The 113314-nt window shown below is 70.1% G+C and carries 103 protein-coding genes and 2 tRNA genes (2 of these 105 running past the window's edge); 60 read left to right on the top strand and 45 right to left on the bottom strand.

Annotation, left to right across the window (positions count from 1 at the left end):
- Positions 1-349 carry the end of a hypothetical protein gene (locus AB0O76_RS19145; RefSeq protein WP_365492235.1) on the top strand. 509 nt of this gene lie to the left of the window's left edge, so the window shows 349 of its 858 coding nt (coding positions 510-858); the start codon falls outside the window, past its left edge; it ends in the stop codon at positions 347-349.
- Between the two features lie 95 nt (positions 350-444).
- On the opposite strand, the gene AB0O76_RS19140 is transcribed toward AB0O76_RS19145, so the two are convergent.
- From AB0O76_RS19140 to AB0O76_RS19130, 3 genes are all read right to left on the bottom strand, one after another.
- Positions 445-654: a DUF397 domain-containing protein gene (locus AB0O76_RS19140; protein ID WP_365492232.1), complete on the bottom strand. Its 210-nt coding sequence runs from the start codon at positions 652-654 to the stop codon at positions 445-447.
- Positions 655-895: 241 nt separating this feature from the next.
- Complete coding sequence (locus AB0O76_RS19135; protein ID WP_266865492.1) at positions 896-1753, bottom strand: helix-turn-helix transcriptional regulator; 858 nt, start codon at positions 1751-1753, stop codon at positions 896-898.
- Between the two features lie 472 nt (positions 1754-2225).
- A complete protein-coding gene (locus AB0O76_RS19130) occupies positions 2226-2993 on the bottom strand; it encodes a GPP34 family phosphoprotein (protein ID WP_365492229.1) in 768 nt (255 codons plus the stop codon).
- A gap of 210 nt (positions 2994-3203) precedes the next feature.
- On the opposite strand from AB0O76_RS19130, the gene AB0O76_RS19125 reads away from it, so the two are divergent.
- Positions 3204-6386 (top strand): D-alanyl-D-alanine carboxypeptidase, encoded by a 3183-nt coding sequence (locus AB0O76_RS19125; RefSeq protein WP_365492226.1) that lies wholly within the window; start codon positions 3204-3206, stop codon positions 6384-6386.
- A gap of 428 nt (positions 6387-6814) precedes the next feature.
- Positions 6815-8677, top strand: a complete 1863-nt coding sequence (locus AB0O76_RS19120) for a glycosyltransferase family 87 protein (protein ID WP_365492223.1) — start codon at positions 6815-6817, stop codon at positions 8675-8677.
- On the opposite strand, the gene AB0O76_RS19115 is transcribed toward AB0O76_RS19120, so the two are convergent.
- The 4 genes from AB0O76_RS19115 to AB0O76_RS19100 form a co-directional block, all read right to left on the bottom strand.
- Positions 8674-8868, bottom strand: a complete 195-nt coding sequence (locus AB0O76_RS19115; RefSeq protein WP_365492220.1) for a hypothetical protein — start codon at positions 8866-8868, stop codon at positions 8674-8676. The two genes, AB0O76_RS19120 and AB0O76_RS19115, sit on opposite strands and share 4 nt — an antisense overlap.
- Positions 8869-8906: 38 nt before the next feature.
- Positions 8907-9086, bottom strand: a complete 180-nt coding sequence (locus AB0O76_RS19110; RefSeq protein WP_365492217.1) for a hypothetical protein — start codon at positions 9084-9086, stop codon at positions 8907-8909.
- 127 nt (positions 9087-9213) lie between these two features.
- The gene (locus tag AB0O76_RS19105) at positions 9214-10095 is read right to left on the bottom strand and encodes a MerR family transcriptional regulator (protein WP_365492214.1); all 882 of its coding nucleotides are present in this window, start codon (positions 10093-10095) and stop codon (positions 9214-9216) included.
- A 73-nt stretch (positions 10096-10168) separates the two neighbouring features.
- Complete coding sequence (locus AB0O76_RS19100; RefSeq protein ID WP_365492212.1) at positions 10169-10798, bottom strand: hypothetical protein; 630 nt, start codon at positions 10796-10798, stop codon at positions 10169-10171.
- 133 nt (positions 10799-10931) lie between these two features.
- On the opposite strand from AB0O76_RS19100, the gene AB0O76_RS19095 reads away from it, so the two are divergent.
- The 7 genes from AB0O76_RS19095 (at position 10932) to AB0O76_RS19065 (ending at position 19434) form a co-directional block, all read left to right on the top strand.
- On the top strand, positions 10932-12032 hold the full coding sequence (locus AB0O76_RS19095; protein WP_365492209.1) for a helix-turn-helix domain-containing protein: 1101 nt from the start codon (positions 10932-10934) through the stop codon (positions 12030-12032).
- 442 nt (positions 12033-12474) lie between these two features.
- Positions 12475-13197 carry a hypothetical protein gene (locus AB0O76_RS19090; protein WP_365492207.1) on the top strand — a complete coding sequence of 241 codons (723 nt, stop codon included), beginning with the start codon at positions 12475-12477 and terminating at the stop codon, positions 13195-13197.
- Between the two features lie 194 nt (positions 13198-13391).
- The gene (locus tag AB0O76_RS19085) at positions 13392-14117 is read left to right on the top strand and encodes an alpha/beta hydrolase (protein WP_365492204.1); all 726 of its coding nucleotides are present in this window, start codon (positions 13392-13394) and stop codon (positions 14115-14117) included.
- Between the two features lie 95 nt (positions 14118-14212).
- A complete protein-coding gene (locus AB0O76_RS19080; protein ID WP_365492201.1) occupies positions 14213-15424 on the top strand; it encodes a low temperature requirement protein A in 1212 nt (403 codons plus the stop codon).
- Between the two features lie 329 nt (positions 15425-15753).
- Complete coding sequence (locus tag AB0O76_RS19075) at positions 15754-17175, top strand: family 2B encapsulin nanocompartment shell protein (protein ID WP_365492198.1); 1422 nt, start codon at positions 15754-15756, stop codon at positions 17173-17175.
- Between the two features lie 316 nt (positions 17176-17491).
- Positions 17492-18547: a family 2 encapsulin nanocompartment cargo protein terpene cyclase gene (locus AB0O76_RS19070; protein ID WP_365492382.1), complete on the top strand. Its 1056-nt coding sequence runs from the start codon at positions 17492-17494 to the stop codon at positions 18545-18547.
- A 17-nt stretch (positions 18548-18564) separates the two neighbouring features.
- The gene (locus AB0O76_RS19065; protein WP_365492195.1) at positions 18565-19434 is read left to right on the top strand and encodes a geranyl diphosphate 2-C-methyltransferase; all 870 of its coding nucleotides are present in this window, start codon (positions 18565-18567) and stop codon (positions 19432-19434) included.
- A 499-nt stretch (positions 19435-19933) separates the two neighbouring features.
- On the opposite strand, the gene AB0O76_RS19060 is transcribed toward AB0O76_RS19065, so the two are convergent.
- The 7 genes from AB0O76_RS19060 to AB0O76_RS19030 form a co-directional block, all read right to left on the bottom strand.
- Positions 19934-20006 (bottom strand) — tRNA-Arg (locus tag AB0O76_RS19060).
- A gap of 119 nt (positions 20007-20125) precedes the next feature.
- On the bottom strand, positions 20126-20587 hold the full coding sequence (locus tag AB0O76_RS19055; protein WP_365492192.1) for a pyridoxamine 5'-phosphate oxidase family protein: 462 nt from the start codon (positions 20585-20587) through the stop codon (positions 20126-20128).
- 324 nt (positions 20588-20911) lie between these two features.
- Positions 20912-21325 (bottom strand): VOC family protein, encoded by a 414-nt coding sequence (locus AB0O76_RS19050; protein ID WP_365492189.1) that lies wholly within the window; start codon positions 21323-21325, stop codon positions 20912-20914.
- 96 nt (positions 21326-21421) lie between these two features.
- The gene (locus tag AB0O76_RS19045; RefSeq protein ID WP_365492186.1) at positions 21422-23341 is read right to left on the bottom strand and encodes a GAF domain-containing protein; all 1920 of its coding nucleotides are present in this window, start codon (positions 23339-23341) and stop codon (positions 21422-21424) included.
- Positions 23342-23375: 34 nt separating this feature from the next.
- Positions 23376-24779, bottom strand: a complete 1404-nt coding sequence (locus AB0O76_RS19040) for an MFS transporter (protein ID WP_365492183.1) — start codon at positions 24777-24779, stop codon at positions 23376-23378.
- A 56-nt stretch (positions 24780-24835) separates the two neighbouring features.
- The gene (locus tag AB0O76_RS19035; RefSeq protein ID WP_365492180.1) at positions 24836-25642 is read right to left on the bottom strand and encodes a 3-hydroxybutyrate dehydrogenase; all 807 of its coding nucleotides are present in this window, start codon (positions 25640-25642) and stop codon (positions 24836-24838) included.
- A 287-nt stretch (positions 25643-25929) separates the two neighbouring features.
- Positions 25930-26511 carry a hypothetical protein gene (locus tag AB0O76_RS19030; RefSeq protein ID WP_365492177.1) on the bottom strand — a complete coding sequence of 194 codons (582 nt, stop codon included), beginning with the start codon at positions 26509-26511 and terminating at the stop codon, positions 25930-25932.
- Between the two features lie 427 nt (positions 26512-26938).
- On the opposite strand from AB0O76_RS19030, the gene rho reads away from it, so the two are divergent.
- Positions 26939-28120: a transcription termination factor Rho gene (rho, locus tag AB0O76_RS19025; protein ID WP_365492174.1), complete on the top strand. Its 1182-nt coding sequence runs from the start codon at positions 26939-26941 to the stop codon at positions 28118-28120.
- 5 nt (positions 28121-28125) lie between these two features.
- Here the strand turns inward: rho and AB0O76_RS19020 are convergent, their stop codons facing one another.
- Positions 28126-29409 (bottom strand): M6 family metalloprotease domain-containing protein, encoded by a 1284-nt coding sequence (locus tag AB0O76_RS19020; protein WP_365492171.1) that lies wholly within the window; start codon positions 29407-29409, stop codon positions 28126-28128.
- Positions 29410-29772: 363 nt separating this feature from the next.
- Between AB0O76_RS19020 and AB0O76_RS19015 the strand changes: the two genes are divergently transcribed.
- Positions 29773-30432, top strand: a complete 660-nt coding sequence (locus AB0O76_RS19015; protein WP_365492168.1) for a TetR/AcrR family transcriptional regulator — start codon at positions 29773-29775, stop codon at positions 30430-30432.
- An 88-nt stretch (positions 30433-30520) separates the two neighbouring features.
- Positions 30521-32035, top strand: coding sequence for an MFS transporter (locus tag AB0O76_RS19010; protein ID WP_365492165.1), 1515 nt, complete (start codon positions 30521-30523; stop codon positions 32033-32035).
- Between the two features lie 25 nt (positions 32036-32060).
- Here the strand turns inward: AB0O76_RS19010 and AB0O76_RS19005 are convergent, their stop codons facing one another.
- The gene (locus tag AB0O76_RS19005; RefSeq protein WP_365492162.1) at positions 32061-32576 is read right to left on the bottom strand and encodes a MarR family transcriptional regulator; all 516 of its coding nucleotides are present in this window, start codon (positions 32574-32576) and stop codon (positions 32061-32063) included.
- 119 nt (positions 32577-32695) lie between these two features.
- Between AB0O76_RS19005 and AB0O76_RS19000 the strand changes: the two genes are divergently transcribed.
- Complete coding sequence (locus tag AB0O76_RS19000; RefSeq protein WP_365492160.1) at positions 32696-33484, top strand: class III extradiol ring-cleavage dioxygenase; 789 nt, start codon at positions 32696-32698, stop codon at positions 33482-33484.
- Positions 33485-33537: 53 nt separating this feature from the next.
- Here AB0O76_RS19000 and AB0O76_RS18995 read toward each other — a convergent pair whose 3' ends face one another.
- Both AB0O76_RS18995 and AB0O76_RS18990 read right to left on the bottom strand, forming a co-directional pair.
- The gene (locus AB0O76_RS18995; RefSeq protein WP_365492157.1) at positions 33538-34563 is read right to left on the bottom strand and encodes a questin oxidase family protein; all 1026 of its coding nucleotides are present in this window, start codon (positions 34561-34563) and stop codon (positions 33538-33540) included.
- Positions 34564-34611: 48 nt separating this feature from the next.
- Complete coding sequence (locus tag AB0O76_RS18990) at positions 34612-35157, bottom strand: N-acetyltransferase family protein (protein WP_365492154.1); 546 nt, start codon at positions 35155-35157, stop codon at positions 34612-34614.
- A 184-nt stretch (positions 35158-35341) separates the two neighbouring features.
- Here AB0O76_RS18990 and AB0O76_RS18985 point away from each other — a divergent pair, with 184 nt between their 5' ends.
- Positions 35342-36349 carry a sigma-70 family RNA polymerase sigma factor gene (locus AB0O76_RS18985; RefSeq protein WP_365492151.1) on the top strand — a complete coding sequence of 336 codons (1008 nt, stop codon included), beginning with the start codon at positions 35342-35344 and terminating at the stop codon, positions 36347-36349.
- 103 nt (positions 36350-36452) lie between these two features.
- On the opposite strand, the gene AB0O76_RS18980 is transcribed toward AB0O76_RS18985, so the two are convergent.
- Positions 36453-36740, bottom strand: a complete 288-nt coding sequence (locus AB0O76_RS18980) for an antibiotic biosynthesis monooxygenase (protein ID WP_365492148.1) — start codon at positions 36738-36740, stop codon at positions 36453-36455.
- A 98-nt stretch (positions 36741-36838) separates the two neighbouring features.
- Between AB0O76_RS18980 and AB0O76_RS18975 the strand changes: the two genes are divergently transcribed.
- Positions 36839-37411 carry a TetR/AcrR family transcriptional regulator gene (locus tag AB0O76_RS18975; RefSeq protein ID WP_365492145.1) on the top strand — a complete coding sequence of 191 codons (573 nt, stop codon included), beginning with the start codon at positions 36839-36841 and terminating at the stop codon, positions 37409-37411.
- Positions 37412-37418: 7 nt separating this feature from the next.
- Here the strand turns inward: AB0O76_RS18975 and AB0O76_RS18970 are convergent, their stop codons facing one another.
- Positions 37419-38465 carry a YafY family protein gene (locus tag AB0O76_RS18970; RefSeq protein ID WP_365492142.1) on the bottom strand — a complete coding sequence of 349 codons (1047 nt, stop codon included), beginning with the start codon at positions 38463-38465 and terminating at the stop codon, positions 37419-37421.
- Positions 38466-38506: 41 nt separating this feature from the next.
- Between AB0O76_RS18970 and AB0O76_RS18965 the strand changes: the two genes are divergently transcribed.
- The gene (locus AB0O76_RS18965) at positions 38507-40057 is read left to right on the top strand and encodes an MFS transporter (protein WP_365492139.1); all 1551 of its coding nucleotides are present in this window, start codon (positions 38507-38509) and stop codon (positions 40055-40057) included.
- A gap of 97 nt (positions 40058-40154) precedes the next feature.
- On the opposite strand, the gene AB0O76_RS18960 is transcribed toward AB0O76_RS18965, so the two are convergent.
- Positions 40155-40349: a hypothetical protein gene (locus tag AB0O76_RS18960; RefSeq protein WP_365492136.1), complete on the bottom strand. Its 195-nt coding sequence runs from the start codon at positions 40347-40349 to the stop codon at positions 40155-40157.
- A gap of 138 nt (positions 40350-40487) precedes the next feature.
- Here AB0O76_RS18960 and AB0O76_RS18955 point away from each other — a divergent pair, with 138 nt between their 5' ends.
- The 4 genes from AB0O76_RS18955 (at position 40488) to AB0O76_RS18940 (ending at position 44718) form a co-directional block, all read left to right on the top strand.
- Positions 40488-41249, top strand: coding sequence for a DeoR/GlpR family DNA-binding transcription regulator (locus AB0O76_RS18955; RefSeq protein WP_363270000.1), 762 nt, complete (start codon positions 40488-40490; stop codon positions 41247-41249).
- Between the two features lie 71 nt (positions 41250-41320).
- Complete coding sequence (gene pfkB / locus AB0O76_RS18950; RefSeq protein WP_365492379.1) at positions 41321-42268, top strand: 1-phosphofructokinase; 948 nt, start codon at positions 41321-41323, stop codon at positions 42266-42268.
- Between the two features lie 82 nt (positions 42269-42350).
- The gene (locus AB0O76_RS18945) at positions 42351-44357 is read left to right on the top strand and encodes a fructose-specific PTS transporter subunit EIIC (protein ID WP_365492133.1); all 2007 of its coding nucleotides are present in this window, start codon (positions 42351-42353) and stop codon (positions 44355-44357) included.
- A gap of 106 nt (positions 44358-44463) precedes the next feature.
- Positions 44464-44718 carry a hypothetical protein gene (locus AB0O76_RS18940; protein WP_365492130.1) on the top strand — a complete coding sequence of 85 codons (255 nt, stop codon included), beginning with the start codon at positions 44464-44466 and terminating at the stop codon, positions 44716-44718.
- A 12-nt stretch (positions 44719-44730) separates the two neighbouring features.
- Here AB0O76_RS18940 and AB0O76_RS18935 read toward each other — a convergent pair whose 3' ends face one another.
- The 4 genes from AB0O76_RS18935 to AB0O76_RS18920 form a co-directional block, all read right to left on the bottom strand.
- A complete protein-coding gene (locus AB0O76_RS18935) occupies positions 44731-45522 on the bottom strand; it encodes a DUF6227 family protein (RefSeq protein WP_365492128.1) in 792 nt (263 codons plus the stop codon).
- A 162-nt stretch (positions 45523-45684) separates the two neighbouring features.
- A complete protein-coding gene (locus AB0O76_RS18930; RefSeq protein WP_365492125.1) occupies positions 45685-46917 on the bottom strand; it encodes an Ig-like domain-containing protein in 1233 nt (410 codons plus the stop codon).
- 160 nt (positions 46918-47077) lie between these two features.
- Positions 47078-48139, bottom strand: coding sequence for a P1 family peptidase (locus tag AB0O76_RS18925; protein WP_365492122.1), 1062 nt, complete (start codon positions 48137-48139; stop codon positions 47078-47080).
- 46 nt (positions 48140-48185) lie between these two features.
- Positions 48186-49439 carry a low temperature requirement protein A gene (locus AB0O76_RS18920; protein ID WP_365492119.1) on the bottom strand — a complete coding sequence of 418 codons (1254 nt, stop codon included), beginning with the start codon at positions 49437-49439 and terminating at the stop codon, positions 48186-48188.
- A gap of 175 nt (positions 49440-49614) precedes the next feature.
- Here AB0O76_RS18920 and AB0O76_RS18915 point away from each other — a divergent pair, with 175 nt between their 5' ends.
- Both AB0O76_RS18915 and AB0O76_RS18910 read left to right on the top strand, forming a co-directional pair.
- On the top strand, positions 49615-49809 hold the full coding sequence (locus AB0O76_RS18915; RefSeq protein WP_365492116.1) for a hypothetical protein: 195 nt from the start codon (positions 49615-49617) through the stop codon (positions 49807-49809).
- Between the two features lie 58 nt (positions 49810-49867).
- The gene (locus tag AB0O76_RS18910; protein WP_365492113.1) at positions 49868-50095 is read left to right on the top strand and encodes a hypothetical protein; all 228 of its coding nucleotides are present in this window, start codon (positions 49868-49870) and stop codon (positions 50093-50095) included.
- Between the two features lie 7 nt (positions 50096-50102).
- Here AB0O76_RS18910 and mscL read toward each other — a convergent pair whose 3' ends face one another.
- From mscL to AB0O76_RS18880, 6 genes are all read right to left on the bottom strand, one after another.
- The gene (gene mscL, locus AB0O76_RS18905; protein WP_365492111.1) at positions 50103-50579 is read right to left on the bottom strand and encodes a large conductance mechanosensitive channel protein MscL; all 477 of its coding nucleotides are present in this window, start codon (positions 50577-50579) and stop codon (positions 50103-50105) included.
- 138 nt (positions 50580-50717) lie between these two features.
- Positions 50718-51290: a hypothetical protein gene (locus AB0O76_RS18900; protein WP_365492108.1), complete on the bottom strand. Its 573-nt coding sequence runs from the start codon at positions 51288-51290 to the stop codon at positions 50718-50720.
- Positions 51291-51427: 137 nt separating this feature from the next.
- Positions 51428-52279 carry an S-methyl-5'-thioadenosine phosphorylase gene (locus AB0O76_RS18895; protein ID WP_365492105.1) on the bottom strand — a complete coding sequence of 284 codons (852 nt, stop codon included), beginning with the start codon at positions 52277-52279 and terminating at the stop codon, positions 51428-51430.
- Positions 52280-52363: 84 nt separating this feature from the next.
- A complete protein-coding gene (locus tag AB0O76_RS18890; RefSeq protein ID WP_365492102.1) occupies positions 52364-52705 on the bottom strand; it encodes an FmdB family zinc ribbon protein in 342 nt (113 codons plus the stop codon).
- 67 nt (positions 52706-52772) lie between these two features.
- Positions 52773-54038: an MFS transporter gene (locus AB0O76_RS18885; RefSeq protein ID WP_365492099.1), complete on the bottom strand. Its 1266-nt coding sequence runs from the start codon at positions 54036-54038 to the stop codon at positions 52773-52775.
- Positions 54039-54308: 270 nt separating this feature from the next.
- The gene (locus tag AB0O76_RS18880) at positions 54309-55829 is read right to left on the bottom strand and encodes a potassium/proton antiporter (RefSeq protein WP_365492376.1); all 1521 of its coding nucleotides are present in this window, start codon (positions 55827-55829) and stop codon (positions 54309-54311) included.
- Between the two features lie 213 nt (positions 55830-56042).
- On the opposite strand from AB0O76_RS18880, the gene AB0O76_RS18875 reads away from it, so the two are divergent.
- The gene (locus AB0O76_RS18875) at positions 56043-58796 is read left to right on the top strand and encodes a penicillin acylase family protein (protein ID WP_365492096.1); all 2754 of its coding nucleotides are present in this window, start codon (positions 56043-56045) and stop codon (positions 58794-58796) included.
- A gap of 94 nt (positions 58797-58890) precedes the next feature.
- On the opposite strand, the gene AB0O76_RS18870 is transcribed toward AB0O76_RS18875, so the two are convergent.
- Entirely contained in the window at positions 58891-59502 is a 612-nt protein-coding gene (locus AB0O76_RS18870) for a 5-formyltetrahydrofolate cyclo-ligase (RefSeq protein ID WP_365492093.1), read from the bottom strand.
- A 94-nt stretch (positions 59503-59596) separates the two neighbouring features.
- On the opposite strand from AB0O76_RS18870, the gene galU reads away from it, so the two are divergent.
- The 7 genes from galU to AB0O76_RS18835 all read left to right on the top strand — a co-directional run bounded on the left by galU (position 59597) and on the right by AB0O76_RS18835 (position 65079).
- Complete coding sequence (gene galU / locus AB0O76_RS18865; RefSeq protein WP_361814470.1) at positions 59597-60502, top strand: UTP--glucose-1-phosphate uridylyltransferase GalU; 906 nt, start codon at positions 59597-59599, stop codon at positions 60500-60502.
- A 4-nt stretch (positions 60503-60506) separates the two neighbouring features.
- On the top strand, positions 60507-61838 hold the full coding sequence (glp, locus tag AB0O76_RS18860; RefSeq protein WP_365492089.1) for a gephyrin-like molybdotransferase Glp: 1332 nt from the start codon (positions 60507-60509) through the stop codon (positions 61836-61838).
- An 85-nt stretch (positions 61839-61923) separates the two neighbouring features.
- Positions 61924-62424: a cyclic pyranopterin monophosphate synthase MoaC gene (moaC, locus tag AB0O76_RS18855; protein WP_365492086.1), complete on the top strand. Its 501-nt coding sequence runs from the start codon at positions 61924-61926 to the stop codon at positions 62422-62424.
- Entirely contained in the window at positions 62421-62921 is a 501-nt protein-coding gene (locus AB0O76_RS18850) for a MogA/MoaB family molybdenum cofactor biosynthesis protein (RefSeq protein ID WP_365492084.1), read from the top strand. Before moaC ends, AB0O76_RS18850 begins: the two co-directional genes overlap by 4 nt.
- Positions 62918-63541, top strand: a complete 624-nt coding sequence (locus AB0O76_RS18845; protein WP_365492373.1) for a GNAT family protein — start codon at positions 62918-62920, stop codon at positions 63539-63541. The genes AB0O76_RS18850 and AB0O76_RS18845 overlap by 4 nt, the downstream gene beginning before the upstream one ends.
- A 197-nt stretch (positions 63542-63738) precedes the next feature.
- Complete coding sequence (gene glpR, locus AB0O76_RS18840) at positions 63739-64938, top strand: gephyrin-like molybdotransferase receptor GlpR (RefSeq protein ID WP_365492081.1); 1200 nt, start codon at positions 63739-63741, stop codon at positions 64936-64938.
- Between the two features lie 67 nt (positions 64939-65005).
- Positions 65006-65079 (top strand) — tRNA-Ala (locus AB0O76_RS18835).
- Positions 65080-65175: 96 nt separating this feature from the next.
- Here AB0O76_RS18835 and AB0O76_RS18830 read toward each other — a convergent pair.
- The gene (locus AB0O76_RS18830) at positions 65176-65688 is read right to left on the bottom strand and encodes a GNAT family N-acetyltransferase (protein ID WP_365492078.1); all 513 of its coding nucleotides are present in this window, start codon (positions 65686-65688) and stop codon (positions 65176-65178) included.
- A gap of 66 nt (positions 65689-65754) precedes the next feature.
- On the opposite strand from AB0O76_RS18830, the gene AB0O76_RS18825 reads away from it, so the two are divergent.
- Together AB0O76_RS18825 and AB0O76_RS18820 are read left to right on the top strand one after the other, a co-directional pair.
- A complete protein-coding gene (locus tag AB0O76_RS18825; protein ID WP_365492075.1) occupies positions 65755-66567 on the top strand; it encodes an exodeoxyribonuclease III in 813 nt (270 codons plus the stop codon).
- A gap of 75 nt (positions 66568-66642) precedes the next feature.
- A complete protein-coding gene (locus AB0O76_RS18820; RefSeq protein WP_365492072.1) occupies positions 66643-67677 on the top strand; it encodes a DUF6528 family protein in 1035 nt (344 codons plus the stop codon).
- A gap of 33 nt (positions 67678-67710) precedes the next feature.
- On the opposite strand, the gene AB0O76_RS18815 is transcribed toward AB0O76_RS18820, so the two are convergent.
- Complete coding sequence (locus AB0O76_RS18815; RefSeq protein ID WP_365492370.1) at positions 67711-68349, bottom strand: MerR family transcriptional regulator; 639 nt, start codon at positions 68347-68349, stop codon at positions 67711-67713.
- A 175-nt stretch (positions 68350-68524) separates the two neighbouring features.
- Here AB0O76_RS18815 and AB0O76_RS18810 point away from each other — a divergent pair, with 175 nt between their 5' ends.
- From AB0O76_RS18810 to AB0O76_RS18800, 3 genes are read left to right on the top strand one after another with little or no spacing between them, the layout of a single operon-like run.
- Positions 68525-70153, top strand: a complete 1629-nt coding sequence (locus AB0O76_RS18810; RefSeq protein ID WP_365492069.1) for an NAD(P)/FAD-dependent oxidoreductase — start codon at positions 68525-68527, stop codon at positions 70151-70153.
- Positions 70150-71124 (top strand): alpha/beta hydrolase, encoded by a 975-nt coding sequence (locus AB0O76_RS18805; protein ID WP_365492066.1) that lies wholly within the window; start codon positions 70150-70152, stop codon positions 71122-71124. Before AB0O76_RS18810 ends, AB0O76_RS18805 begins: the two co-directional genes overlap by 4 nt.
- On the top strand, positions 71121-71996 hold the full coding sequence (locus AB0O76_RS18800; protein ID WP_365492063.1) for an SDR family oxidoreductase: 876 nt from the start codon (positions 71121-71123) through the stop codon (positions 71994-71996). The genes AB0O76_RS18805 and AB0O76_RS18800 overlap by 4 nt, the downstream gene beginning before the upstream one ends.
- 291 nt (positions 71997-72287) lie before the next feature.
- On the opposite strand, the gene AB0O76_RS18795 is transcribed toward AB0O76_RS18800, so the two are convergent.
- Together AB0O76_RS18795 and AB0O76_RS18790 are read right to left on the bottom strand one after the other, a co-directional pair.
- Entirely contained in the window at positions 72288-72491 is a 204-nt protein-coding gene (locus AB0O76_RS18795; RefSeq protein WP_365492060.1) for a hypothetical protein, read from the bottom strand.
- A 113-nt stretch (positions 72492-72604) separates the two neighbouring features.
- The gene (locus AB0O76_RS18790) at positions 72605-75922 is read right to left on the bottom strand and encodes a S41 family peptidase (protein ID WP_365492057.1); all 3318 of its coding nucleotides are present in this window, start codon (positions 75920-75922) and stop codon (positions 72605-72607) included.
- Between the two features lie 192 nt (positions 75923-76114).
- Between AB0O76_RS18790 and AB0O76_RS18785 the strand changes: the two genes are divergently transcribed.
- Together AB0O76_RS18785 and AB0O76_RS18780 are read left to right on the top strand one after the other, a co-directional pair.
- Positions 76115-76705 (top strand): TetR/AcrR family transcriptional regulator, encoded by a 591-nt coding sequence (locus tag AB0O76_RS18785; RefSeq protein ID WP_365492054.1) that lies wholly within the window; start codon positions 76115-76117, stop codon positions 76703-76705.
- 102 nt (positions 76706-76807) lie between these two features.
- Positions 76808-79030 (top strand): MMPL family transporter, encoded by a 2223-nt coding sequence (locus AB0O76_RS18780; RefSeq protein ID WP_365492051.1) that lies wholly within the window; start codon positions 76808-76810, stop codon positions 79028-79030.
- Positions 79031-79050: 20 nt separating this feature from the next.
- Here the strand turns inward: AB0O76_RS18780 and AB0O76_RS18775 are convergent, their stop codons facing one another.
- Entirely contained in the window at positions 79051-79392 is a 342-nt protein-coding gene (locus AB0O76_RS18775; RefSeq protein WP_365492048.1) for an SsgA family sporulation/cell division regulator, read from the bottom strand.
- A 206-nt stretch (positions 79393-79598) separates the two neighbouring features.
- On the opposite strand from AB0O76_RS18775, the gene AB0O76_RS18770 reads away from it, so the two are divergent.
- The 6 genes from AB0O76_RS18770 (at position 79599) to AB0O76_RS18745 (ending at position 84510) form a co-directional block, all read left to right on the top strand.
- Positions 79599-80693, top strand: coding sequence for an energy-coupling factor ABC transporter permease (locus AB0O76_RS18770; protein ID WP_365492045.1), 1095 nt, complete (start codon positions 79599-79601; stop codon positions 80691-80693).
- A 1-nt stretch (position 80694) separates the two neighbouring features.
- The gene (cbiQ, locus tag AB0O76_RS18765) at positions 80695-81456 is read left to right on the top strand and encodes a cobalt ECF transporter T component CbiQ (RefSeq protein ID WP_365492042.1); all 762 of its coding nucleotides are present in this window, start codon (positions 80695-80697) and stop codon (positions 81454-81456) included.
- Positions 81444-82238 (top strand): ABC transporter ATP-binding protein, encoded by a 795-nt coding sequence (locus AB0O76_RS18760; RefSeq protein ID WP_365492040.1) that lies wholly within the window; start codon positions 81444-81446, stop codon positions 82236-82238. Before cbiQ ends, AB0O76_RS18760 begins: the two co-directional genes overlap by 13 nt.
- A complete protein-coding gene (locus AB0O76_RS18755) occupies positions 82235-82696 on the top strand; it encodes a MarR family transcriptional regulator (protein ID WP_365492037.1) in 462 nt (153 codons plus the stop codon). The genes AB0O76_RS18760 and AB0O76_RS18755 overlap by 4 nt, the downstream gene beginning before the upstream one ends.
- A gap of 132 nt (positions 82697-82828) precedes the next feature.
- Positions 82829-83275: an organic hydroperoxide resistance protein gene (locus tag AB0O76_RS18750; protein ID WP_365492034.1), complete on the top strand. Its 447-nt coding sequence runs from the start codon at positions 82829-82831 to the stop codon at positions 83273-83275.
- A 38-nt stretch (positions 83276-83313) separates the two neighbouring features.
- Positions 83314-84510 (top strand): serine hydrolase domain-containing protein, encoded by a 1197-nt coding sequence (locus AB0O76_RS18745; protein ID WP_365492031.1) that lies wholly within the window; start codon positions 83314-83316, stop codon positions 84508-84510.
- A gap of 133 nt (positions 84511-84643) precedes the next feature.
- On the opposite strand, the gene AB0O76_RS18740 is transcribed toward AB0O76_RS18745, so the two are convergent.
- The 5 genes from AB0O76_RS18740 to AB0O76_RS18720 form a co-directional block, all read right to left on the bottom strand.
- Entirely contained in the window at positions 84644-85495 is an 852-nt protein-coding gene (locus tag AB0O76_RS18740) for a DMT family transporter (RefSeq protein ID WP_365492028.1), read from the bottom strand.
- Positions 85492-85989 (bottom strand): YbaK/EbsC family protein, encoded by a 498-nt coding sequence (locus AB0O76_RS18735; RefSeq protein ID WP_360770401.1) that lies wholly within the window; start codon positions 85987-85989, stop codon positions 85492-85494. Before AB0O76_RS18735 ends, AB0O76_RS18740 begins: the two co-directional genes overlap by 4 nt.
- A gap of 89 nt (positions 85990-86078) precedes the next feature.
- Positions 86079-87821, bottom strand: a complete 1743-nt coding sequence (locus AB0O76_RS18730; protein ID WP_365492024.1) for a penicillin-binding transpeptidase domain-containing protein — start codon at positions 87819-87821, stop codon at positions 86079-86081.
- Between the two features lie 91 nt (positions 87822-87912).
- Complete coding sequence (locus tag AB0O76_RS18725; RefSeq protein WP_365492021.1) at positions 87913-89544, bottom strand: penicillin-binding transpeptidase domain-containing protein; 1632 nt, start codon at positions 89542-89544, stop codon at positions 87913-87915.
- Positions 89545-89697: 153 nt separating this feature from the next.
- On the bottom strand, positions 89698-91452 hold the full coding sequence (locus AB0O76_RS18720; protein ID WP_365492018.1) for a phospholipid carrier-dependent glycosyltransferase: 1755 nt from the start codon (positions 91450-91452) through the stop codon (positions 89698-89700).
- Between the two features lie 72 nt (positions 91453-91524).
- Between AB0O76_RS18720 and rsmI the strand changes: the two genes are divergently transcribed.
- The 12 genes from rsmI (at position 91525) to AB0O76_RS18660 (ending at position 106665) form a co-directional block, all read left to right on the top strand.
- Positions 91525-92436 (top strand): 16S rRNA (cytidine(1402)-2'-O)-methyltransferase, encoded by a 912-nt coding sequence (gene rsmI / locus AB0O76_RS18715; RefSeq protein ID WP_365492015.1) that lies wholly within the window; start codon positions 91525-91527, stop codon positions 92434-92436.
- 194 nt (positions 92437-92630) lie between these two features.
- Positions 92631-93065, top strand: coding sequence for a hypothetical protein (locus tag AB0O76_RS18710; RefSeq protein ID WP_365492012.1), 435 nt, complete (start codon positions 92631-92633; stop codon positions 93063-93065).
- Positions 93066-93106: 41 nt separating this feature from the next.
- The gene (locus AB0O76_RS18705) at positions 93107-93991 is read left to right on the top strand and encodes a TatD family hydrolase (protein WP_365492010.1); all 885 of its coding nucleotides are present in this window, start codon (positions 93107-93109) and stop codon (positions 93989-93991) included.
- Positions 93992-94126: 135 nt separating this feature from the next.
- The gene (locus tag AB0O76_RS18700; RefSeq protein WP_365492007.1) at positions 94127-95410 is read left to right on the top strand and encodes a ubiquitin-like domain-containing protein; all 1284 of its coding nucleotides are present in this window, start codon (positions 94127-94129) and stop codon (positions 95408-95410) included.
- 89 nt (positions 95411-95499) lie between these two features.
- Positions 95500-96384, top strand: a complete 885-nt coding sequence (rsmA, locus tag AB0O76_RS18695) for a 16S rRNA (adenine(1518)-N(6)/adenine(1519)-N(6))-dimethyltransferase RsmA (protein ID WP_365492004.1) — start codon at positions 95500-95502, stop codon at positions 96382-96384.
- Positions 96381-97268, top strand: a complete 888-nt coding sequence (locus tag AB0O76_RS18690; protein WP_365492001.1) for a 4-(cytidine 5'-diphospho)-2-C-methyl-D-erythritol kinase — start codon at positions 96381-96383, stop codon at positions 97266-97268. The genes rsmA and AB0O76_RS18690 overlap by 4 nt, the downstream gene beginning before the upstream one ends.
- A 197-nt stretch (positions 97269-97465) precedes the next feature.
- Positions 97466-98794 (top strand): acyltransferase, encoded by a 1329-nt coding sequence (locus tag AB0O76_RS18685; RefSeq protein ID WP_365491998.1) that lies wholly within the window; start codon positions 97466-97468, stop codon positions 98792-98794.
- 174 nt (positions 98795-98968) lie between these two features.
- On the top strand, positions 98969-99907 hold the full coding sequence (locus AB0O76_RS18680) for a DUF4328 domain-containing protein (RefSeq protein ID WP_365491995.1): 939 nt from the start codon (positions 98969-98971) through the stop codon (positions 99905-99907).
- A 54-nt stretch (positions 99908-99961) separates the two neighbouring features.
- Positions 99962-101788, top strand: coding sequence for an ABC-F family ATP-binding cassette domain-containing protein (locus AB0O76_RS18675; protein WP_365491992.1), 1827 nt, complete (start codon positions 99962-99964; stop codon positions 101786-101788).
- A gap of 146 nt (positions 101789-101934) precedes the next feature.
- Positions 101935-103746 carry a PQQ-binding-like beta-propeller repeat protein gene (locus tag AB0O76_RS18670; RefSeq protein ID WP_365491989.1) on the top strand — a complete coding sequence of 604 codons (1812 nt, stop codon included), beginning with the start codon at positions 101935-101937 and terminating at the stop codon, positions 103744-103746.
- A gap of 73 nt (positions 103747-103819) precedes the next feature.
- The gene (locus tag AB0O76_RS18665) at positions 103820-105670 is read left to right on the top strand and encodes a PQQ-binding-like beta-propeller repeat protein (protein ID WP_365491986.1); all 1851 of its coding nucleotides are present in this window, start codon (positions 103820-103822) and stop codon (positions 105668-105670) included.
- Between the two features lie 266 nt (positions 105671-105936).
- Positions 105937-106665: a LuxR C-terminal-related transcriptional regulator gene (locus AB0O76_RS18660; RefSeq protein ID WP_365491983.1), complete on the top strand. Its 729-nt coding sequence runs from the start codon at positions 105937-105939 to the stop codon at positions 106663-106665.
- Between the two features lie 22 nt (positions 106666-106687).
- Here AB0O76_RS18660 and AB0O76_RS18655 read toward each other — a convergent pair whose 3' ends face one another.
- Together AB0O76_RS18655 and AB0O76_RS18650 are read right to left on the bottom strand one after the other, a co-directional pair.
- Entirely contained in the window at positions 106688-106969 is a 282-nt protein-coding gene (locus AB0O76_RS18655; protein WP_365491981.1) for a hypothetical protein, read from the bottom strand.
- Positions 106970-106993: 24 nt separating this feature from the next.
- Positions 106994-108676 carry a sodium:solute symporter family protein gene (locus AB0O76_RS18650; protein ID WP_365491978.1) on the bottom strand — a complete coding sequence of 561 codons (1683 nt, stop codon included), beginning with the start codon at positions 108674-108676 and terminating at the stop codon, positions 106994-106996.
- Between the two features lie 228 nt (positions 108677-108904).
- Between AB0O76_RS18650 and galT the strand changes: the two genes are divergently transcribed.
- Genes galT through galK form a run of 3 tightly spaced genes read left to right on the top strand, consistent with a single transcriptional unit; the run spans position 108905 to position 112103 of the window.
- The gene (gene galT, locus AB0O76_RS18645; RefSeq protein ID WP_365491975.1) at positions 108905-109966 is read left to right on the top strand and encodes a galactose-1-phosphate uridylyltransferase; all 1062 of its coding nucleotides are present in this window, start codon (positions 108905-108907) and stop codon (positions 109964-109966) included.
- Entirely contained in the window at positions 109963-110916 is a 954-nt protein-coding gene (gene galE / locus AB0O76_RS18640) for a UDP-glucose 4-epimerase GalE (protein ID WP_365491972.1), read from the top strand. Before galT ends, galE begins: the two co-directional genes overlap by 4 nt.
- A gap of 20 nt (positions 110917-110936) precedes the next feature.
- Entirely contained in the window at positions 110937-112103 is a 1167-nt protein-coding gene (gene galK, locus AB0O76_RS18635; RefSeq protein ID WP_365491969.1) for a galactokinase, read from the top strand.
- Between the two features lie 12 nt (positions 112104-112115).
- On the opposite strand, the gene AB0O76_RS18630 is transcribed toward galK, so the two are convergent.
- On the bottom strand, positions 112116-112571 hold the full coding sequence (locus AB0O76_RS18630) for a GNAT family N-acetyltransferase (protein ID WP_365492367.1): 456 nt from the start codon (positions 112569-112571) through the stop codon (positions 112116-112118).
- Positions 112572-112835: 264 nt separating this feature from the next.
- Here AB0O76_RS18630 and AB0O76_RS18625 point away from each other — a divergent pair, with 264 nt between their 5' ends.
- Positions 112836-113314: the 5' portion of a response regulator transcription factor gene (locus AB0O76_RS18625; RefSeq protein WP_365491966.1), read on the top strand. The gene runs 298 nt beyond the window's last position; only the first 479 of its 777 coding nucleotides appear in the window; it begins with the start codon at positions 112836-112838; its stop codon lies beyond the right edge, outside the window.

The raw sequence follows: 113314 nt of genomic DNA, 5'->3' as shown, positions 1-113314 counted from the left end.
CGAAGTCATCGACGCCGAATCGGGGGAGCAGCGAGCGGAGTTGCTGGAGTGGCTGCGGGCCAAGCAGTTGCCGCGCGCGCTCTCCGGGTCTCCTGCCGCGATGGTGACGATCTTCCGGCCGACTCCGCTGCCGGGGGACCGGATGACGTACGTGAAGCAGGTCGAGGGCGTCGACACACGGCTGACCCTGCTCTGGTTCCTGCAGGCCGATCCGCGGGAGTGCTGGCAGGAGCACTTCGCGGGGCGCGCGGACGCGGTGGCAGAATCGGGCCTCGGGCGGGTGGAACTGGTGGCGCCGTTCATTCCCACGGTGCCGGGAACGGACAAGTATGTGGATGAGCTGCGTTAGCGGAAAGAAGCCGAGCCCCCTCGGCCGGGACGGCGGGCCAGTCGAGAGGGCTCAATCGGTGGTGCGTATGTGGTTGTTGATCTCGATGGCGCGTATTAGCTGAAGGGAGACGCCTCGCGGCTCACCTCGGAGACGAACGCGCTCCACGATTCGGTGGGGAAGGCGAGGACGGGGCCCTCGGTGACCTTCGAATCCCGGACCGAAATCGCCGTGGAAAGAGGCGATTTGACCTCCACGCATGCGCCGTTTCCCGTGGAATACGAGGACTTGACCCACGTATTCGTAGCGCCCTGTTGAATTGCCATGGTTACTCCGGTTCGCCCAGTTGTTGAGTTGCGGTCACCGCTGTGAGCGGTTGTGCCAGCAGTTGCTGCTTGTTGGCGTGAATGACGCTACTCGCCAACATCGGTGCGTGAAGGGACCGTTCACTCAACCGGATGGCATATTCCAGTGGGGTCTTCCGCCCCGATGCGGGAAAGGTGTACCGTGCGGCGCCTTCCCCGCGAGGGGCGATCAGATGGCCGATCAGATGGCTCAGATGGCCGATCAGCGCGCGTACTCCTTCGCGATGTCCGCGATGAGTTGGCGTGAATGATCCACATTCAGGGCCTGTGCCCGCAGATGCTCGTACATGACGCTGTACTGCTGGACGTCGTTGGCCTTCTCCAGATAGAGATCGCTCGTGACGCCTTCGATGTAGACGACGCTGGAGTCCGCCGCGTCCGGGAACTCGAGAATCGCGTACTGACCGTTGAGACCGGGGTGCGCGCCCATGTCGAAGGGGATCACCTGGACGGTCACGTGCGGCAGTTGTGACTGCTCCACGAGATGCTCCAGCTGGTCGCGCATCAGATGCTTGGAGCCGACGACGCGGCGCAGCGCGGACTCGTCGAGGACGGTCCACAAGCGCAAAGGATTCTCCGGCGCGGAGATACGTTCCTGGCGGCGGACGCGGACCTGGACGCGCTTCTCGATGTCCGTCGGCGTGGTCTCCGGCAGCGCGCCGGTGATCAGCGCCTCGGCGTACGCGCGGGTCTGCAGCAGTCCGGGGACGACCTGGGGATCGTAGACGCGCAACGAGGCCGCGTCCGTCTCAAGGCCGATGTAGACGCTGTACGGGATGTCGCCGAAGGAGTGCCACCAGCCCTGCTGGCGGGAGTCCTTGGCCATTTGCATGAGCGAGTCGACGATGCGGTGGTCCTCGACCTCGTACACACCGCACAGATCGCGTACGTCGCGCTGACTGATGGAGCGGCGGCCGTTCTCGAGGCGGCTGATCTTCGACTGCGAGACCAGCAGGCGCTCGGCGACCTCCTCTGCCGTCATGCCCTTGAGCTCGCGGAGCCGGCGAAGCTCCTGGCCCAACCGGCGTCGCCTGACGGTGGGATTGACATTGGACGCCACGGACGTGCACCTCCGACTACAACATGCCTCTACTTTGCGTATCTGCTGTTGAGCAGAGTGCCACCAACGCGCCGCGCACCGCTGGGAAACAGCCGATGTGCGGACGGGTGCGGGCCCTGATGTGAGCCCTGTTGTGAGGACTGATGTGAGGGGTGCGGCCCGAACTGCTCGGCGCCTGGTGTTCCTGGTGCTGATGTGCGGCCGCACGGGGCGGTGGAACCGGTGTCGTCGTCCGGACGGTCCGGTTCCGGTGCCCCGCGCGGCCCAGCGGCTCCCGAACCGGGTCTGGGGGACTGCGGTGCGGCGTGGCTGTTGCGGTGCTGGGTCGTGCTTGAGCGGTGCGCTTTCTTGATGCGGAGCGGTAGTGCTGGTTCGTTCCTGCTGGACTGCTGGACTGCTGGACTGCTGGACTGCTGGACTGCTCGCCTGCTCGCCTGCTGGACTGCTCGGCCGGGATCGCGCCCGGCCGGGCTCAGTGGGCCACGGCGCGTGCCATGGATCCACGGCGTGGCTGCATCGGGACCACGCCCGGTTCCGGAGCGGTCCTGGCCGTCTGTCGGCCACCGCCCGGCCCGCCGCCCGGTCCCGCTGGGGCCGGACTACGGCGCGGCTGAGCGGCCACACCGTTCTGGACGTCCATCACGGCGTGCGCCACGAGGCCGCCCATGGGGTCGTGCCTGATCAGATCCCGGAGCCTGGAGCGCGATGAACGCCCCTCGTTCCCGGGATACAGGTGCTTGCCGAGTCCGACCGCATGGGCCAGCGCGGCGAGCGCCGCGGTCCGCGGGTCCGGCGGTACGCCGGTGCGGATCGCGCTGTCCAGCCGGGCCCTGATGTCCCGGCTGATCGCCGTGTCCGTCGCTTGGTAGCGAGTCGTCGGCAGTACTCCGCACATCTGGCCCGATACGGCATGCACCATGCCGCACCGCTCCAGGTGCGCGAGGTAGATCTGGCGCAGCCCCAGTCGGGGCCCGCCAATCCAATGGACCGCCCGAACCGGGCTGCCGCGCCTGCGCAGCAGTTCCAGTGCGGAGTCCAGAGTCGGATCTCCGGTCGGCCGTGGCATCACCACGGCGATACGATCCCCGTCTGGGGCTATCCGTCCGGCCAGCGCCAGCTCCACTAGCTGTGCTCCGGCCAGACCGAGGTCGAGCGACTGCGGCTGCGCTGTGGTACCCGTGGCCGGGTCCAAAGCGAGCAGCAGAAGCTCCTCCGGAATTGTTCTGCGGCTCCTGCCCATCCATGCCTCCCCGCGTGGATGAATGACAGGGTGACCCCTCTCACATTGGTCTGTCGAGAGTGCGTGACCGGTAAGTACGGGAACCAGTAGGTATGTCGTTCTCGTCTACCACGGGGGTTAAGCCCTCACACAGGACACTGGTACATGGTTCGGACAGTGGGTCCGGCCGGTTTTGGCGCAACGGCAACGCATCAGCATCACGCATAAGGCATGGCGTACGAGGAGGCATCGGTGGCGGGCGAGACCCCCGACAGGTCGCAGCAGCGGAAGTCGTCTGGCAAGTCGTCGGGGAACCCGACCGCTGAACCGACCCCGGCCTCCGGCGCGGACCCGCGCCTGGCGGTGGCCCGCGAGGTCCCGCAGGCGCGGGAGGAGGACTCGGCGACGGCGATCTTCTCCACGAAGGCGGTGACGGAGGCAGCAGCAGCGTCTGCTGGGCCCGCCGGGCCCACACAGGCTTCCGGCTCCCCGGAGTCCCCGGAGCCTTCGGAGTCCTCTGCGGCCTCGGAGCCCTCGGAGGCTTCCGGTGGCGAGGCGAACGGTGACGCGCGGCTGCGGGCCGCGGTCGCCGCGTGGGTCGCGGGCGGCGAGGGCGCTGCCGGGGAGGGTGCTCCCGCTGTGGGTGGGGCTGCTGCCGAGGGCGATGCTGCCGCCGCAGAGCAGGGTTCCCCTGCCGAGGGTGGAGCGACTTCTGCGCAGGGCGAGGCCCTCGCAGGGGGCGAGACTCCTGCCGGGGCCGCTGCTGCCGCGAAGGCGAAGGCCGGGGCCCCCGCCGAGGACGCCCCTCCTGCTGGAGGTGAGGCCTTGGCCACGGATGACGCCTCCGCCGGGGATAACGCTTCTGCCGAAGCCGCAGGCCTCGCGACCGGCGACACCCCCGCTGCGGACGACACATCGGCCGAGGGCAAGGCTCCGGCCAAGGGCGACACTCCGGAAGCGAGCGGGACCCCCACCAAGGACGACACCTCCGCCGCTGCGAGCGCCGCCCGTGCTGCGTCCGCGGCCGCCGCCACGGACGTTGCCCCGGCTAAGAGCGACGCCTCGGCCGAGGAAGCCTCTGCCTCCGGGAGCGCCGCCCCGGCCAAGGGCGAAGCCTCCGCCGGGGACGACGCCCCGGAAGCGAGCAAGGCTTCCGCCAGGGACGACGCCTCCGCCGACGGAACCTCCGCTGCCGAGAGCGTCGCCCCGGCTGAGACCGCTGCTTCCGCCGAGGGCGTCGCCCCGGCCAAGAGCGACGCCCCCGCCGTGGGTGATGCTCCGGAAGCGAGCAAGGCTTCCGCCAGGGACGCCGCCCCTGCCGAGGGAGCCTCTGCCTCCGGGGGCGTGGCCCCTGCTGAGGCCGTTGCTGCCGCCAAGGGTGCCGCTTCCGCCGTGGGTGATGCTCCGGAAGCGAGCAAAACCCCCGCCAACGACGACGCCCCGGCCAAGGAAGCCTCCGCCGCCGAGAGCTCCGCCCCGGCCGTCGACGGCACCCCCGCGAAGGGCGACACCCCCGCCGGGGACCAGGCCCCCGCAGTCGCCAAGGACGCCAAGTCCGGCGACGGCTCGAAGGGCGCCAAGTCCGAGAGCGACTCCAAGCCCCCGAGCGATGCCAAGTCCGACCCCGGATCCAAGGACGCCAAGCCCGACGCCGACCTCAAGGCCCCCAAGGCCCCCAAGTCCCCCGGCGTAGACCAGGCCACCGCCGTGTTCCGGGCCTTGCCCCCCAAGGCTGTCGATCAGCCGACCACCATGCTCAAGATCGGGGACCACAAGCCCGGCGGCAAGGGCGGCGACTCCGCAAAGCTCGATGCCGGTGGTGCAAAGTCCGGTGCAAAGGGTGACGCACAGGCCGCTGCGGCGTCCGCGGCGAAGGCTGACCCCAAGTCCGCTCCCAGGCCCGCGCCCAAGAACGACCCCAAGTCCGCTCCCAGGCCCGCGCCCAAGAACGACCCCAAGACCGCTCCCAAGCCCGAGAGTGACGCCGAGCGCACCAGTAAGTTCGTCGCGCTCAAGCCGCTCGACGAGCAGCCCGGCGCGCCCGCCGGTGCCAAGCCCGAGGCGCCCGCGCCAGGCAACGTAGGCCCCGAGCGCACCACCCAGCAGCCGCTGCCGCCCAAGCCGCCGCTGGATCTTCTCGCCGAGCTGACCAACACCCCGCCGCCGGCCGAGACCCCCGTCCGCACCGCCGTGCGGCGGGTCAAGATCTGGACGCCGCTCGTACTGCTCCTCGTGATCGTCTTTGCGGTCGTACAGGCCGTGCGGCCGCTGCCGACGCCCACCCTGAAGCTCACCGCCAAGGACTCCGTCAGCTTCGAGGGCGGCAAGCCGTCCATGCCGTGGCCGAGTCAGGGCCAGGCCGCGATGGACGTCAACGGCATCGGCAGCTTCGGGACCTCCGGCGACCAGAAGCCCGTACCGATCGCGAGCATCGCCAAGGTCATGACGGTCTATCTGATCCTGCGCGATCATCCGCTGGAGAAGGGCGACACCGGCCCGAAGATCCCCGTCGACGCCGCCGCGCAGAAGCACTACGAGACGGGCAAGCCGGCCAACGAGTCCGTGGTGAAGGTCACGGAAGGTCAGAAGATCGACGAGTACGAGGCCCTGCAGGCGGTCATGCTGCCGTCCGCGAACAACATCGCCAAGTTGCTCGCCCGTTGGGACACCAAGAGCGAATCCGAGGACGAGTTCGTCGCGAAGATGAACGAGACCGCCAAGGAGCTGGGGATGAAGAACACCCACTACACGGACCCCAGCGGCCTCGACAAGACGACCGTGTCGACCGCAGAGGATCTTGTGAAGCTGGGGCGGGCCGCCATGGAGAATCCCGTCTTCAACGAGATCTCGCGGCAGCCCAGCTACAAGGACCTCAACGGCGACAAGCAGAACAACTTCTTCGGCCTCGTCCCGACCGTCGCCATCGGCATCAAGACCGGCACCACCACCGCGGCCGGCGGCAACATCCTCTTCGCGGCGGAGAAGAAGGTCGGCGGCGAGACGCAGACCATCATCGGCGCCGCCCTCGGCCAGTACGGCAACAACGGCGTCGCCAACATCGACGAGGTAACCGGCGTCACCCGCAAGCTCATCGAGGCCGGACAGGGCGCGCTCACCGCGAAGACCATCGTGAAGAAGGGCGATGTGGTGGGTGAAGTCGAGGACGGGCTCGGTGGGGCGACCCCCGTCATCGCCACCGAGGACGTAGAGGCGGTCGGCTGGTCCGGTCTGACGGTGAAGCTGGAGCTCGACGCGGAGAAGGGCAAGACCGTCCCGCACTCGGCGAAGGCCGGCACCAAGGTCGGTGTGCTGAGCGTCGGCGACGGCAAGGGCGGCGCCATCGAGGTGCCGGTCGCCCTCCAGAGCGACCTGAACGAACCGGGCTTCGGTGCCAAGCTGAAGCGCGTCGGTTAGGGCCTGTCTGATGGGTCGGGCCGGTCTTCGCGCCGGGTGCCGATTCAGCAGGGCCGAGCGGGCCCTGGTGCGTGCAGCTGCAAGGCGGAGGAGGGCGACAACGCGGAGCGTTGGCAACCGACGACAACGCGGCAGATGGGCGTGCCAGGGCCCGCGACCCCGGCAGGACCCATCGGACAGGCCCTAGCACCACCGGGCAACACACGTACGCAGGCCCCGCAACCGCACATACGCCAAGCGGCCGAACGCGGTTGGCCGAAGTCGGCCGGACTCAAGGGCGGGGGGAGGAACCACCTCGGGCCTCCTCCCGTCCTGCGTGCTAGCGTCACAAGCTCGGGGTAGTACGCCGGGATGAGTAAAGGGGTGTTCCGGGACGAACCCCCAGGCGCTCGCCCCCAGGACAGGAACAAACACGGGGAGAGCCTTCAGTGGCCACAGCGGAGCCGACGCGAGCCGACGACGCGGATCCTGAGCCCGGCTCCGGTGGAACCTCGCGCACCGGCGCACGAATACAGCTGCCCGCCCAGCGCCGCCCCGAGCCCGCGGCGCCCGAACGGGCCCCCTGGCCGCGCCGGTTCCTGCGCCACCCGGTGACCATCGCGACCGTGTCCGCGGCCGTGCTGCACCTCGTCTGGTTCTTCACCACCGCCAACGGCGGCGGAGACCTCGCCGCCCAGGACGCCTGGGCGGAGTTCGTCGGACGACACCCCGACTCCGCGTACAACCTCGCCTGGTACGGCGGAATGCACCCGGTGTCGTACAGCGTCATCTCGCCGTATCTGATGTCGGTACTCGGCGTCCGGACCACGATGATGGTCGCCGGTACGCTCTCCGCCGCGCTGCTCACGATGATCCTGATCCGCAGCCGCGCGGTGAAGCAGCCGTTGTGGCCCGCGCTCGCGGGCGTCTTCGCACTGTTCTGCAACGCCGTCTCGGGCCGCGTGACGTACGGCCTCGGCCAGATGTTCGCGCTCATGGCGGTCGCCGCCGTCTTCTGCTGGCCGTACCGCTGGCGTTACAAGCGGTGGGCGAAGGCACTGGTCGCCGCGCCGTTCGCCGCGCTCGCGACCATGGGAAGCCCGGTGGCCGGGCTCTTCGTGGGGCTTGTCGCCGTCGCGCTGTTCCTCAGCAAGCGGTACCCCGGGGCGTACGCGCTCGGGCTCGCGCCGGCCGCCGTCGTCGGCGTCTCCGCGTGGCTCTTCCCGTTCTCCGGTACGCAGCCGATGTCGTTCGGGTCGGCCTCACTGCCGCTGCTCTACGCCGGGTTCGTCTTCTACGCCGTACCGAAGCAGTGGAAGACCGTGCGGATCACGACCGCCGTGTACGCGGTCTTCGTGCTCGGCGTCTGGCTCATCAGCTCGCAGATCGGCTCGAACATCACCCGCCTCGCGATGTCCTTCGCGGGCGTCGTGCTGCTCGCCGCGCTGCCGTTCGCCGTGCCGAAGTCCCGCCAGTGGTACGTGATCGTGGTGGCCATCGTCGGCTTCGTCGGCTGGATCGGGTTCAAGGCCGGGGACGACGTCGTCCACACGACGCCTGCCGCGACCTGGTCGCACGAGCTTGCGCCGATCGTCAACGAGCTGCAGGAGGTCGGCGCGGACAAGGGCCGCGTCGAGGTGGTGCCCGCGCGCAGCCACCGCGAGGCCTCCGCGCTCTCGCCGTACGTGAACCTCGCCCGCGGCTGGAACCGGCAGGCGGACATGGAGCGCAACCCGCTCTTCTACGACGACACCCTCAACTCGGCCAACTACCACGAGTGGCTGCAGCGCTGGTCCGTGCACTTCGTGGTGGTGCCCAACGGCGAGCCCGACGGCGACGGCGGCAAGCGTGAGGCCGCGCTCATCGAGAAGGGCCTGCCGTATCTGAAGCAGGTGTGGGTGGACTCGAACTGGCAGCTGTACGAGGTCATCAACCCGAACCCGCTCGCCGATCCGCCCGCCGTCGTCAAGCGCGCCGAGCAGGGCGAGTGGACGATCGAGGTGAAGAAGCCGGGCAAGGTCGTCGTCCGCATCCCGTACTCGCCGTGGCTGAGCATCGTGGACGCCGAGGGCAAGGGCGTCGAGCGCCCTGTGGAGACCGAGGAGTCCAAGCAGCGGCGCGAAGTCGACGGGGACCTGCCCAAGGAGTTCGACAACCTCAACGGCTGCCTGATGGAGGCCGAGGAGAACGCCGACGGCGACAAGTGGACCGAACTCCTCGCCCCCAAGTCCGGCACCTACCGCCTGGGCGCCCCCTACCAGCTGCCGCGCGGCACCGCCTGCCCGGAGGAGCTGCGGGAGAGCGTGCGCTAAGCGGCGGTCGGGGATGCGGTCCCGGCCGCCCGGAGGGCGCGCGTGTAGCGCCGTGTCGCCGGGATCAGCGTGACCGCGCCCAGGAAGAAGTACGAGTTGATGACCATGCCCTCCCAGAAGGACCAGGTGCCGGTGTCGATCGCCTCGTCCTCCATGCCGAGAAGGCCGTGCGGGGTGAGTCCGGTCGCCACGGTGATGTTCTCGACGAGGCCGGGCAGCCCGCGCAGCGTCAGCAGGGCGCAGCCGAACAGGAGCAGCCGATCCCGGCCGCCGACATGAGGGTGATCAGACCGTCGTAGACGAGGAAGGCCGCGATCTTGGTGTCGCTGTGGTCACCGGGCCCGATGACGTCCTCGTACATGACACCCATCCGCATGGGGGACGGCTGGGAATCGGGGTGGGAGCGCATGCGCCGAAGCTATGGCCTGCCGCCGGGCGCCCGCGTCTGTCCGGAGAACGGGTCCGCCTCCCCCGGGAGGCGGACCCGGACGTCATACCGCTACCGGCTACCGGCTACCGGCTACCGGTGAGACCGGCTACCGGCTCACGGGGAACGCCACGTCGCACACCTGGTCGTCGGGGCCCGTCGTCTCCCACTCCGCGAAGTAGATCTCGCGGCACGGGCCCGTGACCTTCAGGCCCTCGCGGGCGATCCACTCCTCGACCGCCTCGAACGCGGCGAGGATCTGCGGGTAGGAGACCTGCGCCTTCGTGATCCGGGTGAAGGCGAGCCGGTGGGCGGGCTCCACGCGCGATGCGACGCCCCGCTGCCGCCCCGCCGTTCCCGCCCACGCCCGTGCGGCTGCCGCGTCCCTGACCGGGACGCACGCCTCCGCGGGGCCGTCGCTGTCCTGCGTCACCTCGGAGTGGTAGACGACGAGCGGTGCGCCCGCGGCGCCCCCGCACTCGGCCTCGGCCGCCTCTTCGAGGCGGCGCGTGGAGGCGTCGATCCAGACCGGCAGCTCCTCGGCGAGCAGATGCCGGGTCTCGCTGATGACGTACTGCTCAGGTACGTCGATGGTCCTGACCGGAAAGTCCTTCTCGTACGTCGCATCCATCGTGGGTCCTCTTCCTGTTCCTGAAAGGCGTCCACGGAGGTACCCCGCAAGCGTGCGCTGCTCGGCATGGCGCTCCTCGACACCCGCCCAGTACGCGGCGACCGCCCGGGCCGCCCGCTCGCCGTCCAGGGCGACGATCCCGGTGATGTCCGCGAGCGGCATGCCGAGCCGGCGCAGCAGGACGACCGTGCGGGCGTCCTCCACCTGGGCCGTGCGGTAGTAGCGGTAGCCGGTGGCCCCGTCCACGTACGCGGGGGCCAGCAGCCCCAAACGGTCGTACAGGCGCAGCGCCTTGGGCGAGAGCCGCGCGCGGGCGGCGAATTCACCGATGGTGAGCAGCGGGTCCGGGTCCGGGTCCATGGGGGCATCCTCCGTCACCGGGCCCGTTGTCGGCCCGGTGCTCCGGACGATGCGCTCTGCCCCAGGGGCAAGGTCAAGCGGGCGGCCTGCCGCCGGGGCCGTATCCGTAATAGGCCTGGGCCTCAAGCCACCGTCGGTGCCTGCCGCGCCGTACGCCGACGATGATCGCCAGGGCTGCGGCCGCGAGGATCCCGCCGAGCGGGACCAGGACGGTCACCGCTATGCCGCTGACGAAGGACGAGACGTCGGTGTCGTCGCCGGGGGCGAAGGTCAGGACGCCGCCCGGGTCGTCGCACATCACCCGGTAGTCCGCGTCCGTATCCGTCTTGAGCACGAACGCCCGCTCCCATCTGGCGTCGCCCTTGGTCACGTTGAACGTCCCGCCGGGCGTCGTCACACGCGGCACGGAGTCGGGCGGACCCGAGACCTTGCAGTGCGCACGGGCGACGAAGGGGCTGCGTACGTAGATGGCGGCGTCGTCGTCGGGCGCGATCCGCACCGTGACGGACTGCCCGCTGGCGAATGCCCTGCCGTCGTCGACGGAGTCCACCGCCGAGGTCAACGTGATCACGAAGCTGCCGATGCCGATGCCCACACAGACGGCCGCGATCACTCCCGCGACGACGAACCACCGCCGCCGGGGCCGCAGTTGCCGTGCGTCTATGCGCGGCGGGGGTCCGGGAGGCGGCCCATAGGGATACATATCGGAACGATGGCAGGCGGTGGGCGGTTGGGGAAGGGGAGAGCGGCGCCCAGGGGCCTGTAACGGCCGTGGGGAACTTCGGCGGGCGGCGGCTCTCTTTTCTGCCAACTCCTCGGCCCGGCATCATCGTTGTATGCCCATCCTCGAGAACACGGCGGAGCGGAGCAGCAGGGCGACCGGGCCGGTGGTGACGGTGGACACCGAATCGATTCCCGCGTCGGACCGGTTCGGCTGGTGGAACGACATGGTGGGCGAGGCGGTCATGCCCGTGACGACCCGCAGCCCGTACGCGTCCCGCTTCGTGGGACGGGCGGAAACCGTGCAACTGCCGCACAGCCCGATGGGGACCTTCACCTACTCCCCGATGTCGGCCTGGCGCTCCCCTGTCCAGATCCGCCGCCAGGACACCGAGGAGTACTTCCTGGTCCTGGTCGGGGGCGGCACCTCGATCCGGCTCGAGCAGGGGCGCGGTCTCGCCTGCCTGGAAGCGGGCGAGATAGCTCTGTTCTCCACGTCGCACCCGCTGGCCGTGGAGTTCCTCGACCAGGGCCGACCCTGCCAGACCACGCAGTTACGGCTGCCGCGGACCGTGCTTCCGCTGGCGAACGGGCGGGCGGACAGGCTGCTGGCCGAGCGTCTTTCCACCCGATCCGGATCCGGGGCCCTGCTGGTTCCGTACCTGAGGGGCCTTGCGGACGCCGCCCGCGACTGCGGGCCCGAGGAGTTGGCGCGGCTCGGTGCCATCGGCGTGGACCTGGCCGCGTCCCTCCTTGCCGCGCACCTCGGCGACGCGGACGCGCTGCCCGCGGAGACGCGCCAGGCGATACTCCTCGCCCGCATCAACGCCTTCATCGACCACAACCTGGCCGACCCGGAGCTGCGCCCCGCGGCCGTCGCCGCCCACCACCACATCTCCGTACGCACCCTCCATCAACTCTTCCGCAGCGAACCGGAGTCCGTGAGCGCCACGATCCGGCGCCGCCGCCTGGAACGCTGCCGAGCCGACCTGACCGACCCCGCCCTACGCCGCCTGCCCATCGGCGAGATCGCCGCCCGATGGGGATTCCGCCACCCGGCAGACTTCAGCCGCACGTTCCGCAATGCCTACGGCGTCCCGCCGAGCGAGGTGAGGGCGGGTGCGCTGGATGCGAGGGAAATCCGGGCGGGTGCGCTGGATGTGAGGGAACTCCGGGCCGGTGCGCTGGATGCGAAGAACGACCGCGCGCGCTGCTAAAGCCCTGGCCGCCCGGCGCGAGGACAGTGGTCCACGGCATCCCAGTGGATTCAGGGGCGGGACGTGCAGGCCATGCGGACGGACACCGGTCACGTGGCACAGTGGCGCCCGGGGGGACTGAAACACTGGGATGCCTTGCTGCCGATGACACCCGTTCGGTTCCGGCCAGTAAACTGCGCGCGCTCAGATGCGGCGCAGGAGGCTAGGGGGAACGGTGGCACACGGGGGATATCAGGGCTGGGGTCCGGGGAACGGCTCTCCGCAGGGAGGCGGTGCCCCGGATCCGTACGGCCCGCCACCGCCGGCTCCGCACCCGTACCCGCAGCCCTATCCGCCTCAGCCCTACCGGCCTCAGCCCTATCCGCCTCAGCCCTACCCGCCTCAGCCCGTCCGGCGGTGGCGTTCCGGCTGCGCGCTCTTCTTCGTCTCACCGCTCATCCCGGTGATCCGCTCCGCCCGCCGCCGCGCCGAGGCGATCTTCAATCAGCCGGGCCCCGGCCGCATCGCGGACCGGCTGGTGACGCAGGTGCAACTGTGGCGAGCGATCGTGGGCGCGGCCGCCAGCCTGCTCCTCGTCTACACCTACGGCGCGGACGACGGCTGGGCCGGGGTCGCCAACGACGGTGTGGTGAAGCTGATCCTGGCCCCGCTGCTGCTCATAGTCACCGGGCCGCTGGTCGTCCTCGGCTTCATCCGCTACGCGCCCGCCGACCAACGGCGGCTGCTCCGCTCCCGGCTGCGCGCGCCGCTCAAGGCCGTGGGCTGGTACATCGGCATCTTCGTGGGCGTCGGACTCGTCCTGGCGGGCAGCACCGTCATCCTGAAGCAGAACTACGGCACGCTCGTGAACGGCCTCATCGCGCTCGCGCTGCTCATCGGCATCGTCTGGCTGCTGCCGTTCCTCGGCTTCTCCTCGGCCTACGCCGCCCGCTATGCCTTCAACACGTCCAACGTGCACGCCGCCCTGCCGGCCGCGCTCACCGTCGTACTCGTCTGGGAGCTGATGCTCTGCAGCGTCGCGCTGGAAGGCGGAATGCCGCACGGGCCGCCGGCCGCACAGTGGTGCGCGGTACTCGGCGGCCCGGTGTCCGTGACCGCGGTGGCCCTGTGGGAACTGCACCGCATGCGCACGCGCCACGGCGTACGCATCCGCCACCGGGGATGACGGCGTTGGGCCTCCGGAAAATCCCGTTGGCTGACCACGGCGACCGCCGCTAGTCTGCTGGAGGCCGTGCGAGAGAAGAGGAGGTGGTACCCGTGAACGCAGTATCGACATGGGTGCTCCCCTCCGGGGTCACGGTCGGGCGATAGGTTGTCGTCCGGGAGCGCCGTTCAAGCGCACTCCCGAAAGGCACGACCATGCACTTCACTTCTGAACAACGCCTCGACAACAACGTCCTTGAGCGCGAGTTCACCCTCGGCGAGATCCCCGGCACCCTGTGGACGCCCGGATCCCCCGCACCGGCCCCGCTGCTCCTGATGGCCCACAACAACGGCCTGCCCATGAGGGATGCCCGGCTGGTGGCCAGGGCCCGGCAAACCGCGGCGTACGGCTACGCGGTGGCCACCATCGACGCCGCCGGGTGCGGTGACCGGCCCCGTTCCGCCGCCGACGAGCAGGCCCGTGCCGAGCTCCGCCGGGCGATGCAGGCCGGTGAGCCGGTCGATGAGATCTTCGAGTCCGTCGTCGGCCCGATGGTCGAAAAGGCGGTCCCGGACTGGCGTACCACCCTGGACGCCCTCCTTGAGCTGCCCGAGATCTGCGGCCCGGTCGGGTACTCCGGGGGGTGGACCGCCCTCGGCATCCGCCTCGCGGTGGTCGAGCCGCGCATCGCGGCCGCCGGCTTCTTCGCCGGGGGTTACGTGCCCCGCGCCCAACGCGAGGAGGCCCGGCAGGTCACCATTCCGCTGCTGTTCCTGTTGCAGTGGGACGACGAAGGAAACCCCCGGCAGCGGGCCCTGGACCTGTTCGACGCCTTCGGCAGCAAGGAGAAGACGCTGCACGCCAATGCGGGCGGACACCTCGGCACCCCGTGGTTCGAGCTGGAGGACGGGGGCCGGTTCTTCGGCCGACACCTGAAGTGAGACCGGTTCGAAGCCCTGCCGTCCGCTTGGACGGCGGGGCGGTATTGTTCCGCCCGGGTTCGACCGGGCGGGGGGTCCGGTCGGGAGGGGAAGTCGTGGCCACACGCGGTGAGCGTTCGCGCATCGTTCCGACGGAGGGCGAGCATCGCGTCACGTCCGCCGAGCTGTTCTTCGACCTGGTCTTCGTGTACGCCATCACACAGGTCACCGCGCTCATGGCGGCCGACCCGACCGCGCTGCGGCTGCTCGGCGCGGGCGTCGTGCTCGCGCTGCTGTGGTGGTGCTGGTGCTGTTTCGCCTGGCTGGGGAATGTGGTGCGGGCCGACTCCGGGGCGGTGTTCGGGGTGCTCGTCGCGGTGATGGCCGTGGTCATGGTCGTCTCGCTGACCGTGCCCGACGTGTATGCGGACGCGGCCGGCGGGCTGCCGGTGCCGCTCGTCTTCGTACTCTGTTACGGCGCTGTGCGGGTGCTGCATCTCATCACGTACTGGATGTCCGACCCGGATGACTCGGTGCTCCGGGCCACCTTGCGGCGGACCGCGCTGCTCTCCGTGGCGCCGCCGTTCGCCCTGCTCCTGGCCGGGTGCGCCTTCAGCGGCCTCGCCCAGGTGCTGTTCTGGCTCGGCGCCGTGGCGGTCGACTACTTCGGGATCTACCTCGTCGGCGGCTCCGGCTGGCGCGTGGCCTCACCGGGCCACTTCTCCGAACGGCACGGACTGATCGTCATCATCGCCCTCGGCGAGTCGATCGTCGCCATCGGGGTGGGCGTATCCGGATTCGTTCTCACCTGGCCGGTATTGGGAGCGGCCGCGGTGGGCCTGCTCGTGGTGGCGGGGCTGTGGCGGGTGTACTTCGGGCAGGTGAGCACTGCGACCGAGCATCGGCTCGCGGCACTGTCCGGCGATGACCAGACCCGCTTCGCCCGCGACGTCTACACCTTCCTGCATCTGCCGCTCGTGGGTGGGGTCGTGCTCACCGCGCTGGGAATGAAGAAGGTCCTCAAGCAGGTCGCCGACACCGCCCACTACGACCTGTCCGAGCCGCTGCACGGGGTGGTGGCCTGGGCGCTTCCCGGCGGTGTGGGCGTGTTCTTGGCCGCCGCCGCGGCAATCTTGTTGCGTACTGCCGGACAACGGTCCGCGCCGCTGATCGCCGGGGGCGCGCTCTGCCTCTGCGCGGGGGTGGTGGTCGCGGTGGTACCGGCGCTGGTTGCCCTTGCGGTGTTGGCGGGGGTGGTGGCGGGAGTGCTGGCTCTGGAGGGGCGGCGCACCGCGAGCGCGAAGCCGGCCTCACCTCAGGCGAGTTGACCTCCGAGGACCGTCAGGCGCACCTGCCGGTTCGCGGACCAGCAGGAAGCCTTAGGTCAGCGGCGTAATGCTGGTGCCCCCGGCAGGATTCGAACCTGCGACACCCGCTCCTTGGTTCTCACGTGTTCGCAGCGCTTTCCGGCCTCATGCGTGCCGAACCCGTGTCTCGCCGGGCGTGGTGGCGGCCTGCTCATTTCCCGTCGCGCCTGCCACGCGGATCCGTCACAATGCGTTACCAATGTGTACGGAACGTAACCACGTCTGCTCCTTGGTGAAGTCTGCCCTGCTGGAGTCAGGCGGGTCATCTCATGACATGGGAGAGGTAGCCGATGACTGTCCAGACGCGCGTGTCAGAAGCCGCGAAGGCGCAGGAACAAGCACAGCAGCAGCTCAGCCTCAGCACGGCGGCGGCGCGGAACCTTGCGACCACCACCAAGTCCGAACCCCAGATGCAGGGGAAAAGCTCACGGTGGCTGCTGCGGAAGCTGCCGTGGGTCGACGTCCCTGGCGGTGCCTACCGCGTGAACCGACGACTGTCGTTCACGGTCGGGGACGGCAAGGTGTCGTTCGACAAGAACGGGTCCAAGCTCCGTGTCATCCCCGCGGAGCTGGCCGAACTGCCGCTGCTGCGCGGGTTCGAAGACCACATGGCGTTGGGCGCGCTGGCCGACAAGTTCGTCCAGAAGGAGTTCGACCCCGGTCAGGTCATCGTTCGGCAGGGCAAGAAGGCCGATCACGTCTTCCTGGTCGCGCACGGCAAGGTGGAACAGGTCAAGCCCGCGAAGTACGAGGGCGAGGCCGTCGTCGGCCGACTGTCGGACGGCGACAGCTTCGGTGGCAGCGTACTCGCGGGGGCGGACGGCAAGTGGGACTTCACGGCCCGTGCGGTGACCGCGACGACCGTCCTGGCGCTGCCGCAGAGCGCCTACAAGGCGGTAGCCGGCCAGTGCGAGGCGCTTCGGTCGCACGTCCAGGAGCTCAGTGCCAATGCGCGGAAGGCGACGAACAAGGCCGGTGAGGCCGCGATCGAGTTTCTCTCCAGCCACGAGGGTGAACCGACCCTGCCGACCACGTTCGTGGACTACGAACTCAAGCCGCGCGAGCTCGAGTTGAGCGTGGCGCAGACCGTGCTGAAGGTGCACAGCCGGGTCGCCGACCTCTACAACCAGCCGATGAACCAGACGCAGCAGCAGCTGCGGCTGACCATCGAGGCGCTGCGCGAGCGCCAGGAGAAGGAACTCGTCAACAATCCGGACTTCGGGCTGCTCCACAACGCCGACTTCGACCAGCGCATCCCGTCGAGCAACGGCGCGCCCACCCCGGACGACCTCGACGACCTGATCAGCATGCGCCGCGGGACCAACTACATCTTCGCCCACCCGCGCGCCATCGCCGCCTTCGGCAAGGAGTGCAACAAGCGGGGCCTCTACTTCGGCAGCGTCGACGTCGACGGCCATCACATTCCCGCGTGGCGGGGCGTCCCGATCCTGCCGTGCGGCAAGATCCCGGTCTCGGAACACCACACCTCGTCGATCATCGCCATGCGCGTCGGCGAGGACAACGAGGGCGTCATCGGCCTGCACCAGACCGGCCTGCCCGACGAGGTCGAGCCCGGACTCAACGCACGCTTCATGGGAATCGACGAGAAGGCCATCATCTCCTACCTCGTCAGCACCTACTACTCCGCCGCCGTACTCGTCCCGGACGCGATCGGCCTGCTCGAGAACGTCGAGGTACGACCGCGTGACTGAGCACCCGGTTCGGCGAGGTAAGGAGGGCTGAGCGGTGTCGTCCCCGTCCCGGGTGTTCGCCGTACCGACCGCCCCTGGGGTGGCGGGTCCGGTGGGCGCCTCACTGTCCGACCAGGCACGTCCCGGTGAGCGGGAGCTGTGCGCCGTACCGCCGGAGCCGGCGGCGGAGCTGCCCGTACCGCCGGAGCCGACGGCTGAGCTGCCTGCACCGCCGGAGTCGGCGGCTGAGCTGCCCGTACCGCCGGAGCCGACGATCGAGCGGCCCGTACTCCCGGAGGGGCGGGAGGTGGCGTGGCTTCCCGGCGGCCCGACCGGCTTGGGTACATCGGCAGCCAGGGCCCTCCTTCCACCGCGCGAGAACCAGGGCCGGTCCGCTCCCGCCCCCGCGGGCAAGCCCCGTGCCGGTGACCCGATTCCGGGCATCTACGTTCCGCCCGCCGTGCCGGCCGACCCGGCCAAGGTCGCCGAGGTGGACAGGGCACTCGAGGCCTGGGCCCATGAGCTCGACCTGTTTCCCCCTGAATGGGCGGGCGACTTCGCCGGGTTCCAGACCGGCCGTGCGGTCGTCCTGCAACACCCTGGCGCAGTCGACCTGGAGCACCTCGTCGTCGCGGGCAAACTCCTTGTCGCGGAGAACGTCGTCGACGACTGCTACTGCGAGGACTACGGCGGATCCCCCGTCGGCCTTGGCGGGCGGCTCATCATCGCGCAGAGCGCCCTGGACCCCCTGCACACCGCGGACGGCTACCAACAGCAGTGGCAGGAGGGCCTTGCCGCGGACGCTCCGCTGCGCTCCTACGCCTCCGCGATCCGGGCCTACCGGGACATCGCCACTCCCAGCCAGGTCACCCGGTTCGTCCACGACATGGCGCGCCTGCACCTGGGGTACCTCGCCGAGGCCGCCTGGGCGCAGACCCGCACCACCCCACCGGTGTGGAAGTACCTGGTGATGCGGCAGTTCAACAACTTCCGGCCCTGTCTGTCCATCGTGGACGCCATGGACGGTTACGAGCTGCCCGAGCCGCTCTACTCCCGCCCTGAAGTCCAGCGCGTCACCGCGCTGGCCTGCAACGCCACCACGCTCGTCAATGACCTGTACTCCTTCACCAAAGAGATGGCCGTCGACGAGCACCACCTGAACCTGCCGGTCGTGATCGCCGCCGAGGAGCAACGCGGCCTCAAGGACGCCTACTTGAAGGCCGTCGAGATCCACAACGAGATCATGCACGCCTTCGAGGACGAATCCTCCCTCCTGGCCGCCGCGGACCCGGTCCTGGCCCGGTACGCCACCAGCCTCGAGGCCTGGGTCGCAGGCAATCACGAATGGCACCAGACCAACACCTACCGCTACTCCCTGCCCAACTACTGGTGAGAGAAGGCAACCACCGCATGACCACCACAGCGCACCGCGCCAGCGTGGCAGCCGCCCCGGCCATCAGCCCCTACCAGGAGTCGGTGGCCGACTACTGGAACCGCGAGGAGAACCCCGTCAACCTCCGCCTTGGCGAGGTCGACGGCTTCTACCATCACCACTACGGAATTGGCGACGTCGACTGGTCGGTCCTGCAGGGCCCCCAGGGCACCCGCGACGAGCGCATCATCGCCGAACTGCACCGTCTGGAGTGCGCCCAGGCCGACTTCCTCGCCGACCACCTCGGCACCGTCGCCACCGACGACCGTCTCCTGGACTCCGGTTGCGGCCGAGGCGGCGGCAGCCTGGTCGCCAACAAACGCTTCGGCTGTCACGTCGACGGGATCTCCATCTCCGAGACCCAGGTGGCCTTCGCCACCGCGCAGGCCAAGAAGCGCGGCGTGGACGACAAGGTGCGCTTCCACCTCAAGAACATGCTCGACACCGGCTTCGGCACCGGCTCGTTCCGCGGCATCTGGAACAACGAGTCCACGATGTACGTCGACCTGTCGACCCTGTTCGCCGAGTACGCCCGCCTCGTCGCCCGCGGCGGCCGGTACGTCACCATCACCGGCTGCTACAACGACACGTACGGTCTGCCCTCCCGCGAGGTCTCGACGATCAACGCCCACTACATCTGCGACATCCACCCCCGCTCCGCCTATTTCAGGGAGATGGCGAACAACCGGTTCGTGCCGATCAGCGTGGTGGACCTCACCGCGGCGACCATCCCGTACTGGGAGTTGCGCGCCAAGTCCTCCCTGGCCACCGGCATCGAGGAAGCGTTTCTGACCGCGTACAAGAACGGCAGCTTCCAGTACCTGCTGATCGCCGCCGACCGGATCTGATCCGCCGACTGCTTGTGGGACGCACCCGGGACTCTCGGGCCTGCGTCCCGCAGCACCCCCGTCAAGAGGTTCGGATAGGAGAGTCTGTTCCCCGATGGATCTTGAACTGACCGAGTGGGTACCGGACTTGCTCGCCAAGAGGAAGCCCAACACCTCCGACGACAGGTCCGGCGGCACAGACTCCGATGGGGAGGCCGCACATGGCCGCCTCGCGGACGAAGTCGAGTCACCCCACGACCAACTCCACCACGGGACCACCGAACGTCCTCCCGCTCGCACCGTCCAGCCGATCGATGACGGCGCCCCCCGTGGCGGCTGACGATCGAGCACCGGAGCCCACTCTCGCAGTCACCCAGACCGGCCCGCCTTGCCGCGTATCACCGACGGCATGACGAAGAAGCCCTTCACGTGCCCACGCAGCCCCCTCAACAGGACAAAAAGCCCCCTCGGAGATCGCTCCGAGAGGGCTTCTTGCCTTGTTTTGCCTGGTCAGGCACTGTGCCCCCGGCAGGATTCGAACCTGCGACACCCGCTTTAGGAGAGCGGTGCTCTATCCCCTGAGCTACGAAGGCGGGGGTCTGTGGGCGATCTTGCTTGGTTAGCCCTCTGACCGTTGACAGCCTAGCGGATCGTGGTGTGCGGGTGCGCCCCGGTAAGGGAGGCCGTAGTCATAGTCGTCCGGCTCCGTCCGTCAGCCGAGCCAGTGGCCGTCGCGCATGAGGTCTCGGCCCTGCAGTTCGTTCGCCTCTCGCCAGGCCTGGATGCGGCGCGGGCGGATCCGAAAGTACTGGTAGGAGGAGTGGTCGTCGAGCTTGCGTGGGTCGAAGCCCGTCTTTGTTGCGAACGCGTCGCCCGTCTCCGGGGCGAGGTCGGTGAGGGACACCGGTTCCGCCGTGCCGTCCACGATCACGACGTCGCGGGTCGGGCCGATTCCCAGGCGTACTCCGCCGTCCGCCAGCAGGTTGCGGCCGGTGATCGAGGCGCGGGGTGTCGCGATGAGGAACGTGGACCCGTCCCAGAGGTACGACAGCGGGATGAGGTGTACACCGCCTGGGGAACCCGGCGTCGCGACCCAGAGGTCCACGTCGCTCTCCAGCCTCGCGCGGGTGTCCCGCAGTCTCTCCTCGAGCCCACGCGACGGCGCGGCTGACATGTTGCCTCCAGTTTTTGTGGGAGTGCGCTCGGCAGTGCCGTTGCGTGCTCGATGCGGCGCGTCATGACGTACGCGTACGGCGACTTGCCGTAGGCCTCGCGGAACTGCCGGATCAGGTGGGCCGTCTGCATGTTCGCGTTGTGCGCGAGTGCCTCGATGTTCAGTGGCCGCGCGTACTCCCGGTCGATGCGGTCGCGGACGCGGCGCAGGCGGGTCAGTTCGCTGAGGTGTTGCGCGGCGGTGCGTGCGCGTGACCACGCGGGGTGGCACATGGAGGACCCCCTTCAGATGGCCGAATGATGGCCGAATGACGGAACTGATCGCTCAGCGGAGCTCCTGGATGCGGATCATGTTGCCCGCCGGGTCGCGGAAGGCGCAGTCGCGGACGCCGTACGGCTGCTCGGTCGGCTCCTGGACCACCTCGGCGTTACCGGCCGCCCGGACCTTCGCGAAGGTGCCGTCGAGGTCCCGGGTGGCCAGCATGATCCAGCCGTACGTGCCCTTGGCCATCATCTCGGTGATGGTGCGGCGCTCGTCCTCGGTGACCCCGGGGTCGGCGGCCGGCGGTGCCAGCAGGATGGAGGTGCCGGGCTGGTCGACGGGGCCGACCGTGATCCAGCGCATCTTGCCCTGGCCGACGTCGCTGCGGATCTCGAAGCCGAGGGCGTCGCGGTAGAAGGCGAGGGAGGCGTCCGGGTCGTCGTGGGGGAGGGCCGTCGTGTGAATGGTGATGTCCATGGCTGGAACGTTAGCGGCGGCCCGGTGAGCGGGGCTTCTTGAATCCTGATCCGTTCGGGTAGGCGTAATGCCGTAATGCCGTTGACCGTGATTCCGTCAGGCGTCGCCCCCGCCCCCGCTGCCGCTCACCGTGTGCAGCCGCAGTGCCAGCTGGATCTCCAGGGAACGCTCGGGGGACTGCCAGTCGGGGCCGAGCAACTGGGCTATCCGGTCCAGGCGTTGGACCACCGTGTTCACGTGGACGTGCAGGGCTTCCTTCGCCTTGGACTGGCTCGCGCCCGCAGCGAAGTAGGCCCGCAGGGTGTGGATCAGTTCTGTGCCGCGCTTGGCGTCGTAGTCCAGGACCGGGCCCAGTGTGCGGCGTACGTAGGAGTCGAGGTCCGTGTCGTCGCCCAGGAGTACGCCGAGGAAGCCGAGGTCCGGTAGGTCCGCGCCCTGACCCGTGTGGCCCAGGGCGCGAAGGGCGGAGAGGCAGCGCAGGGCTTCGGTGTGGGCCTGGGCCAGGGCCGCCGGGCCGGTGGCGGGGCCCGCGGCGCCGACCGTGACCGGGGATCCGGTGGTGTGGGTCAGGTCGGCGGAGAGGGCGCGGGCGCAGGAGGCCGTGTCGGTGGTGGGGAGTACCAGGACCACATGGTCGTGGTGCAGGCCGGACAGCCCGTGGCGGGTGCGCGCCGCGCGGGCCGCCGCGTTGAGCAGGGACTGCCGGGGCGTCGACTCGCCGTGGGCGACGAACACCGAGTGGGGGAGGGTCAGGTCCACGGCCAGTTTGCGGGCCCGCGCCGTCAGGCGCCCCGGGGTGCCGGTGAGGGACAGCAGGTCGCCCAGCAGCTCGCCGCGTACGTGGTCCTCGGCCTCGGCCGCCGAGCGGCGAAGGAGCAGGAGGAGGGCGGTGACCACGCCCGCGCGTTCGAAGAGGCGGCGGTCGGCCTCGCCCAGGTCGGGCCGGTCGGTCAGCGCGATGCTGCCGAGGAGTTCCGGGCCCGCCAGGACCGCGCACACCCAGGTGCCGTCCTGCGGCACCGCACGGCCGCTGGCGCGCGAGGCGGCGACGGCCTTGGCCAGGGGCGTACGGGGCGCGGCGTCGACCCGCGCCAGCTCCGTACCGTCCGCGTCGTGGATGAGGGTGCCGCCGCGCAGGAGCGCGCCGATGGCCGTGGCGACCTCCGTGAAGTCGCCGCCGCGCAGGACGAGATCGGTCAGGCGGTCGTGTGCGTCCTCGGCGCGGCGCAGGGCCTCGCTGTGCGCGCGGATGGTCTGCGAGGCCGCGTTCAGGTCGACGAGCGCGGCCCTCGTCTCCTCCATCCGGCGTGCGCTGTCGATGGCGATGGCCGCGTGGTCGGCGAGCGAGGAGAGCAGGGCGCCCTCGTCGGGCGTGAAGGCGCGGGCGGTGCGGTCGGCGGCGAAGAGCACGCCGATGACGTGGGTGCCCTGCCGCAGCGGTACGCCGAGGATGGCGTGCAGGCCTTCCTCCAGTACGGCGCTGTCGATGGGGGCGGTGTGCTGGAAGCGGGGGTCGACCTCGTAGTCGCCGGTGGCGTAGGGGCGGGCGGTCTGGGCGACGAGGCCGCCGAGACCCTCGCCCATCCCCAGGCGCAGGTTCTGGAACGCGGCGGAGACGGAGCCGTCGGTGACCCGCATGTAGGTGTCGCCCGCTGTGTCGTCGTTGAGGGACAGATACGCGACATCCGTACGAAGCAGCAGCTTGGCCCGGTGCACGATGGCCCGGAGCACCGCGTCCAGGTCACGCAGCGCCGCCAGGTCGCCCGCCGTGTCGAACAGGGCGGTGAGCTCGGCCTCCCGCCGCTGGTGCTGGTTCAGGGTGCGGCGCACCCGCAGCGCGGTCTGCGTGGCCTCGTCGATGGCGCCGAGATCGGCAGCCGTGGCCCCCGCCGCGCGGGCGGCGGCGGCCGGTCGCGCGAAGTGCTCGGCGGGGGCGTCACCGGCCAGCAGGTCGAGGAGCTCGGAGAGGGCGGACGCCGCGTGCTCCCGGCGGGCGGTCTCTGCGGGACGGGGCATGTGGGGATCGCCTCCGGGAGCGGGATGCGCGGGGTCAGGTTCCGATTGTCGCCGAGGGGGACTTGGGGGAGGAGGCCTCGGGGGACGTGGTCTGATGGGCCAGGGAGCGGCCTCGGGTTTCCTTGGCCGCGAGGACCGTCAGCGTTGTGATGACCACCGTGACACAGACGTACAGGGCGACCGGCGTCGCGGAGTCGTAGTCCTTGAGGAGTTCCACGGCGATGATCGGCGCGAGCGCGCCGCCGATGATGGACGCCAGCTGCGAGCCCATCGACGCCCCCGAGTAGCGCACCCTCGTATCGAACATCTCGGAGATGAAGGCGGCCTGCGGACCGTACATCGCGCCGTGGAAGAGCAGGCCGACCGTGACCGCGAGAGTGATCACGGCGAAGGACTCGCTGTCGACCAGTGCGAAGAAGGCGAAGGCCCACGCCGCCATGCCGATGGAGCCGATCAGGGTGACGGGCCTGCGGCCTATGCGGTCGGACAGGGCGCCCCAGAGAGGGATCGTCACGAAGTGCACGGCGGATCCGATGAGCACCGCGTTCAGGGCGGTGTTCTTGGGCAGCTCCAGATGCACGGTGACGTAGACGAGGACGAAGGCCGTGAGGATGTAGTACGAGACGTTCTCGCCGAGCCGGGTGCCGATGGCGGTCAGGACGCCGCGCCAGTTGCTCCGGAAGACCTCGACGACGGGGGCCTCCTGTTTGGCGGTTTCCCCCGAGGCCGAGGCGGCGGCCTTCGCCTGCGCCTCCAGGAACAGGGGGGATTCCGACACCGAGACCCTGATCCACAGGCCGATGATCACCAGTACGCCGGAGAGCAGGAACGGGATGCGCCAGCCCCAGGCCAGGAACGCCTCTTCCGACTGGACGGCGGCGAGCAGCGCCAGGACGCCGGTGGCCAGCAGATTGCCGCCGGGGGCGCCTGCCTGCGGCCAGGAGGCCCAGAAGCCGCGGTTCTTGTCGTCGCCGTGCTCGGAGACGATGAGTACGGCGCCGCCCCACTCGCCGCCCAGCGCGAAGCCCTGGACCAGGCGAAGGACCGTCAGCAGGATCGGGGCGCCGACGCCGAGCGTGGCGTGCGTGGGAAGGAGCCCCATCGCGAAGGTCGCGCCGCCCATCATCAGCAGGCTCAGGACCAGCAGCTTCTTGCGGCCGATCTTGTCGCCGTAGTGGCCGAAGACGACACCGCCGAGCGGTCGCGCGGCGAAGCCGACGGCGTACGTGAGAAAGGCCAGGAGGGTGCCGACCAGGGGGTCGCTCGTCGGGAAGAACAGGGTGTTGAAGACGAGGGCGGCGGCCGAGCCATAGAGGAAGAAGTCGTACCACTCGATGGTGGTGCCGATCAGGCTCGCGCTGATGATGCGGGCGATGCCGGGCTTCTTCGGCGCCTGGCCGGCCGGGTCCTTGCCCTGGGCATGCGGCGTTGCTGCCATGGCTTGATCCGTTCTCTGGAGAGGCTCTATGGGGACGTGGGTAGGGCAAGCGAGAGCTATCCGGCGGTCCAGCCGCCGTCCAGGGGGAGCGATGCGCCGGTCACGAAGCCGCTGTGCGGGCCGCAGAGCCAGAGCGCGGCGGCGGCGATCTCCGCGGGCTCGATCAGCCGCTTCGCCGCCGAACGCCGCAGCAGTACGTCGGTGAGGACCTGCTCCTCGGGGATGCCGTGGGCGGCGGCCTGCGCGCTGATCTGGCGCTCGACGAGCGGGGTGCGGGCATAGCCGGGGTTGACGCAGTTGCTGGTGACCCCGTGGGCGGCGCCCTCCAGGGCGGTGACCTTGCTCAGGCCCTCCAGGGCGTGCTTGGCCGCGACGTAGGCGGACTTGAAGGGGCTGGCCCGCAGGCCGTGCACGCTGGAGATGTTCACGACGCGGCCCCAGCCGTGCGCGTACATGTGGGGCAGGGTGCGGCGCAGGAGCAGGAACGGCGCGGTGACCATGACCCGCTGGATCAGGTCGAACCGTTCCGGGGGGAACTCCTCGATGGGCGCGACGTGTTGGAGCCCGGCGCTGTTGACGAGGACGTCGACGGCCGCGGGCAGGGCCAGCACCGCGTCGGGGTCGGCGAGGTCGGCGACGTGCGGTTCGCCGCCGACCGTCTCGGCGACCGCCTTGGCCGACTCCGCGTCCACGTCGACGACATGGACGAAGGCGCCGGCGTCGGCGAGGGCCACGGCACAGGCGCGGCCGATGCCGCTGCCGCCGCCGGTGACCAGGGCGGTACGTCCGGTCAGATCGGTGCCGGCTCCGGCGGGGGTGATTCCCGCACCGGCGGGGTCGCTTCCGCTAACGCTGCTCGTCATGGCCGGAAACGTAAGGGCGCCGCGCGAGACGTTCCCATGTGTGGAACCCACACAACGGGCGGCGGTCCGATGTGTGTGCGGTACGGGAGTTAGGGCCTGTCCGATGGGTCCTGCCGGGGTCGCGACCCCTGGCACGCACTCCCCCAAGCTCTCGACTCCGCTCGAGCAGGGGAGACCCCATTCGCGTTGTCGCCCTCCTCCGCCTTGCAGCTGCACGCACCAGGGCCCGCTCGGCCCTGCTGAATCGGCACCCGGCGCGAAGACCGGCCTGACCCATCGGACAGGCCCTAGGCCGGGCGCGTCCGCGCGAAGCGGTCCGTGCTGCCGTCCGCCCAGGTGCACGCGAGCTTCTGCGCGGTGCCGCTTCCGGTGGCCACGGCCGTGCCGGTGGTCTTCATGTCGCCGCCGCCGCAGTCGACCGTCATGGCCATGCTGCTGCTGATGGTCCCCGTGCAGGACTTCTCACCGGCGCGCATGGTGAGTGAGGTTCCGCTGATGGTCAGCACCATCTCCTTGCCGTCCTGCGCGCGGACGATGTGGTACCAGGTGCCCTGGACGCCGCTCGCGCCCGGCTTACTGGTGGGAGCGGGCTTCGGGGCGGCCGAACGGGTCGGCGTGGGGGCCGCCTTGGTGGGGCTCGGAGTGGCCTTGGGGGCGGTGGGCTTCGCCGTACGGGTTCTGCTGGGCGTGGGCTTGGGCTTCGGCGCCTCGGTGGACGGCTTCGCGGCGGGCTCGGAGACGCTGGGCTTCGATTTACCCGGGGCCTTCGCGTCGTCGCCCTCGCCGCCGTCGTCATCGCTGCCGCAGCCGCTCAGCGTGAGGGCGAGCACCGCCGCGGCGGTCGCCGCCATGGAAGTCTTTCTGCGCACGGGAGTTGCTTTCCTGTCAGGCATGGATTGAATTGCCGGTGAGAGGGGAATTTCATCCGCGATACGTTTGCGAACTCGACCGAGCGTGTCACAGGAAACGCGCGGGATTCCAGGCCAACTGGATATGTTCTAAAGGTTAGTTGGGCTGACCCAGAGTTACGGGAATTCCCACACCCTGGGTGGTGGGGTGGCGCACGTCACACCCCGCGGGCCGAGGGCTGTGCTACCTTGCGAACAGCACGTGTGAACGCCGCCTCTCTGCGGCGCCGGTGCTGATTTCTTCTCTTCCGCCTCCTCGGCGGCCACTTTCTCTCCGCCCGTCGTACGGGTTCTCCATCCGTCGTACGGGATTTCCGCCCGTCGTACGGGGTGTGATCACACCGCCCCGCCGGGCCCTTCATTCGCATGTCCGCGAAAGGAACCCATCATGACCACCGCAACCATCCCCCAGAACAAGCAATCCACCAAGGAATCCACCACGGCCACGGTCAGGGCCGCCTCCGGCATCCTCGACCTCGCCCACGGCGGCACCGGTCACCTCCGTACCGGCGATTGCCTTCCCACCCCCAACGACGTGCAGGTCCCCGCCGCCCTGATCCGCCGCCTCGGCCTCCGCCCCGGCGACCTGGTCCAGGGCGAGTGCGCACGGCCCCGCACGCTCACCGACGTCCACCGGGTCAACGGCCACTCCGCCGAGGCGCTCGGCAGGCGGGCGCGGTTCGGGGACCTCACCCCGCTGCACCCCCGCGAGCGGCTCCGTCTGGAGACCGTCGGAGGGTCCGTCGCGACCCGGCTCGTCGATCTCGTCGCGCCCGTCGGCAAGGGGCAGCGCGGCCTGATCGTCGCGCCGCCGAGGACCGGAAAGACGGTCCTCCTGCAGCAGATCGCCGCTGCCGTCAGCGCGAACCACCCCGAGGCGCACCTCATGGTCGTCCTCCTCGACGAGCGGCCCGAAGAGGTCACGGACATGAAGCGGTCCGTACGCGGCGAGGTCCTCGCATCGACCTTCGACCGGCCCGCCAAGGAGCACATCGCCCTGGCCGAACTCGCCGTCGAGCGCGCCAAGCGGCTGACCGAGGAGGGCAGGGACGTCGTCATGCTCTTCGACTCGCTGACGCGGCTCTGCCGTGCGTACAACAATGCCGCGTCCAGCGGCGGCCGCACCCTCTCCGGAGGTGTCGACGCCGCCGCCATCCAGGGCCCCAAGCGGCTCTTCGGCGCCGCGCGGCTCGCGGAGGAGGGCGGGTCGCTGACCATGCTCGCCACCGTGCTCGTGGAGACCGGATCGCGCGCCGACGACTACTACTTCGAGGAGCTCAAGGGCACCGGCAACATGGAGCTCCGCCTCGATCGGGGGATGGCCGAGCGGCGCGTCTTCCCTGCCGTCGACGTCACTCCGTCCGGTACGCGCCGTGACGAACTGCTCGTGCCCGCCGACGAGTTGACGGCCGTACGCGGACTGCGTCGCGCCCTGCACGGACGGGACGCGCAGGGCAGCCTGGAGGCGCTGCTCGACCGCATGCGCAGGACGCCGAGCAACGCCGCCTTCCTGCGACAGGTGCAGCAGACCGTTCCCGGCGCCAACTCCGCCAAGACAAATGGGAGTTGATCCCCTCACGGGCGTGTGACGTGCACCCGGTAGCCGCCGTCCTTGTCGACGCCCGCCACCGTGACGCGGACGTCCGCCTTCTCGTCCACGAACGTCTGCCCCGGCCCGTACGTCGCGTCGGAGAGCTCCGCGTGGACGTTCGGCCGCCGAGTGCAGCCGCCGCTGTCCTTCGCCGAGTCGGAGACGGTGACCGGGCCGTGGCCCGTGTCGATCTCCGCGTTCACCCGGTAGACCAGCACGCCGGGCTTGCAGACCGCCTCGTCGTTGCCGCCCTGGGTGCGGACCTCGATCGCGTACCCCGTCTTCTCGTCCATCGGCACGAAGGCGAGCTTGGTGCCGCCGCGCTCGCTCAGCGGGGTCAGCGTGTGCTCGGTCGTCCCGGAGTTGGACGCGCAGCTGATCTGGTCGTCGTCGAGCCAGCCCAGCTTCCACTTGTGCCAGGCAAGCAGGTCGTTGTTGGCGCCCCAGTCCTCGCTCATGATGTCCCAGTGGCCGACCGCGCCGCCGCCCTCCTGCGTATAGAGGTCGGGCAGGCCGAAGGTGTGGCCGTTCTCGTGGGGGAGCACGCGGTAGCCGGTCTCGCTGTAGCTGCCCGAGCCGTCGTCCTGGCGGCTGTAGATGAAGGACGCGTTGGCGACCGGGACGCCGTCCGCGACGGGCGCCTCGGTGTTGCCCGCGAAGGTCACCGAGAGGACCGTGTCGAGCGCGGAAGGGCCGGCGTTCGGCGTGATGAGGATGTTCACCAGGTCGTACTCGCGGAAGTCCACGTCAGCATCGGCGGTCGCCACGATGTCCTGGACGAGCTCGCGGTACCCGGGATCGAAGGGTGCGCCGCGCTCTATCCCGTACTCCTTGAAGCTCTTCGGCATGCGCAGCCAGTCGGGCACGGGGGACTCGGGGAGGTAGTCGAGCCGCCCGTAGGAGCTGGTGCGGAACCAGTCCGAGGTCTGCGGGAAGAACTCCGCGAGGCGCTCCATGGCGGTGCCCTCGCCGGGGGCGTCGGAGAAGTCGACCATCAGGTTCAGGGCCCGGACGGTGCCCTTGGAGCGCGAGTACCCGGCGGGCGTGGGTACGCCCTCCGTCATCTGGACGCCCATCGTGCCGTTGATCATGCACGGGCCGAGTGCGGTCGCGCGGGGCAGGGACGTGGGGCCCGCGGCGGTGGCGGAGTCCTCCATCAGCCGGCCCGTGCTCGCCGACGTGGTGACCGTGAGGGCGAGGGCCGCGCAGGCCGCGAGTGCCGCGCCGCGCCGGGCCCCGCGTATCCGCCTCCAGGTCGGCTGCTGCATACATGGGCCCTCCCGTCGCGGCAGCCGCCGGTCCTGGCTGCACCCTGTTCGATCACCCTGTGCCGGGGTCCGCCAGGGCGCTCGCTGGGTGCGACCGATCGTGGGTTTCTGGCCCGCGGAGGTGTGGCTCAGGCCAGAGGTGTGACCCAGGCCAGAGGTGTGACTCAGGCCACAGAAAGAAACCCGGAGGGGGGAAATATCCGGGGAGTCTTTCCCCGTTTAGACCTGTGTCCGAGCGAAACGGGGAGCAGCTCCCCGGTTGTGTCGGGCGAACCACCGCAATCATCAATTGAGCAACCGAAACGGCGAGAACCACCTCCGCGAGAGCGGCGGCGGTTTAGCCGCAGAGAGGGGAGTGCCGTCGTGGACACCGCCACCGCCCCGCAGCGCAAGGTCACCCGCCCGCGGGCCGACGCCTTGCGCAACCGGGAGCGGATCGTCGCCGCCGCACGCGAGATGTTCGTCGAGTTCGGTCCGGATGTGCCGTTCGACGAGGTCGCGCGGCGCGCGGGCGTGGGCAACGCCACGGTCTACCGGCACTTCGCCGACCGGGCCGAACTGGTCCACCAAGTCGTCCTGTTGGTGACCGACCGCGTCGCGGAGCACGCCGAGCGTGCCCGCGTCAGGACGGAAGCCGAGGGGGAAGGCGCTGCCTTCGACGCCCTGCGCGAGTTCGTGCACGCCGCCGCCGATGAGCGGATCGGCGCGCTGTGCCCGATGCTCCAGGAGGCGTTCGACCCCGAGCACCCTGACCTGATCGACGCCCGCGACCGGCTCGAGGCCGCGATCGACGGGCTCATGGAGCGGGCACGCGCGGCGGGGCAGCTGCGCACCGACATCGCCGTCGGAGACCTGATGGTCGCCCTCTCCCAGCTCACCCGGCCCCTGCCCGGCACCGCCTGCCTGAACATGGACCGCTTCGTCCACCGCCATCTGCAGCTGTTCATGGACGGCCTGATGGCTCCGGCACGCTCCGAGCTGCCCGGTGAGGCGGCGACCTTGGAGGACCTCCGACAGTCATGAGCCCTGCCTGACACCGCACGTCTCACCCCGCTTCACGCTTCTCGTTACGTCGCTTTTTTCACTCTCGTACCGCTAGGTGGCTATCCCTATGTCAGAAACAGATCCGAGGCGCTGGAAAGCGCTGATCTTCATCGCGCTCGCGCAGCTGATGGTCGTGCTCGACGCGACCATCGTGAACATCGCGCTGCCCTCCGCCCAGCAGGACCTGGGCATATCGGACGGCAACCGCCAGTGGGTCATCACGGCCTACGCCCTGGCCTTCGGTGGCCTGCTGCTCTTCGGCGGCCGCATCGCCGACCTGTGGGGCCGTAAGCGCGCCTTCCTCGTCGGCCTTGTCGGCTTCGCCGCCGCCTCCGTGCTCGGTGGCGCGGCCAACGGTGAGGCCATGATGCTCGGCGCCCGTGCGCTGCAGGGTGTGTTCGGTGCGCTGCTCGCGCCGGCCGCACTGTCGCTGCTCGCGGTGATGTTCACCGACGGCAAGGAGCGCGCCAAGGCGTTCGGCATCTACGGTGCGATCGCCGGTGGCGGTGGCGCCGTGGGCTTCATCCTCGGTGGTCTGCTCACCGAGTACATGGACTGGCGCTGGACCTTCTTCGTCAACGTTCCGTTCGCGATCGTCGCGGCCGCGGGCGCGTACTTCGTGATCCGTGAGCCCGCCGAGGGCCGCAACCGCTCGCCGCTCGACATCCCCGGCGTGCTCCTGTCCACCCTGGGTCTGGTCGCCCTGGTGTACGGCTTCACCCGCGCCGAGTCCGCCGGCTGGACCGACGGTCTCACGATCGGCATGTTCGTCGCCTCCGCGGTGCTGCTCGGGGCGTTCCTCGTCACCGAGGCCAAGGTCAAGGCCCCGCTGCTTCCGCTGCGCGTCCTGACCGAGCGCAACCGTGGCGGTGTCTACCTGTCCCTCGGTCTGGCCGTCATCGCGATGTTCGGCACCTTCTTGTTCCTCACCTACTACCTGCAGATCGTGCAGGGCTACTCCCCGGTGAAGACCGGCTTCGCCTTCCTGCCGATGATCGCGGGCATGATCGTGGGCTCCACGCAGATCGGCGCCCGCCTGATGACCCGGGTCGCGCCGCGCCTGCTGATGGGCCCGGGCTTCCTGGTCGCCGCGGTCGGCATGCTCCTGCTGACCCAGATGGAGATCGGCGGCTCGTACTCCGCGGTGGTCCTGCCGGCGCTGCTGCTGCTCGGTCTCGGCATGGGTACGGCGTTCATGCCCGCCATGTCCCTTGCCACGCACGGTGTCGAGCCGCGTGACGCCGGTGTCGCCTCCGCGATGGTCAACACCTCGCAGCAGGTCGGCGGCGCCATCGGCACGGCCCTCTTGAACACCATCGCCGCATCCGCCACGACCGCGTACATCACCTCGCACGCGGCGGGCGCGACGACTCCGGCGGCGCAGAAGCTCCTCCAGGCGCAGGCGCAGGTGGATGGCTATGCCACCGCCACCTGGTGGGCGGTCGGCATCCTGGTGATCTCCGCCGCGATCGCCTTCGCGTTCATCAACACCGATGCCCAGGGCGGCGCTCAGGCCGCTTCGGGCGACGGTGAGGGCGTGGGCAAGGAGGACGAGGTGCGCATCCCGGTGGTCGCGCACTGACCCCGGTAGGGGAGACCTGGAAGACCTAGCGGAGCCAGGGAAGGTCCGCACCGGCCTCCTTGGGCTGAAGTCCCTCGGCGACGATCATCATGATCTCGCCGAGGGACTTCTGCTGTTCCGGGCTGAGCCGGTCGAAGAGGGCCTGGCGTACGGCGGAGACATGGCCGGGCGCGGTCCTGCGCAGCACCTCGTACCCGTCGTCGGTGAGGATCGCGAACTGGCCGCGCTTGTCCGAGGGGCAGTCCTCGCGGCGCACCCAGCCGTTCTTCTCCAGGCGCGCGATCGCGTGCGAGAGCCGGGACCGGGTGATCTTGGTGTTCCGCGCGAGCTCGGTCATCCGCAGTCGGCGCCGGGGCGCGACGGACAATTGGACGAGCAGGCCGTAGTAGATGTGCGGCATGCCCGCGTCACGCTGCAACTGGCGGTCGAGGTGGTCCTCCAGGAGCGTGGTGGCGTGCAGATACGCGAGCCAGGTGCGCTGTTCGTCGTCGTCGAGCCAGCGGGGTTCCTCGTCCGGAGGAGAAGTGGGTGCCGTGTCCATGTACTCCACTGTACGCAGCCCTTTCTTGAAAGTTAAACAATGCGGGAGTAGGGTCATTATCGAGCAGAAAGCTTGAGAGTTAAAGCATCTAGTCCTGTGAAGTTCTCGGAGGCGCCGTCATGACCGAAACCCAGGAGCGCATGCCCGCCCTGTACCTCAGCCACGGCGCGCCGCCGCTGGCCGACGACGCCCTCTGGCCGGACCAGCTCAAGGCCTGGTCGGCCGACCTGCCGCGCCCCAAGGCCATCCTGATGGTCTCCGCCCACTGGGAGGAGGCCCCGCTCGCCCTCGGCGCCACCGATACGGTGCCGCTCGTCCACGACTTCTGGGGCTTCCCCGAGCATTACTACCAGGTGACGTACGCCGCTCCGGGCGCCCCTCAACTGGCCGATTCCGTACGCAAATTGCTGCGCGGGGCGGGCACGCCGGTGCAGGACATCCCCGATCGCGGGCTCGACCACGGGGCGTACGTCCCGCTCGTCGAGATGCACCCGGCCGCCGACATCCCCGTACTCCAGATCTCCATGCCGACGCTCGATCCGCAGCGCCTGATGGACATCGGCCGCAAGCTGGCGCCGCTGCGGGACGAGGGCGTGCTGATCGTCGGCAGCGGCTTCTTCACGCACAATTTGGCGGCGCTGCGGCAGGGCGGCATCCCGTCCTGGTCGGTGGAGTTCGATGTGTGGGGGCGTGAGGCGCTGGACGCGGGGGACGTGGACGGGCTTCTCGACTTCGAGCACAAGTCCCCGGCGGGGCAGCTGGCGCATCCGCGTACGGAGCATTTCGCTCCGCTGTTCGTGACGATGGGGGCGGCGGAGGCTGCGGGTGACCTAGGCGGGCAGCGGAGTGTGATCGACGGCTTCTGGATGGGGTTGGCCAAGAGGTCGGTGCAATTCGGCGCCCCGTAAGGGGCGCGGGGAACTGCGCGACCAGCCCAATGCGGCCCGCAGACGAAAGGCACTCAAGCGAGCGGCACGCTGAGCTCAACCGCACGCAAGGCCGCCGCCAAGGCCCTCTCGTCGCCGACGTCCAGTGCCGTGTCCGTGAACTTGATGACGTGCTCGTCGCCGTGCGCGAGGGCCCGCTCGAAGACCTCCTCGGGGGCGAACGTGCCCGGCAGTTCGTACGCGACGGGCGCGTCCGGCGCGTACATGGCGGTCACGGCGGCCGACGCCGTCCAAGCGGCCCGCAGGCCAGGCACCCACAAGGCGCGCGGCAGCGCAGGCAGGGTGCGCAGCACGGCGTTGGGCGCCGTCGCCGCGTGCACCAGCATCGTCTCCTCGCCGTGGCCGTGTGTGGCGTACCGGTGGGTCGCCGCCCGCACCAGCTCGGTGAGCCTGCGGTGCGCCTCGTCGGGTCCTGTCACGCCGGCCGCCCAGACGGGCAGGCCCGTGACCCTGCCGAGCCGGGCCGGGAAACCGCCGCTGTCCCGGTCCGGGATCGGCGGTACGGCGTCCAGAGCGGCGGCCGCGCCGGCGGCACCCGGCAGCGGGGCGACTCCGGTGACGGGGCGGTGGCGGGCGGCCCAGTAGCCGAGGCCGTGGGCGAGTTCGGCGACGCGGGGTTCGGTCTCGTCACCCGACAGCAGGGTGCGCACCGCGTGGCCGACGCGGATCACCGGGTGCGTGGAGCCGCCGTACATCCCGGGCAGCAGGCGCGGCCACCACTGGGCGAGCACGTCGCGCCAGGGGCGTTCCTCGGTCTCCCTGCCGAAGTACGCGATCCAGTCCGCCGCCCGGCGCGGATCACCAAGGGCCTCGCGCCAGTTGTCGCCGGTGACCGTCTCGACTGTGCCAGGGAACTCCTCCAGCTTCGGCGCGTACAGGTCGAGCCAGCGGTGGACCGCGCCGGACCGCCCGTGCGCGGCGAGCGCCTCGACGGCCATCGGGGCGTGGTTGGTGAGCCGCCCGAGCCGCTCGGGCCCGGAGGCGTGCAGCCGCTGGAGGGCTTCGTCGAGGGTGCCTGCGGTGCCGCCTGTGTGGTCCATGGGGGCACGCTAAGTGGGGTTGTCGGCGGGGCGTAACGGGCTTGCGGCCTAGGACTGAGGGCCGAGAGGGCGTTCGTACCAGGCGACGTCCCAGTAGCGGCCGAACTTCCGGCCCACCTCCCGGTACGTGCCGACATGCCGGAAGCCGAAGCGTTCGTGGAGGCGGTGCGAGGCGTCGTTGGGCTGCGCGATCCCGGCGTACGCGCGGTGCAGGTTGTCAGAAGTCGCAGCCTCGTCCTCCAGGGCCTCGAAGAGCGCCTTGTACAGCAACGTGCCGATGCCGCGGCCGCCGGTGTCCGGAGCGCAGTAGACGCTGACTTCTACAGAAGTGGCGTAGGCGGGCTTCGGACGGAAGGGGCTGCTGGTCGCGTATCCGAGCACGCGGCCCGAATCCCGCTCCTGGGCAACCATCAGGCGGTGCGGGCCGTCTTCAGGGTGGGAGAGCAGCCAAGGGCGGCGCTCTTCTGGCAGGAAGACGGCTGTGTCGAATGTGATCGCCGTCTCACGTACGTAGTGGTTGTAGATGTCGGTCAGGGCCTCGAGGTCAGCCTCCGTGCCCGGCCTGACCTGCACCTCTGTACGTTCCGACGGCATCCGGCCTCCCTTTGTGGCGGCACAGGGTACTGCAACGTCGCGAAAATAGATGTGCGGCTTGGGAATTCTGTCCGGATTCCAGTCGTTGTTTCCATCGGAAGCAGGGCACCCGGAAGGGTGTGGTTTCCACCACAGAGGCCCGTAAAAGGGGCCGACCAGGACCTCCACACGCAAGGGAGCACGCATGGCAACCCGTGCCGTCGCCCGTCGTAAGTCCGCCTCCTCCGGCGAGACCGACGCGGCACGCAGTGTTCGCGCCGTAGGCGGGGAGATCGCCGACCGCGACCTGGTCGGCATGTACCTCGACGAGATCGCGCGTACGCCGCTGCTCGACGCCGCCAAGGAAGTCGAGCTGTCCCAGGTCATCGAGGCGGGTGTCTACGCGCGAAAGATACTCGACGGAGACGTCGAGGACTCCGTCGCGGGCGCGGCCGCGTCCCGCGAGGAGCTGGAGGCGCTGGTCGCCGACGGCGAGCGCGCGAAGGACGTCTTCATCCGGTCGAACCTGCGGCTCGTCGTCGCTGTGGCACGCCGCTATCCGCGCAGCGGCCTCCCTCTGCTCGACCTGATCCAGGAGGGGAACGCGGGCCTGGTGCGCGCGGTCGAGAAGTTCGACTACGCCAAGGGCTTCAAGTTCTCCACGTACGCCACGTGGTGGATCCGCCAGGCCATCACGCGCTCCATAGCCGACCAGTCGCGCACCATCCGGCTCCCCGTCCACCTGGTGGAGGAGCTGGGCCGGATCCGTCGGGTCCAGCGCGAGTTCAACCGTAAGAACGGCCGCGATCCGGAGCCCGAGGAAGTAGCGGCCGAGCTCGACTCCACCCCGGCGCGGGTCATCGACGTCCTGGACTGGGCCCGCGACCCGGTCTCGCTGAACATGGGCGTGGACGACGACGGCGACACCCAGTTCGGCGACCTGCTCGAGGACACCTCGGCGGTCTCGCCCGAGCAGTCCGTCCTGACGCTGCTGCGCAGTGAGGAACTGGACGACCTGATCGGCCGCCTCGACCAGCGCACGGCCTCCATCATCAAGATGCGGTACGGCATCGAGGACGGCCGCGAGCGGACGCTGACGGAGGTCGGCAAGCAGCATGGCCTGACGCGTGAGCGGATCCGTCAGATCGAGAAGCACGCGCTCCTTGAGCTGAAGAAGCTGGCGCGGGACACGGGCTTCGACGCGGCGGCCTAGGCGGCCCGCCCTTAGCCGTCCCCTTGGCGAGCCCCGGTGCCATCCCCCCGGCACCGGGGCTCACTTCTTTTTCCCACCCGCCCACCCGATTGCCCTGCAGCCGCTAGCGCGACACCAGGAAGTGGACCTCTCGGGGCCTGACCTCCAGGTCGCTCTGGCCGTCTGGCGTCGCGTCCATTTCGCGGGCGAGGTCGGCCGTTGCCAGGAAGGACTCCTCGGAGTCGAACGCGCCGGTGGTCACGACGGCCTCGCCGTCCGGGGTGACCCAGACACCGACGGACTCGAAGCCCGGCTGTCGCCGCATCGCGTCGGCGACCTCGTGGCATTCGGCGAGGAACGCGTCGACGTGCTCGGGAGCCGGGTAGTGGAAGGCGACGAAGCCGAATGACATGACGTTCCCCTCTCGGGTTATACGATGCCGTACAACATGAGGCTAGACCTGCTGTACGGCTTCGTACAACAGGTCTTCGAGGGTGAGGTGGGCCACAGATGGGCGCATTGCGCACACCGCGGGAGCAGTGGATCGAGGAAGGACTGCGGGCGCTGGCCACCGGCGGTGTGGACGCGGTGCGGATCGAGGCGCTCGCCAAGGCGCTGGGGGTGACCAAGGGCGGCTTCTACGGCTACTTCGCCGACCGCGACGCACTGCTGACCGAGATGCTGGACACCTGGGAGCGCGAGAGCGTCACCGACGTCATCGACCGGGTCGAGCGGGAGGGCGGCGACGCACGGGACAAGGTCCGCCTGGCCGGGCAGCTCACCTTCTCCAGCGACCGCCTGCTCCCCATCGACCTGGCCATCCGCGAATGGGCCCGCCGCGACGACACCGTCGCCGCCCGCCTGCGCCGCGTGGACAACGAACGCATCCAGCTGGCGCGCGACGCGATCAGCACCTTCTGCGCCGACCCCGACGAGGTCGAGGCCCGCGCCCTGCTCGCCTTCTGCACGGCCATCGGCAGCCACTTCCTCGCCGCCGACCACCCGGCAGGCACCCGCCCCCAGGTCATCGCCCGCGCCGCCGACATCATCCTCGACCTCCCGCACGGCAACCACGGTGGATGACGCATCGTCACGTGCCGGAGGCCCGGGTCAGGCGTGCGCCCAAGTCGCGTAGGTACTGCACCAGTTCCGGCGGCTCATGTGCCCGGAAGTCGCAGTCGGCCAACGCCAGGCGGACCGCAAGCCATTCGATGGAGTCCGGCACCGTCGACCGCAGGCGGCAGGAGGTGTCGGAGATCGGTTCAGGCGTACCAAGGGCCGCCGGGAGGCGCGCCGCGATGAACTCCGCGGGGGCCTCGAACGTCACGTCGATGGCGTACGACTGCCTGCCGCGCCACATGGACTGGCGGATGTACTCCGCGGCGTCCCCCGTCGGCAGCTCCCGCGGGGCGAATCGCGCCCCCGTCGCGAACGGGGACGACACCCGGTCGACGCGGAACGTACGCCAGTCCTCGCGGTCGATGTCGTACGCGACCAGATACCAGCGACGGCCCGTCGACACCAGGCGGTACGGCTCGGTCAGGCGGCGCGACTCCGTGCCGTCGCCCGCGCGGTACGCGAAGCGCAGGCGCTCCTGGCCGGCCGCCGCCGACGCCATCACCGTCAGCGTCTCGGGGGCGATGCTCGCCCCGTCCCCGCTGGTGAGGGGGGTCGTGGCGATCTGGAGGGTCGAGACGCGACGGCGCAGGCGGCTGGGCAGGACCTGCTCCAGTTTGGCCAGGGCCCGGACGGAGGCCTCCTCCACCCCCTCCACCGCGTGGCCCGCGCCCGCCCGCAGGCCCACCGCGATCGCCACCGCCTCCTCGTCGTCGAGGACCAGCGGGGGCATCGCCTTGCCCGCGACCAGGCGGTATCCGCCGGTCGCCCCCTGGCTCGCCTGGACCGGGTAGCCGAGGTCCCGCAGCCGGTCGATGTCGCGCCGCACGGTGCGGCGGGAGACGCCGAGCCGCTCGGACAGCTCACCGCCGGGCCACTCCCGCGGGGTCTGGAGAAGCGAGAGGAGCTGCAGCAGCCGGGCCGGGGTGTCCGTGTTGGAACCGCCGTCAGATCCACGATTGGACCCGCCGCCGCTCGGATTCGATGTCGTGTTCTTCATGTTCTCCAGGGTGCCCGCCATCTAGGACACCATCTGGCCTATATGGCATCTACGTTTCTCTCATGACTTTCAGCGACCCCGCCCCCGTGGCACCCACATCCGCCGGCGACCGCCGGCGCTGGTTCGCCCTCGCCATCGTGATGACCGCGGCCTTCATGGACCTCGTCGACGTCACCATCGTCAACATCGCGATCCCCTCCATGCAGCGGGAGAGCGGCGCCACGTTCAGCCAGATCCAGTGGATCACCGCGGGCTATGCGCTCGCCTTCGCGGCCGGGCTGATCACCGGCGGGCGGCTCGGCGACATCCACGGGCGCAAGCGGATGTTCCTCATCGGCATCGGCGGCTTCACGCTGGCCTCCGCGCTCTGCGGGTTCGCCGCCAATCCGGAGATGCTCGTCGCATCACGGATCCTGCAGGGCGGCATGGCCGCGATGATGGTGCCGCAGGTCCTGTCGATCGTGCACGCCACCTTTCCCGCGCACGAGCGGGGCAAGGTCTTCGGGCTCTTCGGGATGGTCGTGGGGCTCGGCGCCGTCTCCGGGCCGCTGCTCGGCGCGCTGCTCACCGAGTGGAACCTCTTCGGCCTCGAATGGCGGCCGATCTTCCTCATCAACCTGCCGGTGGGCATAGCGGGGCTTGTCCTCGGGTGGAAGTTCATCAGCGAGTCCAAGGCGCCGAAGGCGCTCAAGCTGGACCTCGTCGGTGTCGTGCTGGTGACGCTCGGCCTGCTGATGGCGCTCTACCCGCTCACCCGTGGGCGGGAGTTGGACTGGCCGCTGTGGGGTTACGTGATGATGGCGGGCGGCATCGTGGTCTTCGGCGCCCTCGTCGCGTACGAGAAGAAGAAGGCGGCGAAGGACGGTTCGCCGCTGGTGGAGCTGTCGCTGTTCAAGGTGAAGAGCTTCGCGGCGGGCATCGCCGTGCAGACGGTGTTCGGGATCTCGCTGGGCATCTTCTTCCTGGTCTGGACGCTCTACATGCAGCTCGGGCTCGGCTGGACCCCGCTGAAGGCGGGCGTCACCGGCGTTCCGTTCTCGATCGCCGTCTCGGTGGCGGCCGGCATCTCGGTGCAGAAGCTCGTCCCGCGGTTCGGCCGCAAGGTGCTGCAGGCGGGCGCGCTGACCATGATCGCCGGGCTGCTCGTCTACATCTGGGAGGCGAACCGGTACGGCGCGGAGCTCGCGCCGTGGCAGATGGCGCTGCCGCTGGCCGTGATGGGCGTCGGTATGGGTCTGATCGTCGCCCCGCTGACCGACGCGGTGCTCTCCGATGTGCCGCAGGCGCACTCGGGTTCGGCGTCCGGGCTCATCAACACCGTCCAGCAGATGGGCAACGCGCTCGGGCTCGGCCTCGTCTCCGTGGTGTTCTTCGGCGTGATCGACGAGAAGGTCGAACGGAGCCGGATGCCCGCCGAGTTCATCGACGCGTTCCAGAACTCGCTGTGGTGGGTGGTCGGTGTGCTCGTCGTCATCTTCCTGCTGATGTTCGCCCTGCCGGGCAAGCCCCGGCAGCATGTCGAGGGCGCGGACATCGAGGGCGCGGACATCGCGGCCGATGACACCGACGGCCTCGGCGAACTCCCGGAGCGTGAGCCCGCGTTGACCTCCTGATCCACGCCGGCGGGGTGCGGCCCGGGCGGAGCCTAGAGCTCCGCCCGGGCCGCCGTCGTGTCCAGGGACTCGAGTACGGCCCGTGGGCTGCCGCCCTTCATGACGGCGGCGCCGATCTCCTTGCGGACAGCACCTCGTCCTCGGCGGCCTCGGGGCCCAGTCGCAGGCCGTACGGCGTCTTGACGCCGAGCGCCTTCAGGGCCTGTGCCGCATCGGACGTGCTGTAGAGCTGGCCGGGCGCTGTATCGAGGCGCTGGGGGACTTCCGCAGGCCGTAGGGCCGCAACCGGCATGTACTTTCAGCGGCTCGCCGCCAGGTTGAAAGTCCGTTTGTGTCTGTCTGGCGCCCGAACTTGTTTACTTTCCGGAAATCCAGTCGTAGTCTCCCAGGGAACCCACAAGCTCGGGCATCAAGGCGGAGGCGAACGGACATGTACGCACCGGAGCGGCAGCAGGAGATCCTGCGGCTCGCACGCGACGGCGGCCGGGTCGACGTGCTGTCGCTCGCCGAGGAGTTCCAGGTCACCGCGGAGACCATCCGGCGCGACCTGAAGGCCCTTGACCGCGCCGGTCTCGTACGCCGTGTCCATGGCGGTGCCATACCGGCCGGGCGCCTCGACTTCGAGCCGGACCTCGCCGAGCGCGAGGGCACGTCGGCCGACGAGAAGGACCGCATCGCGAAGGCCGCGCTCGCCGAGCTGCCGGCCGAGGGCAGCGTCATCCTCGACGCGGGCTCGACGGTCGCGCGGCTCGCGGCCTCGCTCCCCCTGGAATCGACGTTCACGGTCGTCACGCACGGCCTGCCCACCGCGGCCCGCCTCGCCGACCACCCCGGCATCCAGCTGCACCTCATCGGCGGCCGCGTACGCAGCAGGACGCGCGCGGCCGTCGACGCGTGGGCGCTGCGGGCGTACGGCGAGATCCGTGCCGACGTCCTCTTCCTCGCCACCAACGGCTTCTCCGCGGAGGCCGGCCTGACCACCCCCGACCTCGCAGAGGCGGCCGTCAAACGCGCCGCGATCGGCGCGGCCCGCCGGGTAGTCCTGCTCGCGGACTCCACCAAGCACGGCCAGGAACACTTCGCCCGCTTCGGCGACCTGGACGACGTCGACCTCCTGATCACCGACAGCGGCCTCAGCCCCGAGGACGCGGCGGCGATCGAGGGCGGCGGCACGGAGGTGATCCGGGCATGAGCGGCGCGGGCGGCGCAGGCACGCAGTTGAGCAGCAGCACACAGAACAGCAACGAAACGGTACGTACGCGCATGATCCTCACCGTCACGCCCAACCCCTCCCTCGACCGCACCTACGAGGTCCCCGCCCTGGACCGCGGTGAGGTCGTGCGGGCCACCGGGGAGCGGATGGACCCGGGCGGCAAGGGCGTCAACGTGTCGCGGGCGGTCGCGGCCGCGGGCGCGGACACCGTCGCCGTGCTGCCGCTCGGCGGGGCGCCCGGCGCGCTGGTCGCGCAGCTCCTGGACGAGCAGGGGATCAGCGTCGCGCCGGTCCCGGTCGCGGGCCAGACCCGGTCGAACATCGCGGTCGCGGAACCGGACGGCACCCTCACCAAGATCAACGCCCCGGGCCCCGAACTGACCCCGGTCGAGGCGGAGTCGCTGCTCTCCGTCGTCCGTGAACGCTCCACCGGGGCCGACTGGATCGCCTGCTGCGGCAGCCTCCCGCGCGGCCTCGCGCCTTCCTGGTACGCCGAGTTGGTGGCCCGGGCGCACGCGGCGGGCGCCCGTATCGCCCTGGACACCTCGGGCCCGGCCCTGCTCGCCGCCCTCGCCGAACGCCCCGACGTGGTCAAGCCGAACGCCGATGAGCTCGCGGAGGCGGTGGGCCGCCCGCTGGCCACGGTCGGCGACGCGGTGAAGGCCGCAGAGGAGCTGCGGGATCTTGGCGCGCGTGCCGTGCTCGCCAGCCTCGGGGCGGACGGCCAGCTCCTGGTCGACGCCTCGGGCACGTACTTCGGCAGCGCCCGCGTCGACGCCGTACGCAGCAACGTCGGCGCCGGTGACTCCTCCCTGGCCGGTTTCCTCATCGCGGGCGGCACCGGCGCGGACGCCCTCGCATCGGCCGTGGCGCACGGTGCGGCGGCGGTTCAGCTGCCGGGCAGCGCGATGCCGACGCCCGCGGATCTCGCGCCGGACGCGGTCACGGTGACGACGGAGGTCCCCCTGGACCGCGCACTGACGGAGCCGGCGTCATGACTCCCCGCCCCCACAAGTCCCCCATGCACCACCCCCGTCCCCACCCCGCCCCCCGGGCGATACGCGTGCGAAGGAGCCCGCGATGAGCGAGATGATCACCGCGGAACTGGTCGACCTCGAACTCGACCGGTCCGCCGGAACCAAGGAAGCGGCGGCCCGTGCCCTCGCCGAGCGCATGGTGTCCCTGGGCCGGGTGACCGACCTGGAGGGGTTCCTCGCCGACGTGGCGGCCCGTGAGGCGCAGATGCCGACCGGCCTCGACGGCGGCATCGGCATCCCGCACTGCCGCAGCGCCCATGTCACCGAGCCGACCCTGGCCTTCGGCCGCTCGACGGACGGCATCGACTTCGGGGCGCCGGACGGCCCCGCGGACCTGATCTTCCTGATCGCCGCTCCGGCGGGCGCGGACGACGCCCACCTGACGATCCTGTCGTCGCTGGCAAGGCAGTTGATGGACGAGGAGTTCACGACCGCCCTGCGGGCTGCGACGGACGCCGAGACGGCAACGACTCTGATCCGGGGCGAGGGGCGGGCGGCCGGGGAAACGACAACAGAAACCCCCACCGACCAGCAGCCGGAAAACGACCCCACCCCGGCGGAGCCGTTCCGCATAGTCGCTGTCACGTCCTGCCCCACGGGCATAGCCCACACCTACATGGCAGCGGAATCCCTGGAGAACGCGGCCCGCGAGGCAGGCGTGGAACTGGCGGTGGAGACGCAAGGCTCCGCCGGCTTCACCCGCCTCGACCCGGCGGTCCTGGCCTCCGCGGACGCGGTCATCTTCGCCCACGACGTCCCCGTACGGGACAAGCACCGCTTCGCCGGGAAGCCCACGGTCGACGTGAGCGTGAAGGCCGGCATCAGCCGCCCGGCGGAACTCATCGCGGAGGCCCGCGAGAAGGCGGCCCGCGGCGAGATCACCACGGCGAGCGCCCCGAGCCCGGTGGACAACGCGGGCGACAGCGGCGACGGCTACGGCACCAAGCTGCGCAAGTGGCTGATGTCCGGCGTCAGTTACATGGTCCCGTTCGTCGCCGCGGGCGGCCTCCTCATCGCCCTTGGCTTCGCCATCGGCGGCTGGCGGATCGACAAGGCCCCGTCCGTCGCCGAGCACTTCGTGTGGACGGACACCACCAGTTGGGCCGCGCTGCTCTTCCAGATCGGCGGGCTCGCCTTCGCCTTCCTGGTGCCGGTCCTCGCCGGTTACATCGCGTACGGAATGGCCGACCGCCCAGGCCTGGTCCCCGGCTTCGTCGGCGGCTCGGTCGCCGTCACGATCAACGCGGGCTTCCTCGGCGGCCTCGCGGCGGGTCTGATCGCGGGCGCGGTCGTCATGGGCATCCAGCGGGTGCGGATCCCGGCGGTCCTGCGCGGCATCATGCCCGTGGTCGTCATCCCGCTGATCTCGTCGGCGGTCGTCGGCTTCCTGATGTTCCTGGTGATCGGAAAGCCGATCGCCTCGCTCCAGAGCGCGCTCACGGACTGGCTCGAAGGCCTCTCCGGCGCCAACGCGATCATCCTCGGCGTCATCCTCGGCCTGATGATGTGCTTCGACCTCGGCGGCCCGCTGAACAAGGTCGCCTACGCCTTCGCCGTCGGCGGTCTCGCCAACCCGACCGAGGGCAGCCTCAAGGTCATGGCCGCGGTGATGGCGGCCGGCATGGTCCCGCCGCTCGCCATGGCGCTCGCCACGACCGTCCGCGGCCGTCTCTTCACCAAGACGGAGCGCGAGAACGGCAAGGCGGCCTGGTTCCTGGGCGCCTCCTTCATCACGGAGGGCGCGATCCCGTTCGCCGCGGCCGACCCGCTGCGGGTGATCCCCGCCTCGATGGCGGGCGGCGCGGTCACCGGCGCCCTGTCGATGGCCTTCGGCTGCACGCTGCGGGCCCCGCACGGAGGCATCTTCGTGGTACCGCTGATCGGCCAGCCGCTGCTCTACCTGGTGGCGATCGCCGCCGGTGTCGGCGTCTCGACCGTGGCGGTCATCCTGCTCAAGGGGGCCCGGAAGCCGGTTCCTTCGGGGAGCGGGGAGAGCGCGGAGGCCGCTGCGGAAGCCGTGCCGAAGGAGCAGGTCGCGGCGGCTGTTTGAGCCCCATGGGTCCCTATGAGGGGGTTGTGCGACATGCGTCACTTCAGGACGTAAGTCCCACGGCCCCCCTGTCGGAAGTCCCGGATCGTGTTGTCTACTGTGCGGCATGCTCCAGAATGTCTCGATCCTCCAGCAGACAGGCGTGGCCGTGCTCGCCGCCGCGACCGTCGTCTGGGCCGTGGGCCTGGTGCGGGTGTTGCGGCGCGACCGGTCCGACGTGGACGTCTGGCACCAGACTCAGGCGCTGCGCGCACTGCCCGCGCAGTCGGGCCCGCCGCGCGCGGAGGCGGTGGAACTGACACCGGACGAGCGGGCCGCCTTCGCCGGTCTTGTACGGCAGTTCGGCGAGGGTCGGTCCTAGTTACGCCGTTGGTCAGGAGTGCTGCTGCGGAATGCTCCTGGCCCGCAGCTCCATCGCCTCGCGGGCCGCGTTCTCGGTGACGTACACCTCGCACATGTGCCGCTTGTCCGGCGTGACCGTGTGCTCGACCTCCCAGAGGCTGAGCTCGCTGCCGTCGTAGAGCAGGAACGCGTGCTCGTACAGCGAGAAGCAGAAGCGGGCCTCGCCGGCCAGGCAGGGGCGCCCGAAGGCCTGCGTGATCTGGTGCGCGAACGCCGAGCGCAGCTGCCGCGCGATCTCCTCGCCCGGCCGTCCCGCGCCGACCGGGTTCTCCGCGCGGCGCAGCAGCCGGCGCCCGTGGTCCGCCGAGTCGTCAGGGACGTAGGTGTGCCGGGGCTCGTCCGGAGCAGGGAGTTGGAGCACGACGGGCTGCTCGCACGGCGCCGGTGCGGTGTCCGGCGGGAGCGGAAGCCGCGAGGTGGCGACGCCGGCCTCCTCCTCGTCCGCGTACAGCTCGTGCTGGGCGTGGCTGCCGGGGCCCGTGTTGTGCACCAGCTCCCAGAGGGTGAGCGCGCTGGCGTCGGCGAGCAGCCACGTGTGCCGGTACGTCTCGCGGTGCAGGCCCGCGCTGTGGTGCGCGGAGTGCAGCGAACTGTCGTACGCGATCGCCGAGTCCAGGCGCCGTATCGTCTCGTCCGGCAGGTCGAAGGAGTTCAGGGCGCGGCGGAGGAGCCGCTCGAGGTGCTCCTGCGGAGAGTGCGGAGGCTTCTGCTCGGGCGACTGGGGTGGTTCGTACGCTGTCTCGTACTCGTACGGAACGCTCAAGGTTTCTCCCGGCGTTGCTGCATGTCACCTTGTGAGTGCATACCGTAGCCCCTGGGTCGGACATCATGTCCGGGAACGGGAAAACGTACGAGCCGCACGGCAAGTTCCCGTGCGGCTCGTGGTGTTGAGGATGCTGTGAGGGGGCTTCTGGCTGGCTTTTGGTCAGCCGGCGCTGCCTGCGGTCCACTCGCTCCAGGACATGTTCCAGCCGTTGAGGCCGTTGTCCGGCGAGACCGTCTTGTCCGGGGAGCCCTTGACCGTCACGACGTCCCCGATCAGGGAGTTGTCGTAGAACCACGCGCCCGGCGTGCTGGAGTCGCCCGCGCCCTGCGCGTCCTGCAGACCGACGCAGCCGTGGCTGGTGTTGGCGCTGCCGAAGATCGAGGGCGAGCCCCAGTAGTTGCCGTGGATGAAGGTGCCGGACGAGGACAGGCGCATCGCGTGCGGGACGTCCTTGATGTCGTACTCACCGCCGAAACCGACCGTGTCGCCGTTCATGCGCGTCTGCGTGAACTTCTCGGAGATCACCATCTGGCCGTTGTACGTGGGGTTCGACGGGCTGCCCGCGGAGATCGGGATGGTCTTGACGACCTTTCCGTCCCGCTCCACCGTCATCTTCTTGGCCTGCACGTCGACCGTGGAGACCTGCGCGCGGCCGATGGTGAAGCTGACCGTCTTGTTCTGTACGCCGGTGGCGCCTTCCGCGCCCTTCACGCCCTCCAGGTCGATCTTCATGGTGACCTTGGAGCCGGCCTTCCAGTACTCCTCGGGCCTGAAGTCCAGGCGGTTGTCGCCGAACCAGTGGCCGACGACCTTCTGGCCGCTGTCGGACGTGACCCTGATGTGCGACTGGACGTCCTGCTTCTCCGTGATCGCCTTGTCGAAGGTGAAGGAGACCGGCATGCCCACGCCGACCTTGGTGCCGCCGTCCGGGGTGTAGCTGCCGATGAAGCTGTTGGCCTTCGAGACGGTCGTGAAGATCGAGTTCTCGGTCGCTTCCTTGCCCTTGGCGTCCTTGGCGTCGGCTGTGATGCGGTACTTCATGCCGCGCTCGAGCTGGGCCTTGGGCTTCCAGCTCGTGCCGTCGGCGGAGAGTGTGCCGTCGACGGCGGCGCCGGTGGAGACCAGCGTCATCTTCACGTCGGTCAGCTTGCCGCCCTTGACCTTGACGCCAGTGGCGTTGATGGAGGCGCCGGTCGAGCCGTCCTTGGCCGAGATGGTGACGGCGAGGCCGCCGGCTTCCTTGCCCTCGCCGTTCTTGTCATCGCCCTTCGCGTCCGCGTCGCCGCCGCAGCCCGTGAGGGTCAGCGCACCCGCGGCGGCGAGTGCAGCGGCTGCCAGCAGGGTGCGTCGCCGAGGCCTGGCTGTGTACGACGTTGTCACGGGCTGCTCCATCTATGTGCCAAGTGCGCGTTCTGGTCCAGTACGGGTAAAGAGCGACGTGCGGGCGGAAAGGTTCCGTCCGGATGGTGTGAGCGCAGGCACAGCGAAGCCGCACCAACGTGCCCTGGTTGATGCGGCTTTGAGGCTTTGGTTCTGTAGCTACTTGCTGTGGCTACTTGCCGTAGAGGTCGAGATATGAGGGGAACGTGCCGCCGGGGGTCTGTACGGACTCCGCGGCCAGCATCGCCCGCACGATCGCGGTGGTCACCAGGTCGGCGCCCGCCGCGAGGATCTCGTTGAGGGCGAGGGGGTTGTCGGCGGACAGCGGGTGCTCGCCGGTGGCGAGGGCGAAGACGGTGTCCCCGTCGTTGAGGAGATGGACGGGGCGCACGGCGCGGGCCATGCCGTCGTGCGAGGTGCCGGCCAGCTTCTGCGCCTGGGCCTTGGTGAGTTCGGCGTCCGTGGCGACCACGGCGAGGGTGGTGTTCAGGGGCGGCGGACCGTTCTTCGCGGCGGCTTCGGCGAGCCGGCGCTCGGCCTCCGCGCGCACCTCGGGCGCGGGGTAGTCCACCTGCCGCCCCTCGAAGTACTGCCCGTACAGCGCGCCCGTCTCCGGGTCGACCCCCGAACCCGCGGCGTTGGCCACCACCAGCGCGGCGACCGTGACGCCCGAGTCAAGGCGGACGCTCGCACTGCCGACACCGCCCTTGACCTTGCCGACCACCGCGCCGGTGCCCGCGCCGACGTTGCCCTCCTGGACCGGGGCGAAGGGCTCGGTGCGCGCGGCGGCCTCGACGGCGGCGCGGCCCGTCGTGGCGTCGGGGCGGGCCTTGAAGTCGCCGCCCCTGCCGAGGTCGAAGACGCAGGCGCCCGGAACCACGGGGACGACATGAGAGGCATCGGGCCCCACCCGCACGCCGCGACCCTGCTCCTCCAGCCACGCCATCACACCGGTCGCGGAGTCGAGCCCGTACGCACTGCCGCCGGTCAGGACGACCGCCTCGACACGCTGCACCAGATTGCGGGGGTCGAGCGCATCCGTCTCACGGGTACCGGGACCACCACCACGCACATCCACGGCCGCAACGGCGCCACCCTCGGGGGCGAGCACAACGGTGGTACCGGTGAGATGCCCCGCACGGGCGCCCCCGTCGAGGGTCGAGTGGCCCACGCGCAGGCCCCGGACGTCGGTCAGGGAGTTGGAGGTGGGGTGGTTCGGGGCGTCGGAAGTCATGCCGACCTGCCTATCACGGGCGATGCACCCGGCGGGCCGGGGTGACTCAGCCGCCCGTGTTCGCCATCCGGCGTGTCAGTGTCACCCCGGTCGCGACCGTAGCCGTGGCGGCGAGGCCCGCCACCGGGACCGCCCAGCTTCCCGCGAACGTGCTCGCGAGTGTCGCCAACGCCCCGCCCGGCAGCACCAGTTGCTGCGCGGTGCCCACCTTGTAGTAGCGGGAGTGCAGCAGCCACACCGTGAGGAGGTACAGCGCCATCGGCACGGTCACCGAGGCGGACGCTGCGAGCGTCGAGATGTGCGCCTTGCCGACGGCCTGCTCGACCGCGACCTCGATGCCGGCGCCGATCGCGGCGGCCGCGCCGAGGATGAAGTAGTGCCCGTAACCCCACAGGAACGCCTGCCGGTTGGTGCTCAGCCGGCCGTGGATCGGCACGACGAAGTAGATCCACCACGCGGCGAAGATGATCAGGAGGCCGCCCGCCGCGATGGGCAGCAGCTCGCCGAGCTCGTCGTTCTCGTCGATGCCGGACTTCACGGCGACAGTCGCCGCCGCGATCGTCTCGCCGAGCACGATGATGGTGAACAGGCCGTACCGCTCCGCGATGTGATGCGGATGCCAGGGCGTGGTGAAGCTCCGCTCGGCGATGACGGGTACGCACATCTCGGCGATCGCCATCACCAGGAACAGCCACCCACGGGCGCCCTCCGGCAGGAAAAGCAGTCCGGACCAGCCGATCTGACAGATCAGCACACCCACGGTGTACCGCAGCGCGGTGCGGCGTTCCTCCCCGCCCGCGGCGGACGCGACGCGCAGCCACTGGGTGGTGAGCGCGACCCGCATGATCAGGTAGCCGAGCCAGATGAGGAGGAAGTCGTGCTCCTCGAACCCCTTGGAGACCCCCGCCGCGAAGACGAGCACACCGGCGATCTGTACGAGCGTGACCACCCGGTAGAGCACGTCGTCGTTGTCGTACGCCGACGCGAACCACGAGAAGTTGACCCACGCCCAGAACAGCGCGAAGAACACCATCGCGTAGTTGAGGATCCCCTCGCCCGCGTGGCCCTCGGCGATCGCGTGCACCAGCTCGGCACCGGCCTGGGCGACCGCCACGACGAAACAGAGGTCGAAGAAGAGCTCCAGCGGGGTCGCCGCCCGGTGCTCCTCGTCCCGCCCGCGCGCGACCAGGGGGCGCAGGGTGGCCGATGCGGGCACGGGGCGGCCGGAGCCGGAACCGGAGCCGGAGTCGGAGCCGGAACCTGGGTCTGGGGTCGGCGCGGAGGCCGGTGTGGATGTCATGCCCAAAGCACAGCAGAAGCTCTGGGCCGAATGCGGCTGCGGCACCCGTTCCCACCCGATGGACACCCGCCCGGGCGCGGCGCACACCGGCTTGGCATGCACGGGGGTCCGAAGTCCCGCGGAGCCCGCGGTCTTTGTCCTGGTCATCTGGCGCCCAAGGCCACCGGGAACCAACATGAGATCGCCTGCCGCCCACCCCGTCTTCCTCGTCCCCGGTCCGACCGACGACCCGGCGAACATCGAGGGCGTCGCACGCTTCGCCGCCTCGCTCGGCAAGGACTTCACGCTGCGCGACACCCCATCGCCCACCCCGGAACAGGTGGCCGCCGCCAAGAAGATCTTCGCGGCTCAGGGCCTCAAGGCCGTCTGACGGCGGTCGGCCCGCGTTGGCCGGGTCCACCGGCGCCCCACGGACGTACCCTGGATACATGAGCACCGCCCCCGCCCCCGAACCGCGCGATCCGAAGGAATCGGAGACCCCCGAGGGTTTCACGGCGCCGAAGAAGCCGAAGAACGCCCTGGTCTTCGACGACCCCCTGTCGCAGCAGTCTTCGGACGACACGGACCGCGGGTGGGGCGAGCGGCCTCCGGTCGGCGGCGACAGCGCCGCCGACTTGGCGCGCTTCCTCGACGAGAAGCCGCCCCACCACCTCTGAGCCCTCGCTAGGGCTCGCTGTGGCCAGAGCCGCGCTGTGCCACCAGGGCGTCGCGGATCTCCTTCAGAACCTCCAGCTCGGACAGTTCGACGACCTCCTGCGTGCCCTCCTTGGCGGCCTTCCGCGCCGCCTGCTTCGCCAGGTACTTGGCCATGGGCAGGACCATCAGGAAGTAGACGACGGCCGCGGTGATCACGAAGCTGAGGGTCGCGCTGAGCACGGATCCCCACATGATCGGGATGCCGCTCTCGACTGTCCCGTCCGCCTTCATGACGCACGGGGACTTCAGGCACGAGCTGTAGTGGTCGAGATCCTTCGTCCCGAAGGCACCGACCAGCGGGTTGATGACGCCCTTCACCACCGAGTTCACGATGTTCGTGAACGCGGCGCCGATGACCACCGCGACCGCCAGGTCGACGACGTTGCCGCGCATCAGGAAGGCCTTGAAGCCCTCCCAGAGACCCGGTTCCTTCTTCTCGCTCACCACGAGGCCTTTCGTTGCACATGCAGCTGGTAAAACAGACAGCTTCGCAACCTACGGCAGCTCCGGGCGGGCCTGTCCAGTTGGGCGCCTCGAATGAGCGACGTGACCGCATGTCAGTGCAGTTGCACACACCATGAATCAGCACAACGTCACCGCCAGACGCGCACTCGCACCCGCGCCGGCGAGCCGCGCGGCCGTCGCCCGCGGTACGGAGAGCACCACCAACGCCCCGCCCTCCGCGGCGCTTTCGGCCCCGTCGTCCGGCTCGGGCACCTCGGCCACCCTGGCGCCGGTGGCCACCACCCGCGGTGCGCCGCCGCCCGCGGTCGAGCCGTCGGCGGCGACGACGTCGACGCGGTCGCCCCGGTGCAGCAGACGCACCGTCGCCGCGTCCGCGATCCGCACGGGAGCCGTCACCAGAGCGGCGGCCCGTTCGCGCGAGGGCGCGGCAGCAGCCGACGGGTGACCCTGCGGCCGCACCCGCTCGGCGTCCCGCGGTCCGGCGGCCACGAGCGCGGCAGCGGTCACCGCGAGCCCCGCGGCCATGGCCCGCCGTCTGTGCCGCAGCAGCCGTCGCAGCCGGTGCTGCCCACCGCGTACCCGCACGGGAGCGAAGTGCGGCACCTGGCAGCCGTCGGCCGGGTTGGTCCGGGCCTGGGTCTGGGGCTGAGCCTGCGTCCGGGTCTGGGGCTGAGAAGGGACTGGGATCACGACGACCACCGCCTGCGACGAGATGAGCTGGGCTGTGCTTCCGCTCTCACGATGCAGGCCCGCGCCGAATCCCGCTGAGCCCCGTGCACTACTCGCCGGTTGTGGACAACTCCCTCACCCGAAGGGGAAGTTCCGCCTCAAGGCAGCCGGATCCCCGGATCCATCCCACCCAGCGCCCCCGCGCACAAGCAGTCCCGCTCGCCCTCCGCCGGCAGCCCCGCCACCGCGTCGAAGAGCACCGAGCGCAACCGGTCCACGTTGGCCGCGAACACCTGCAGGACCTCGTCGTGCGAGACGCCCTCGCCGCTCTCCGCCCCCGCGTCGAGATCCGTGACCAGCGTCAACGACGCGTAGCAGAGCTCCAGTTCACGGGCGAGCGCGGCCTCGGGATGCCCGGTCATGCCCACCACCGACCAGCCCTGCGCCGCGTGCCAGCGCGACTCCGCACGGGTCGAGAACCGCGGACCCTCGATCACCACCAGCGTCCCGCCGTCCACCGGCTCCCAGTCACGGCCGCGCGCCGCCTTCAGCGCGGCGCTGCGCCCGGCCGGGCAGTACGGGTCGGCAAGGGACACGTGCACGACGTTCGGAATGCTGCCGTCCGCCAGTGGAACCCCGTCGAAGAACGTCTGCGTACGGGCCTTCGTGCGGTCCACGAGCTGGTCGGGCACCAGCAGCGTCCCGGGCCCGAACTCGGAACGGAGCCCGCCCACCGCACACGGCCCGAGTACCTGCCGTACGCCCACGGAGCGCAACGCCCAGAGATTGGCGCGGTAGTTGATGCGATGCGGCGGCAGATGGTGCCCGCGGCCGTGCCGGGGCAGGAAGGCGACCCGCCGCCCGGCGATCTCGCCGAGGAAGAGTGAGTCGCTCGGCGCCCCGTAGGGGGTGTCGACCTGGAGTTCGGTCACGTTGTCGAGGAAGGAGTAGAAGCCCGAGCCGCCGATGACACCGATGTCGGCCCGCGTCGCGTTCGCCGTGTTCACCATGTCCAGCACAGTAGCCGGACGGTGGTACGCCGAGGTCCCCGCCGTCGGAAGACGGCGGGGACCTGGAAGAAAGGCGTGGTGGCGCTACGCGGCCGACGAGCCGGCGGACGACCCCGAGGACGAGGTCGACGCGGAGCTGGACGACTTGGAGTCCGAGGAGGAGGACGACGAAGCGGTCGAGGCGGACTTGGAGTCCGACTTCGCGTCCGACGACTTCGATGCCGTCGACGGCGTGCTGCTCGACGAGGAGCCGCGGCTGTCGTTGCGGTAGAAGCCGGAGCCCTTGAAGACGATGCCGACGGCCGAGAACACCTTCTTGAGGCGTCCCTCGCAGCTGGGGCACACGGTCAGGGCGTCATCGGTGAACTTCTGCACCGCCTCGAGGCCCTCGCCGCACTCGGTGCACTGGTACTGGTACGTCGGCACTTGCTTCCTCCTGGCACTCTCACTCGATGAGTGCTAACGACGGTCCATAGTGACGTATTCCGCGAGATCAGTCCACCGTGACCGGCTCGCGGTGACCGATGCCACGCGCCACCGTGCGCCCGACGGACCGGGGTGCGAGCCGCGATCGCAGGGCGAGCAGCACCACCAGAGCCAGTGCGGTACCGCCCAGCGGCACCAGGAATCCGGCGCCGTCCCACAGGCGGTCCTCCAGCTGTCCGGCCACCGTGACGGCGGCCGCCTGCCCGAGCGCGACGGCGCCCGTCAGCCAGGTGAAGGCCTCGGTGCGGCCGGTCGGCGCCACCAGCTTGTCCACCAGCGTGTAGCCGGTGATCAGCGCCGGAGCGATGCAGACACCCACCAGGAGGCCGAGCCCGGCGAGCAGCACCACGGAGTGCATGGCCCACAGCCCGGACGCCATCAGCGTCAGTGCCGCGTACGCGACGATCAGGCGCCGCTGCGGGGCGATCTTCCAGGCGATGGCGCCGCAGGCGAGACCGGAGAGCATGTTGCCCGCCGCGAAGGTGCCGTACAGGACGCCGTTCAGGCCGGGCTCGCCGATCGACTCGGTGAAGGCGGCAAGGGCGACCTGCATGCCGCCGAAGACGGCGCCGATGCCCAGGAACGTGACGATCAGGACCCGTACTCCGGGGACCCGCAGCGCGGAGACGTGCTCCACGCGCGCGTGCTCGTCACGCGGGGCGGGCTTGGGCTGGGTGCTCTTCTGTGCCGCGAACAGCAGGCCGCCGACCAGCGTGAGCCCGGCCTCCGTGAAGAGGCCCGCCGACGGGTCGATGGTGGTGCACAGCGCGGTCGCGAAGAGCGGGCCGAGGACGAACGTCAGCTCGTCCGTGACGGACTCGAAGGCGGCCGCCGTACTGGCGAGCGGGGAGTCCTGCAGCTTGACGCCCCAGCGGGCCCGCACCATGGGGCCGATCTGCGGCGTGGAGGCGCCGGTGGGCACCGCCGCGACGAACAGCGCCCACAGGGGGGCGTCCGACAGCGCGAGCAGCGTCAGGGAGAGCACCGACACGGTGTGGACGAGCACGCCGGGCACCAGTACGGCACGCTGGCCGAACCGGTCGGCGAGCTTGCCGCTGAAGGGGGCGAACACCGCCATGGAGACGCCGGTGACGGCCGAGACGGCGCCCGCTGCGCCGTAGGAGCCGGTGGTGTGCTGCACCAGCAGGACGATGGAGATGGTCAGCATCGCGAAGGGCTGGCGTGCCGCGAAGCCGGGCAGGAGAAACGTCCAGGCGCCGCGGGTGCGCAGCAGCTGTCCGTATCCGGGGCGGGAGGTGACCGTGGATGCCACGGCCCGTGCCTTTCTGCCGCCTGGTAGCGCGGCCCCCCTTTTTTTCAGGGCGACGGCGCCGAGAGCTGTCCTCTTGCGCGGAACTGCGGTAGATGCCGGTTGCCCACTGCGAGGACACGCGGCCGCCATACGGTTGGCGCCAGCTCTGCGTCAGACAGAGTTGGTTCGATCAGTTGGTACAGGCGAGATCAATAGCTTCAGATCAAGCGTTCCTTCATCGTACAGGGAACGAGCCCATCAAGCCTGCGATTACGGACAATGAGGCGCCCGTCACCTGCGATTGCCCCGCCTGTCCGGTTCCTGGTCGGTCGTTCCCAGCCAGCCGGCCAGCTTTCCGCCCTGTCCGACCGCGCGCAGCCGCTGCTCCGCGGCATCCCGCACCGGGTCGGTGGCCACCACCAGGAGCTCGTCCCAGCGGCGCAGCACGGTCGTGGGCAGCGGCACAAAGGATTCGCCGTCCCGTACGACCAGCGTGACCGCGGCCCCGGCGGGCAGCCGTAGCTCGGCCACCTCGACGCCGTGCATCCGCGAGCCCTTGGGGATCGCGACGGAGAGCAGATGTCCGCGAAGGCGCTCCAGGGGCGCCGATTCGATGCCCAGGTCGGCGGCGCCCGTGGAGTCGCCGAGGTGCAGTTTCCTGGCCAGCCACGGCAGCGTGGGGCCCTGGATGAGGGTGTAGACGACGACCAGGATGAAGACGATGTTGAAGATCCGCTCGCTGTCGTCGACGCCGTTCACCATGGGGATGGTGGCGAGGATGATGGGCACGGCGCCGCGCAGGCCCGCCCAGGAGATCAGGGCCTTCTCCTGCCAGGGCATGCGGAACGGCAGCAGGCTGATCACGACTTCCAGCGGTCTGGCCACCACGGTCAGGACCAGGCCGATGACGATCGCGGGCCAGGTGTCGTCGAGCAGGTCGTGCGGGGTGACCAGCAGGCCGAGCAGGACGAACATGCCGATCTGGGCGATCCAGCCGAGCCCTTCGGCGAAGCCGCGGGTGGCCGGCCAGTGCGGCAGCTTGGCGTTGCCGAGGACCATCGAGGCGAGGTAGACGGCGAGGAATCCACTGCCGTGCGCCATGGCGCCGGCCGCGTACGCCGTGACCGCGATGGCGAGGACGGCGATGGGGTAGAGGCCGGACGCGGGCAGCGCCACGTGCCGCAGGCCGTAGGCGCCGAGCCAGCCCACCGCGATGCCGATCGCGGCGCCGATCGCCAGCTCCAGGGCGATCTCGCCGATGAGGACGTACCAGTGGTGCACGGGGCCCGCTGTGGAGAACGCCACGACCAGGATCACCACGGGGGCGTCGTTGAACCCCGACTCGGCTTCCAGAATGCCGGTCACGCGCGAGGGCAGCGGCACCTTCCGCAGCACGGAGAAGACCGCCGCCGCGTCCGTCGAGGAGACCACGGCGCCGATGATGAGCGCCTGCCGCCAGTCGAGGCCGACCAGATAGTGAGCGGCCGCAGCCGTCACGCCGACGCTCACCGCGACGCCCGCCAGCGACAGCGCGGCGGCCGCGGGAAGGGCCGGCTTGATCTCTTTCCACTTCGTGCCCAGACCGCCCTCGGCGAGGATCACGACCAGCGCCGCATAGCCGATGACCTGCGTCAACTCGGCATTGTTGAAGGTGACGTTGCCGATGCCGTCCTGGCCGATCGCAACGCCGATGCCGAGGTAGAGGAGCAGGCTGGGCAGCCCACTGCGCGACGAGATCCGGACCGCCGCGACCGCGACGAGCAGGACGAGCGAGCAGATGAGCAGAAGCTGGTTGAGATCGTGGACAGTCAGGGGCCGTTCCTTCCTCCGCGCAAGCCAAGTACTTCGTTACCTTACCTAATTGTTAACGCTTCCTTGATGCCATCGAACACCTATCCGATGCGTCGCGATGTAGGTTCCTGACTCCGCGTCCGAGGCCGTAGTGCCCTGCGCCTATGGTTGCTCCAGCGCTCCCACCACCGCCCAGCCGGCACTGCCGCTCGCGTAAGGACAGCAAGGACAGCGATGCCCTCGAATACCACCGCCTCTTCCGGTCATAAGTCCGGCAAGAAGAAGGGGCGCCGAGCCCGACTCATCGTGATCGTCCTGGTCCTGGCCATCGTGGGGGGCATCGGTTACGGCGCGTACTGGAGCATCAGTACCGTGCGAGCCTCCTTCCCGCAGACCAAGGGAACGATCGAGCTCGACGGCCTGGCCGGTCCCGTCGACGTGAAGCGTGACGGCAACGGAATCCCGCAGATCTACGCCGAGTCCGACGCCGACCTGTTCATGGCCCAGGGCTACGTCCAGGCGCAGGACCGCTTCTGGGAGATGGACGTCCGCCGCCATACGACCTCCGGTCGGCTCTCCGAGATGTTCGGAAAGGGCCAGGTCAAGAACGATGAGTTCCTGCGGACGCTCGGCTGGCACCGGGTGGCGCAGAAGGAGTACGACTCCAAGCTCTCGCCGGAGACGAAGAAGTACCTCCAGGCATACGCCAAGGGAGTCAACGCCTACCTGAAGGGCAAGGACGGCAAGGACATCTCCCTGGAGTACGCCGCCCTTGGCTTCACCAACGACTACAAGCCCCAGGAGTGGACGCCCGTCGACTCCGTGGCCTGGCTCAAGGCCATGGCCTGGGACCTGCGCGGCAACATGCAGGACGAGATCGACCGCTCCCTGATGACAAGCCGCCTCGGCCCGTCGCAGATCAAGGACCTGTACCCGGAGTACCCGTACGACCGGAACAAGCCGATCGTCCAGGAGGGCGCCTACAACAGCGCCACCAAGGAGTACGAGGGCAAGGGTGCCACGGGCAGCCAGTCGGGCACCGGCGGCGCCGCGGGCACGGGCCTGGCGGGCAACACGGAGGCTCCCGACGGGCTGCAGTCCCAGCTCTCCGGCCTCTCCGACGTCCTGGACGACATCCCGGACGCGGGCCTGGGCCCGAACGGCAACGGCATCGGCTCCAACTCCTGGGTGGTCTCCGGGGAGCACACCATCACCGGGAAGCCGCTGCTCGCCAACGACCCGCACCTCGCGCCGCAGCTGCCCTCCACCTGGTACCAGATGGGCCTGCACTGCCGGACGGTCTCCAAGGACTGCCAGTACGACGTCTCCGGCTACACGTTCTCCGGGATGCCCGGCGTCGTCATCGGCCACAACCAGGACATCGCCTGGGGCATGACGAACCTGGGCGCCGACGTCACGGACCTCTACCTGGAGAAGTTCGCCGGCGACGGCTACGAGTACGACGGCAAGGTCGTGCCCTTCAAGAGCCGTGTGGAGACCATCAAGGTCGCGGGCGGCAAGTCCAAGAAGATCACCGTCCGCGAGACCGGCAACGGTCCGCTCCTGTCCGACCGCGACGACGAACTGGTGAAGGTCGGCAAGAAGGCCACCGTCGACAGCGCGGCCCCCGACCGGGGCGACGGCTACGGAGTCTCGCTGCGCTGGACGGCGCTGCAGCCCGGCAAGTCGATGGACGCCGTTTTCGCGCTCAACAAGGCCAAGGACTTCTCGGACTTCCGCAAGGCGGCCGCTTCTTTTGAAGTGCCCTCCCAGAACCTGATCTACGCCGACACCAAGGGCCACATCGGCTACCAGGCGCCGGGCAGGATCCCGGTCCGCGGCAAGGGCGACGGCGCGCTTCCGGCGCCCGGCTGGGACTCCGACTACCGCTGGACCGGCTACATCCCGCAGTCCGCGCTGCCCTACGAGTACGACCCGAAGCGCGGCTACATCGTGACCGCCAACCAGGCCGTCATCGACGAGGACAAGTACCCGTACAAGCTCACGTCGGACTGGGGCTACGGGGCGCGCAGCCAGCGCATCACCGACCTCATCCAGTCGAAGATCAAGAACGGTGGAAAGATCTCCACCGAGGACATGCGCACGATGCAGATGGACAACAGCAGCGAGATCGCCAAGCTGCTCGTGCCCAAGCTGCTCAAGATCGACATCAAGGACTCGTACGTCCGCGAGGCGCAGAAGCTCCTCGAGGGCTGGGACTACACCCAGGACGCCGATTCGGCGGCCGCGGCGTACTTCAACTCGGTCTGGCGCAACATCCTCAAGCTGTCCATCGGCAACAAGCTCCCCAAGGAGCTGCGGGTCAAGGGCCAGTGCCTGAACGTCGAACCGGCCGGGAACACGGGCCCCGCCGACGAGGCCGAGCCGGTGCGCGAGTGCGGCCAGCGCGACTCGGAGTCGGCACAGCCCGACGGCGGCGACCGCTACTACGAAGTGATCCGGTCGATCCTCGACGACGAGGACAACGAGTGGTGGAAGTCGCCGGGGACGCGCACCGACGCCGCCACCAAGACCCGCGACCAGCTGTTCTCGCGGGCCATGGAGGACGCACGCTGGGACCTGACGGCCAAGCTGGGCAAGGACATCGACACCTGGAGCTGGGGCCGCCTGCACCGGCTGACCCTGAAGAACCAGACCCTGGGCGTCGACGGCCCCGGCTGGCTCCAGTTCCTGCTCAACCGCGGCCCGTTCAAGCTGGGCGGCGGCGAGGCGGCGGTCAACGCCACCGGCTGGAACGCGGCGGGCGGCTACGGCGTGCAGTGGGTGCCGTCGATGCGGATGGTGGTGAACCTGAAGGACCTCGACAAGTCCAAGTGGATCAACCTCACCGGCGCTTCGGGCCACGCCTACAACGCGCACTACACCGACCAGACCAGCAAGTGGGTCAAGGGCGAGCTGCTGCCGTGGTCCTTCTCGGAGAAGGCCGTCAAGGGCAGCACGAGCGACACCCTGGTGCTGCGGCCCTGAGCCGTACAGCACGCCGAGAACGCCGAGAACGCCGAGAACGCTGAAAGGGCCCTCCACGCACGCGTGGAGGGCCCTTTCATGTCAAGGCATGTCTTCAGTGGAAGCGGTGCACTCCCGACGGCGTGACCACGGCGTGCACCGGCTTGTCGTGGGCCTCGGCCGGGACACGGGCGACGACCTCCGCGTCGTACAGAAGCACCACCAGGGCCGGATCGGCCCCCGCGCGCTCGAGCCGGGCGAGCACCCTGTCGTACGACCCTCCGCCGCGCCCCAGGCGCATCCCGCGCTCGTCGACGGCGAGGCCGGGCAGCAGCACGGCGTCCGCCTCGGTGACGGCGTCGGGGCCCAGGCGCGCCCCCGAAGGCTCCAACAGCTCGATCTTTCCGGTGTGTTGTACGCGCTCAAGTGAGCCCTCGCCGTCGTACGCACCCCAGTCCAGGTCGTTGTCCGCGAGGAGCACCGGCAGCAGGACCCGCGTCCCGCGCGCGTGGAGCGCGTCGAGGAGCGCGCGCGTGCCCGGTTCGCTCCCCACGGAGACGTACGCTGCGACCGTGCGCGCCCCGGCGAGCTCCGGCAACTCCAATGCGCGCTCGGCGAGAACCGCGGCTGCCTTCTGCGCGTCATCCCTAGTCAACCGGCTTCTAACCGCGAGGAACTCTCCTCGCAATGTGCGCTTGGTTGCCTTGTCCGGGTCGGTCTCTGCCATGGCGTAGCCACAAATCCCTTCAGTTGCGCTCATATGAGAACCAATTGTCCGGAGCCACAGATTCCGCGCATACGCACCGGTTATGGTTACGGACATGACTGAGTCTCACCCCCCCAGGATCAGCAAGGCTGTCATTCCGGCAGCAGGTCTGGGCACCCGATTCCTGCCGGCGACCAAGGCCACTCCGAAGGAGATGCTGCCGGTCGTCGACAAGCCGGCGATCCAGTACGTGGTCGAGGAGGCAGCCTCGGCGGGCCTCGATGACGTCCTCATGATCACGGGCCGCAACAAGCGCCCCCTCGAGGACCACTTCGACCGCAACTACGAACTGGAGTCGGCCCTTCTGAAGAAGGGCGACGAGGCGAGACTGGCGAAGGTCCAGGAGTCCAGCGACCTCGCGACGATGCACTACGTACGCCAGGGCGACCCCAAGGGGCTCGGTCACGCCGTCCTGTGCGCCGCCCCGCACGTCGGCCACGAGCCGTTCGCCGTGCTCCTCGGCGACGACCTGATCGACCCGCGCGACCCCCTGCTCGCCCGCATGGTCGAGGTCCAGGAGCGGCACGGCGGCAGCGTCATCGCCCTCATGGAGGTGGCCCCGGAGCAGATCCACCTCTACGGCTGCGCGGCCGTCGACATCACCGACGAGAGCGACGTCGTGAAGGTCACCGGCCTCGTCGAGAAGCCCGAAGCGGCGGACGCCCCCAGCAACTACGCCATCATCGGCCGGTACGTCCTGGACCCCCACATCTTCGACATACTGCGCAAGACCGAGCCCGGGCGAGGCGGTGAGATCCAGCTCACCGACGCCCTCCAGCAACTCGCGGAGGACGAGAAGGTCGGCGGCCCCGTGCACGGCGTCGTCTTCAAGGGCCGCCGCTATGACACCGGCGACCGCGGCGACTATCTGCGTGCCATTGTCAGACTCGCGTGCGAACGTGAAGACCTGGGCCCGGACTTCCAGGCCTGGCTTCGCAGTTACGTGTCCGAGGAGATGTAGCACTTTGAGCAGCAGCGCGACGACCGAAGTCACCGGCCGGGACCATCTCTGGTCGGTGAGCGAGCACCTGGACGACATCCTCGGATCCGTCCGCCCCCTGGAGCCCATCGAGCTCCAACTCCTCGACGCCCAGGGCTGCGTCCTCGTCGAGGACGTCACGGTGCCCGTCTCGCTGCCGCCCTTCGACAACAGCTCCATGGACGGGTACGCGGTCCGGGTCGCCGACATCGCGGGCGCGAGCGAGGAGTTCCCCGCCGTCCTCACGGTCATCGGCGACGTGGCCGCGGGCCAGGGCGAGCAGCCAGAAGTCGGCGCCGGTCAGGCCGCCCGCATCATGACCGGCGCCCCGCTGCCGCCCGGCGCCGAGGCCGTCGTCCCCGTGGAGTGGACCGACGGAGGCCTCGGCGAAGGCCCCGTCTCCGGGATGCGCGCCCACAGCGCCGCCCCGGACGGCGCCTCCGGAGAGGTCCGCGTGCACCGCCCCGCCGAGGCACGCGCGCACGTCCGCGCGCGGGGCAGCGACGTCCAGGCCGGTGACCGCGCCCTGACCGCGGGCACGGTCCTCGGCCCCCCGCAGATCGCCCTGCTCGCCGCGATCGGCCGCGCCACGGTGAAGGTGCGCCCGCGCCCCCGCGTGGTCGTCATGTCCACCGGCAGCGAACTGGTCCAGCCCGGCGAGGAGTTGGGCAAGGGCCAGATCTACGACTCCAACAGCTTCGCCCTCACCGCGGCCGCCAGGGACGCCGGAGCGATCGCCTACCGCGTGGGCGCGGTCGCCGACGACGCCGAGACACTGCGCTCCACCATCGAGGACCAGCTGATCCGCGCCGACCTCATCGTCACCACGGGCGGCGTCAGCGTCGGCGCGTACGACGTGGTGAAGGAGGCCCTCTCCTCGATCGGGGACGAGGACGAGGCGGGCAGCGGCATCGAGTTCCGCAAACTCGCCATGCAGCCGGGCAAGCCGCAGGGCTTCGGCTCCATCGGCCCCGACCACACCCCGCTGCTCGCGCTGCCGGGCAACCCGGTCTCGTCGTACGTCTCCTTCGAAATCTTCGTACGTCCCGCCGTGCGCACCCTGATGGGCCTCCCGGACGTCCACCGGCCCACCGCGCGCGCGGAGCTCGCCGCCGACAAGGCGCTGACCTCGCCCGCGGGGAAGCGGCAGTTCCTGCGCGGGCGGTACGACGCGGAGGCGGGCACGGTGCGGCCCGTGGGCGGCGCAGGGTCACATCTCGTGGCGGCCCTCGCACACGCGGACGCCCTGATCGTCGTCCCGGAGAAGACCACTTCAGTGAAGCCGGGCGCCGCCGTCGACGTGGTCCTGCTCGGCTGAGAAGGCGGTCCGCGCGGTACGGTGTCGCGCACACAGGCCCCCGCGCCGCACCGCGGGAGAGCCAGGACCGGGAGCGCCACAGCACATGAGTACGCAGCGACTGACGCACATCGACGAAGCGGGCGCCGCCCGCATGGTCGACGTATCCGAGAAGGACGTGACCGCGCGCACCGCCCGTGCCACCGGCCGCGTCCTCGTCTCCCCCCGCGTGATCGAGCTGCTGCGCGGGGAATCACCAGAAGAAGCCCTCCCCAAGGGCGACGCCCTGGCCACCGCGCGGATCGCGGGCATCATGGGCGCCAAGCGCACCCCGGACCTGATCCCGCTCTGTCACCCGCTCGCCGTCTCCGGAGTGAAACTCGACCTCTCCGTGGCGGACGACGCCGTCGAGATCGCCGCCACGGTGAAGACGACGGACCGCACGGGCGTCGAGATGGAGGCCCTCACCGCGGTGTCCGTCGCGGCCCTCACGGTGATCGACATGGTCAAGGCCGTCGACAAGGGCGCGGTCATCACGGACGTACGCGTGGAGCAGAAGACCGGCGGCAAGTCCGGGGACTGGAGCCGCGAAGGAGCCGGGGCATGACGGCCTACCGCGCCCTCGTCGTCACGGCATCCAACCGCGCCGCCGCCGGCGTCTACGCGGACCGCGGCGGGCCCCTCATCGCCGAGGGCCTGAAGGCGCTCGGCTTCGCGGTCGAAGGACCCCAGGTCGTCCCGGACGGCGACCCCGTCGAGCAGGCCCTGCGCGCCGGAGCGGACGCCGGGTTCGATGTGATCCTCACCACCGGCGGCACGGGCGTCTCGCCCACCGACCGCACCCCCGAGGCCACCCGCCGCGTCATCGACTACGAGGTGCCCGGCATCCCCGAGGCGATCCGCGCGTACGGCAGGGACAAGGTCCCCACGGCCGTGCTCTCCCGGGGCCTCGCCGGAGTCGCGGGCCGGACGCTCATCGTGAACCTGCCGGGCTCCACCGGCGGCGTACGCGACGGCCTCGCCGTCCTGGAGCCCCTCCTTTCGCACGCTGTCGAGCAGCTCCGGGGTGGCGACCATCCAAGACCCTCCGGGGGTGCCAGCTGAACAGCCCCTCCTGGCCCGTCGAGCTCACGGACGGCGATGTCGCCCTCCGCCCCATAAAGATGCGCGACCAGCGGGCCTGGCGTGAGGTCAACCGGCGCAACCGGGACTGGCTGCGCCCCTGGGAGGCCACCATCCCGCCGCCCACGGCGAGCGGCCCGATCGTGCACCGCCCGACGTACCGTCAGATGGTCCGCCATCTGCGCGCGGAGGCCGCCGCGGGGCGCATGCTGCCCTTCGTGATCGAGTACCAGGGGCGGCTCGTCGGGCAGCTGACGGTTGCCGGGATCACGTGGGGATCGATGTGCTCGGGCCATGTCGGCTACTGGGTGGACCAGTCGGTGGCGGGCCGCGGCGTGATGCCGACGGCCGTCGCGCTCGCGGTGGACCATTGCTTCCGGTCGGTCGGGCTGCACCGTATCGAGATCTGTATTCGCCCCGAGAACGGGCCAAGTCGCAGGGTCGTGGAGAAACTCGGATTCCGCGAGGAGGGGCTCCGTCCACGTTTTCTCCACATCGACGGCGCCTGGCGCGACCATCTTGTGTTCGCGCTCACCGCCGAAGAGGTACCGGAAGGGTTGCTCCGGCGCTGGCACCAGGCACGACCTCGGAACACCGCGTAAATAGAATAAGTGTTTGAAATTGATCGGTGATCGACCGCCTGGGGCCCGACTTGGTCACTCTCGGGCATTAATTTCACGGTCTCGGTGACCTGTTGATCGCATCAGTCACAAAAAAAGTTCGAGATATCAGCCAGATCGTGCGACACACCGGCCCAATTGGCAGATGGCCTCACGCAAACCCCTCTACCGTGTGAGGCGTGAGCAGCAGCGGCCTCATCTACGCAGTCATCGTCGGGGCCTGGGCCGCCTACTTGGTGCCGATGTGGCTCCGTAGGCAGGACGAGCTCAATGAAGCCCGTCCGACGGAACGCTTCAGCACCGCCATCCGGCTTCTGTCCGGACGGGCGGGGATGGAGCGCCGATACGCCAAGGACCTGCAAGCGCGCTCGCCTGAGGAGGAGGAGTCGCGCGACCCGGACGACGCCACCGGTTCGGTGGACGTCCGGGCCTTTGTCGCGCCTCCGGACTCCGCCACGCGGCACCCCCAGGCGAAGCCCCCGGCGCAGCAGCCACCGGCTCCGGCCGAGCAGCCGGTCGAGCGGCCCCCGCAGCAGCAGCCGCAGCCGCAGCCGCAGCTGCAGCAGGCGCAGTCGCCCGCCCGGCGGGCCGCGTCGGCGGAAGCCGCCGCGCGCGCTCGGCGCACGAAGGTGCTCGCGCGCCGTCGGCGTACGACAGTGATGCTGTTCATCGCCTTCACGCTCGGCGCGATCGTCGCGGCGGTCGGCGGGCTCGCCTTCCTGTGGGCGCCCGCGGCCCCGGCCGCGCTCCTGAGCGCGTACATCGTGTACCTGCGCGGCCAGGAGCGGCGCCGCTTCACCTACACCATGGACCGGCGCCGGGCCGAGGTCGCGGCGCAGCGGCTGCGTGAACGCCAGCCGCGCAGGCGTCCTTCCGGCACGGACGCGGTGGCCGACGCGACGGAGGAAGGACCGGCTCCCGAGACGGAGACCGGTCTTTCCGCGCTCGCCGCCGACCGCCGCGCCCTGGTCGAGCAGACCGACCACGCCGAGTGGGTCGACCAGCAGCGCGAGCGGCAGCGCCGCCCCGGGCACGGCGACAGCTGGGACCCGGTGCCGGTACCGCTGCCGACGTACGTGACCGCGCCCGTCGCCCCGCGCGCCACCGGCGATGTCGACCTCGGCGCACCCGACGCGTGGAGCTCGGCGCGGTCGAGCGCGATGGAGCCTGCGGGGGCGAGTACCGCCGATGAGGCTCGGCGTGACGTTGCCGACGATGCGTACGCGGACGAGGCGGGCGGCGCGGATGAGGCGGACGGTGGCGGCGGCCGCAGCGACGCACGGCGGGCCGCGTCCGCCCGCAGGGCCCGCGAGCGCGGGCGCACCCCGCTCTTCGATCAGTACGAGGAAGGCGAGCGGCCGCGTGCCGCCAACGAGTGATGCCTGACCAGCCAGGAACGGATTTCCGAGCACCCGGATCGGGATGCTAGAGTTTCACTCGTTGCAAGGGCCTGTGGCGCAGTCTGGTAGCGCACCTCGTTCGCATCGAGGGGGTCTGGGGTTCAAATCCCCACAGGTCCACTGCACATGAGATCCCGTCCGGTTCATCGAACCGGGCGGGATCTTTGCGTGTGCCGAAGGTGCCGAAGCTGCCGAAGAACTGCGGAGCCTTCGCGACTACAGCGCCTTCACGTAGCAGCGGCTCAGGTTCTCGAAGCGGTAGTGGCCGAACTTGGTGGGCGCCGGGGTGTAGCCGGTCGAGGTGTAGAGGGATATCGCCTCCGGCTGCTTCGTGCCGGTCTCCAGGACCATGCGGCTGCGGCCCGCCGCCCGCGCGTCGTCCTCGAGGGCCGCCAGGATGCGCCGGGCGAGACCGAGGCCGCGGGCCTCCGGGGTGACGTACATCCGCTTGATCTCCGCGTCGCCGTCCGCGTACCCCTCGTCGTTCCTCTCGTGGGCGCGCCAGCCGCCGGTGGCCAGGGCGGTGCCGTTCGTGTCGTACGCGACGAGGTAGAGGCCGCCCGGCGGGCGGAACATCGCCGGGTCGAGCGGTGTGACATCGCCCTCGTCGCCGTACCGCTCGGCGTATTCGAGCTGGACGCGGTCGTTCAGCTTGATCGCGTCGGGGTGGTCGAAGGGGGTGGGGCGGAGTTCGACCGTGGCCGACTGCTGAGGCGGATGGATAGTCATGCGGAGTATCGTACTTCTATGCGATGGCGTGCGCTTCCTCATTAAGTGTGCCGGTATCGTTCCCTGATGCTCACAGTGACCAGCGTGAATGTGAACGGGCTGCGCGCCGCCGCCAAGAAGGGCTTCGTCGAGTGGCTCGCCGGTACCTCGGCCGACGTGCTCTGCCTGCAGGAGGTGCGCGCCGAGCCGCAGCAGCTTCCGGACGAGGTGCGGGACCCCGAGGGCTGGCACGTCGTGCACGCGCCGGCGGCGGCGAAGGGGCGCGCGGGCGTCTCCCTCTATACGCGTCGTGAGCCGGAGCGGGTGCAGGTCGGGTTCGGGTCGGAGGAGTTCGACGGCAGCGGGCGGTACGTCGAGGCGGATCTGCCCGGGGTCACCGTCGCGAGCCTGTATCTGCCCTCCGGTGAGGTCGGCACGGAGCGGCAGGACGAGAAGATCCGCTTCATGGGGGAGTTCCTGACGTATCTGAAGGGGCTGAAGGCGCGGGCCGCGGCCGATGGGCGGCAGGTCGTCGTCTGCGGCGACTGGAACATCGCGCACCAGGAGGCCGACCTCAAGAACTGGAAGGGCAACAAGAAGAACTCGGGCTTCCTGCCCGAGGAGCGTGCCTGGCTCGGTGAGGTCTTCGACGGTGAGAACGGTGAGCACGGCGGATACGTCGATGTCGTGCGGGCGCTGCATCCGGACGTCGAGGGGCCCTACTCCTGGTGGTCCTACCGCGGGCGCGCCTTCGACAACGACACGGGCTGGCGCATCGACTACCACGTGGCGACGCCGGGGCTCGCGGAGCGCGCGGTCAAGGGGTTCGTGGAGCGGGCGGCCAGTCATGCGGAGCGGTGGTCGGACCACGCGCCCGTCACGGTGGTCTACGACATGTGAGGCCGCGCGGCGCCATGGCATGTTGCGGGCACGTACCTGACAATGACTCAACTGCCAGCCGTGTGGGGAGACTTCATGTCCGGTATGTCATTGCCGTCTCGTCGGGGTGTGCTGCTCGGGGCTCTGGGTGCCGGGATCGGGGCGGGGCTGCCGCTGACCGCTGCGTCGTCCGCCGCCGCATCGGGCGGGGTGCCCCCGGGCACGCCGCCCGTGCTCCTCACCGAACAGGCGACCCGGCAGATCCTCGTGCTCGATCCGCGGCGCAGGGTCTGGGACACGCAGGCCGACCCGTCCGTCGTGCGGTGGGCGTTCTCGCCGCTGGGGAAGCCGGGGTACAAAGACCTTCGCCCTGAAGACAGTTGGGTGTATCCGAGCGAGTCGAAGGTGCGCAGACACAAGGGGCGTACGTACGTCCTGACGACCGCGTCCTTCGGGTTCGTCGCCGTCGTCGACCATCCGTCGGGGCGGCGGTACTGGGGTGCGGCGATCGGGCCCGGCGACGATCTCTTCAATCCGCACAGCGCGGAGATCCTGCCGGACGGCAATGTCGCGGTGGCGTGCAGCACGGGGGCGCTGGTGCGGTTGTACGCGGCGTCGCAGGGGCCGCGGGCCTCGCGGTACGCCGAGGCGGAGCTCAAGGGGGCGCACGGGCTGCACTGGGACGGTGCGCGTGAGGTGCTGTGGGCCGTCGGTGACGACGAGTTGGTGACGTATGCCGTGGGTGGGACGCGGGCCCGGCCCACGCTGACGCGGCGGTTCGCGGTGGGGCTTCCGGTGGGTACGCCGGGGAAGACGCCGGGGGGTCATGACCTATTCCCTGTGGCGGGGCGGGCGGGGCGCTTGTGGGTGACCACCAACGCGTCCGTTTTTCAGTACGACATCGCCGGGCGGGCCTTTGTGCAGGACTTTGCGGGGGCTGCGGAGATCAGCCGGAAGTCGGTGAAGGGGGTCGGCGATGATCCTCGTACCGGGCAGGTTGTCAGCACCGTGCCCGAGGGCGGGCTCGGGGAGACGTGGTGGACGACGAAGGTGAGTGTGCATCAGCCTTCGAGTTCGTACACCTTGGTCAACGGCGGTATTTACAAGGCGCGTTGGTTCCTGCCGCGATAGGCGGGGTGGTGTCGGTCTGGTGTCGGTCTGGTGTCAGTCCGACTTGTCTGCCGCCAGGCGGCGGTCCATTGCCATCGACAGTTCCGCTTCCACCACGCTCTTCGCCAAAGGGCGTAGGCGGTCAATGTTTTTGTCTCCCGCCTCGGGGGGTGTGTTGTCGCGGATGATCGTTACGAACAACTCCGCCAGTGCGTCCGCGTGTTCGCGTACCCGTTGGCCCGCTTCCAGGACCGTGGCCAGCGGGATGCCCTCGCGGACCAGGGCCGATGACACGTCCAGGAGGCGGCGACTGACGTGGACGAGTTCGTCGCCGTCGGTGGCCAGGTAGCCGAGGTCCAGGGCCGCGGCCAGGTTCTCGGGGGTGACCTCGCCGGCGAAGTGGTCGGCCAGGTCCTCGGGGGTGAGGCGGACCGGGATCTCCTCCGTGGGCTCGCCCATGCCGAGGAGTTCACCGACGTCGCGGCCGTTCTCGAAGGCCTCGGCCAGTTCCGCGATGCCGCTCAGGGTGTGGCCGCGGTCCAGGAGTGCGGCGATCGTGCGGAGCCTGGCCAGATGGTGGTCGTCGTACCAGGCGATGCGGCCCTCGCGGCGGGGCGGTGGGATAAGGCCGCGCTCACGGTAGAAGCGCACGGTGCGCACTGTGATGCCGGCCGCCCTGGCCAGCTCCTCCATGCGGTACTCGCGTGTCTCTGCCACGGCAGCAGCCTATGCCGTGTGGATCGGGCGAGTGTTCTACCGGCGGTAACTCCTCCCGTCCAACCCCTACCCATGAGTACGTCGCTGTTCTAGTCTCCCCATTGCGCCAGTGGTCACTGGCAGAGTCAGCGGCAGTTCGGGAGGCGGCGGCATGGCCGAGCACGAGCGCGAGCAGGAGCGCGAACACGAGCATGTGAGGGTGGCGGTCATCGGGTCCGGCTTCGGCGGCCTCGGCGCGGCCGTCCGGCTGCGCCGCGAGGGCATCACCGACTTCGTCGTCCTGGAGCGGGCCGGCGCGGTGGGCGGCACCTGGCGGGACAACAGCTATCCGGGCTGCGCGTGCGACGTGCCCTCGCATCTGTACTCGTTCTCCTTCGCCCCCAACCCCGACTGGCCGCGCACCTTCTCCGGCCAGGAGCACATCTGGGAGTACCTGGAACGGGTCGCCGACACCTTCCGGCTGCGCTCGCACATCCGCCTCAACACCGAGGTGGAGCTGCTCCGTTGGGATGCCGAACAGCTTTGGTGGGTGATCGAGACCAGCAACGGGACGCTCACCGCCGATGTCGTCGTCTCCGCCACCGGGCCGCTCTCCGACCCCAAGCTGCCGGACATCCCGGGCCTCGACACCTTCGAGGGCAAGGTCTTCCACTCCGCGCGCTGGGACCACGACTACGACCTGCGCGGCAAGCGCGTCGCGATGGTCGGCACCGGCGCGTCCGCCATCCAGATCGTGCCCGCCATCCAGCGCGAGGTCGGCAGGCTGACGCTCTTCCAGCGCACCCCGCCGTGGGTGATGCCGCGCATGGACCGCGCCATCACCGGCGCCGAGCGCTGGCTGCACCGCCGGCTGCCGTTCACCACGCACGCCAGGCGCGGCATCCTGTGGGGGATCAGGGAGCTGCAGGTCCAGGCGTTCACCAAGCGGCCGAACGAGCTCGGCGCGATCGAGCAGCTCGCCAAGCGGAACATCCACCGGGCGATCAAGGACCCGGCAATGCGGGCCAAGCTGACACCGACGTACCGCATCGGCTGCAAGCGCATCCTGCTGTCCAACACCTACTACCCGGCGCTCGCGCGGCCCAATGTCGACGTCGTCGCCAGCGGCCTGAGCGAGGTGCGCGGCAACACCGTCGTCGCCGCCGACGGCACCGAGGCCGAGGTCGACGCGATCATCTTCGGTACGGGCTTCCATGTGACGGACATGCCGATCGCCGACCGTGTGGTCGGCGCCGACGGCGGGACGATGATGGAGTCCTGGAAGGACGGGATGAAGTCGCTGCGCGGCGCGACCGCGGCGGGCTTCCCCAACTTCATGACGATCATCGGCCCGAACACCGGTCTCGGTAACTCCTCGATGATCCTGATGATCGAGTCCCAGCTGAACTATCTCGCCGACTACATGCGGCAGTTGACTCTGCTCTCTTCCTCGCTCTCTTCCTCTGGTCCCGGTGGCCGGGCGGCGCTCGCCGCGCGGACGAGCGCCGTGCACGCCTGGAACGACAAGGTGCAGCGGCGGATGGAGCGCACCGTGTGGAACACCGGCGGCTGCAACAGCTGGTACCTCGACGCGAACGGCGTGAACACGACGATCTGGCCGGGCACGACGACCGAGTTCCGCAATGCCACGCGGCAGGTGGATCTGGCCGAGTACGAGGTGCTGCGGCTGCCGAAGGCGGACGCGCTGCCGAAGCCGCGTACGACGACGGGCACGGGCACAGGCAAGGGCAAGGGCAAGAGCAAGGCGCGTACGAGCAAGAAGGTCGAGGCCGGGGCATGAGCCGACTTACGCATGTGACGAGCGGGCCGTTCGCGCCGCCTCCCGCGGCGCGGGAACTGACCGCCGTGTCGGCGGACGGCGCGCGGCTGCACGTCGAGGTGCACGGTCCCGACGGCAAAGCAGCCGCGCCCGCCGTGGTGCTCGCGCACGGGTGGACCTGCTCGACCGCCTTCTGGGCGGCGCAGATACGTGACCTGGCGGTCGACCACCGAGTGATCGCGTACGACCAGCGGGGACATGGGCGCAGTGCCGCGCCGACCGGCATCGAGGGGTACAGCACGACCGCCCTCGCCGACGACCTGGAGGCGGTGCTCGCGGCGACGCTGGAACCGGGGGAGCGGGCGCTGCTCGCCGGGCACTCCATGGGCGGCATGACGATGATGGCCGCCGGCACGCGGCCCGGGTTCCGGGAGCACGCGGGGGCCGTTCTGCTGTGCAGCACGGGCAGTTCGCGGCTCGTCGCCGAGTCGACCGTGGTGCCGATCAGGGCCGGGCGGGTGCGGACGCGGGTGACGCGGTCGGTGCTCGGGGCGAAGGCGCCGCTCGGTCCTGTCACCGGGATGGCCCGGCGGATCCTCAAGTACGCGACGATGGGCGCCGGTTCGTCGCCGGAGCGGGTGGACGCGTGCGCGCGGATCGTGCACGCCTGTCCTCGGGTCGTGCGCTACCGCTGGTCGCATGTGCTGGCCGAGCTCGAACTGGACGCGGGTGTACTGGAGTTGAATGCTCCGACCGCTGTCATCGCGGGAACGGCCGACCGGCTTACGCCGGTCGCGCACGCGCGGCGGATCGAGGCGATGCTGCCGGACTCGCTCGGGCTCACCGAACTGGCGGGGATCGGCCATATGACGCCGATCGAGGCTCCGGAGGCGGTGACGGCGCGGATCAGGGAACTTGTGGATACGTACGTACGGGTGGACGAGCCGCAGGTCGAGGTCGAGGCCGTCGAGGTCGAGGGGAGCAGCGCATGAGCAAGGTCAGCCTGGAGGGACAGGTCGCTGTCGTCACGGGAGCGGCGCGGGGCGTGGGTGAACTGCTCGCCCGCAAGCTGTCGGCGCGGGGCGCGAAGATCGCGCTGGTCGGCCTGGAGCCGGACGAGCTGAAGCAGGTCGCGGGGCGGCTGCACACCGAGGCCGAGGCGTGGCACGTGGATGTGACGGACCATGTCGCGATGGCGCGGGTGGCGCAGGAGGTCAAGGAGCGGTTCGGGAAGGTCGACATCGTCGTCGCCAACGCGGGGGTCGCGAACGGGGGGCCGTTCGTGGAGTCCGACCCCGACGCGTGGCGCCGGGTGATCGAGGTCAACTTGATCGGGAGCGCGGTGACGGGGCGGGCGTTCCTGCCTGTCCTGATGGAGAGCCGCGGCTATCTGCTGCAGATCGCCTCGCTGGCTGCGATCACGCCGGCGCCGATGATGACGGCGTACTGCGCGTCGAAGTCGGGAGTCGAGGCGTACGCGCACTCGTTGCGGGCGGAGGTCGGGTACAAGGGCGTGAAGGTGGGCGTCGGTTACCTGTCCTGGACGGACACGGACATGGTGCGGGGGGCCGATCAGGACGACGTGATGCGGGAGTTGCGGCAGCGGCTTCCGTGGCCGTCCAACAAGACGTACCCACTGGGTCCGGCCGTCGACCGGATCGTCGCCGGGATCGAGCGCCGCTCCAGCCATGTGTACGCGCAGTGGTGGCTGCGGGGCATGCAGGGCATCCGCGGGTATCTGCCGGCGGTGATCGGCTCGGTCGGCCAGCGGGAGATGCGCCGCTTCGAGCCGCGGCTCGGCAGTGTCTCGACCGGCCTTGTCGGAGCGGGCGGCTCCGCCGATGAGAGTTCCCGGGGGCGGTGACGGGGTCTGCTTGCCCGGGGTTGGGCCTTCCCCGCCGGGCGGCCGGCGCTGGGCCTACGGCCTAGTCCATCGCTCACCCGGCAGGTGCGCTGTGCCCACCCGTTCCGCCCTGCGGAACGCCTGCCCACAGCGAGGCGAGGGCGGGCAGGCAGTTGCGGGGTAATCGGGTGGGTGGGCGGGAGATATCCGGCGCGGAGCGGCGGTGTTGTTCGGTGCCGGGCCGCGGTGGGCATGCGGGGAGGCCCACCCGGTGCTTCCGGGTGGGCCTCACCGTTCAGGCCAGCGCCAGCGTCAGGCGTCGTAGTCCTGGTTGAACCTGTCCTGCTGCTCCTGCGCCGCCCGCTGCGCCTCGTCCGAGGTCTGCGAGCTGCGCTCGACCTCCTCCTGGGACCGCTGGCCGCGCTTGCCCGTTTCTTCCTTCGCGCCGCCCATAGCGTCTTTGGCCTTGTCGCGAAGCTCGTCGGCCTTGTCCTGGAACTGGTCCTTGATGCCCATGCGGTTCACTCCTAGAGGGTGAGATTGGAAGGGCCTCGACCAGACTGACACGGGGGTACATTCCGCGCATTTCGATCAGCAACGGACAGTAGCCATCCGGGAGAACGGCCCCGCTACCACCGCGGCGGCAGCTTCGGGCGGCGTCGGTCCGGTACATCCGAGTAGCCCGGCGGAGTCGCCGCAGGCTGCCGGTCGAGGAGGTCGAGCGCGAGGCCGACCGCGTCGTCCAGCTGGGCATGCCGCCCCTCCGCCCAGTCCAGGGGCGTGCGCAGAACGTCCAGGTCCGGCTCGACGCCATGGTTCTCCACGGACCAGGCGTACGCGTCGAACCAGGCCGCGTTCATCGGCACCGTGATCACCGTCCCGTCACCGAGCCGGTGCCGCCCCGTCATGCCCACCACACCGCCCCAGGTGCGCTGCCCCACCACAGGACCGAGGCCGAGCAGCTTGAAGGCTGCCGTGATCATGTCGCCGTCGGAGGATGTCGCTTCGTCGGCCAGGGCCACCACAGGACCGCGCGGTGCGTTCGACGCGTACGACACCGGCTGGGCGTTCCGTGTCAGGTCCCAGCCGAGGATCTTGCGCGTGAGCGTCTCGACGACCAGTTCGCTGATGTGGCCGCCCGCGTTGCCGCGTACGTCCACGATCAGGGCAGGACGGGACACTTCGAGGCGCAGGTCCCTGTTGAACTGTGCCCAGCCCGAGCCGCCCATGTCGGGGATGTGCAGATAGCCGCACTTGCCGCCGCTCAACTCCCGTACGACTTCACGCCGTTTGGCCACCCAGTCCTGGTAGCGCAGGGGCCGTTCGTTGACCAGCGGGACGATCGCGACGCGCCGCGCGCGCCCCTCGCCCTCCGCGGGCTTGAACGTCAGCTCCACCGTCGTGCCGCCCGCGGCCGCGAGCAGTGGATAGGGCCCGGCGACCGGGTCGACCGGGCGGCCGTCGATGTGCGTGAGGACGGCGCCCGCGCGGATCCCGGCTCCGGCGAGCGGCGAGCGGGCCTTGGAGTCGGACGAGTCGCCGGGCAGGATCCGCTTGACCGTCCAACTGCCGTCCCGGCAGACCAGGTTGGCGCCGAGCAGTCCCATCGCGCGCTGATAGTGCGGCGGCCCCTCGTTGCGGCGCGCCGCGGTGACGTACGCGTGAGATGTGCCCAGTTCGCCGAGGACCTCCCGGAGCAGGTCGGCGAACTCGTCGGGGGACGCGACGTGTTCGACGAGCGGGCGGTACTGGTCGAGGACGGCGGGCCAGTCGATGCCGCACATGTCCGGTTCCCAGAAGTAGGCGCGGATGATGCGGCCCGCCTCGTCGTAGGCCTGGCGCCACTCGGCCGGCGGGTCGACCTCGTGCAGGATGCGGCGCAGGTCGATCCAGACGGTGGTGTCGCTGTCCCCGGATTCGGTGGAGGGCACGGCGCTGAGGTCGCCCTCGTCGACGACGACGAGTCGGGTGCCGTCGCCGCTGACCGCGAACCAGTCGAGGTGCTCGACGAGTTGGGACTTCTTGGCCTTGGAGATGTTGAAGTATTCGAGGGTGGGGCGCCCCGAGGTGTCGGCCGGGTTGGCGAAGGTCTCGCCGAGCGCGCCCGAGATCGGCCAGCGCAGCCAGACCAGGCCGCCGCCGCTGACGGGCTGGAGCGCGGAGTACTTGGATGCCGTGACGGGGAACGGCGTGACCCTGCTCTCCAGGCCCTCGACCTCCACGGTGGTGGTGCCGTCCCCGTCGCCGTCCTTGTCGCCCTCCTCGACCGGGTCGAGCCCGCCCGCGGCGGGACGGCCGTCGGGGGAGAGCGCGAAGGGGGACGGGGTCGCCGACGACAGGGGGACGAGGTAGGGGCGGCAGCCGAGCGGGAAGGAGAGGTCGCCGGTGTGCACGTCGTAGACGGGGTCGAAGCCGCGCCAGGAGAGGAAGGCGAGATAGCGGCCGTCCCGCGTGAAGACGGGGTTCTCGTCCTCGAAGCGGCCGTTGGTGACGTCGACGATCGTGCGGGCGCCCGGGCCTTGGATACGGGCCAGCTTGATCTGCCGCAGGGAGCGGCCGATGCCGGGATGGGACCAGGTCAGCCAGGCGCCGTCGGGGGAGAAGGCGAGATCGCGCACCGGACCGTTGATGGAGCGGATCAGCTCGGTGACCTCGCCGTTGGACTCCTCGGTCCCCGCGGCGGCAGCCGCTTCATCGGACACAGTGATGAGGAGGAGGCGGCCGTCGTTGGAGGCGATGGCGAGGCGTTCGCCGTCGGGGTCGGAGACCATCTCCTGGACGCGGCCGAGCTCCCCGCCGGCCAGCCTGCGCGGCTCGCGCTCGCCGCTGGCGCGCGGCAGATAGGCGATCTCGACGGCGTCCTCGCCCTCGGCGTCAGTGACGTACGCGACCTGCCCGCCGGTGCCGAGCATCTCCGGCAGCCGGACGCGTACGCCCGGGGTGTCGATGATGGTGCGGGCCGGACCGTCCCGGTGGGTGAGCCAGTACAGGCTGCCGCGTACGACGACGGCGCTGGCCCGTCCAGTCGTGTCCACGGAGAGCGCGTCGACGTTCTGCGCGGCCGGGACATGGTAGACCCGCCGCCCGGTGCGCGGCCCGCCGAGCCGTACGTCCAGGCGGCGCGGCTCGGATTCCGCGGAGAGGTCGTCGACCATCCAGATGCCGCCCGCGCACTGGTAGACGACGCGGGTGCCGTCGCTGGACGCGTGCCGGGCGTAGAACGCGTCGTGGTCGGTGTGCCGCCGCAGGTCGGAGCCGTCGGGCAGGCAGGAGTAGAGGTTGCCCACGCCCTCGTGGTCGGAGAGGAAGGCGATCCGGCCGCCCACGAACATCGGGGTGTCGAGCTGCCCGTCGATGTCGGCCAGGATGTGCTCGCCGTGCATCCACATGCGGCCCATCGCGCCGCCCCGGTAGCGCTTCCAGGCGGCCGGTTCGTGCGGCGGCCGCCCGGTCAGGAGAAGCGTCTTGCGCTCGCCGTCGATGTCGGTGACCGCGATGTCGTGGACGGGACCCCAGGGCAGTCTGCGGCCGGGCGAGCCGTCGGTCGGCACGCTGTAGGCCCAGCAGAAGTAGGAGAAGGGCTGGCCGTGCGAGGAGACGGCGAGGATGTCGCCATCGGGGGACCAGCCACAGACGCGGGTGTCGGTGCTGCCCCAGTAGGTGAGTCGGCGCGAGGGGCCGCCGTCCACCGGGGCGAGATGGATCTCCGGGTCGAGGCTGCGCCATGTCGTGTACGCGATGTGGCGGCCGTCCGGCGAGAAGCGCGGATGGCTCACCTTGGTCCGGTCGGCGGTGACCCGCCAGGCGCGGCCGGCCGGGGCGCCGTCCGCGGCCAGCGGGGCCACCCAGAGGTCGTCCTCGGCCGCGAAACAGAGGCGGTCGCCGCTGAGGTGCGGAAACCGCAGGTAGGCGGGGTCGGCATGGGTGTCGTCGCGCGCTTCGGTCACCTCACCATGCTTTTCCGGTGCGGGAGGCCCGGCAACTTGTACAGGGGATGCGAGGGGGCAGCGCGCGTGACCCAGCACACGTACGAAACGGTTTCGTTTCGCTAAGGCTGGGGGTACAGTCATGGCGTACGAAACAGTTTCGATATTTCGATACGTTCGATACGTCGGAATTCGATGAGGAGTGGAGGGATCATGGCTGAGGCGGCAACGGCGCGGCGCAGCCGGATCACGCCCGAGCGCGAGGCCGAGCTGTACGCGGCCGTGCTCGATCTGCTCCGCGAAGTCGGGTACGAGGCGCTCACCATGGACGCCATCGCCGCCCGCACCAGGTCCAGCAAGGCCACCCTCTACCGCCAGTGGGGGAGCAAGCCGGAGCTGATCGCCAGGGCGCTGCGGCACAACAAGCCGGTGTCCATCGAGGACATCGACACGGGGTCCCTGCGCGGCGACTTCCACGCGACCATGGCGCGTTCGGACGACTGCCAGATGGAGCGGGACGCCGCGCTGATGCGGGGCCTGTTCCACGCCATCCACGGCAATCCCGAACTCCACCAGGCGATGCGGCAGTTGCTCATCGAGCCGGAGATCACCGGCCTGAACGCGATGCTGCGCAGAGCGGTCGAACGCGGCGAAGTGGCCGCGGACAACCCGGCGCTCGACTACGTCATCCACATGATGGTCGGCGGATTCGTCGCCCGCGACCTGATCGAGGACCGCACGGTCGACCGTGACTTCCTCACCTCCTATGTCGACGCCGTGATCCTCCCCGCCCTCGGCGTCTGATCCAGCCCCCGTACGACCACCCCTCCTGACGCGAACCGCTCACGTCGTCGGGCTGATCCCCCCTGCCCTGCTGACCCCACGACTGACCGGGAGTACGCCCTCGTGGCCACATTCCTCTACAAACTCGGCCGACTCGCCTTCAGGCGACGGCACTTCGTCGCCCTGATATGGGTGGCGCTCCTGACCCTCGCCGGAGTCGGCGCCGCGTCCGCGCCCACCGCCGCCTCCAGTTCCTTCTCCATCCCCGGCACGGAGGCCCAGAAGGCCTTCGACCTGCTCGACGAGCGGGTGCCCGAGGCCAGCGCCGACGGCGCGAGCGCCCGGGTCGTCTTCAAGGCGCCGGACGGCGAGAAGGTCACCGACCCGGCCAACAAGGCCGAGGTCCAGAAGACCGTCGCCGCACTCAAGTCCGGTTCGGACGAGGTCGCTTCGGCCGCCGATCCGTTCCGGGCCAAGACCGTCAGCAAGGACGGCTCCACGGCGTACTCGTCCGTCTCGTACAAGGTCACCTCGATGGAGCTGGCCGACGAGAGCCGTGACGCGCTTGAGAAGACCACCGACGACGCCCGCGAGTCCGGTCTCACGGTCGAGGTCGGCGGCGACGCGCTGCAGGCGATGCCCGAGACCGGGGCCACCGAGATCATCGGCATCGCGGTCGCGGCCGTCGTCCTCGTGATCACCTTCGGCTCGCTGGTCGCGGCGGGGCTTCCGCTGCTCACCGCGCTGATCGGCGTGGGCATCGGTGTCTCCTCGATCACCGCGCTCGCCAACGCGCTCGACCTGGGCACGACCACGTCCACGCTCGCCATGATGATCGGCCTCGCGGTCGGCATCGACTACGCGCTCTTCATCGTCTCGCGTTATCGCGGTGAACTCGCCGACGGGCGGGACCGCGAGGAGGCTGCGGGCCGTGCCGTGGGGACCGCGGGTTCGGCCGTGGTCTTCGCCGGGCTCACCGTGGTCATCGCCCTGGTCGGCCTCGCCGTGGTCAACATCCCGATGCTGACCAAGATGGGCTTCGCGGCGGCCGGCACGGTGGTCATCGCCGTCCTCATCGCGCTGACCCTGATACCGGCGCTGCTCGGGTACGCGGGCAAGAAGGTCAAGCCGATCGGCGAGAAGAGCAAGCTGCTCGGCGGCCGGAAGAAGCAGCCGGCCGAGGGCGCGCAGCCCAAGCCCAACCTGGGCACCCGCTGGGCCAGCTTCGTGGTGCGTCGCCCGCTCACCGTGCTGCTCGTCGGCATCATCGGCCTGGGCGCCGCCGCGCTCCCGGTCTCCTCGCTCGAACTCGGGCTCCCGGACGACGGTGCGCAGCCGACGTCCACGACCCAGCGCAAGGCGTACGACCTGGTCTCCGACGGATTCGGCCCCGGCTTCAACGGCCCGCTGATGACGGTCGCCGACCTCAAGGGCGCGGGCGACCCTAAGGCGGCGGCCCAGCAGATCACCAAGAAGATCTCAGGCCTCGACGACGTCCTGACCGTCGCTCCACCCATGATCGACAAGGCGGGCGACACGGCGATCATCAGCGTCGTCCCGTCCTCGAAGCCGAGCGGCACCGAGACCGAGGGCCTCGTGCACTCGATCCGTGACGCGGGCGGCGAGATCAAGTCCGACACCGGCGCCGAAGTCATGGTCACGGGCACGACAGCCATGAACATCGATGTGTCTCAGAAGCTGAACGACGCCCTGCTGCCCTACCTGGCCCTGGTCGTCGGCCTCGCCTTCCTCCTCCTGATCGTCGTCTTCCGCTCGATCCTGGTCCCGCTCAAGGCGGCACTCGGCTTCCTGCTCTCGGTCCTCGCGGCACTGGGCGCGGTCGTCGCGGTCTTCCAGTGGGGCTGGCTCGGCTCGCTCTTCGGCGTGGAGCAGACCGGCCCGATCATGTCGATGATGCCGATCTTCATGGTGGGCGTCGTCTTCGGCCTCGCGATGGACTACGAGGTCTTCCTCGTGACCCGCATGCGAGAGGCGTACGTCCACGGGGAGCGCCCCGGCGAGGCGATCGTGACGGGCTTCCGGCACGGGGCACGGGTGGTCTCGGCGGCGGCCGTCATCATGATCGCGGTCTTCGCGGGCTTCATCGGTTCCAGCGAACAGATGGTGAAGATGATCGGCTTCGGTCTGGCGATCGCGGTCTTCTTCGACGCGTTCATCGTGCGGATGGCCCTGGTCCCGGCGGTGCTCGCGCTCCTTGGCAGGAAGGCGTGGTGGCTGCCGAGGTGGCTGGACCGGGCGCTGCCGAATGTGGATGTGGAGGGCGAGGGGCTGCGCGACGTGGCGGACAAGGCCGCGGACGGTGACCGGGAGCTTGCCCGCGTCTGACCCCGCTCAGTGCTCAGTGCTCAGTGCGGGACGGGAGTGGCGGCGTAGGTGCGGCGCAGGAAGCGGAGCAGCACCACTGAGTCGAACTCCACGACCTCCACCCCCTCCCGCGAGTGGAACTCCACGACCAGTTGGACTCGGCCGCAGGGCCATACGCGTACATCGCCGCTGGTGACCGGGGACAGCAGGCCCTCTTCGATGAGGCGGCGGTCGAAGGTCCACTGGTGGCCGCCAGGGAGGTCGATCCGCATCGCTAGCGGGTCGGCCTCCGGGTCGTAGTGGAGGATGGCGGGCACGGCGCGGTGGCCGTCGGCCGAGTCCGTGACGATGTGGGCCCGTGTGTACTGCTCGACTGCGGACATCGTCAGACTCCTTGCCCTCACTCTTGCTTCCTTTATGCCCTCTAATGTCCCATATTTCGTTGTTATTGCTCCAGGATGCTCCGGATTAGTTGGGTACCCAGCGCTCTTGCAAAGCGTTCGCAACAGGGCACTATCATTGAACGGTTCACGAGCGATCCGCTCTGCCTTCCGTCCTCCTTCCCCGTGTCCTGCCCAGGAGCGCCCGTATGCATGTCCCCGACGGATTCATCGACGCCCCCGTCTCCGCCGTCACCGGGGTCATCGCCGCCGGCGCGATCGCCGTCAGCCTCAAGGGCGCGCGGCGTGAGCTGGACGAGCGGACCGCCCCGCTCGCCGGCCTGGTCGCGGCGTTCATCTTCGCCGTACAGATGCTGAACTTCCCGGTCGCGGCGGGCACCAGCGGACACCTCCTCGGCGGCGCGCTCGCCGCGATACTCGTCGGCCCCTTCACGGGTGTCCTGTGTGTGTCCGTCGTACTCCTCATGCAGGGCGTCCTTTTCGCGGACGGCGGCCTGACCGCGCTCGGCGTGAACATCACGGACATGGCGATCGTCACGACCGTCGTCGCCTATCTCGTCTTCCGGGGCCTGGTGAAGGTGCTCCCGCGCACCCGCCGCTCCGTCACCGTCTCGTCGTTCGTCGCCGCGCTGCTCTCCGTGCCCGCGGCCGCCCTCGCCTTCACGTTCCTCTACGCCCTCGGTGGCACCACCGACGTCTCCATCGGCAAGGTCGCCACCGCCATGGTCGGCGTGCACGTCCTCATCGGCATCGGCGAGGCCGCGATCACCGCGCTCACCGTCGGCGCGGTCATCGCCGTACGCCCCGACCTGGTGTACGGCGCCCGGGGCCTGACGCAGAAGCTCAAGCTCCGCGTCGGCGGCGAACTCGTCGATGCCGAACCGGCCGCCGTCCCGGTGGCCGCACTCCCCCAAGCTCTCGGCTCCGCTCGAGCAGGGAGGGACCCCCTTCACCGCAAGGTCTGGATCGCGGGCCTTGTCACCTCCCTCGTCCTCGCCGGTTTCGTCAGCTTCTACGCCTCCGCGAACCCCGACGGCCTGGAGAAGGTCGCCGCCGACAAGGGCATCGACAAGAAGGCCGAGGAGCACGCCACCGCCGAATCGCCGCTCGCCGACTACGGCGTCAAGGACATCACCGACGCCCGCCTCTCCGGCGGCCTCGCGGGTGTGATCGGCGTCGGCGTCACGGTCGTCGCGGGCTCGGCGGTCTTCTGGTCGCTGCGTCGTCGTCGTACGTCGGACACGGACCCCGCGTCGACGGCGTCCGTCACCGAGAAGGCCTGACGTGGGAGCGGGCCACGCCCACCGGCTCTACCGGCACGGCCACTCGCCGGTGCACGCGCTGCCGCCGCACACCAAGCTGGCGGCGGTCTTCGCCTTCGTCGTCGTGGTCGTCTCCACGCCGCGCGAGGCGATGTGGGCGTTCGCGTTGTACGCGGTGCTGCTTGGTGTGGTGGCGTACGCGGCCCGCATCCCTGCGGGGTTCCTCCTGAAGCGGCTGCTCATCGAGGTGCCGTTCGTGGCGTTCGCGGTGCTCATGCCGTTCGTGGCGGAGGGCGAGCGGGTCGGCGTACTCGGTCTCTCGCTGAGCGTGAACGGACTGTGGGGCGCCTGGAACGTCCTCGCCAAGGGCACGCTCGGCGTCGCCGCCTCCGTCATCCTCGCCTCCACCACCGAACTGCGGGCCCTGCTCCTCGGCCTCCAGCGGCTCAAGCTCCCGCCGCTGCTCGTCCAGATCGCCTCGTTCATGATCCGGTACGGGGATGTGATCACGGACGAGATGCGCCGCATGAAGATCGCGCGGGAGTCGCGCGGCTTCGAGGCGCGGGGCGTGCGCCAGTGGGGGGTCCTGGCCAAATCCGCGGGCGCGCTCTTCATCCGCTCCTACGAGAGGGGCGAGCGGGTGCATCTGGCGATGGTCAGCCGGGGGTACGCCGGTTCGATGCCGGTCATCGACGAGGTGACCGCATCGCGCACGCAGTGGACGTACGCGCTGGCCCTTCCGTTCTCCGCACTTGTCGTATGTCTGTTGGGATGGACGCTGTGAGTACTGCCCCTTCTCCTGAGGCCCCTTCTCCTCAGGTCCCTTCCCTCGAGGTCTCCGGCCTCGCCTTCGCCTACCCCGACGGGCACCAGGCGCTCTTCGGCGTCGACATGACGATCGGCCGCGGCGAGCGGGTTGCCCTGCTCGGCCCGAACGGCGCGGGCAAAACGACCCTCGTCCTGCATCTGAACGGCATCCTGACCGGCGGCGCGGGCACGGTCACCGTGGCCGGCCTGCCCGTCGGCAAGAAGCACATGGCGGAGATCAGGCGCCGGGTCGGCATCGTCTTCCAGGATCCGGACGACCAGTTGTTCATGCCGACGGTGCGGGAGGACGTGGCGTTCGGCCCCGCGGCGGCAGGGATGCGCGGCCCCGAGCTGGAGGCCCGCGTACAGAACGCTCTTGCACAGGTCGGCATGGCGGAGTTCGCCGACCGCCCGCCGCACCACCTCTCCTTCGGGCAGCGCAGGCGGGTGGCGGTGGCGACGGTCCTCGCGATGGAGCCGGAGATCCTGGTCCTCGACGAGCCCTCGTCGAACCTCGACCCGGCGTCGCGCCGCGAACTGGCCGACATCCTGCGGTCGTTGGACGTGACGGTCCTGATGGTGACGCACGATCTTCCGTACGCTCTCGAACTCTGCCCCCGCGCCCTGGTCCTCAGCGACGGCGTGATCGCGGCGGACGGCCCGACGGGGGAGCTGCTCGGCGACGAAGCCCTGATGAGCGCGCACCGCCTGGAACTGCCGTTCGGCTTCGACCCGAAATCCGTGACAATGGGGGCGTGACGAACCAGGCCCCCGAGGGATCGCTGCTCCTCGACGACCAGCTGTGCTTCGCGCTGTACGCGGCACAGCGCGCCGTGACGTCCGCGTACCGTCCGGTCCTCGACGAGCTGGGGCTCACCTACCCCCAGTACCTGGTCATGCTGGTGCTCTGGGAGCGAGGCGAGATCCCCGTCAAGGAACTGGCCGCCGCGCTGCACCTCGACTACGGGACGGTCTCGCCGCTCCTGAAACGCCTTGAGGCTGCGGGGCTGCTGCGGCGCGAGCGGGCGGCGCACGACGAGCGCTCGGTGCTTGTGCAGGTGACCCCGCAGGGCGCCGAGCTGCGGTCACGGGCTTCTGCCGTGCCGCAGGCGCTGCTGTCGGGGGCCGGGCTGAAGGGGGACGAAGTGGCGCGGCTGCGGGGCGAGTTGTGGCGGCTTGTGGAGCGGGCCGAGGCGGTCGGGGCGCGGGAGAGGTGAGCGGCGGGGGGTTACCCGCGGTTGCTACCCCCGGGTAATAAGGACGTGCGTACGCCAGATAGATTGCGCACGATGTACTTGTCCACGCTCCTTTCTCCTTCCTCCTTCTCTCTCCCCGGGTGAGGTCGAGCCATGACCGACGGCACCATCGCCGACAGCCGTCCGACGAAGATCATGTACGTTGCCGAGGCCACCGCGCACGGCGGCCGTGACGGCTACGTCACCAGCCAGGACGGGCAGCTCGACCTACGGGTCGCGATGCCCCCGGCGCTCGGCGGCGACGGCCGCGGCACCAACCCCGAGCAGCTCTTCGCGGCGGGCTACAGCGCCTGTTTCCACAACGCGCTCGTCCTGGTGGGCCGCCGCGCGGGCTACGACCTGACCGGCTCCACCGTCGCCGCGAAGGTCGGCATCGGCCCCAATCAGGAGCAGGGGTACGGCCTCGCGGTCGCGCTCAACGTCTCGCTGCCGCTGGTCGACCAGGAGCTCGCGGGGCGCCTGGTGGGGGCGGCGCACCAGGTCTGCCCGTACTCGAACGCGACGCGCGGGAACATCGACGTCTCGATCGTGCTGAGCTAGCCGGAATCCGGCGGGCCGCGTCTCTGTTGCCTTTAGGGATGCGCGTGCAGGTGATTGAGGAGAACGACGTGGCGATCGACGGGACAGTGGCCGAGGGCTTCGAGCCGGTGCGGGACGCCTTCGTACGCAACTTCGCCGAGCTCGGTGAGCAGGGGGCGGCGGTCACGGTCTACCGCGAGGGGCGGCCGGTCGTCGAGCTCTGGGGCGGTACGAAGGACGTCGACGGGGGAGAGCGGGGTGCGCCCTGGGAGCGGGGCACCGCGCAGATCGTCCGCTCGGCGACGAAGGGCGTCGCCGCCGCTGTCCTGCTCCTGCTCCACCAGCGCGGCGACCTCGACCTGGACGCGCCCGTCGGGTCCTACTGGCCGGAGTTCAAGGCGCACGGCAAGGAACGGACGCTGGTCCGGCATCTGCTGTCGCACCGGGCGGGGGTGCCGGTCCTCGACCGCCCGCTGACTCCCGCGGAGGCGGCGGATCCCGACTTCGCGGCGGACGCGGTCGCCGGGGAGGCGCCGGTCTGGGAGCCGGGGACCGACCACGGCTATCACGCACAGACATACAGCTGGCTGACCGGTGAGCTGGTGCGGCGGGTGACGGGGCGGTCGATCGGGGAGTGGGTGGCCGAGGAGATATCCCGGCCGCTGGGCCTCGACCTCTGGATAGGCCTTCCCGAAGGGGATGCGGACCGTGTGGGCCGGGTCGGCCGCATCTCGGCACCGTCCGCGCCCGGGGGGCTTCGGGTCCGTCCCCGGCGGAACGTCGCCGAGGCCTACGCGGACCCGGACTCCCTCACCCAGCGGGCGTTCGGCGCGATTGACCCGTCCCCGGACGAGAACGACCCGGCGTACCGGTCGGCGGTCCTTCCCGCGTCCAATGGCATCGCCACGGCGTCGTCCCTGGCGCGCTTCTACGCCTCCCTGATCGGTGAAGTCGAGGGTGGGGAGCGGCTGTTCACTCCCTCGACGGTGGAGCTGGCGCGCGGGGAGGAGTCCGCGGGGGCGGACCGTGTCCTTGTCGTCAACACCCGCTTCGGCCTTGGCTACATGCTGCATGGCGGGGCGTCGCCGCTGCTGGGTCCCGGTTCGTTCGGTCACCCCGGGCGTGGGGGCGCGCTTGGCTTCGCCGATCCGGAGTCGGGGATTGCCTTCGGGTACGTGACGAACGGGATGAACAAAGGCGTTACGGCGGATCCTCGGGCGCAGGGGCTTGTGCGGGCGGTGCGGGGGCTGGTGTAGGGGCGTTTTCCCTTAAAGAGCAGGGGGGACCCCTCGACGGGCTGAAAGAACCTGCCGGGCAATCGGGTGGGTGGGCGGGAAAGCTTTCGCCGCGAAGCGGCGGTACGGCGGCGCAGCCGACGACGGCGCGTCGTCACCCCGCGTGCAGCATCAACCCGATCCCCGCCACCATCAACCCCGCCGCCACAAGGCGAGGCGCCCCGAAGCGTTCCTTGAAGAACACCGCCCCGATTGCCGCGCCCACGATGATCGACGACTCCCGGAGGGCGGAAATCGGCGCCAGGTCCGCCTTCGTCTGGGCCCACAGGACCAGGCCGTACGCGGAGACGGACAGCGCAGCCCCCAGGAGGCCGACACCGGCGAACGGGCGCAGGCGGCCCGGCAGTTCACCGCGCCAGCGGTAAGCCGCGTACACCGGAATCACGACGCCCTCAAGAATCATCAGCCACGCGATGTACCCCATCGCGGAGCCGGACGCCCGGACGCCGAGTCCGTCCACCACCGTGTACGCCGCGATGGAGACGCCTGTCGCCAGCGCCGCGCCTATCGCCGCCCAATGGGGACGGCGGCCCGAGCCGCGGATGCCCCATAGGGCCAGGCCCGTCAGGCCCGCGCACGACACCGCGACCCCCGCCGCCTGCCAGCCGTCCGGGATCTCGCCCGCGAAGACCGCCGCGAGGACGGTCACCACCAGCGGCGCCGTCCCGCGCGCGATCGGATACGCCTGGCCGAAGTCGCCCAGCTTGAACGACCGCATCAGGAGGGCCATGTAGCCGACGTGGATCGCCGCGGAGAGGACGAGGTAGGGCCAGGCACCTGCCGCCGGGATCGCGACGAACGGGGCGAGGAGCAGGCCGATCAGCATCCCGCCGCCGGCTATCAGCGTGAAGCCGATCAGCTTGTCCGTGATGTGGTGGGCGATCGCGTTCCAACTGGCGTGCGTGACGGCGGCCAGCAGGACCGCCGCCGCGACCAGCGGGGTCATTCGCCGAGCTCGCGCACGTCCACCAGGGTGCCGTTCGCGTGGGCGATCAAGTCCTTGGGCGCCATGGGGAAGACCGCGTACGGGGTGCCCGCCGCCGCCCACACCACGTCGTGGCCCAGGAGTGAACGGTCGGCGAGTACGCGCGTCTTCGTCACGTGGCCGAAGGGCGGTACGCCCCCGATCGCGTAACCCGTCGTCTCCCGGACGATGTCCGCCTTCGCGCGCGTCACCTTCTCCGCGCCCAACTCCCGGCGTACGAGCTCCAGATCGACGCGGGACGCCCCGTCCATCAGGACCAGGACCGGGACGCCGTCCGCCGCGAAGATGAGCGACTTGCAGATCTGGCTGAGCTCGCAGCCGATCGCCGCGGCGGCCTCCTGGGCGGTACGGGTCTGGTCCGGGAAGCGGCGGATGTCGCCGACGAGGTCGGCGAGGCCCAGCTCGCTCAGGGCCGCGGCGAAACGGGGGTGTGCGGGAGATTCGGTAGCGCTCATGCCCCGCACGCTAGCGGTCTGTGTACGGGGCACGCGACCGTGTATCCGTATACCGGACAGCAGGCTTTGGATACCGGAGGGAGCGGGTGCTACTGCCCCGCCAAGAACATCGCCCGCACCAGCGGCCCCGCCGACTCGCCGCCGTGGCCGCCCTCCTGGACCACCGCGCCCGCGGCCAGGTCGCCGCGGTACGCCGTGAACCAGCCGTTCGGCTTCTTCTGGCCGTCGACCTCCGCGGAGCCGGTCTTCGCGCCCATGTCGGAGCCGAGCCCGGACATCGGCTCGACCGCGGTCCCGGCCACCGCCGTGTAGTGCATCAGGTCACGCAGCGCCCCCACCGTCGCACCCGACATCTTGCGCGGTGCCGTCGCCAGCGTGCGGTCGTCGACGTCCGGCGAGACCAGGTACGGCTGCTTGAACGTGCCCGACTTCACCGTGGCCGCCACCGACGCCATGTTGAGCGGGTTCATGCGGACCCCGCCCTGGCCGATCAGCGACGCCCCCATCTGCGCGTCGCTCTGCACCGGGATGCCGCCGTCGAAGGACGGGACACCGATCGACCAGTTGTCGCGGCCGAGGCCGAAGACCTCCTGCGACTGCTTGGTGAGGGAGTCGTTCTGAAGCTTCTTGGCCTGGCTGATGAAAGCCGTGTTGCAGGAACGGGCGAAGCTCGCGCGGAACGTGCCGTCCTTGATCTCGAACTTGTCGTCGTTCTGGAACTTCCAGCCGCCGTACGTCACGTACTTCGGGCACGGGTGCTTCTTGTCCACCCCCGCGAGCTTCTTCTCCAGGAGCAGCGACGACGTGATGACCTTCATCGTCGAGCCGGGGGCCAGCGACCCCTGGAAGGCGATGTTGAAGCCGGCCGGCTTGGAGTTCGCCGCCGCCAGGATCTCGCCCGTGCTGGGCTTCACCAGGACCACCGACGCCTGCTTCCGCTTCGCGGTCTCCTTCTCGGCCGCCGACTGGAGCGACGCGTCGATCGTCGTCTTCAGGGTGCCCGGCGTGCCCGGCGAGAGCGTGAGCAGCGTCTTGTCGGGGGTCGCCTTCGCGTCGTCCTTCGTCGTCGCCGACTTCTCGGCCGACTTCGCACTGCCCTTGCGTACGACGCGCAGCTCCACGCCCGCCGTGCCGCCCGCCTTCTCGCCGTACTTCTCGCGCAGGGAGTCGAGCACCGTGCCGAGGGAGGGGTACTTCTTCGCCGTCAGCTCCGCGCCGTCCCGGTCGACCGCCTTGATGGGCGGGTCGCCGGCCTCGCCGGTGACCAGGCGGTCGCCCTCCTTCAGCTCGGGGTGGACGACCGAGGGCTGCCAGCCGATCAGTGTCTTGCCGTCGTGCTTTCTTCGCACGACGGTGAGCTCGGAGTCGTAGGAGAAGGGCTTGGACTTTCCCTCGTACGAGACCGTGGACGTGACCGAGAACGGCAGCTTCGCGCCCGCCCGCCTGCCCGGCGTCAGCTTCACCTCGGTGAGGTGGGAGTCCTTGCTGTACGCGGTGAGCGCGGTTTTCGCCGCCGTCCGGTCGTCGGTGAGCGCGGCGGCGCCCGCCACGTCGCCCTTCTCCCATGCGGCGAGGAAGCCCCGGGTGGTGGCGCGGACCTCGGAGGCCGTCGGCGGGCCCGCGGCCACCGGCTTCTCGTCGACCGTCGGGCCGCCGTCGTCACCGGACGAGCCGCCGCCCATCAGGCTGTACGCGGCGAAGCCCAACCCGCACACGACCACAGCGGCGGCGCCGCCGAGCACGCCCGGGTGCACCTTGGCGTTCTTCGCGCCGGTGGTACCCGTGATGCTGTTGATGCCCTTGCGCTCGCTGGCGCGCCCTCGCTTGCCCACAAACCCTCCGCAGATTCCCCAGAGCCCCCCAGCTCCTCACCGGACGGCCCCACCCTAGGGGGCTTTCAGGAAGCCCCCGACCACTCGTCCCTCAGCTGCCCGCAGCCAGCACCGCCGCCACGATCGGACCCGCCGTGTCGCCGCCGTGACCGCCCTCCTGGGCCACCGCGGCTGCCGCCACATCCCCCCGGTAGCCGGTGAACCAGCTGTTGGGCTTCGCCTGGCCGTCGACCTCCGCCGAGCCGGTCTTCGCGCCGATGGTCCCGCCGAGCTTGGACATGGCGCCCGCGCCGGTGCCGCTGACCGCCGTGCGGTTCATCATCTGGCGCAGCTGCTTGACGGTGGACGCGGGCAGGCCGTCCGCCCGGGCCAGTTCGCGGTCGTCCAGGGACTGGGCGACGACGACCGGTTGCCGGAAGGTGCCCGTCATCGCGGTCGCCGTGACCGAGGCGAGGTTGAGCGGGTTCAGCTGGACCTCGCCCTGGCCGATCATGTTCGTCGCGCGGTCGGGTCCCGGGGACGCCGGGACCGTTCCGTCGACCGTCCGGACGCCCGCCTTCCAGTCGAGGCCGAGGCCGAACCGGTTCTGCGCCTCCTCGGTGAGGGACTCGTCGGTGATGCCCTCCTCGTCGACGAGCTTCACGAACGCGGTGTTGCAGGAGCGCGCGAAGCTGTCGGCGAGGGTCGCGTTCTCGTTCGGGGCCAGGCCCGGCAGGTTTTTGATGGTCTGGCTCTGCCAGGTCGCGGTCGCCGGGCAGGGCGCGGGCCCGCCCGCCCTCGTCACGCCCTTGTCGATGAGCATCGCCGCCGAGACGATCTTCATCGTGGAGCCGGGGGCCAGCTTGCCCTCGAACGCCGCGTTGAACTGGTCCGCCCGGTGGTTGGCGACCGCAAGGACCTCGCCGGAGCTCGGCTGCACGGCGACCACCGACGACTCCGCGTGCGCGGCCACCGCCTTCTCGGCCGCCTTCTGCGCGGGCGCGCTCAGCGTCGTCTCCAGCTGTCCTGCCTTGCCCTTGGCGAGCGTGAGGAGCGTCTCGGTGCCCTCGTCCTCGGTCTCGTGCTGGACGTAGAGCTCGACGCCGGGCGTGCCGCCCGCCTTCTCGCCGTACTTCGCCCGCAGCTGGTCGAGGACCGGGCCGAGCGACGGATAGTCCTTCTTGTCCAGGACCTCGCCGTGCCGGTCGACCGCCTCGATGGGCGGCGCGGCGGCCTCTCCGGTCTGCAGGGTGTCGCCGTCCTCCAGGTCCGGGTGGACGACGGACGCGTCCCAGTCGACGAGCGCACGGCCGGTGGTGACGCCCCGGACGACGGTCAGTTCGGAGTCGTACGCGAAGGGCTTGGACTTCCCCTCGTACGTGACAGTCGCCTCGACCGAGAACGGCACCCGCGTCCCGGTGGCCTTCCCCGGGGTGAGCTTCACCTTCGTCAGGTGCGCGTCCTCGCGGTAGCCGGTCAGGAGGAGCGAGGCCACTTCCGCGTTGTTCGTGTACGAGGCGGCCTGCTCGGCGTCGCCCTTCGCCCACGCGGCGAGGAACTTTCCGGCGGTCTCCGCGGTCTCCTTGTCCGTCGGCTGCCCCGTCCGCACGGCCTCGGGGCCCGACGAGGACGCACCGTCGCCCCCGGTCACGCCGTTCACCAAGTTGTACGCGCCGTACCCGGCGCCCCCGACCATGACCGCGAACACCCCGCCGACCAGGGTGACTTTTACCCCTTTGCGCATGACGCGCTTCCCCTCCCCAGGAGCCTTCCCGTATCCGAATGAACACGGAAAGTCGTTCGCCCCGACTTTAAGGGGAGGAGGTGACAGATGAGCGGGCTGTTATCCGAAGGTGTCCAAGGTGCGCCCTACACTCATGTCACTGCACCCATGGCGCTACACCCAGGTATCGAGCAGCATTCTGGCCCGCCAGGAATCGATGGGAATCGCCTGGCCCGTGTAAATCGGCCAGAACCAGACGAAGTTCCACAGGATCAGCAGCACGAGGACGCCCGCGCTCGCCGCGCCCACCACGCGTCGCCGTTCACTGGAGCCCGCGGGACCGATGATCGCGCCGATCATCATCGCCACGGCAAGACAGAGGAACGGCACGAAGACGACGGCGTAGAAGAAGAAGATCGTCCGCTCCTGGTACATGAACCAGGGCAGATAGCCCGCCGCGATCCCGCACACGATCGCCCCGGCCCGCCAGTCCCTGCGGAACGCCCACCGCCACAGGACGTAGAGCAGCGCGAAGCCCGCCGCCCACCACAGCATCGGGGTGCCGAGCGCGAGGACCTCGCGGGCGCACTTCTCGGCGGTGTCGGCGGGGCAGCCGTCCTTGCCGGGCAGCGGGGACTCGTAGAAGTAGGAGACGGGGCGGCCGTCGACGATCCAGCTCCACGGGTTGGACTGGTAGGTGTGCGGCGACGACAGCCCCACGTGGAACTCGTACACCGCGTGTTCGTAGTGCCACAGGCTGCGCAGCCAGTCCGGCAGCCACGTCCAGTCGCCGCCCTTGCCGTCCGTCGCCGCCCAGTTGCGGTAGTAGCCGCCGCTGCCGTCGGTCGGGGAGAGGATCCAGCCGAGCCAGGACAGCACGTACGTGCCGAGCGCGACCGGCACCGTCGAGACGAACGCCGGGAACACGTCGCGCTTCAGGACCGCGCGGTAGGGGCGCGCTGCCCCGGCGACCCGGCGGCCGCCGACGTCCCACAGGACGGTCATCAAGCAGAAGAAGACCATGATGTACAGGCCGTTCCACTTGGTGCCGAAGGCGAGACCCAGGCAGAGCCCGGCCGCCCAGCGCCACGGCCGCCACCCCAGGCGCACCGTTTCCGCTACGTACGCGTCGGGACGTACGACACCGTCCGTGCTGTCGGGGTCCGTCGGCAGCGCCGCCGCGAGCCGCTCCCGCGCCTTGTCCCGGTCGATCAGGAAGCAGCCGGACGCGGCGAGGACGAAGAACATCAGGACCTGGTCGAGGAGCGCGGTCCTGCTCATCACGAAGTGCAGGCCGTCCACCGCGAGCAGCGCGCCTGCCAGACAGCCCAGGAACGTGGAGCGGAAGAGCCGCCGCCCGATCCGGCACAGCATCAGGACGGACAGGGTGCCGAGCACCGCCGTCATGAAGCGCCAGCCGAACGGATCGAAGCCGAACATCCACTCGCCGATGCCGATGACGTACTTGCCGACCGGCGGATGCACGACGTATGCGGCGTCCGTGGGGATCTTGACGCCGCTGCCCTGCGCCAGGACGGTGTCGTTGACCTTCTCGGGCCAGTTGACCTCGAAGCCCCGGTGGATCAGCGCCCAGGCGTCCTTGGCGTAGTACGTCTCGTCGAATATCACGGCCTTCGGGCTGCCGAGATTCCAGAACCGCATGACACCCGCGACCAGCGTGATCAGCAGCGGGCCGATCCAGCCCATCCACTTGACCAGCAGATCCGCCGTCGCCTTCGGCACCCCGAGCGTCACCCACAGCCGTGGGCTCGGCTCGGTGTACGCGGGGACGAGACGGGCCCGTACGTCGTCGCTGCCTCTGGGCCGCGCCACATAGCCGAAGCGGCGCAGCCTGCGCTGCCACGACGGCTGCTGCTCCTCGGCTGCCTGGCCCTGGCGGGTGTCCGGGGAAGACGCGGTACTGGTCACCGCGCCATCGTAGGGAACCCGACTGTGTGAGTCCCGCTCCTGGGCCCTCCAGGCCCCTGCGAGGATGGAACCGTGACAGGAAGCGCCCACTCCCCAGAAAACCAGTCCCCCGGAACCCTCGTCCTTGCAGGCACGCCCATCGGCGATGTCGCGGACGCGCCGCCGCGGCTCGCCGCCGAGCTGGAGTCGGCGGACGTCGTCGCCGCCGAGGACACCAGGCGCCTGCGCAGGCTCACCCAGGCGCTCGGCGTGCAGGTGGGCGGCCGTGTCGTCTCGTACTTCGAGGGCAATGAGACGGCCCGTACGCCCGACCTTGTCGAGGCCCTGGTGGGCGGTGCGCGGGTGCTGCTCGTGACGGACGCCGGGATGCCCTCCGTCTCCGACCCCGGCTACCGCCTGGTCGCGGCCGCCGTGGAGCGCGACATCAAGGTGACCGCCGTGCCGGGCCCGTCCGCCGTGCTCACGGCGCTCGCGCTCTCGGGGCTTCCCGTGGACCGCTTCTGCTTCGAGGGGTTCCTGCCGCGCAAGGCGGGCGAGCGCCTCTCACGCCTGAAGGAGGTCGCCGACGACCGGCGCACCCTCGTCTACTTCGAGGCACCGCACCGCATCGACGACACCCTCGCCGCGATGGCCGAGGCGTTCGGCGACGAGCGCAGGGCGGCGGTCTGCCGCGAGCTGACCAAGACGTACGAAGAGGTCAAGCGCGGTTCGCTGAAGGAGCTCGCGGAGTGGGCCGCCGACGGAGTGCGCGGTGAGATCACCGTCGTCGTCGAGGGCGCCCCCGAGAAGAGCCCCGGCGAACTCGGCCCCGACGAGCTGGTGCGCAGGGTGCGGGTGCGCGAGGAGGCGGGGGAGCGGCGCAAGGAGGCGATCGCCGCCGTCGCCGCCGAGGCGGGGCTACCCAAGCGCGAGGTCTTCGATGCCGTCGTCGCGGCAAAGAATGCGGCTCAGAGCGCCCCATCAGAGGGCAAAGGACTATCGTGAAAGGCAAAGTGCGGGCCGCGCACCGGGCCTGAAGGCCAATGAAAGGCCAAATCGCCTTCAACGCTCGACAGGTCTGATGCGCTCGCTCCGGGAAAAGCGTCCACTGGTCAAAGGGACGCACCCGTCCCGACGCTGCCGGCCGGGAGGAAAGCCCCGGTCGGACGGCGCTTGTCCAGCGGACAAGAGGAGCTGGCATGAGTGAGATCGCCGACACCGGTCACGACACCACGGCGTCCACCGCGACAACCGCGACACACACTGCTCACGAGTCGTACGCCTTTGCCTGCATGCGCTGCGGGCACGGCTGGGAACAGTCGTACGAGATCGAGCATCACGTCGACGCCAAGGGCAAGGAGTTCGTGCTCTACGTGGCGGACGGCCGGTATGTGCCGTCGCCGCTGTCCAGGCCGACGTGCCTGAACTGCGACGGTCACGTCGTGCGGATCATGCGGGCCGGGCAGGTTTCGTCGGTGCTCGATCTGATCCAGCGGTCTCACGCGCCGAGGCCGGCGCACAAGGAGCCGGAGGAGCCGGACGCGGCGGAGGCGGCCGGTGAGGGGGAGCCCAAGCACCACCACTGGCACCTGTCGGCCCTGCTGCACCCCTTCCACCACCGCAAGGCGGGATGACACCCCGCTTCGCAGGATCGGGCCCTTCGTAGGATCGGGGCATGCCTTCCAACGACGCCGACTCCAAGAACGCCGCGCCGCCGCTGCCCGAACCGCTGCGGGTACCGGTCGCCGACTCCCACACCCACCTCGACATGCAGTCGGGCACGGTGGACGAGGGGCTCGCCAAGGCCGCGGCGGTCGGCGTGACGACGGTCGTGCAGGTCGGCTGCGACGTGGCGGGGTCGCGCTGGGCCGCCGAGACGGCCGCCGCGTACGCCGCCGTGCACGCCACGGTCGCCCTGCACCCCAATGAGGCGCCCCGCATCGTGCACGGAGACCCCGACGGCTGGTCCCGGCAGGGCGCGCGCGAGGCGGGCGGCGACGCGGCGCTCGACGCCGCCCTCGCCGAGATCGACCGCCTTGCCGCGCTTGAGCACGTCAAGGGCGTGGGCGAGACCGGCCTCGACTACTTCCGCACGGGGCCCGAGGGCAAGGAGGCCCAGGAGCGGTCCTTCCGAGCCCACATCGAGATCGCCAAGCGGCACGGCAAGGCCCTGGTCATCCACGATCGCGAGGCCCACGACGATGTGCTGCGCGTCCTGAAGGAGGAGGGCGCCCCCGAGCGCACCGTCTTCCACTGCTACTCCGGCGACGCGGAGATGGCCCAAGTGTGCGCGGAACACGGCTACTTCATGTCCTTCGCAGGCAACATGACCTTCAAGAACGCACAGGGTCTTCGGGACGCCCTGGCCGTCGCCCCGCTGGAACTCGTCCTGGTGGAGACCGACGCCCCCTTCCTGACGCCCGCGCCCTACCGCGGACGGCCTAACGCGCCGTATCTCATTCCGGTCACATTGCGGGCCATGGCCGAGGTGCGGGGCATCGGCGAGGACGCCATGGCCGAGGCGATCTCCGTGAACACCGCGCGCGCCTTTGATTACTGACCGATAACGCCTAAAGCCCCATAGTTCAGGGCAGTGCGGCGACACTGCGTATCCGCAGTGCTTTGGAGAGTGACGATCGCTCCGCTAGGTTCTGTCCGCCTCGCCCGATCCGGACCAGAACCGTGGAGCGTCGTCGTGAGTCATGCGCAGTACGGGACGTCGTACGGAGCCCCCGCGCCGCCCCCTGCTCCGGAGCCCGGCGAGCACTTCCCCCGGCAGTCCACCGGGCCCGAGACCGTCGACGCCCCGCGCCCCGTCGACGCCCCGCGCCCCGTCGGCGGCCGGGCCCAGGCGCGGCGGGCCGCGCGGCGCAGGAAGAGCGTCTCTGAGCGGCCCGAGTCGCTGCGGCGGCTGCTGCCGCAGGCCCTCGTGGTGGCCTTCCTCGCCGGCGGCACCTCCGCGTTCGTCGCCGATGACAAGGCCGTGCAGCTCACGGTCGACGGCAAGGCGCGCACGCTGCACACCTTCGCCGACGACGTGGACGAGCTCCTGGAGGAGGAGGGCGTGGACTTCGGCGCCCACGACATCGTGGCGCCGACCGCGAACACCGCCCTGGCCAGCGGCGACGAGATCGCCATCCGGTACGGCCGGCCCGTCGAGCTCACCCTCGACGGCGAGCGGCGCGAGGTGTGGACGACGGCGCGCACGGTCGACAGCGCGCTGCGGCAGCTCGGCGTGCGCGCCGAGGGCGCCTATCTGTCGGCATCGCGCAGCAAGCGGATCGACCGGAGCGGTCTCGACCTCGACGTACGGACCGAGCGCACCGTGACGGTCATGGCGGACGGACGCGAGCGCACCATCCGCACCAACGCGGCGACCGTGCGCGAGGCGGTCGAGGAGTCCGGCGTCAGCCTGCACGGCCAGGACACGACCTCCGTCGCGCCCGGCAGCTTTCCGCGCGACGGCCAGACGATCACCGTGATGCGGATCTCCGGGCGCAAGGAGGTGCGCGAGGAGCCGATCCCCTTCGACGTGCGGCGCACCCAGGACCCGACGCTCTTCAGCGGTACGGAGGTCGTCGAGCGCCCGGGCCATCAGGGCACCCGGCGGGTCACCTACGCCCTGCGGACCGTCAACGGCGTCCAACAGAAGCCGCGCCGGGTGAAGTCCGAGGTGGTGCGCGAGCCCCAGACGCGGATCGTGAAGGTCGGCACCAAGCAGCAGCCGAACTCGGTGGCGGGCGCGGACGGCCTGAACTGGGGCGGGCTCGCCCGGTGCGAGTCGGGCGGCCGCCCCAACGCGGTCGACGGCTCCGGCACCTACGGCGGCCTCTACCAGTTCGACACCCAGACCTGGCAGCGCCTCGGCGGCCAGGGCCGCCCCCAGGATGCTCCGGCACAGGAACAGACGTACCGAGCCAAGAAGCTGTACGTACAGCGGGGGGCGAGTCCGTGGCCGCATTGCGGGGCGCGGTTGTAGTCGGCATGGCTGTGGGCAGGCGTTCCGCAGGGCGGAACGGGAAAGGCCTGTTCGTCAGCTCGATGCCGCGGGCCCCGTAACCTGGTCAGGTGAGCACAGAGCCCAGCAACCTCCTCGGCGCCGCCGACATCCGCGAACTGGCAGCCGCCCTCGGCGTACGCCCGACCAAGCAGCGCGGCCAGAACTTCGTCATCGACGCCAACACGGTCCGCCGCATCGTCCGCACCGCGGAGGTAGGCCCCCAGGACAACGTCGTCGAGGTCGGCCCCGGACTCGGCTCCCTGACCCTGGCCCTCCTGGACACCGCCGCGCACGTCACCGCCGTAGAGATCGACGACGTGCTCGCGAGCGCACTGCCCGCCACCATCGAGGCCCGCCTCCCCGCGAAGGCGAACTCCTTCGCGCTGGTGCACAGCGACGCCATGCTGGTGCGCGAGCTGCCGGGCCCCGCCCCGACCGCACTGGTCGCGAACCTCCCGTACAACGTGGCCGTACCCGTACTCCTGCACATGCTCGACACCTTCCCGACCATCGAGCGCACGCTCGTCATGGTGCAGGCCGAGGTCGCCGACCGCCTCGCCGCGGCGCCCGGCTCGAAGGTGTATGGGGTGCCGTCCGTGAAGGCCAACTGGTACGCCGACGTGAAGCGCGCCGGGTCCATCGGCCGCAATGTCTTCTGGCCCGCGCCGAACGTCGACTCCGGGCTCGTCTCGCTGGTACGGCGGGCCGAGCCGGTCAAGACCACGGCCTCGAAGCGCGAGGTGTTCGCCGTCGTCGACGCCGCCTTCGCGCAGCGCAGGAAGACGCTGCGGGCCGCCCTGTCCGGATGGGCCGGGTCCGCGGCCGCCGCCGAGGCCGCGCTCGTCGTGGCCGGGGTCTCCCCGCAGGCGCGCGGCGAGGCGCTCACGGTGGAGGAGTTCGCGCGCATCGCCGAGCACAAGGGCGCCGCCGAGCTCAAGGAGGCAGGCGCGTGAGCGTGACCGTACGGGTTCCCGCGAAGGTCAACGTCCAGCTCGCGGTGGGTGCCGCACGCGCGGACGGCTTCCACGGCCTCGCCAATGTCTTCCTCGCCGTCGGCCTCTACGACGAGGTCACGGTCACGCCCGCGGACGAACTGCGGGTGACGTGCGAGGGCCCGGGATCCGATCAAGTGCCCCTGGACCGTACGAACTTGGCCGCACGGGCCGCGGAACTGCTCGGCGCCCGGTACGGGATCGCGCCCGACGTGCACATCCACATCGCCAAGGACATCCCCGTCGCGGGCGGCATGGCAGGCGGCAGCGCGGACGGTGCGGGCGCGCTCGTGGCGTGCGACGCGCTGTGGGGGACGAAGGCGCCCGGCGGTGAACTCCTCGACATCTGCGCCGAGTTGGGCAGCGACGTGCCGTTCAGCCTGGTGGGCGGGGCGGCGCTCGGGACGGGGCGCGGGGAGAAGCTGGAGCCGCTTGAGGTCGGGGGCGCCTTCCACTGGGTGTTCGCGGTCGCCGACGGCGGGCTCTCGACCCCGGCCGTGTACCGGGAGTTCGACCGGCTGACCCCGGTCGCGCCGGACCCCGAGGCGTCCCCGCCGCTGCTCGACGCACTGCGTACGGGCGATGTGGCGGGCCTCGCCGCGACCATGGTCAACGACCTTCAGCCCGCGGCCCTTTCGCTCTTCCCGTCCCTCAAGGACACCCTCGCGGCAGGCACCGCCGCGGGCGCGCTCGCGGCCCTTGTCTCCGGCTCCGGGCCGACGACGGCGTTCCTCGCCGAGGACGCGGACGCGGCGCGGCGCGTTGCCGACGCGCTGCTTGCGTCCGGCTCGTGCCGGGCGGCGCGGGTGGCGGAGGCGCCGGCTCGGGGTGCCGTGGCGCTCTGAGCGGTTCGGGAGCGCCCCGAAGGGGCGCGGGGCTGCGACATGTGCGGCTCCGCCGCGTGGGCGCGACCAGCCACGATGGTGCCGCAGATGATCGACGGCATGTCGCGGCACTTCCAGCGGATCGCTCAGATACTCAGGCCGGGATCTGAGTACGTGCGCGCTGACGCGGGGCCGTCGCCTCGCGCGACCGTACCTGTATGGGATCAAGCGTTCGCGAACTGGCCGAGAAGACGCCCGCCGGGCGTGACCGGTACATCGATCTGCTGCGGGTCGCCTCGCTCGGCACGGTCGTCATCGGGCACTGGCTGATGGCCGCCGTGACGGTCGGCGACGACGGCAGGACCGAGGTCGGCAACCTCCTCGCCGTCGTACCGGACCTGCAGCTGCTCACCTGGGTGCTGCAGATCATGCCGGTGTTCTTCTTCGTCGGGGGCTTCTCGCACGCGCTCTCGTACCGCTCGCTGAGCCGCAAGGCCCCGGAGGGCGGTTCGGTCTACTCGGCGTTCCTGCGGGCGCGGCTCCAGCGGCTGCTCCGCCCCACCATGGTGTTCATAGGGGTGTGGGGCGCGGCCGCGCTGCTGCTCCAACTGCTCGGCGAGGGCGGGGCGTTGCTGGATGTGACGCTGCGGCTCGTCGCCCAGCCGCTGTGGTTCATCGGCATCTACCTGGCGATGGTCGCGTTCACCCCGCCGCTGCTGAGGCTGCACGAGCGGTACGGGTGGGGCGCGTTCGGCGGGCTCGTGCTGGCGGCGGGTGCGGTGGACGCGGCGCGCTTCGCCTTCGACGTTCCGTACGTCGAGTTCCTCAACTTCGCCTTCGTCTGGCTCGCGGTGCACCAGCTCGGTTTCCTGCGGGCGGACGGGAGGCTGCGGATGCCGTCCGCACTGGCGGGAGCGGGCCTCGTGGGCGCCGCCCTGCTGGTGGCCCTCGGCCCGTACCCCCTCTCCATGGTCGGGATGCCCGGCGAGCGCGTCTCGAACATGGCCCCGCCGACCTTCGCCCTGCTCTGCCACGGGATGTGGCTGGTCGGCGCGGTGGAGCTGCTGCGGGGGCCCGCGACGCGGTGGCTCGCGCGGCCCCGGGTGTGGCGGGGCGTGGTGACGGCGAACGGCATCTCGATGACGGCCTTCCTGTGGCACCTCACGGCGATGCTCGGTGTCTACGGGATGCTGCTCGCCCTCGACGTACCGCTGCCGGAGCCCGCGTCTGCGGCGTGGTGGGCGCAGGTTCCTTTGCGGATGGCGGCGGCGGTAGTGCTGACCGGGATCCTGGTCGCAGCCTTCCGCCGCTTCGAACGGGCGGGGGCGCCCCGGGAGTTGACCCCGGCCCCGGGTTCGGGCCCGGCGGCCGCCGTGGGGGTCACGCTGTGCCTCTTCGGGGTCCTTGGCCTCTCGATGGTCGGCTTCGGGGGGCTTTTGGAGGGGCGTACGGCGATGCTGATCGCGGTGCGGGTGACGGCACCGGTGGCGGTGGGGATGGCGCTGGCGGGGTGGCTGCTGGTGGAGCGGGCGGGGCGCTATCGATGACCGTCGATCACCGGCTCCGCCGAGTTCGTCCTCAAACTCCCCCAAGCTCTTAAAGAGCAGGGGGGACCCCCTCGACGGGCTGAATCTCCCGGCGCTGATCGCCTAACCTGATCGCTCGGCGAATGGACGGAACACCCGTCCCAGACTGCCGAGTTGAGATCGGGGGCGGGGAGAATGAACTGCACGCGGTGCAAGACAACACCGCTTGGCTCCGACGGGCGCTGCCCGCAGTGCGACGGAGGCCCGGCACGCAAACCCTGGGAAGCGCCGGACAAGGCACCCGACCGCCCGCCCGCCGCCACTCCGCCCCCGCCAGCCGCACCCCCCGGCCCGCCCGGAAGCCACCCCGGACACCCCGGATACCCGCCCCCGCCCGGCACCCCGTACCCCGGCTACTACGTCCCGATCCCGCCCCGCCCCACCCCGGCCGGAGGCCTCGGTACCGCCGCCTCGATCCTCCTCGGCGGTGTCGCAGGACTCACCCTGCTGCGGCTCGTCGCCGACTTCGATCTCTACGGTGACCTCGGCCGCGCCTGGTTGCTCTACTACGACGACGACTTCGGCGAGTTCTGGGGCGTCACCGTCATCCTGCTCGGCATCGGCTTCCTCGCCGCCATCCCCGTCTTCCTGACCTGGTTCCACCGGGTGCGGATGAACGCGGAGGTGCTCGCGCCCGGACGGCACCGGCAGTCGCCGGGCATGGCGATCGGCGCGTGGTTCATCCCGGTGGCCAACTGGTGGATCCCGAAGCAGATCACCGACGACATCATCGCGGCGAGCGAGCCGTACGGCTCGGGACCGTACGGATACGGCCCGCAGCCCTATCGCCCCGGAAGCGGCACCGTCACCGCCTGGTGGATCACCTGGGTCGCGTCCAGCGTCACCAGCGCGCTCGGCTGGATGCTGCTCTCCAGCGCGGACAACGGGGACGTCGGGCAGGCCAGGACCGCCGTGCTGATGTTCATCCTCTCCGACCTGACCCTGATCGCCGCCGGGATCTGCGGCCTCATGGCGGTCCGCCTGATCAGCACCATGCAGGACGTACGGCTCGGATTCGCCCGCCCCGGGATGCCGGGTACGCCGATGCCCCCGCAACGGCCGCCGGGCTGGTAGCCGCCGCCTCCGACTACGCTGGAGATCGATCGATCCCCCTTACCTGGAGCGTTAATGGCCGTCAATCTGGTCAATGTCGAGGCAGTCAGCAAGGTGTACGGCACACGTGCCCTGCTCGACGGTGTCTCCCTCGGCGTGTCCGAGGGGGACCGGATCGGCGTCGTGGGGCGCAACGGAGACGGGAAGACGACCCTCATCCGGATGCTCGCCAAGCTGGAGGAGGCCGACACCGGGCGGGTCACGCACAACGGCGGGCTTCAGCTCGGCGTACTGACCCAGCACGACTCGCTGGACCCCGAGGCCACCGTGCGGCACGAGGTCATCGGTGACCTCGCCGATCACGAGTGGGCGGGCAACGCCAAGATCCGTGACGTGCTGACCGGCCTTTTCGGCGGCCTTGAGATGCCTGGCTTCCCGCAGGGCCTCGACACCGTCATCGGGCCGCTCTCCGGTGGCGAGCGGCGGCGCATCGCGCTCGCGAAGCTGCTCATCGGCGAGCCTGATCTGATCGTGCTCGACGAGCCGACCAACCACCTGGACGTCGAGGGCATCGCCTGGCTCGCCGAGCATCTGCGGACGCGGCGCTCGGCGCTCGTCTGCGTCACGCACGACCGCTGGTTCCTCGACCAGGTGTGCACGCGCATGTGGGACGTACAGAGCGGGTCTGTCTACGAGTACGAGGGTGGGTACTCCGATTACGTCTTCGCGCGTGCCGAGCGTGAGCGCATCGCGGCCACCGAGGAGACCAAGCGGAAGAACCTGATGCGCAAGGAGCTTGCCTGGCTGCGGCGCGGGGCGCCCGCCCGCACCAGCAAGCCCCGGTTCCGCATCGAGGCCGCCAATGAGCTGATTGCCGATGTACCGCCGCCGCGTGACACCAGCGAGCTGATGAAGTTCGCGACCACGCGGCTCGGCAAGACCGTCTTCGACCTGGAGGACGTGACCGTCCAGGCCGGGCCGAAGGTGCTGCTCAAGCATCTGACCTGGCAACTCGGCCCGGGCGACCGCATCGGCCTGGTCGGTGTGAACGGCGCGGGCAAGACCTCGCTGCTCCGGGCGATGGCCGAGGCCTCGACCTCCGACGGCGATGCGCAGCCCGCAGGCGGCCGGGTCGTGGTCGGCAAGACCGTGAAGCTGGCCTACCTCTCGCAGGAGGTGGCCGAGCTCAGCCCGACGCTGCGGGTCCTTCAGGCCGTGCAGCAGGTGCGCGAGCGCGTCGACCTCGGCAAGGGCCGGGAGATGACCGCGGGGCAGCTCTGCGAGACGTTCGGCTTCAACAAGGAGAAGCAGTGGACGCCGGTCGGTGATCTGTCCGGCGGCGAGCGGCGCAGGCTGCAGCTGCTCCGTCTCCTGATGGACGAGCCGAACGTCCTCTTCCTCGACGAGCCGACCAACGACCTCGACATCGAGACGCTGACGCAGTTGGAGGACGTACTCGACGGCTGGCCCGGCTCGATGGTCGTCATCTCGCACGACCGGTTCTTCCTGGAGCGCACCACCGACAAGGTGTTCGCGCTTCTGGGTGACGCGACGATGCGGATGCTGCCGCGCGGCATCGACGAGTACCTGGAGCGCCGCAAGCGGATGGCGGAAGCCGCCGTCCCCGCGGCCCCCGCGGTCACCGCACCGGCCGCCGCGCAGAAGACCGTCTCCTCCGCCACTGTGTCTTCCAAAGAGAATCGCGCCGCGAAGAAGGAACTCCAGAAGATCGAGCGGCAGCTGGACAAGATGTCCACGAAGGAGACATGGCTGCACGCGCAGATCGCCGATAACGCCACGAACTTCGAAAAGGTGGCCGAACTGGACGCCGAGCTGCGTCAACTCATCGGCGAGCGCGACGAGTTGGAGATGCGCTGGCTAGAGCTGGCGGAGGACGCGTAGAGGTCTCGTAACAGACGCATCACGGGCCGGTCCTCCCTTGGGAACAGGGGGCGGACCGGTCAGGTGTGCTAGAGGCGCAGGGTGATAGAAAGGTCGGCCTGAGCACCACTTGGCGTGCCGAAAAATCAGTGAAGGGGGAAGCGCTGATGACTCAGCCGCCCAACCAGCCGCCGTCCGGCGGTTTCGGAGCTCCGCAGGATCCGCAGCAGGGAGCCGCTCCGCAGCCACCGGGCCAGCCGCCGCAGGCGCCCGGCCAGCCGCCGCAGGCCCCGCCGACTCCGCCCGCGGGGCAGCCCGGTTACGGCTATCCGCAGACGCCGCCCGCGCCGCAGCCCGGCTACGGCTATCCGCAACAGCCCGGCCAGCCCGGACCGTACAACCAGCCGGGCCCGTACGGCCAGCCCCAGCAGCCGGGTCCCTACAGCCAGCCGCAGCAGTCGGGCCCCTACGGATACCCGCAGACGCAGCCGCAGTTCCCCGGTGCCCCGGGTGCTCCCGGCACCCCGCCCGGCGGCGGCAGCAAGAACCCGTTCAAGGGCAAGCCCGGTCTGATCGTGGCGGCCGTGGCCGCGGCGGCGCTCGTCATCGGCGGTGTCGCCTGGGCGGTCGTCGGCGGTGACGACGACGGCAAGAAGAAGAAGCCGACGGCCGGCAAGAGTGACGACCCCAAGGCCACCGGCTCCGCCCCGGTCAACCCCGGCAACGGCGACGGCGACGGCGGCGAGGAGCAGGAAGACCTCAACGCGGGCCGTCAGCCCGGCGAGTCGAAGGTGCTCTGGTACAAGGAAGCGCCCAAGGTGCCCGGTTCGGGTGCCGACGCCAACGGCATGTGGGTCAAGGGCGACGTCGCCGTCAAGGCCGCGTTCAAGGAGATCAACGCCTACAACGTCGAGACGGGCAAGGCCGCGTGGCCCACGATCAAGTTCCCGCAGAAGATCTGTGGCAGCACCCCGACGCCCACCGCCGACGGCAAGATCGTCGTCGCGTACAAGGACGGGCTCAAGGACAACGCCAAGTGCAGCCAGGTCCAGGTCGTCGACCTGAAGACGGGTGACAAGGGCTGGAAGAAGCCGGTCGAGGAGGAAGGTCTCTTCGACTTCGCCAGCAACGCCGACCTCTCCATCACCGGTGACACGCTGATGGTCGGCCGCTCCCAGTCCGGCACGGCGCTGCGGATGAGCGACGGCAAGGAGCTCTTCGTATCCGACAAGAAGGACGAGGGCACCTGCTTCCCCAGTGGCTTCGCCGGCGGCAAGAAGATGCTCCGCGCCCTGTCCTGCGGTGCCGGCTCCGACACGGAGCACGACGAGCTGCAGCAGATCGACCCGAAGACCGGCAAGGCCGTCTGGACGAAGAAGTTCCCCAAGGGCTGGAAGGTCGGCCGGATCTACTCCGAGAGCCCCACGGTCGTCTACCTCACCAATGAGGACAAGAAGCAGTGGAACATCACCACGCTGAAGCCCAACAGCAGCGCCACCCGCTCTGAGGTCAGCGTCGACGAGAAGTTCGCACCGGAGTGCGGCGGTTCGACGTTCCTCGGCGGCAGCCTGCAGGGCTGCCTGGGTGTGACGGTCGACGACAAGAACCTCTACCTGCCGACCGAGGCGAGCTCCGGTGCCAACGAGGTCGTCGCGGTCAGCCTCTCCACCGGCAAGGAGGCCTGGCGCACGAAGTCTCCGCTGGAGGAGTCGATGCTGCCGATGAAGGTCGAGGGCGGTTCGCTCATCGCCTACGTCAACCCGTCGTACGACGCCGGCGGTCAGATCGTCTCGATCTCGACGTCGGGCTCGCACACGCCCAAGACGCTCCTGAAGAACCCGGAAGGGACCTCGGAGATCGAGAGCGGCTTCTTCTCGAAGGACGTCGACTACGTGGACGGACGCTTCTACATCTCCACCACGCGGCTCTCGGGCAGCACGCAGGGCCAGGAGAAGCTGATGCTGGCCTACGGAAAGTAGCCCTCTCCGTCGTCCAGTCACATTCCCGCCCACGCCTCACGCCGCAAGCTTCTCGCCTCAAGGAAAAGACGTCATGACGCAGCCCCCACCGCCCAACGAGCCCCCGCAGCAGGGCGGGTTCGGCGCACCGCAGGATCCCCCCGCCGTCGGCTTCGGCAAGGCCCCCGAGCCGAACCCGAACCCGGGGTACGGCTACCCGCAGGCGCCCGGCACCCCGCCGCCCGCGCAGCCGCCGACGCCGCCCCCGCCGCCGCAGGGCCAGCCGCCGCAGGGCCAGCCCAACTACGGCTACCCGCAGGCACCGCAGGCCCCGCAGGCCCCGGCCCCGCAGGCCCCCACCCAGCCCCAGGGCTACGGCTACCCGGGTCAGCCGGGTCAGCCCTACGGCCAGCAGCCCCCGTACGGCGCCTACCAGCAGCAGCCCCCGACCATGCCGATGGCCCCGCAGCCGGGCGCTCCCGGTGGGTCCGGCGGTGGCGGGCTCAGCGGCCAGATGAAGATCATCATCGGCGCGGTGGTCGCGATCGCCCTGATCGTCGGCGGCGGCGTCTTCTACGCCACGACGTCCGGCAAGGACGACACCGAGGCCAGCTCCGAGGGCTCGTCCGGCGGCAAGGGCGGCGAAGGGGAGCAGAAGGGCGGCGGCGGCGCGGCCGAGGGCGGCCCGGGCAAGGAGAAGGTCCCGGCCAACACCGCGGGCAAGATCGTCATGCAGCTCCCGCAGCCCGAGGTGCCCAAGGACGACGTCTGGAGCATCAAGGGCTCCTGGCTCACCGAGGGCGTCTACGCCAAGGCGGGCGTCAACAAGATCGTCGGCTATGACTCGGCCACCGGCAAGGAGCTGTGGACGCGGCCGCTCAAGGGCCAGACGTGCGCGGCCTCGCCCGAGATCACCAAGGACGGCGTCGCCGCGGTCGCGTACGAAGAGGCCAAGCGGAATAAGTCGGGCGACCACGAGACCTGCTCGCAGATCTCCGGGATCGACCTGAAGTCCGGCGAATTGCTCTGGACGGAAGAGGTCAAGGAGGGCAGCTCGGCGGCCCGCGTCCAGGAGCTCACCATCAGCGGCAGCACGGTCGCTGTCGGCACCAGCGCGGGCGGCGCCGCCTTCAAGGCGTCGTCGGGCGATCTCCTGTGGGAGCCGACGGCGGGCGACAAGTGCCAGGACGAGGGCTACGCGGGCGGCGAGCAGCTGGTCGCGGTGCGCAAGTGCGGTGACTACGGCGACGAGAAGCTGAGCGTCGAGCTCCTCGACGCGACGTCCGGCGATGCCGAGTGGACGTACCCGGTGACGCCGGGCGTCGACAACGCCAAGATCATCTCGACCAGCCCGGTGGTCTACGGCCAGGACACCCAGGACATCACCTCCAGCGGTGCCACGGACGTCTTCTCGCTCGACGACCAGGGCAAGCTGCGCGCCAAGATCTCGCTGCCCGACGGCAAGTACGACCACAACTGCGAGGTCAACGTCGTACACGACTGCACCTCGATCGCCGTCGGCAACGACAAGCTGTACGTCCCGACCCGCCAGCACGACGGTGGCGGTGAAAGCTACAGCCAGACCAACGAGATCATCTCGTTCTCGCTGAAGACGGGTAAGACCGACGGTGGCCGCGCCGACGCGGGCGAGGGCGGCGAGATGTTCCCGATCCGGATGGACGGCGGCAACATCCTGGCGTACAAGGACGGCGGCTACAACAAGGGCTCCCAGGTCGTCTCCATCAACGGCAAGACGATGAAGGAGACCAAGCTCCTGGAGACCCCGGCGGCCGAGGCGGTCGGCAACGCGATCAGCGGCATGGTCCCGAAGTCGAACGAACTCCTTTACGGCGACGGCAAGTTGTTCCTCGGCAAGGAACTGATCAGCAAGCCGTACTCGAAGGACGAGAAGGAGTACACGGCGCTGGGCTTCGTGGCGGAGTAACCGCAGGCCCGCGCCCGGAGCGCGATACCGGACGGCCCCGATCCCCTTGTGGAGCGGGGCCGTTCGGCATTCCCGTGCGCGCCCTCCGTACGCACGTACAACCCGTCACCCGTCCATGGGCGGTATTTCCGCATTCCGGGCCGCTTCTCGCCGGTAGGGGGCGCGCAACGTCGAACAAGCGTGTAGCTTCCGGGGGATGAGTGGGTGCGGGGCCGGGGGGCCCTCGATCCGTGGGGGATCAGTGGGGGACATTGGGGGGTTGCTCTATGGGTGTGCGGCTCATGGTGGTCGACGATCACCGACTGCTCGCCGAGGCGCTCGCCTCGGCGCTGAAACTACGTGGCCACCGGGTGCTCGCCGCGGCCGCGCCCGCCGCGGGGGCGGCGGAACTGGTCATCAGCCGGGCCCCCGAGGTCTGCCTCCTCGGCACGGCGACGCCCGCCGAGGCCGGCATGTTCGACCCGGTGGTGAAGATCAAGCGGGAGCGTCCGCAGGTCGCTGTGGTGGTGCTCGGCCCGGTGCCGAGCCCGCGCGGCATCGCGGCGGCGTTCGCCGCGGGCGCCTCCGGATACGTACGCCATGACGAGCGCATCGAGGGCGTCGAGCGAGCCATCATGAAGGCGAGAGCGGGCGAGGCGGCCGTCGCCCCGCAGCTGCTCCAGGGCGCGTTCAGCGAGCTCCTGAATCCGGCGGCGCAGCCCGACGACGAGGGGCAGCGGCTCCTTCAGATGCTGACGCCGCGCGAGGTCGAGGTCCTGGTGCGGGTCGCGGACGGCGAGGACACCCGCCTTATCGCCGCCGGGATGGGCATCGCGCCGAGCACCGCGCGGACGCATGTGCAGCGGGTTCTGATGAAACTGGGCGTCGGGTCCCGTCTTGAGGCGGCCGCGCTCGCCGCGCGGACGGGGCTGCTCGACCGCGCGGAGCGTCCGGCGGCCGCGGCCTACGCCAACGATGTGGAGACGCCGAAGGGGCCCGAGTCACCGGCAGAGTGAACTCGGGCCCCGGCCGGGGGTGTTACTCGTCCTCCGGCTCCTGGGTGGGCGCCGCCGTGGGGCGCAGCCACAGCCAGCCGAGGAAGAAGAGCCCGAGCGCCAGCATGGCCAGGCCCGTCCACAGGTTGATGTTGATGCCCTCGGCCTTGTCCATGTCGGCGTCGGACGGTGCGATCCCGGCGATCGTCACGATGACGCCGTACACGACGAACAGGCCGCCGATGATGCGCCGGATGTCGAAGAGACGGGCCGCCGTGGCGGACTTGCGCTCCAGCTCGGAGACTTCGTTCTGCAGTTCAGACATGATCTTCCAGACCTCCGATCGGGATTAGAGCGAGTACGGCAGGTAGCAGGCCGCCGCGAGCACGATCGCACCCCAGCCGAGCAGCGCGGGCTTGCGGTACCAGGCGTCGTCGCCCTCGGCGGGCGGCTCCTCGATGCCCGGCGCGGTCGTCCCGTACACCAGACCGGCGAGTTCGGCCTCCGGCTTGGGCGCGGTGAAGAGCGTGACGACGACCATCACCACGGCACCGGCGACGAAGCCGACGATCGCCGAGACGAAGTTGGCGCCCTGGTCGGTCGGGATGCCGATGACGCCCTGCTTGTAGATCCAGAAGTAGTTGACCATCGCCGCGGTGGTGCCCGCGACCAGACCCCAGACGCCGGACTTCATGGAGGCGCGCTTCCAGAACATGCCGATGATGAAGACCACGAACATCGGGACGTTGAAGAAGGAGAACAGCGTCTGCAGGTACCCCATGATGTTCGAGAACGACGAGGCGATGAAGGCCGTGCCGATGGAGGCGAGGACGCCGATCGCGGTGATGAGCCGGCCGAACTTCAGGTAGTAGCCGTCCTCGCGGTCCTTGACCACGTACTTCGCCCAGATGTCGTACGTGAACACGGTGTTGAAGGACGACACGTTGGCCGCCATGCCGGCCATGAACGCGGCGAGCAGACCGGTCACCGCGATGCCGAGCACGCCGTTGGGCAGCAACTCCTGCATCAGGTACGGGATCGCGTCGTTGTACGTCAGGTCCGATCCGGCGGTGCCGATCTTCGGGACGAGTACGGCGGCGACCAGGCCCGGGATCATCACCAGGAAGACGATGAAGATCTTCGGGAAGGCGGCGATCAGCGGGGTGCGCTGGGCGGCGGAGAGGTTCTTGGCGGACAGGGCGCGCTGCACCTCGGCGAAGTTGGTCGTCCAGTAGCCGAAGGAGAGCACGAAGCCGAGGCCGAGGATGATCGTCAGCCAGTTCGCGCCGAGCGGGTTGGCGTCACCGATGCCGGTGCCGCCCCAGGCGGTCATGAAGTTCTCGCCGTGCGACTTCTCGATCGATCCGCTCAGGCCGTCCCAGCCGCCGACCTTCTTCAGGCCGATGACGCAGATCGGGATCAGCGCGGCGAGGATCACGAAGAACTGGAGCACCTCGTTGTAGATCGCCGAGGAGAGACCGCCGATCGTGATGTACGCCAGGACGAAGAACCCGGCGACGACGATCGCCACCCACTGCGGCCAGCCGAGCAGCGCCTCGACGACGATCGACAGGGCGTAGAGGTTCACGCCCGCGATGAGTATCGCCGCGAACGCGAAGAGCACCGAGCTGAGCAGGTGCGCCGACTTGTCGAAGCGCTGGAGCAGGAACTCCGGCACCGAGCGGACCTTCGAGCGGTAGTAGAACGGCATCATCACGAGGCCGAGGAAGACCATCGCGGGGATGGCGCCGATCCAGTACCAGTGCACGACCGCGACGCCGTACTGGGCGCCGGTGGCCGCCATGCCCAGGATCTCGGTGGCGCCGAGGTTCGCTGCGACGAAGGCGAGACCGGTGACCCAGGCGGGCAGCGATCGGCCCGAGAGGAAGAAGTCGAGGCTGGTCTTCACGGAGCGGCGGGCGGCGAAGCCGATCCCGAGGACCACGGCGAAGTAGATCGCGAGGATCGCGTAGTCGAGGCCGTTGGTGGGCAGCCGAAGCCCCTCGGCCAGGGTTTGTGTGGGGGACTGCATAGGTGAACTCGCTTCGTTGCGCGAACTGATCAGACCGGAACCTACGCCCCTCACTTCAATAACTGAACAGTTCTGTTGGTGTTCTTTGTTGGATTGTGATCGGACGCATAGGCTCCGCCCCGTTCCGGCCCGCCCTGAGCCCGTCCTGCCGCGCCATTGACGTTGCTGTTGCCTTGTGGTTTGTTATGTGCGGTTATGTTTGATGGGTGTTGGTGAGGAGCCCCGGACGTGAAGAAGACCTCGACCCGTCTCGCAGACGGTCGTGAGCTCATCTACTACGACTCGCGCGACGACGCGGTGCGCGATGCCATCGACCGCAGGCCCCTGGACCCCATCTCCACCACATCGGAGATCCGGCGCGACCCGCTGCTCGGCGACGCCGTCGCCATCGCCTCGCACCGCCAGGGCCGCACCTACCACCCGCCGGCCGACGAGTGCCCGCTCTGCCCGTCGGCCGGGGGGCGCATGAGCGAGATCCCCGACTCCTCGTACGACGTCGTGGTCTTCGAGAACCGCTTCCCCTCGCTCGCCGGGGACGCGGGCCGCTGCGAGGTCGTCTGCTTCACCTCCGACCACGACGCGTCCTTCGCCGACCTCACCGACGAGCAGGCCCGGCTCGTCCTCGACGCCTGGACGGACCGCACCGCCGAGCTCTCCCACCTGCCCTCCGTGGAGCAGGTCTTCTGCTTCGAGAACCGCGGCGCCGAGATCGGCGTGACCCTCGGCCACCCGCACGGCCAGATCTACGCCTATCCCTTCGTGACGCCGCGTACGTCCCTGATGCTGAGGTCGCTCGCCGCGCACAAGGAGGCGACGGGCGGCCGCAACCTCTTCGACGACGTCGTGGCCGAGGAGTCGGCGGGCGAACGCGTCGTCCTGGACGCCGAACACTGGATCGCGTACGTCCCCTACAGCGCCCACTGGCCGTACGAGGTGCACCTCTACCCCAAGCGCCGGGTGCCGGACCTGCTCGGGCTCGACGAGGCCGCGCGCACAGAGTTTCCCCAGGTCTATCTGGAACTGTTGAGGCGCTTCGACCGGATCTTCGGCGAAGGCGAGAAGACCACCCCGTACATCGCGGCCTGGCATCAGGCGCCCTTCGGCTCACTGGGGGGACATGACGGGGTCAATCGGGACGACTTCGCCCTCCACCTCGAGCTTTTCACCATCCGCCGCACTTCGGGCAAGCTGAAGTTCCTCGCGGGTTCCGAATCCGGCATGAGTGTGTTCATCAACGACGTGCCGCCGGAAGCCGCGGCCCAGCGACTGCGAGAGGTAGCGAGTTCATGAGCGGTAAGTACCTGGTCACCGGCGGTGCGGGCTATGTGGGCAGTGTGGTGGCCCAGCATCTGATCGAGGCCGGGCATGAGGTGACCGTCCTCGACAACCTCTCCACCGGATTCCGCGAGGGCGTCCCCGCGGGCGCCGCCTTCGTCGAGGGCGACATCCGCGATGCCGCCAAGTGGCTGGACTCCTCCTACGACGCTGTCCTGCACTTCGCCGCCTTCTCGCAGGTCGGCGAGTCCGTCGTGAAGCCCGAGAAGTACTGGGACAACAACGTCGGCGGCACGATGGCGCTGCTCGCCGCGATGCGCGACGCGGGCGTACGCAAGCTGGTCTTCTCCTCGACGGCCGCCACGTACGGCGAGCCGGTCAGCACCCCCATCACGGAGACCGACCCGACCGCCCCCACCTCTCCGTACGGCGCGTCGAAGCTCGCCGTAGACCACATGATCACGGGCGAGGCGACCGCCCACGGCCTGGGCGCGGTCTCGCTGCGCTACTTCAACGTGGCGGGCGCGTACGGGGAGTACGGCGAGCGGCACGACCCCGAGTCGCACCTGATCCCCCTCGTCCTCCAGGTCGCCCAGGGCAGGCGCGAGGCGATCTCCGTCTTCGGCGACGACTACCCGACCCCCGACGGCACCTGCGTCCGCGACTACATCCACGTCGCGGACCTCGCACAGGCGCACCTCCTCGCGGTCGAGGCGGCCACCTCCGGCGAGCACCTGATCTGCAACCTCGGCAACGGCAACGGCTTCTCCGTACGCGAAGTCATCGAAACCGTCCGCCAGGTCACCGGCCACCCGATCCCCGAGGTCATGGCCCCGCGCCGGGGCGGCGACCCGGCGGTCCTCGTCGCCTCCGCGGCCACCGCGCGGGAGCGGCTCGGCTGGAATCCGACCCGCGCGGACCTCGCGGGCATCGTCGCCGACGCCTGGGCATTCGCCCGGCGCTAGCAGAGGTTGAGGGGTAACTCATGGACGTAGCAGCGCAGTTCACGGAGCTGTACGGGTACGCGCCCGACGGGGTCTGGTCGGCACCAGGCCGGGTCAACCTCATCGGCGAGTACACGGACTTCAACGAGGGCTTCGTGATGCCGCTCGCGCTGCCGCACACCGCGGTGGCGGCGGTGGCACGCCGCACCGACGGCGTCCTGCGCCTGCACTCGGCGGACATCGACGCCCCGGTGGCCGAACTGCGTGTCGACGAGCTGACCCCCCTGACGCTGACCGCCCGGGGGGCCGGGCAGGGCGGCTGGGCCGCCTACCCGGCGGGCGTGGTGTGGGCGCTGAGGGACGCGGGCCACGCGGTGTCCGGCGGCGCGGACATCCACCTGGCATCGACCGTGCCGACGGGGGCGGGCCTCTCCTCGTCCGCCGCCCTGGAGGTCGTCACGGCGCTGGCCCTGAACGACCTCTACGAACTCTCTCTGTCCCGCCCCGAGTTGGCGGTCATCGCCCAGCGCGCCGAGAACGCCTTCGTCGGCGTCCCCTGCGGCGTCATGGACCAGATGGCGTCGGCGTGCGCCACGGCGGGCCACGCCCTGCACCTGGACTGCCGGGACCTTTCGATACGCCAGATCCCCTTCGACCTCGCGGCGCAGGGCCTGCGGCTCCTGGTGGTCGACACGCGGGTCAAGCACGAGCTGGGGGACGGTGCGTACGCCGAGCGCCGGGCAGGCTGCGAGGAGGGCGCGGCCATCCTCGGGGTGTCGCACCTGCGCGACGTTCCGTACGCCGAACTGCCGTCGGCCCTCGCGCAATTGACGGACGAGAAGATCCGCCGCTATGTCCGCCACATCGTCTCGGACGACCACCGGGTCGAGCGGGTCATCGCCCTGCTCGACGCGGGCGACGTACGCGCGATCGGCCCCGTCCTGACCGACGGGCACGCCTCGCTCCGCGACGATCTCCGCATCTCCTGCGAGGAGTTGGACCTGGTGGTCTCCACCGCGAACGCCTCCGGAGCGATCGGCGCCCGGATGACGGGCGGCGGCTTCGGCGGCTCGGCGATCGTCCTGGTGGAGGAGCCGGACGCGGAGCGGGTGACGAAGTCGATCACGGAGGCGTTCGTGACGGCGGGCTTCACGGCACCGCGGGTGTTCCCGGCGGTGCCTTCGGCGGGGGCGCGGCGGGAGGGGTGAGCCTCGGCGTGCCTACCCCAGCCGCTTCGTCAGGGTGAACTCCTTTGCCCCTTCCGGGTAGTCGGGGATGACCGACACCACCTCGTATCCCTGCCCCCGGTAGAACCCGGGAGCCTGGAAGTCCCATGTCTCGACACGGGAGTTGAGACAGCCCCGCTCCTCGCGCGCGAGCTGCTCCGCCTCGCCGAGCAGCCGCGCGCCCAGGCCCGCGCCCCGGTGGCCCTCGGCGACCCAGAGGTGGTTCACATGGAGCCAGCGCCCCCAGGTGTGCCCCGCGAGACCGCCGGCCAGTGCGTCCGTGCGGTCAAGGACCCAGACGGCCAGCGGCACTTCACGATCCTGAGGGGTGCCGCGCAGCGCTCGCAGCGCCGGGGAAGCCGCCGCGTTCGCGTCCTCGAGCCCGTTCAGGAGCAGAGCGAACCGCGCTTTGTCGACTCCTGTCTCAATACGAAACATACGGCTCACCATAAACGCGCTGGCCAATCAGTTCTGTAAATCACCTTCCGCTCCTGCCCTCCGGCCCTACTCTGAGGGCAGTGCCGGTGGGGGCCGGCACCGTTCAGGGGGCGAGACAGTCGGGTACGACGCCCGGGGTGGGGGTAGCAGTCACAGCACGGCGGCGGCCGTGCCTACTGCGGCGACCTCCGTTCCGTGCGTCGTACCCGCACCGTGCGTCTTCAGACGATGGGGTATCCCCTGCTCTCCGACGAGGGCCTGGGGAAGGGGGTTTCAGTGGTTCGTATCCGAGTCCTGGTCGTCGACGACCACCGCATCTTCGCCGAGTCGCTCGCCGCGGCTCTGGCGGCGGAGCCGGACGTCGACGTGTCCGCGGCGGGCAGTGGCCCTGCCGCGCTGCGCTGCCTCGAGCGGGCAATCGCCGAGGGGCGCAGATACGACGTGCTGCTCGTCGACGCCGACCTCGGCGCGTCCGCGAGCTCCATGCAGGGTGTTCGGCCCGCGCCGTCCGTCCAGGAGGGCAACGCGGACGGTCTGGTCGACGGGATCTCACTCGTGGCCGGGGTCCGTTCCGGCCAGCCGATGGTCCGTACGGTCGTGCTTGCGGAGAAGGACGACCCGCGCAGGGCCGCCCTCGCGCTGCAGGCGGGAGCGTCGGGCTGGGTCGCCAAGGACTGTTCCCTGTCCCGGCTTCTGACCGTCATCCGGGGGGTGCTGCGGGAGGAGACCCATCTGCCGCCCGCGCTGCTCACCGG

This window comes from Streptomyces sp. NPDC086554 (assembly GCF_040686095.1).
Taxonomy (GTDB): Bacteria; Actinomycetota; Actinomycetes; order Streptomycetales; family Streptomycetaceae; genus Streptomyces.
Note: the sequence above shows the minus strand (reverse complement) of the source record. Positions and strands in the feature narration are given on the sequence as shown.

Coding starts and splice junctions, on each gene's coding strand:
- AB0O76_RS19140 (WP_365492232.1), bottom strand. CDS start 654: ATGGCAATTCAACAGGGCGCTACGAATACGTGGGTCAAGTCCTCGTAT.
- AB0O76_RS19130 (WP_365492229.1), bottom strand. CDS start 2,993: ATGGGCAGGAGCCGCAGAACAATTCCGGAGGAGCTTCTGCTGCTCGCT.
- AB0O76_RS19125 (WP_365492226.1), top strand. CDS start 3,204: ATGGCGTACGAGGAGGCATCGGTGGCGGGCGAGACCCCCGACAGGTCG.
- AB0O76_RS19110 (WP_365492217.1), bottom strand. CDS start 9,086: ATGCGCTCCCACCCCGATTCCCAGCCGTCCCCCATGCGGATGGGTGTC.
- AB0O76_RS19105 (WP_365492214.1), bottom strand. CDS start 10,095: ATGGACCCGGACCCGGACCCGCTGCTCACCATCGGTGAATTCGCCGCC.
- AB0O76_RS19100 (WP_365492212.1), bottom strand. CDS start 10,798: ATGTATCCCTATGGGCCGCCTCCCGGACCCCCGCCGCGCATAGACGCA.
- AB0O76_RS19095 (WP_365492209.1), top strand. CDS start 10,932: ATGCCCATCCTCGAGAACACGGCGGAGCGGAGCAGCAGGGCGACCGGG.
- AB0O76_RS19085 (WP_365492204.1), top strand. CDS start 13,392: ATGCACTTCACTTCTGAACAACGCCTCGACAACAACGTCCTTGAGCGC.
- AB0O76_RS19075 (WP_365492198.1), top strand. CDS start 15,754: ATGACTGTCCAGACGCGCGTGTCAGAAGCCGCGAAGGCGCAGGAACAA.
- AB0O76_RS19065 (WP_365492195.1), top strand. CDS start 18,565: ATGACCACCACAGCGCACCGCGCCAGCGTGGCAGCCGCCCCGGCCATC.
- AB0O76_RS19055 (WP_365492192.1), bottom strand. CDS start 20,587: ATGTCAGCCGCGCCGTCGCGTGGGCTCGAGGAGAGACTGCGGGACACC.
- AB0O76_RS19050 (WP_365492189.1), bottom strand. CDS start 21,325: ATGGACATCACCATTCACACGACGGCCCTCCCCCACGACGACCCGGAC.
- AB0O76_RS19045 (WP_365492186.1), bottom strand. CDS start 23,341: ATGCCCCGTCCCGCAGAGACCGCCCGCCGGGAGCACGCGGCGTCCGCC.
- AB0O76_RS19040 (WP_365492183.1), bottom strand. CDS start 24,779: ATGGCAGCAACGCCGCATGCCCAGGGCAAGGACCCGGCCGGCCAGGCG.
- AB0O76_RS19035 (WP_365492180.1), bottom strand. CDS start 25,642: ATGACGAGCAGCGTTAGCGGAAGCGACCCCGCCGGTGCGGGAATCACC.
- rho (WP_365492174.1), top strand. CDS start 26,939: ATGACCACCGCAACCATCCCCCAGAACAAGCAATCCACCAAGGAATCC.
- AB0O76_RS19020 (WP_365492171.1), bottom strand. CDS start 29,409: ATGCAGCAGCCGACCTGGAGGCGGATACGCGGGGCCCGGCGCGGCGCG.
- AB0O76_RS19010 (WP_365492165.1), top strand. CDS start 30,521: ATGTCAGAAACAGATCCGAGGCGCTGGAAAGCGCTGATCTTCATCGCG.
- AB0O76_RS19005 (WP_365492162.1), bottom strand. CDS start 32,576: ATGGACACGGCACCCACTTCTCCTCCGGACGAGGAACCCCGCTGGCTC.
- AB0O76_RS19000 (WP_365492160.1), top strand. CDS start 32,696: ATGACCGAAACCCAGGAGCGCATGCCCGCCCTGTACCTCAGCCACGGC.
- AB0O76_RS18995 (WP_365492157.1), bottom strand. CDS start 34,563: ATGGACCACACAGGCGGCACCGCAGGCACCCTCGACGAAGCCCTCCAG.
- AB0O76_RS18990 (WP_365492154.1), bottom strand. CDS start 35,157: ATGCCGTCGGAACGTACAGAGGTGCAGGTCAGGCCGGGCACGGAGGCT.
- AB0O76_RS18985 (WP_365492151.1), top strand. CDS start 35,342: ATGGCAACCCGTGCCGTCGCCCGTCGTAAGTCCGCCTCCTCCGGCGAG.
- AB0O76_RS18980 (WP_365492148.1), bottom strand. CDS start 36,740: ATGTCATTCGGCTTCGTCGCCTTCCACTACCCGGCTCCCGAGCACGTC.
- AB0O76_RS18975 (WP_365492145.1), top strand. CDS start 36,839: ATGGGCGCATTGCGCACACCGCGGGAGCAGTGGATCGAGGAAGGACTG.
- AB0O76_RS18970 (WP_365492142.1), bottom strand. CDS start 38,465: ATGGCGGGCACCCTGGAGAACATGAAGAACACGACATCGAATCCGAGC.
- AB0O76_RS18965 (WP_365492139.1), top strand. CDS start 38,507: ATGACTTTCAGCGACCCCGCCCCCGTGGCACCCACATCCGCCGGCGAC.
- AB0O76_RS18960 (WP_365492136.1), bottom strand. CDS start 40,349: ATGCCGGTTGCGGCCCTACGGCCTGCGGAAGTCCCCCAGCGCCTCGAT.
- AB0O76_RS18955 (WP_363270000.1), top strand. CDS start 40,488: ATGTACGCACCGGAGCGGCAGCAGGAGATCCTGCGGCTCGCACGCGAC.
- pfkB (WP_365492379.1), top strand. CDS start 41,321: ATGATCCTCACCGTCACGCCCAACCCCTCCCTCGACCGCACCTACGAG.
- AB0O76_RS18945 (WP_365492133.1), top strand. CDS start 42,351: ATGAGCGAGATGATCACCGCGGAACTGGTCGACCTCGAACTCGACCGG.
- AB0O76_RS18940 (WP_365492130.1), top strand. CDS start 44,464: ATGCTCCAGAATGTCTCGATCCTCCAGCAGACAGGCGTGGCCGTGCTC.
- AB0O76_RS18930 (WP_365492125.1), bottom strand. CDS start 46,917: ATGGAGCAGCCCGTGACAACGTCGTACACAGCCAGGCCTCGGCGACGC.
- AB0O76_RS18925 (WP_365492122.1), bottom strand. CDS start 48,139: ATGACTTCCGACGCCCCGAACCACCCCACCTCCAACTCCCTGACCGAC.
- AB0O76_RS18920 (WP_365492119.1), bottom strand. CDS start 49,439: ATGACATCCACACCGGCCTCCGCGCCGACCCCAGACCCAGGTTCCGGC.
- AB0O76_RS18915 (WP_365492116.1), top strand. CDS start 49,615: ATGAGATCGCCTGCCGCCCACCCCGTCTTCCTCGTCCCCGGTCCGACC.
- AB0O76_RS18910 (WP_365492113.1), top strand. CDS start 49,868: ATGAGCACCGCCCCCGCCCCCGAACCGCGCGATCCGAAGGAATCGGAG.
- AB0O76_RS18895 (WP_365492105.1), bottom strand. CDS start 52,279: ATGGTGAACACGGCGAACGCGACGCGGGCCGACATCGGTGTCATCGGC.
- AB0O76_RS18875 (WP_365492096.1), top strand. CDS start 56,043: ATGCCCTCGAATACCACCGCCTCTTCCGGTCATAAGTCCGGCAAGAAG.
- AB0O76_RS18870 (WP_365492093.1), bottom strand. CDS start 59,502: ATGGCAGAGACCGACCCGGACAAGGCAACCAAGCGCACATTGCGAGGA.
- galU (WP_361814470.1), top strand. CDS start 59,597: ATGACTGAGTCTCACCCCCCCAGGATCAGCAAGGCTGTCATTCCGGCA.
- moaC (WP_365492086.1), top strand. CDS start 61,924: ATGAGTACGCAGCGACTGACGCACATCGACGAAGCGGGCGCCGCCCGC.
- AB0O76_RS18850 (WP_365492084.1), top strand. CDS start 62,421: ATGACGGCCTACCGCGCCCTCGTCGTCACGGCATCCAACCGCGCCGCC.
- AB0O76_RS18830 (WP_365492078.1), bottom strand. CDS start 65,688: ATGACTATCCATCCGCCTCAGCAGTCGGCCACGGTCGAACTCCGCCCC.
- AB0O76_RS18825 (WP_365492075.1), top strand. CDS start 65,755: ATGCTCACAGTGACCAGCGTGAATGTGAACGGGCTGCGCGCCGCCGCC.
- AB0O76_RS18820 (WP_365492072.1), top strand. CDS start 66,643: ATGTCCGGTATGTCATTGCCGTCTCGTCGGGGTGTGCTGCTCGGGGCT.
- AB0O76_RS18815 (WP_365492370.1), bottom strand. CDS start 68,349: ATGGAGGAGCTGGCCAGGGCGGCCGGCATCACAGTGCGCACCGTGCGC.
- AB0O76_RS18810 (WP_365492069.1), top strand. CDS start 68,525: ATGGCCGAGCACGAGCGCGAGCAGGAGCGCGAACACGAGCATGTGAGG.
- AB0O76_RS18805 (WP_365492066.1), top strand. CDS start 70,150: ATGAGCCGACTTACGCATGTGACGAGCGGGCCGTTCGCGCCGCCTCCC.
- AB0O76_RS18800 (WP_365492063.1), top strand. CDS start 71,121: ATGAGCAAGGTCAGCCTGGAGGGACAGGTCGCTGTCGTCACGGGAGCG.
- AB0O76_RS18795 (WP_365492060.1), bottom strand. CDS start 72,491: ATGGGCATCAAGGACCAGTTCCAGGACAAGGCCGACGAGCTTCGCGAC.
- AB0O76_RS18785 (WP_365492054.1), top strand. CDS start 76,115: ATGGCTGAGGCGGCAACGGCGCGGCGCAGCCGGATCACGCCCGAGCGC.
- AB0O76_RS18775 (WP_365492048.1), bottom strand. CDS start 79,392: ATGTCCGCAGTCGAGCAGTACACACGGGCCCACATCGTCACGGACTCG.
- AB0O76_RS18770 (WP_365492045.1), top strand. CDS start 79,599: ATGCATGTCCCCGACGGATTCATCGACGCCCCCGTCTCCGCCGTCACC.
- AB0O76_RS18760 (WP_365492040.1), top strand. CDS start 81,444: ATGGACGCTGTGAGTACTGCCCCTTCTCCTGAGGCCCCTTCTCCTCAG.
- AB0O76_RS18750 (WP_365492034.1), top strand. CDS start 82,829: ATGACCGACGGCACCATCGCCGACAGCCGTCCGACGAAGATCATGTAC.
- AB0O76_RS18745 (WP_365492031.1), top strand. CDS start 83,314: ATGCGCGTGCAGGTGATTGAGGAGAACGACGTGGCGATCGACGGGACA.
- AB0O76_RS18740 (WP_365492028.1), bottom strand. CDS start 85,495: ATGACCCCGCTGGTCGCGGCGGCGGTCCTGCTGGCCGCCGTCACGCAC.
- AB0O76_RS18735 (WP_360770401.1), bottom strand. CDS start 85,989: ATGAGCGCTACCGAATCTCCCGCACACCCCCGTTTCGCCGCGGCCCTG.
- AB0O76_RS18725 (WP_365492021.1), bottom strand. CDS start 89,544: ATGCGCAAAGGGGTAAAAGTCACCCTGGTCGGCGGGGTGTTCGCGGTC.
- AB0O76_RS18710 (WP_365492012.1), top strand. CDS start 92,631: ATGAGTGAGATCGCCGACACCGGTCACGACACCACGGCGTCCACCGCG.
- AB0O76_RS18705 (WP_365492010.1), top strand. CDS start 93,107: ATGCCTTCCAACGACGCCGACTCCAAGAACGCCGCGCCGCCGCTGCCC.
- AB0O76_RS18685 (WP_365491998.1), top strand. CDS start 97,466: ATGGGATCAAGCGTTCGCGAACTGGCCGAGAAGACGCCCGCCGGGCGT.
- AB0O76_RS18680 (WP_365491995.1), top strand. CDS start 98,969: ATGAACTGCACGCGGTGCAAGACAACACCGCTTGGCTCCGACGGGCGC.
- AB0O76_RS18675 (WP_365491992.1), top strand. CDS start 99,962: ATGGCCGTCAATCTGGTCAATGTCGAGGCAGTCAGCAAGGTGTACGGC.
- AB0O76_RS18670 (WP_365491989.1), top strand. CDS start 101,935: ATGACTCAGCCGCCCAACCAGCCGCCGTCCGGCGGTTTCGGAGCTCCG.
- AB0O76_RS18665 (WP_365491986.1), top strand. CDS start 103,820: ATGACGCAGCCCCCACCGCCCAACGAGCCCCCGCAGCAGGGCGGGTTC.
- AB0O76_RS18660 (WP_365491983.1), top strand. CDS start 105,937: ATGGGTGTGCGGCTCATGGTGGTCGACGATCACCGACTGCTCGCCGAG.
- AB0O76_RS18655 (WP_365491981.1), bottom strand. CDS start 106,969: ATGTCTGAACTGCAGAACGAAGTCTCCGAGCTGGAGCGCAAGTCCGCC.
- AB0O76_RS18650 (WP_365491978.1), bottom strand. CDS start 108,676: ATGCAGTCCCCCACACAAACCCTGGCCGAGGGGCTTCGGCTGCCCACC.
- galE (WP_365491972.1), top strand. CDS start 109,963: ATGAGCGGTAAGTACCTGGTCACCGGCGGTGCGGGCTATGTGGGCAGT.
- galK (WP_365491969.1), top strand. CDS start 110,937: ATGGACGTAGCAGCGCAGTTCACGGAGCTGTACGGGTACGCGCCCGAC.
- AB0O76_RS18630 (WP_365492367.1), bottom strand. CDS start 112,571: ATGGTGAGCCGTATGTTTCGTATTGAGACAGGAGTCGACAAAGCGCGG.